103 protein-coding genes and 1 tRNA gene (2 of these 104 only partly in view) are annotated in these 111,694 nt (G+C 67.4%); 55 read left to right on the top strand and 49 right to left on the bottom strand.

Translation table 11 applies throughout. The features are described from left to right. The 3 genes in view from ACCD11_RS04455 to ACCD11_RS04445 are tightly spaced (at most 39 nt apart) and all read right to left on the bottom strand, a layout consistent with a single transcriptional unit that may run on beyond the window. Window positions 1-204, bottom strand: the start of a protein-coding gene (locus ACCD11_RS04455; protein WP_413312597.1) for a sulfatase. The gene continues 1,113 nt to the left of window position 1, outside the view; 204 of the gene's 1,317 nt are visible here — the first part of the coding sequence; the start codon lies at window positions 202-204; its stop codon lies off the left edge, out of view. Window positions 205-226: 22 nt separating this feature from the next. Further along, complete coding sequence (locus ACCD11_RS04450) at window positions 227-1,219, bottom strand: Bug family tripartite tricarboxylate transporter substrate binding protein (RefSeq protein WP_413312596.1); 993 nt, start codon at window positions 1,217-1,219, stop codon at window positions 227-229. Between the two features lie 39 nt (window positions 1,220-1,258). Further along, entirely contained in the window at window positions 1,259-2,257 is a 999-nt protein-coding gene (locus ACCD11_RS04445; RefSeq protein WP_413312595.1) for a Bug family tripartite tricarboxylate transporter substrate binding protein, read from the bottom strand. A 105-nt stretch (window positions 2,258-2,362) separates the two neighbouring features. Here ACCD11_RS04445 and ACCD11_RS04440 point away from each other — a divergent pair, with 105 nt between their 5' ends. Further along, window positions 2,363-2,887: a MarR family winged helix-turn-helix transcriptional regulator gene (locus ACCD11_RS04440; protein WP_413312594.1), complete on the top strand. Its 525-nt coding sequence runs from the start codon at window positions 2,363-2,365 to the stop codon at window positions 2,885-2,887. 82 nt (window positions 2,888-2,969) lie between these two features. On the opposite strand, the gene ACCD11_RS04435 is transcribed toward ACCD11_RS04440, so the two are convergent. Genes ACCD11_RS04435 through ACCD11_RS04425 form a run of 3 tightly spaced genes read right to left on the bottom strand, consistent with a single transcriptional unit; the run spans window position 2,970 to window position 7,359 of the window. Then, complete coding sequence (locus ACCD11_RS04435; protein ID WP_007833730.1) at window positions 2,970-4,049, bottom strand: mechanosensitive ion channel family protein; 1,080 nt, start codon at window positions 4,047-4,049, stop codon at window positions 2,970-2,972. Then, window positions 4,049-6,301, bottom strand: a complete 2,253-nt coding sequence (locus ACCD11_RS04430; RefSeq protein WP_413312593.1) for an FUSC family membrane protein — start codon at window positions 6,299-6,301, stop codon at window positions 4,049-4,051. The genes ACCD11_RS04435 and ACCD11_RS04430 overlap by 1 nt, the downstream gene beginning before the upstream one ends. 2 nt (window positions 6,302-6,303) lie before the next feature. Continuing rightward, the gene (locus tag ACCD11_RS04425; protein ID WP_056596436.1) at window positions 6,304-7,359 is read right to left on the bottom strand and encodes an inositol monophosphatase family protein; all 1,056 of its coding nucleotides are present in this window, start codon (window positions 7,357-7,359) and stop codon (window positions 6,304-6,306) included. A gap of 109 nt (window positions 7,360-7,468) precedes the next feature. On the opposite strand from ACCD11_RS04425, the gene ACCD11_RS04420 reads away from it, so the two are divergent. Together ACCD11_RS04420 and cysE are read left to right on the top strand one after the other, a co-directional pair. Further along, window positions 7,469-8,209, top strand: a complete 741-nt coding sequence (locus ACCD11_RS04420) for an RNA methyltransferase (protein ID WP_007833727.1) — start codon at window positions 7,469-7,471, stop codon at window positions 8,207-8,209. 89 nt (window positions 8,210-8,298) lie between these two features. Continuing rightward, complete coding sequence (gene cysE, locus ACCD11_RS04415) at window positions 8,299-9,069, top strand: serine O-acetyltransferase (RefSeq protein ID WP_007833726.1); 771 nt, start codon at window positions 8,299-8,301, stop codon at window positions 9,067-9,069. Between the two features lie 12 nt (window positions 9,070-9,081). Here cysE and cadR read toward each other — a convergent pair whose 3' ends face one another. After that, window positions 9,082-9,552 carry a Cd(II)/Pb(II)-responsive transcriptional regulator gene (gene cadR, locus ACCD11_RS04410; RefSeq protein ID WP_007833725.1) on the bottom strand — a complete coding sequence of 157 codons (471 nt, stop codon included), beginning with the start codon at window positions 9,550-9,552 and terminating at the stop codon, window positions 9,082-9,084. A gap of 70 nt (window positions 9,553-9,622) precedes the next feature. Here cadR and ACCD11_RS04405 point away from each other — a divergent pair, with 70 nt between their 5' ends. Further along, complete coding sequence (locus tag ACCD11_RS04405) at window positions 9,623-11,908, top strand: heavy metal translocating P-type ATPase (protein ID WP_413312592.1); 2,286 nt, start codon at window positions 9,623-9,625, stop codon at window positions 11,906-11,908. Between the two features lie 21 nt (window positions 11,909-11,929). On the opposite strand, the gene ACCD11_RS04400 is transcribed toward ACCD11_RS04405, so the two are convergent. Continuing rightward, window positions 11,930-12,502: a carboxymuconolactone decarboxylase family protein gene (locus ACCD11_RS04400; protein ID WP_413312591.1), complete on the bottom strand. Its 573-nt coding sequence runs from the start codon at window positions 12,500-12,502 to the stop codon at window positions 11,930-11,932. Between the two features lie 130 nt (window positions 12,503-12,632). On the opposite strand from ACCD11_RS04400, the gene ACCD11_RS04395 reads away from it, so the two are divergent. Both ACCD11_RS04395 and ACCD11_RS04390 read left to right on the top strand, forming a co-directional pair. After that, window positions 12,633-12,950 (top strand): winged helix-turn-helix transcriptional regulator, encoded by a 318-nt coding sequence (locus ACCD11_RS04395; RefSeq protein WP_413312590.1) that lies wholly within the window; start codon window positions 12,633-12,635, stop codon window positions 12,948-12,950. A gap of 36 nt (window positions 12,951-12,986) precedes the next feature. After that, window positions 12,987-14,240: a cation:proton antiporter gene (locus ACCD11_RS04390; RefSeq protein ID WP_413312589.1), complete on the top strand. Its 1,254-nt coding sequence runs from the start codon at window positions 12,987-12,989 to the stop codon at window positions 14,238-14,240. 7 nt (window positions 14,241-14,247) lie between these two features. On the opposite strand, the gene ACCD11_RS04385 is transcribed toward ACCD11_RS04390, so the two are convergent. Further along, entirely contained in the window at window positions 14,248-15,576 is a 1,329-nt protein-coding gene (locus ACCD11_RS04385; protein ID WP_413312588.1) for a heavy metal sensor histidine kinase, read from the bottom strand. Next, window positions 15,573-16,250, bottom strand: coding sequence for a heavy metal response regulator transcription factor (locus ACCD11_RS04380; RefSeq protein WP_413312587.1), 678 nt, complete (start codon window positions 16,248-16,250; stop codon window positions 15,573-15,575). The genes ACCD11_RS04385 and ACCD11_RS04380 overlap by 4 nt, the downstream gene beginning before the upstream one ends. Before the next feature lie 159 nt (window positions 16,251-16,409). Here ACCD11_RS04380 and czcI point away from each other — a divergent pair, with 159 nt between their 5' ends. The 4 genes from czcI (at window position 16,410) to ACCD11_RS04360 (ending at window position 22,777) form a co-directional block, all read left to right on the top strand. Then, window positions 16,410-16,784, top strand: a complete 375-nt coding sequence (gene czcI, locus ACCD11_RS04375; protein ID WP_413312586.1) for a cation efflux protein, CzcI family — start codon at window positions 16,410-16,412, stop codon at window positions 16,782-16,784. A 93-nt stretch (window positions 16,785-16,877) separates the two neighbouring features. After that, entirely contained in the window at window positions 16,878-18,215 is a 1,338-nt protein-coding gene (locus tag ACCD11_RS04370; protein ID WP_413312585.1) for a TolC family protein, read from the top strand. Between the two features lie 22 nt (window positions 18,216-18,237). Then, window positions 18,238-19,602 (top strand): efflux RND transporter periplasmic adaptor subunit, encoded by a 1,365-nt coding sequence (locus ACCD11_RS04365; protein ID WP_413312584.1) that lies wholly within the window; start codon window positions 18,238-18,240, stop codon window positions 19,600-19,602. Between the two features lie 10 nt (window positions 19,603-19,612). After that, a complete protein-coding gene (locus tag ACCD11_RS04360; protein ID WP_413312583.1) occupies window positions 19,613-22,777 on the top strand; it encodes a CusA/CzcA family heavy metal efflux RND transporter in 3,165 nt (1,054 codons plus the stop codon). Here ACCD11_RS04360 and mog read toward each other — a convergent pair. Continuing rightward, a complete protein-coding gene (mog, locus tag ACCD11_RS04355; RefSeq protein WP_413312582.1) occupies window positions 22,767-23,351 on the bottom strand; it encodes a molybdopterin adenylyltransferase in 585 nt (194 codons plus the stop codon). The two genes, ACCD11_RS04360 and mog, sit on opposite strands and share 11 nt — an antisense overlap. Window positions 23,352-23,394: 43 nt before the next feature. Continuing rightward, entirely contained in the window at window positions 23,395-24,051 is a 657-nt protein-coding gene (gene yjgA, locus ACCD11_RS04350) for a ribosome biogenesis factor YjgA (protein WP_413312581.1), read from the bottom strand. A 105-nt stretch (window positions 24,052-24,156) separates the two neighbouring features. On the opposite strand from yjgA, the gene pmbA reads away from it, so the two are divergent. Further along, complete coding sequence (pmbA, locus tag ACCD11_RS04345; protein WP_007833703.1) at window positions 24,157-25,527, top strand: metalloprotease PmbA; 1,371 nt, start codon at window positions 24,157-24,159, stop codon at window positions 25,525-25,527. A gap of 27 nt (window positions 25,528-25,554) precedes the next feature. On the opposite strand, the gene ACCD11_RS04340 is transcribed toward pmbA, so the two are convergent. Further along, window positions 25,555-26,460 carry a LysR family transcriptional regulator gene (locus tag ACCD11_RS04340; RefSeq protein ID WP_413312580.1) on the bottom strand — a complete coding sequence of 302 codons (906 nt, stop codon included), beginning with the start codon at window positions 26,458-26,460 and terminating at the stop codon, window positions 25,555-25,557. A 101-nt stretch (window positions 26,461-26,561) separates the two neighbouring features. Between ACCD11_RS04340 and ACCD11_RS04335 the strand changes: the two genes are divergently transcribed. Continuing rightward, window positions 26,562-27,317: a sulfite exporter TauE/SafE family protein gene (locus ACCD11_RS04335; RefSeq protein WP_413312579.1), complete on the top strand. Its 756-nt coding sequence runs from the start codon at window positions 26,562-26,564 to the stop codon at window positions 27,315-27,317. Between the two features lie 6 nt (window positions 27,318-27,323). On the opposite strand, the gene ACCD11_RS04330 is transcribed toward ACCD11_RS04335, so the two are convergent. The 16 genes from ACCD11_RS04330 to nirB form a co-directional block, all read right to left on the bottom strand. Continuing rightward, entirely contained in the window at window positions 27,324-27,794 is a 471-nt protein-coding gene (locus ACCD11_RS04330) for an NUDIX domain-containing protein (protein WP_007833693.1), read from the bottom strand. Further along, complete coding sequence (locus ACCD11_RS04325) at window positions 27,794-28,243, bottom strand: GatB/YqeY domain-containing protein (RefSeq protein WP_007833692.1); 450 nt, start codon at window positions 28,241-28,243, stop codon at window positions 27,794-27,796. The genes ACCD11_RS04330 and ACCD11_RS04325 overlap by 1 nt, the downstream gene beginning before the upstream one ends. 109 nt (window positions 28,244-28,352) lie before the next feature. Beyond that, on the bottom strand, window positions 28,353-28,565 hold the full coding sequence (gene rpsU / locus ACCD11_RS04320; protein WP_007833691.1) for a 30S ribosomal protein S21: 213 nt from the start codon (window positions 28,563-28,565) through the stop codon (window positions 28,353-28,355). Window positions 28,566-28,675: 110 nt separating this feature from the next. After that, on the bottom strand, window positions 28,676-29,893 hold the full coding sequence (locus ACCD11_RS04315; RefSeq protein WP_413312578.1) for an NAD(P)/FAD-dependent oxidoreductase: 1,218 nt from the start codon (window positions 29,891-29,893) through the stop codon (window positions 28,676-28,678). Continuing rightward, the gene (locus ACCD11_RS04310; RefSeq protein ID WP_413312577.1) at window positions 29,890-30,678 is read right to left on the bottom strand and encodes a YaeF family permuted papain-like enzyme; all 789 of its coding nucleotides are present in this window, start codon (window positions 30,676-30,678) and stop codon (window positions 29,890-29,892) included. Before ACCD11_RS04310 ends, ACCD11_RS04315 begins: the two co-directional genes overlap by 4 nt. Beyond that, a complete protein-coding gene (locus tag ACCD11_RS04305) occupies window positions 30,678-31,802 on the bottom strand; it encodes a sterol desaturase family protein (RefSeq protein WP_413312576.1) in 1,125 nt (374 codons plus the stop codon). The genes ACCD11_RS04310 and ACCD11_RS04305 overlap by 1 nt, the downstream gene beginning before the upstream one ends. 63 nt (window positions 31,803-31,865) lie before the next feature. Next, entirely contained in the window at window positions 31,866-32,756 is an 891-nt protein-coding gene (locus tag ACCD11_RS04300) for an ABC transporter permease (protein ID WP_007833679.1), read from the bottom strand. Between the two features lies 1 nt (window position 32,757). Continuing rightward, on the bottom strand, window positions 32,758-33,630 hold the full coding sequence (locus ACCD11_RS04295) for an ABC transporter permease (RefSeq protein ID WP_413312575.1): 873 nt from the start codon (window positions 33,628-33,630) through the stop codon (window positions 32,758-32,760). 115 nt (window positions 33,631-33,745) lie between these two features. Further along, a complete protein-coding gene (locus ACCD11_RS04290) occupies window positions 33,746-35,014 on the bottom strand; it encodes an ABC transporter substrate-binding protein (RefSeq protein WP_413312574.1) in 1,269 nt (422 codons plus the stop codon). Between the two features lie 70 nt (window positions 35,015-35,084). Beyond that, a complete protein-coding gene (locus ACCD11_RS04285; protein WP_007833674.1) occupies window positions 35,085-36,200 on the bottom strand; it encodes an ABC transporter ATP-binding protein in 1,116 nt (371 codons plus the stop codon). 86 nt (window positions 36,201-36,286) lie between these two features. Further along, on the bottom strand, window positions 36,287-37,090 hold the full coding sequence (gene cobA, locus ACCD11_RS04280) for a uroporphyrinogen-III C-methyltransferase (RefSeq protein WP_007833673.1): 804 nt from the start codon (window positions 37,088-37,090) through the stop codon (window positions 36,287-36,289). Beyond that, window positions 37,087-37,992, bottom strand: a complete 906-nt coding sequence (gene ybiB, locus ACCD11_RS04275) for a DNA-binding protein YbiB (RefSeq protein ID WP_413312573.1) — start codon at window positions 37,990-37,992, stop codon at window positions 37,087-37,089. Before ybiB ends, cobA begins: the two co-directional genes overlap by 4 nt. Window positions 37,993-38,092: 100 nt before the next feature. Beyond that, entirely contained in the window at window positions 38,093-40,888 is a 2,796-nt protein-coding gene (locus ACCD11_RS04270; protein ID WP_413312572.1) for a molybdopterin-dependent oxidoreductase, read from the bottom strand. Between the two features lie 75 nt (window positions 40,889-40,963). Continuing rightward, window positions 40,964-41,359: a nitrite reductase small subunit NirD gene (gene nirD, locus ACCD11_RS04265; protein ID WP_007833669.1), complete on the bottom strand. Its 396-nt coding sequence runs from the start codon at window positions 41,357-41,359 to the stop codon at window positions 40,964-40,966. Window positions 41,360-41,377: 18 nt separating this feature from the next. Beyond that, entirely contained in the window at window positions 41,378-42,169 is a 792-nt protein-coding gene (locus tag ACCD11_RS04260) for a type IV pili methyl-accepting chemotaxis transducer N-terminal domain-containing protein (protein ID WP_413312571.1), read from the bottom strand. After that, window positions 42,166-44,598 carry a nitrite reductase large subunit NirB gene (gene nirB, locus ACCD11_RS04255; RefSeq protein ID WP_413312570.1) on the bottom strand — a complete coding sequence of 811 codons (2,433 nt, stop codon included), beginning with the start codon at window positions 44,596-44,598 and terminating at the stop codon, window positions 42,166-42,168. Before nirB ends, ACCD11_RS04260 begins: the two co-directional genes overlap by 4 nt. A 63-nt stretch (window positions 44,599-44,661) precedes the next feature. Here nirB and ACCD11_RS04250 point away from each other — a divergent pair, with 63 nt between their 5' ends. Then, window positions 44,662-46,374, top strand: a complete 1,713-nt coding sequence (locus ACCD11_RS04250; protein ID WP_413312569.1) for a bifunctional protein-serine/threonine kinase/phosphatase — start codon at window positions 44,662-44,664, stop codon at window positions 46,372-46,374. Window positions 46,375-46,394: 20 nt separating this feature from the next. Here ACCD11_RS04250 and ACCD11_RS04245 read toward each other — a convergent pair whose 3' ends face one another. Continuing rightward, window positions 46,395-47,663: an MFS transporter gene (locus ACCD11_RS04245; RefSeq protein WP_413312568.1), complete on the bottom strand. Its 1,269-nt coding sequence runs from the start codon at window positions 47,661-47,663 to the stop codon at window positions 46,395-46,397. A gap of 263 nt (window positions 47,664-47,926) precedes the next feature. Here ACCD11_RS04245 and ACCD11_RS04240 point away from each other — a divergent pair, with 263 nt between their 5' ends. Then, the gene (locus ACCD11_RS04240; RefSeq protein WP_413312567.1) at window positions 47,927-49,204 is read left to right on the top strand and encodes an ANTAR domain-containing protein; all 1,278 of its coding nucleotides are present in this window, start codon (window positions 47,927-47,929) and stop codon (window positions 49,202-49,204) included. 149 nt (window positions 49,205-49,353) lie between these two features. Here ACCD11_RS04240 and ACCD11_RS04235 read toward each other — a convergent pair whose 3' ends face one another. The 4 genes from ACCD11_RS04235 to ACCD11_RS04220 all read right to left on the bottom strand — a co-directional run bounded on the left by ACCD11_RS04235 (window position 49,354) and on the right by ACCD11_RS04220 (window position 53,955). Beyond that, entirely contained in the window at window positions 49,354-50,163 is an 810-nt protein-coding gene (locus tag ACCD11_RS04235; protein ID WP_413312566.1) for an ABC transporter ATP-binding protein, read from the bottom strand. Beyond that, window positions 50,160-51,098 (bottom strand): nitrate ABC transporter permease, encoded by a 939-nt coding sequence (gene ntrB, locus ACCD11_RS04230; RefSeq protein WP_413312565.1) that lies wholly within the window; start codon window positions 51,096-51,098, stop codon window positions 50,160-50,162. Before ntrB ends, ACCD11_RS04235 begins: the two co-directional genes overlap by 4 nt. A gap of 10 nt (window positions 51,099-51,108) precedes the next feature. Continuing rightward, a complete protein-coding gene (locus ACCD11_RS04225; protein ID WP_413312564.1) occupies window positions 51,109-52,353 on the bottom strand; it encodes a CmpA/NrtA family ABC transporter substrate-binding protein in 1,245 nt (414 codons plus the stop codon). 339 nt (window positions 52,354-52,692) lie between these two features. Continuing rightward, a complete protein-coding gene (locus tag ACCD11_RS04220) occupies window positions 52,693-53,955 on the bottom strand; it encodes a nitrate- and nitrite sensing domain-containing protein (protein WP_413312563.1) in 1,263 nt (420 codons plus the stop codon). A gap of 103 nt (window positions 53,956-54,058) precedes the next feature. On the opposite strand from ACCD11_RS04220, the gene tsaD reads away from it, so the two are divergent. Further along, window positions 54,059-55,120, top strand: coding sequence for a tRNA (adenosine(37)-N6)-threonylcarbamoyltransferase complex transferase subunit TsaD (gene tsaD / locus ACCD11_RS04215; RefSeq protein ID WP_413312562.1), 1,062 nt, complete (start codon window positions 54,059-54,061; stop codon window positions 55,118-55,120). On the opposite strand, the gene ACCD11_RS04210 is transcribed toward tsaD, so the two are convergent. Together ACCD11_RS04210 and ACCD11_RS04205 are read right to left on the bottom strand one after the other, a co-directional pair. Further along, window positions 55,056-55,811 (bottom strand): alpha/beta hydrolase-fold protein, encoded by a 756-nt coding sequence (locus tag ACCD11_RS04210; protein WP_413312561.1) that lies wholly within the window; start codon window positions 55,809-55,811, stop codon window positions 55,056-55,058. The genes tsaD and ACCD11_RS04210 overlap by 65 nt on opposite strands. 189 nt (window positions 55,812-56,000) lie before the next feature. Next, complete coding sequence (locus tag ACCD11_RS04205) at window positions 56,001-56,372, bottom strand: Hsp20/alpha crystallin family protein (RefSeq protein WP_413312560.1); 372 nt, start codon at window positions 56,370-56,372, stop codon at window positions 56,001-56,003. A 124-nt stretch (window positions 56,373-56,496) separates the two neighbouring features. On the opposite strand from ACCD11_RS04205, the gene ACCD11_RS04200 reads away from it, so the two are divergent. The 26 genes from ACCD11_RS04200 (at window position 56,497) to ACCD11_RS04075 (ending at window position 81,509) form a co-directional block, all read left to right on the top strand. Further along, a complete protein-coding gene (locus ACCD11_RS04200) occupies window positions 56,497-57,780 on the top strand; it encodes a branched-chain amino acid ABC transporter substrate-binding protein (protein ID WP_413312559.1) in 1,284 nt (427 codons plus the stop codon). Window positions 57,781-57,903: 123 nt separating this feature from the next. Further along, window positions 57,904-59,076 carry a pyridoxal phosphate-dependent aminotransferase gene (locus tag ACCD11_RS04195; RefSeq protein WP_007838628.1) on the top strand — a complete coding sequence of 391 codons (1,173 nt, stop codon included), beginning with the start codon at window positions 57,904-57,906 and terminating at the stop codon, window positions 59,074-59,076. 82 nt (window positions 59,077-59,158) lie between these two features. Continuing rightward, entirely contained in the window at window positions 59,159-60,082 is a 924-nt protein-coding gene (locus ACCD11_RS04190; protein WP_413312558.1) for a DMT family transporter, read from the top strand. Between the two features lie 187 nt (window positions 60,083-60,269). Next, complete coding sequence (rpsO, locus tag ACCD11_RS04185) at window positions 60,270-60,536, top strand: 30S ribosomal protein S15 (RefSeq protein ID WP_007837783.1); 267 nt, start codon at window positions 60,270-60,272, stop codon at window positions 60,534-60,536. A gap of 205 nt (window positions 60,537-60,741) precedes the next feature. Beyond that, window positions 60,742-63,042: a polyribonucleotide nucleotidyltransferase gene (gene pnp, locus ACCD11_RS04180; RefSeq protein ID WP_413312557.1), complete on the top strand. Its 2,301-nt coding sequence runs from the start codon at window positions 60,742-60,744 to the stop codon at window positions 63,040-63,042. A gap of 89 nt (window positions 63,043-63,131) precedes the next feature. Next, the gene (locus tag ACCD11_RS04175) at window positions 63,132-64,130 is read left to right on the top strand and encodes an NAD(P)H-quinone oxidoreductase (protein WP_413312556.1); all 999 of its coding nucleotides are present in this window, start codon (window positions 63,132-63,134) and stop codon (window positions 64,128-64,130) included. Between the two features lie 13 nt (window positions 64,131-64,143). Continuing rightward, window positions 64,144-64,908: a triose-phosphate isomerase gene (gene tpiA / locus ACCD11_RS04170; RefSeq protein WP_007837775.1), complete on the top strand. Its 765-nt coding sequence runs from the start codon at window positions 64,144-64,146 to the stop codon at window positions 64,906-64,908. A 36-nt stretch (window positions 64,909-64,944) separates the two neighbouring features. After that, window positions 64,945-65,346 carry a preprotein translocase subunit SecG gene (gene secG, locus ACCD11_RS04165; protein ID WP_413312555.1) on the top strand — a complete coding sequence of 134 codons (402 nt, stop codon included), beginning with the start codon at window positions 64,945-64,947 and terminating at the stop codon, window positions 65,344-65,346. A gap of 120 nt (window positions 65,347-65,466) precedes the next feature. Then, a tRNA-Leu gene (locus ACCD11_RS04160) sits at window positions 65,467-65,551 on the top strand. Between the two features lie 67 nt (window positions 65,552-65,618). Next, window positions 65,619-65,978 (top strand): NADH-quinone oxidoreductase subunit A, encoded by a 360-nt coding sequence (locus ACCD11_RS04155; protein ID WP_042674206.1) that lies wholly within the window; start codon window positions 65,619-65,621, stop codon window positions 65,976-65,978. A 15-nt stretch (window positions 65,979-65,993) separates the two neighbouring features. After that, window positions 65,994-66,473, top strand: coding sequence for a NuoB/complex I 20 kDa subunit family protein (locus ACCD11_RS04150; protein ID WP_007837763.1), 480 nt, complete (start codon window positions 65,994-65,996; stop codon window positions 66,471-66,473). Between the two features lie 13 nt (window positions 66,474-66,486). After that, on the top strand, window positions 66,487-67,098 hold the full coding sequence (locus ACCD11_RS04145; protein WP_007837755.1) for an NADH-quinone oxidoreductase subunit C: 612 nt from the start codon (window positions 66,487-66,489) through the stop codon (window positions 67,096-67,098). Window position 67,099: 1 nt separating this feature from the next. Beyond that, window positions 67,100-68,353 (top strand): NADH-quinone oxidoreductase subunit D, encoded by a 1,254-nt coding sequence (locus ACCD11_RS04140; protein WP_413312554.1) that lies wholly within the window; start codon window positions 67,100-67,102, stop codon window positions 68,351-68,353. A 10-nt stretch (window positions 68,354-68,363) separates the two neighbouring features. Beyond that, entirely contained in the window at window positions 68,364-68,906 is a 543-nt protein-coding gene (nuoE, locus tag ACCD11_RS04135; RefSeq protein WP_413312553.1) for an NADH-quinone oxidoreductase subunit NuoE, read from the top strand. Beyond that, window positions 68,906-70,246 (top strand): NADH-quinone oxidoreductase subunit NuoF, encoded by a 1,341-nt coding sequence (gene nuoF, locus ACCD11_RS04130; RefSeq protein WP_007837749.1) that lies wholly within the window; start codon window positions 68,906-68,908, stop codon window positions 70,244-70,246. The genes nuoE and nuoF overlap by 1 nt, the downstream gene beginning before the upstream one ends. A gap of 20 nt (window positions 70,247-70,266) precedes the next feature. Further along, window positions 70,267-72,432 carry an NADH-quinone oxidoreductase subunit NuoG gene (gene nuoG / locus ACCD11_RS04125; protein ID WP_007837747.1) on the top strand — a complete coding sequence of 722 codons (2,166 nt, stop codon included), beginning with the start codon at window positions 70,267-70,269 and terminating at the stop codon, window positions 72,430-72,432. Then, entirely contained in the window at window positions 72,429-73,508 is a 1,080-nt protein-coding gene (gene nuoH / locus ACCD11_RS04120) for an NADH-quinone oxidoreductase subunit NuoH (RefSeq protein ID WP_007837745.1), read from the top strand. Before nuoG ends, nuoH begins: the two co-directional genes overlap by 4 nt. A gap of 17 nt (window positions 73,509-73,525) precedes the next feature. After that, entirely contained in the window at window positions 73,526-74,071 is a 546-nt protein-coding gene (gene nuoI, locus ACCD11_RS04115) for an NADH-quinone oxidoreductase subunit NuoI (protein ID WP_007837743.1), read from the top strand. Between the two features lie 29 nt (window positions 74,072-74,100). Beyond that, window positions 74,101-74,754 (top strand): NADH-quinone oxidoreductase subunit J, encoded by a 654-nt coding sequence (locus ACCD11_RS04110; RefSeq protein WP_007837742.1) that lies wholly within the window; start codon window positions 74,101-74,103, stop codon window positions 74,752-74,754. Next, window positions 74,751-75,059, top strand: a complete 309-nt coding sequence (gene nuoK / locus ACCD11_RS04105) for an NADH-quinone oxidoreductase subunit NuoK (RefSeq protein ID WP_007837741.1) — start codon at window positions 74,751-74,753, stop codon at window positions 75,057-75,059. Before ACCD11_RS04110 ends, nuoK begins: the two co-directional genes overlap by 4 nt. A 7-nt stretch (window positions 75,060-75,066) precedes the next feature. Then, window positions 75,067-77,097: an NADH-quinone oxidoreductase subunit L gene (nuoL, locus tag ACCD11_RS04100; RefSeq protein ID WP_413312552.1), complete on the top strand. Its 2,031-nt coding sequence runs from the start codon at window positions 75,067-75,069 to the stop codon at window positions 77,095-77,097. Window positions 77,098-77,121: 24 nt separating this feature from the next. Then, window positions 77,122-78,600 (top strand): NADH-quinone oxidoreductase subunit M, encoded by a 1,479-nt coding sequence (locus ACCD11_RS04095; RefSeq protein ID WP_413312551.1) that lies wholly within the window; start codon window positions 77,122-77,124, stop codon window positions 78,598-78,600. Window positions 78,601-78,624: 24 nt separating this feature from the next. Further along, on the top strand, window positions 78,625-80,112 hold the full coding sequence (nuoN, locus tag ACCD11_RS04090; protein WP_413312550.1) for an NADH-quinone oxidoreductase subunit NuoN: 1,488 nt from the start codon (window positions 78,625-78,627) through the stop codon (window positions 80,110-80,112). A 15-nt stretch (window positions 80,113-80,127) separates the two neighbouring features. Next, window positions 80,128-80,433, top strand: a complete 306-nt coding sequence (locus tag ACCD11_RS04085; protein ID WP_056511131.1) for a DUF2818 family protein — start codon at window positions 80,128-80,130, stop codon at window positions 80,431-80,433. 4 nt (window positions 80,434-80,437) lie between these two features. Beyond that, window positions 80,438-81,049, top strand: coding sequence for an NUDIX domain-containing protein (locus ACCD11_RS04080; protein WP_413312549.1), 612 nt, complete (start codon window positions 80,438-80,440; stop codon window positions 81,047-81,049). A 7-nt stretch (window positions 81,050-81,056) separates the two neighbouring features. After that, window positions 81,057-81,509: a DUF1178 family protein gene (locus ACCD11_RS04075; RefSeq protein ID WP_413312548.1), complete on the top strand. Its 453-nt coding sequence runs from the start codon at window positions 81,057-81,059 to the stop codon at window positions 81,507-81,509. A gap of 22 nt (window positions 81,510-81,531) precedes the next feature. On the opposite strand, the gene ACCD11_RS04070 is transcribed toward ACCD11_RS04075, so the two are convergent. Beyond that, window positions 81,532-83,316: an ABC transporter transmembrane domain-containing protein gene (locus tag ACCD11_RS04070; RefSeq protein ID WP_413312547.1), complete on the bottom strand. Its 1,785-nt coding sequence runs from the start codon at window positions 83,314-83,316 to the stop codon at window positions 81,532-81,534. Window positions 83,317-83,392: 76 nt separating this feature from the next. On the opposite strand from ACCD11_RS04070, the gene ACCD11_RS04065 reads away from it, so the two are divergent. The 10 genes from ACCD11_RS04065 (at window position 83,393) to ACCD11_RS04020 (ending at window position 94,487) form a co-directional block, all read left to right on the top strand. Continuing rightward, window positions 83,393-83,932: a MarR family winged helix-turn-helix transcriptional regulator gene (locus ACCD11_RS04065; protein ID WP_042674198.1), complete on the top strand. Its 540-nt coding sequence runs from the start codon at window positions 83,393-83,395 to the stop codon at window positions 83,930-83,932. After that, window positions 83,925-85,400, top strand: a complete 1,476-nt coding sequence (locus ACCD11_RS04060; protein ID WP_413312546.1) for an efflux transporter outer membrane subunit — start codon at window positions 83,925-83,927, stop codon at window positions 85,398-85,400. Before ACCD11_RS04065 ends, ACCD11_RS04060 begins: the two co-directional genes overlap by 8 nt. A gap of 48 nt (window positions 85,401-85,448) precedes the next feature. Beyond that, window positions 85,449-86,771: an efflux RND transporter periplasmic adaptor subunit gene (locus ACCD11_RS04055; protein WP_413312545.1), complete on the top strand. Its 1,323-nt coding sequence runs from the start codon at window positions 85,449-85,451 to the stop codon at window positions 86,769-86,771. A gap of 37 nt (window positions 86,772-86,808) precedes the next feature. Further along, complete coding sequence (locus ACCD11_RS04050; protein WP_413312544.1) at window positions 86,809-88,371, top strand: DHA2 family efflux MFS transporter permease subunit; 1,563 nt, start codon at window positions 86,809-86,811, stop codon at window positions 88,369-88,371. Window positions 88,372-88,617: 246 nt separating this feature from the next. After that, window positions 88,618-89,388, top strand: coding sequence for an ABC transporter ATP-binding protein (locus tag ACCD11_RS04045; protein ID WP_007837720.1), 771 nt, complete (start codon window positions 88,618-88,620; stop codon window positions 89,386-89,388). Continuing rightward, window positions 89,388-90,095 (top strand): ABC transporter ATP-binding protein, encoded by a 708-nt coding sequence (locus ACCD11_RS04040; protein ID WP_413312543.1) that lies wholly within the window; start codon window positions 89,388-89,390, stop codon window positions 90,093-90,095. Before ACCD11_RS04045 ends, ACCD11_RS04040 begins: the two co-directional genes overlap by 1 nt. A gap of 40 nt (window positions 90,096-90,135) precedes the next feature. Then, window positions 90,136-91,332, top strand: a complete 1,197-nt coding sequence (locus ACCD11_RS04035; RefSeq protein ID WP_007834406.1) for an ABC transporter substrate-binding protein — start codon at window positions 90,136-90,138, stop codon at window positions 91,330-91,332. A gap of 46 nt (window positions 91,333-91,378) precedes the next feature. Next, on the top strand, window positions 91,379-92,572 hold the full coding sequence (locus tag ACCD11_RS04030; RefSeq protein WP_413312542.1) for an ABC transporter substrate-binding protein: 1,194 nt from the start codon (window positions 91,379-91,381) through the stop codon (window positions 92,570-92,572). 42 nt (window positions 92,573-92,614) lie between these two features. Continuing rightward, window positions 92,615-93,490 (top strand): branched-chain amino acid ABC transporter permease, encoded by an 876-nt coding sequence (locus ACCD11_RS04025; protein WP_056596243.1) that lies wholly within the window; start codon window positions 92,615-92,617, stop codon window positions 93,488-93,490. A gap of 10 nt (window positions 93,491-93,500) precedes the next feature. After that, window positions 93,501-94,487, top strand: a complete 987-nt coding sequence (locus tag ACCD11_RS04020; RefSeq protein ID WP_413312541.1) for a branched-chain amino acid ABC transporter permease — start codon at window positions 93,501-93,503, stop codon at window positions 94,485-94,487. Window positions 94,488-94,549: 62 nt separating this feature from the next. On the opposite strand, the gene ACCD11_RS04015 is transcribed toward ACCD11_RS04020, so the two are convergent. From ACCD11_RS04015 to ACCD11_RS04005, 3 genes are all read right to left on the bottom strand, one after another. Then, complete coding sequence (locus tag ACCD11_RS04015) at window positions 94,550-95,008, bottom strand: YXWGXW repeat-containing protein (protein ID WP_007836611.1); 459 nt, start codon at window positions 95,006-95,008, stop codon at window positions 94,550-94,552. 90 nt (window positions 95,009-95,098) lie between these two features. Next, window positions 95,099-96,178, bottom strand: a complete 1,080-nt coding sequence (locus ACCD11_RS04010; RefSeq protein WP_413312540.1) for a lipocalin-like domain-containing protein — start codon at window positions 96,176-96,178, stop codon at window positions 95,099-95,101. Continuing rightward, window positions 96,175-97,251, bottom strand: coding sequence for a PLP-dependent cysteine synthase family protein (locus ACCD11_RS04005; RefSeq protein WP_413312538.1), 1,077 nt, complete (start codon window positions 97,249-97,251; stop codon window positions 96,175-96,177). Before ACCD11_RS04005 ends, ACCD11_RS04010 begins: the two co-directional genes overlap by 4 nt. A 97-nt stretch (window positions 97,252-97,348) precedes the next feature. On the opposite strand from ACCD11_RS04005, the gene ACCD11_RS04000 reads away from it, so the two are divergent. Continuing rightward, on the top strand, window positions 97,349-99,847 hold the full coding sequence (locus ACCD11_RS04000) for a penicillin acylase family protein (RefSeq protein ID WP_413312536.1): 2,499 nt from the start codon (window positions 97,349-97,351) through the stop codon (window positions 99,845-99,847). Window positions 99,848-99,874: 27 nt separating this feature from the next. Here the strand turns inward: ACCD11_RS04000 and ACCD11_RS03995 are convergent, their stop codons facing one another. The 6 genes from ACCD11_RS03995 to ACCD11_RS03970 all read right to left on the bottom strand — a co-directional run bounded on the left by ACCD11_RS03995 (window position 99,875) and on the right by ACCD11_RS03970 (window position 107,300). Further along, entirely contained in the window at window positions 99,875-102,481 is a 2,607-nt protein-coding gene (locus tag ACCD11_RS03995; protein ID WP_413312534.1) for an FtsX-like permease family protein, read from the bottom strand. A gap of 104 nt (window positions 102,482-102,585) precedes the next feature. Continuing rightward, window positions 102,586-103,818: an RNA polymerase sigma factor gene (locus tag ACCD11_RS03990; protein WP_413312532.1), complete on the bottom strand. Its 1,233-nt coding sequence runs from the start codon at window positions 103,816-103,818 to the stop codon at window positions 102,586-102,588. Window positions 103,819-103,873: 55 nt separating this feature from the next. Beyond that, complete coding sequence (locus tag ACCD11_RS03985) at window positions 103,874-104,239, bottom strand: YciI family protein (protein ID WP_007836593.1); 366 nt, start codon at window positions 104,237-104,239, stop codon at window positions 103,874-103,876. 105 nt (window positions 104,240-104,344) lie between these two features. After that, window positions 104,345-105,718, bottom strand: a complete 1,374-nt coding sequence (locus tag ACCD11_RS03980; RefSeq protein WP_413312530.1) for an NAD(P)H-dependent oxidoreductase — start codon at window positions 105,716-105,718, stop codon at window positions 104,345-104,347. Between the two features lie 5 nt (window positions 105,719-105,723). Continuing rightward, window positions 105,724-106,599: a phytanoyl-CoA dioxygenase family protein gene (locus tag ACCD11_RS03975; protein ID WP_413312528.1), complete on the bottom strand. Its 876-nt coding sequence runs from the start codon at window positions 106,597-106,599 to the stop codon at window positions 105,724-105,726. Then, window positions 106,596-107,300, bottom strand: a complete 705-nt coding sequence (locus ACCD11_RS03970) for a GntR family transcriptional regulator (protein ID WP_413312526.1) — start codon at window positions 107,298-107,300, stop codon at window positions 106,596-106,598. The genes ACCD11_RS03975 and ACCD11_RS03970 overlap by 4 nt, the downstream gene beginning before the upstream one ends. A gap of 112 nt (window positions 107,301-107,412) precedes the next feature. On the opposite strand from ACCD11_RS03970, the gene ACCD11_RS03965 reads away from it, so the two are divergent. Further along, window positions 107,413-108,375 carry a threo-3-hydroxy-L-aspartate ammonia-lyase gene (locus ACCD11_RS03965; protein WP_413312524.1) on the top strand — a complete coding sequence of 321 codons (963 nt, stop codon included), beginning with the start codon at window positions 107,413-107,415 and terminating at the stop codon, window positions 108,373-108,375. 1 nt (window position 108,376) lies between these two features. On the opposite strand, the gene ACCD11_RS03960 is transcribed toward ACCD11_RS03965, so the two are convergent. The 3 genes from ACCD11_RS03960 to ACCD11_RS03950 all read right to left on the bottom strand — a co-directional run bounded on the left by ACCD11_RS03960 (window position 108,377) and on the right by ACCD11_RS03950 (window position 111,045). Continuing rightward, window positions 108,377-109,030 (bottom strand): ABC transporter ATP-binding protein, encoded by a 654-nt coding sequence (locus ACCD11_RS03960; RefSeq protein ID WP_413312522.1) that lies wholly within the window; start codon window positions 109,028-109,030, stop codon window positions 108,377-108,379. Continuing rightward, entirely contained in the window at window positions 109,027-110,052 is a 1,026-nt protein-coding gene (gene miaA / locus ACCD11_RS03955; RefSeq protein ID WP_413312520.1) for a tRNA (adenosine(37)-N6)-dimethylallyltransferase MiaA, read from the bottom strand. Before miaA ends, ACCD11_RS03960 begins: the two co-directional genes overlap by 4 nt. Window positions 110,053-110,118: 66 nt before the next feature. Further along, on the bottom strand, window positions 110,119-111,045 hold the full coding sequence (locus tag ACCD11_RS03950; protein WP_413312518.1) for an AraC family transcriptional regulator: 927 nt from the start codon (window positions 111,043-111,045) through the stop codon (window positions 110,119-110,121). A 238-nt stretch (window positions 111,046-111,283) separates the two neighbouring features. On the opposite strand from ACCD11_RS03950, the gene ACCD11_RS03945 reads away from it, so the two are divergent. After that, a complete protein-coding gene (locus ACCD11_RS03945) occupies window positions 111,284-111,652 on the top strand; it encodes a c-type cytochrome (protein WP_413312517.1) in 369 nt (122 codons plus the stop codon). Window positions 111,653-111,686: 34 nt separating this feature from the next. Then, window positions 111,687-111,694, top strand: partial view of a (2Fe-2S)-binding protein gene (locus ACCD11_RS03940; RefSeq protein ID WP_413312516.1) — the start only. 466 nt of this gene lie beyond the right edge of the window; 8 of the gene's 474 nt are visible here — the first part of the coding sequence; its start codon is at window positions 111,687-111,689; the stop codon falls past the right edge of the window.

The raw sequence follows: 111,694 nt of genomic DNA, 5'->3' as shown, positions 1-111,694 counted from the left end.
GTAGCGCCCGGTGATCATGCCGAAGCGGGTAGGCGAGCACACGGGCGAGTTGGCGTAGCCCTGCGTGAGCTTCAGGCCGTTGGCGGCCAGCCCGTCGAGCACGGGCGACACGGGGCCGAACACGGCGTCGCGGCCGCCGTAGCAGCCGAGGTCTGCGTAGCCGAGGTCGTCGGCAACGATGAAGATGATGTTGGGTCTGTTCATGTCTCTTTGGCGTCGTCGGAGCTCAGGGCTGGTAGCCCGACTTCTGCACCACCGGGGCCCACTGCGCGCGGTAGGACTTCAGCATCGCGGCGGTCTGCGCCTGCGTGCTCACTACCGGGGTCATGCCGGAGTCCTTGAACTTGCGCTGCGTGTCCGGGTCCTGCATCACTTCGCGAATGATGTTGGACAGGCGCTCGACCTTGTCCTTGGGCATGCTGGCCGGCGCGAAGAAGGTGTTCCAGCCGGTGGCGGACAGGTCGAGGCCTGCTTCCTTGAAGGTAGGCACGTTCGGCGCAAAGGGCGAGCGCTTGGCGCCCGACAGCGCGAGGATGCGCAGCTTGCCGGCCGCGTGCTGCGGGATCACCACGTCTTCGGTGTCGACGGCAATGGGCACCTGCCCGCCGATCAGGTCGTTCAGCAGCGGCGCGGAGCCGCGGTAGCCGATCACCTGGGTCTGCACCTTGGCCTTCTCGCCCACCATGAGGCCGAAGAAGTGCGGCAGGCTGCCGGTGGCCGGCACGCCGACGTTGGCCTGGTTGGGGTTGGCGCGCATCCAGGCGAGCAGATGGTTGAGCTCGCGCACGGGCAGGGTGGGGGACACCGCCAGCGCGAAGTTGTAGTCGTTGACGTAAGACACGGGCACGAAGTCGCGCTCGGGGTCGTAGTTGTTGTCCTTGAAGACCAGCGGCGCCACCACCATCACGGCGGGGTTGGCGAGCATCAGCACGTTCTGGCTGGCCGGGGTGGTCTTCACCTGCTGCGCCGCGAGGCGGCCGCCCGCACCGGGCTTGTTGTCGACCACCACGGGCACGCCCAGGCGCGAGGAAAGCTTGTCGCCCACGATGCGCGCCACGCGGTCGGTGGCGCCGCCGGGGGCGTAGCCGACGACGATGCGCAGCGGGGTGTCGAACGTCTGCGCGCTCGCCGCGGGTGCCGTGGCGGCGATGGATGCCATGAAGCCGGCTGCGGCAAGCAGCGTGGCCAGGCGGCGGGTGATGGGGGGCGTATTCGGCATATCGGGGTTCCTCCTCGTTTCGGTCGTTCGTTTGGTTGTTCAGTCGTTGGCCTGGAAATTCACGGCTTTCATGATGCCCGCCCAGCGCGCGGTGTCCTCGCGCATGGTCTTCAGCAAGGCGTCGCTGCCGTCGCCGACCGGGTACATGCCGTTCTGCAGCAACTGTTGGCGCACCTCGCGCGAGTTGACGGCGCGGACGAATTCCGCGCGCAGCTTGTCGACGGTGGCTTGTGGTGTCTTGAGCGGTGCGTAGTAGGCGAACCAGGCGGTGGCCACCACGTCCTTGTAGCCGGCTTCGACGAAGCATGGCAGGTTGGGCATGAGCGGCGAGCGCTTCTCGCCGCTGGTGGCCAGCACCTTCACGCGGCCCGTGGGCATCATCTGCTGCGCGCCGCCGACGGTGTCGAAGTACACGGGTATGGTGCCGCCCATCACGTCCTGCCGCGCGGGGGTGGAGCCGCGGTAGGGCACGTGCACCATCTTCAGCCCGGCCGTGCGGTTGAGCATCTCGCCTAGAAAGTGCGAAGGCGTGCCCGAGCCGTAGGAGCCGAAGCTCAGCTTGTCGCCCTGCGCCTTGGCCCAGGCGATGAACTCGGCCAGCGTGTTGGCAGGCACGTCCTTGTGCACGGTCAGCGCCAGCTCGAAGCGCGCCGCGTTGATGATCGGCACGAAATCCTTGAACGGGTCGTACGAGAGGCTGCGGTAGGCGCTCGGGTACATGGTCATCATGCTGGCCGTTCCCAGCAGCAGCGTGTGGCCGTCGGGGGTGGCCGTCTTGACGGTTTCCGCCGCAATGCGGCCCGCCGCGCCCGCGCGGTTGTCGACGATGAGCGGGCCCAGCGCCTCGCGCACCTGCTGCGCGATGGCGCGGGTCAGCACGTCCTGCGTGCCGCCGGCGGGCACGCCGATCAGCACCTTGATGGGCTGGCCGGGCCTGAAGGCCTGGGCCCGCGCATCGAGGGCGAGCGGCGCAAGGGCAAACCCGCCCAGGGCGGCGAGTGCGTGGCGGCGGTCGAACGAAGAAAGGGGCGTGGGCATGGGGCGGCGTCTCCGGGGTTTTCTCGGGGTTGGAGTTCGATCCCGAAGACTGTAGAGACGCTACAGTCGATTGATCTAATCAACCAACCCCCGGACTAACCCCCAATGACCACGCAGCACCGTTCGCTCGACGACCTGCTGCTGTACCGGCTGTCGCGGGTGGTCGGCGTGGCGGGTGGCATGGTGATCCGGCTGTGCGAGGGCCGCTTCGGCATCACGCGGCGCGAATGGCGGATGATCGTGGTGCTCGCGCGCCGCGGCGAACTGGGCTCCTCCCAGCTGGCCGAGCATGCCCAGCTCGATCGCGCCCGCACCTCCAAGGCCGTTGGTTCGCTGGTCGAAAAACAGCTGGTCTCGCGCGTGGCCCGCGTGGGCGACCGGCGGCAGGTGCTGCTGGACCTGACCGAGGCGGGGCACGCGCTGTACGCGGAGCTTTTTCCGCTGGTCACCAGGATCAATGCCGAGCTGATAAGCGCCCTGAGCGGCGAAGACGCGGCGCGCCTGGACCAAATCCTGCACCTCCTGCAGGCGCAGGCCGAGCGCATGGTGGCAGTGGCCGTGCTGCCCAAGGCGGACCGAGGCCGCCGCGGGGCGGGCGGCATCAGGCCACCTTCATCACGGTCGCCTTGACGATGCCGCGGTAGCGCACCTGGTTGCTTGCCAGGCGGTGCGCTGCGGCGCCGCCTTCATCGGCGAGCGCCTCAACGCCGTATCAGGCCACGGCTCGTTGCTGCTGTTGTCCGTATTCCTGGTCGCCGTCGCTCGCGATGCGCATCTTCGGCAGGAACTGCGGGTGCTCGCGCTGCATGAAGTCGATCAGCCCTTCGCGCACGCTGCAGCGCAGGTCGAACGCAAGGCCCGACGTTGCCGCGGTGCACAGCACGCGGATCTGCATGGTGCGCTCGGTCGCATCGGTCACTCGCAGGTTGAAGAAGCGGCCGTCCCATTCGGGTGCGGCCTTCACGATGCGCTCGACCTCCGCGCGCAGCGGCGCGAGCGGCATGCCGTAGTCGACGTAGATGAACACGGCGCCCAGCAGCTGCGCCGAGTGCCGCGTCCAGTTCTGGAACGGCTTCTCGATGAAGTAGGTGAGTGGCAGGATCAGCCGGCGCTCGTCCCAGATCTTGAGGACGACGAAGGTGCCCGTGATCTCCTCGACGCGGCCCCATTCGCCCTCGACCACGAGCACGTCGTCGATGCGGATCGGCTGCGCCAGCGCGATCTGCAGGCCCGCAATGAGGTTGCTGAACACCGGCTTGGCCGCAAGGCCGGCCACGATGCCGATCACGCCGGCCGAAGCCAGCAGGCTCGCGCCCACCTGGCGCGCACCCGGAAAGGTCATGAGCATCATCGCGCCGCCGGCCACCAGCACCACCGTCATGGCGGTGCGCGCCAGCACGCGCGTCTGCGTGAGCACACGGCGCGCCTGCAGGTTGTCGTCGATGTCGGAAGGGTTCTGGGCGAGCACGCCTTCGGCGAAGCCGCTGATGGCCTTCACCGTGAGCCAGGTGGCGGCGGCGATGAGCAGCAGTCCGTTGAGGTGGCGAACGTTGCCGATGAAGCGAAGGTCGTCAGGCGCCGCCTGGAAGATGAGCAGCAGCGCCACCAGCGGCAGCACGAGCCGTGCTGGCGCGTTGCAGTTGATCACCATCGCGTGCACCGTGGGTACGGGGCGGGTGATGCGCTTCAGGACAAGGCCGCCGATGCGGTGAACCAGAAGAGCGAGCGGGATGGCGACGAGGATGGCAATCCATGTGCCGAACCAGGGGTGGGCAAGTATCTCTTTGGTCATCAGGCGGTGGTCGTCGTGGCTGCTGTTGTCTCGTTCAGGGGTTGAAGAATGCGCGCCGCGTCGTCGCGCAGCTGCGTGGCGAGTGCCGTGGCGAGGTCGAGCCGGCGCAGCAGCCAGGGGCTGATGTCGTTGTCGAACGGGTCGGGCAGGGGGATCGGGCCACCCACGGTGGTCGAGCCGGCGCTCTCGGGTTGAGAGGGGCCGGTGGTAGGGATGGTTCCGATGGCCGCTTCGATGCGCTGCGCGGTGCGGCTGATCGGGCCTTCGACCTCTGCGGGCGTGAGGCGGTCACGCCGCAGCACCAGCATCGACTTCACGGCGCTCAACTGCGCAAGCAGCTGGTAGCTGTGTGCCTGCAGGTGCTCGAGCGGCTCCAGCGGCGGCTGCACCGCGCGCGGCTCCGAGAGCGAGCGCTGCGTGGCCTGCACCAGCGCCGAGAGGCTGTCGTAGGCCTCGCGGCGCGCGAGCCGCCATTCGAGCTCGGGGCTGCTGTCGATGGCCTTGAGCTGACCCAGGCCGAGCGCGAGCCGTGCATGCCGCGCCTGCGCGCTGAGCACGCGCGACACCAGCGCCGGAATCTGCGTGCGCTCCCACGAGGGCAGCACGTAGCAGAAGCCCCAGGCCAGCGCGGCGCCGATGAGCGTGTCGGCGATGCGCTCGAAGAGCGCGAAGATGGGCGCGATGCCCACGTTCAGCATGTGGGCCTGCACCAGGCCGAGCACGGTGGCGGCCACGGCGGTAATGAGGTAGCGCCGCACTGCGAAGCTGTGCGCGATGGCCTGCGCCACCGTGACGATGACCAGCAGCATCAGCGCCGACGGGTGCGCCGACAGCAGCCCCACCGCGAGCACGCAGCCCAGCAGCGTGCCAGCCACGCGCGCGTTGCGGCGCTCCAGCGTCTGCGACAGGCTGCCGCGCAGCACGACCACGATGGTCAGCAGGATCCAGTAGTCGTGCGAGCCCCAGGGCATCGACACCGCGATGGCGTAGCCGGCTGCGATGGCCAGCGCGGCGCGGATGGCGTGGCGCAGCGGCGGCTGGTCCCAGCTCCACAGTGTGAAGAAGGGGCGCAGCGACCAGTCGGTAGGGCTCACGAAGAGCTGCCAGTTGGCGCGCACCACGGCGAGGTTGGGCTCGGCGTCGCCGCGCGCCATGGCCGACAGGCGCAGCACCTCGTCGTTGATGTGGCCGATGCGGCTGGCCAGCCCGCGCGCGAGCATGGCGGCCGTGGGGCCGATGTGGCCGCCGCTGCCGCCGTGCATGTCGGCGCTGTCGTCGGCCGAGACGTGGATGGCCGCCAGGCGTGGGCGGCGGTCGGCTATGGCCTCGGGGTGGCGGCCCATCATGAGGGCGTCGGCCAGCGCGATGGTCTCGTCGGCGAGCTCTTCGAGCACGCGGCGCATCTCGATCAGCGCCTCGGCGTGCGCGGGGTGGGCGCGCAGGGTGTCGAGGTCGAGCTCGCTGGCCAGCAGCTGGTCGCGCATCTCGAGCACGATCACCAGCATGGCGGCCAGGCGCTGGCGGCGCGGAGTGCGCGGCGATTCGAGCACGATGTCGCGCGTGGCCTGCAACTGGTCGGCCAGCGCGGCCTGCTCGCGCAGCAGTTGGCCCAGCAAGGGCGCGGGAGTGTCGCGCACGTCGCGGGTCTCGTCCTGCGGCAGGAACTGGCTGGCCTCGGTTCGCATCAGCGCGGCCAGCGAATACAGCACGTCGGCCACCGACTGGGTGCGAAAGCGCCCGTTGAGCGCGAGGTTGGCCAGCGTGGCCCAGATCACGTAAAGGCCCGCGCCCAGTCCGAAGTGCCAGGTGCGCTCGATGGCGTCGGCCATGCCGGCGGGCGGCGGCGTGGCCATGGAGAACACCATCGAGAACATCACCGCGATGGCGATCGGAATGCCGCGCTTGCCCCAGGCCATGGCCAGGAAGGCGACGAAGGTGGCGGGCACCAGCACCAGCCCGAGCCGGATGGGGGCACTGTGCAGCATCTGCACCGCGAAGAAGAGCGGCAGCCCGATGAGCGGCGCCGGCAGCATCTGCAGGAACTTGCCGCGGCGTGGGCCGGGCAAGTCGGGCGGCGCGGTGACGATCACGCCGGTGGCGGCCGCAGAGGCCGCAATGGTGCCGAGCCAGAGGTGGATGCCGCCCGAGATGAACAGCAGGCCCAGCGCAACGGTGAGCCCGCTCGCGACGTAGTGGCTCAGCGCGATGCGCAGAGCGGCACGAACGCGGGGCGCGGCGTGGGGCCCCAGCATCGTCACTTGGCGGGCGTGTCGCCCTCGGAGGGGCCACCGGCGGCGGGTGCGTCGCGGCGGATGCGCGTGAGCTTTCGGGGGGCGGGTGCGGCGGCGGGTGCCGGGGCGGCGCCTTCGGCAGCTTCATCCGCGAAGTCGACCACGGTGCTGCGGGCGTACAGGTCGACCGAGGCGTCGGCGGCATTCGACTTGGTCGAGGCGGACACGGCGCGCACGCGGTCGCTGGCGCGCAGCTTGTCGTCCACGTTGGCAAACTTCGAATACTTGGCGAGCAGCGGCACCAGCTGGCCGTAGATGCGCGGGGCGCCGGCCAGGCATTCGCGCTGTTCGAGGAACTCGGGCTCGCCCGTGAAGTTGCCGATCAGGCCGCCGGCCTCGGTCACCAGCAGCGAACCCGCGGCCACGTCCCAGGGATTCAGGCCGGTCTCGAAGAAGGCGTCGGTGAAGCCGGCCGCCACGTAGGCGAGGTCGAGTGCGGCGGCGCCGGGGCGGCGCAGGCCGGCCGCGCGGGGCATCATGTCCGCCATGATGGCCAGGTACTGCTTGAAGTTGTCGCCGGTGCGGAACGGGAAGCCGGTGGAGATCAGGCACTCGTTGAGGCGGGTGCGCTTGGAGACGCGGATGCGGCGCTCGTTCATGTAGGCGCCGCGGCCCTTGGTGGCGGTGAACAGGTCGTTGCGGGTGGGGTCGTACACCACGGCCTGCTCGATCTTGCCGCGCACCGACAGCGCGATGGACACGCAGTACACCGGGAAGCCGTGGATGAAATTGGTGGTGCCGTCGAGCGGATCGATGATCCAGACGTAGTCGGAGTCCTTGGCGCCGTGTTCGGTGCCCGATTCTTCGGCCAGGATGCCGTGCCCCGGGTACGCGCCAAGCAGCGTCTCGATGATCGCTTTTTCGCTGGCGTGATCGACTTCGGTGACGAAGTCGTTGACCTGCTTCTGGGAGATGCGAACGGCCTCGACGTCGAGGGCGGCGCGGTTGATGATCGCGCCGGCGGCGCGTGCGGCCTTGACGGCCACGTTGAGCATGGGATGCAGGTTGGGGGACGACATTGGATTGTGGGAAGAACGGTGGGGAGGCCCCCGGAGGCGGCCCGGCGATGCGGGCAGCGAGAATCGGGGGATTTTACCGGCTCCGCCGTTTCGTGTCTCCAAATCCGCCATGCGCACCCGTTTCATCCTGATCCAGACCAGCCACGCCGGCAACGTGGGCGCCGCCGCCCGCGCCATGAAAACCATGGGTTTTTCCGACCTCGTACTGGTGGCGCCGCGCTGGGCCAACGTGCTGCGGCGCGAGGAAACCATCCAGCGCGCGAGCGGCGCGCTCGACGTGCTGACCAACGCCCGCATCGTAGAAACGCTGGACGAAGCCCTTGACGGCGTCACCCACCTGTGCGCCACGGCCATGATCCCGCGCGACTTCGGCCCGCCCACGCGCACGCCCCGGGAGCACCTGGAACCCCTGGCCAAACAGGGCGACCAGCACGTGGCCTTCCTGTTCGGCTCCGAGCGATTCGGCATGCGCAACGAGGACGTCTACCGCTGCAACGTGGCCCTGAGCATCCCGACCGATCCGAAGTTCGGCTCGCTCAACCTGGGCGCGGCGATCCAGGTGGTGGCCTACGAGTGGCGGCTCGCGCTCGGTGGCTACGAGGTGCGCGAAGCCATCAACCCCGTGCAGGCGGCCGATGCGCAGGCGGTGGCCGGCATGCTCGACCACTGGGAGCGCTCGCTCGTGGAGATCGGTTTCCTCGATCCCGAAGCGCCCAAGAAGCTGATGCCGCGGCTGCAGCAGCTTTTCAACCGCGCCCAGCCTACGCCGGAGGAAATCCACATCCTGCGTGGCATCGCCAAGGCCATGGCCGACGCCGCCAAGGCACCCAAGGCCGGCAAAAGCTCCTGAATAAAAAACCCCTTCGGCCCTACGCGAAGACCCCCGGCCTTAGACTGCTTCGCCCCTATCGATATAACGACAACAGACAGAAGGCAGCGATGTTTACTCGACTGCGCGCCGACATCCGGTGCATCCTCGAACGCGACCCGGCCGCCCGCAGCGCATGGGAAGTGATCACGGTCTACCCCGGCTTCCATGCCGTGGTGCTGCATCGCTGGGCGCACGCCTGTTGGACGCATGGCTTCAAGTGGCCCGCGCGCTTCATCGCGCACTGGGCGCGCTGGCTCACCGGCATCGAGATCCATCCGGCCGCCAAGCTCGGTGAGCGCGTGTTCTTCGACCACGCCATGGGCGTGGTGGTCGGCGAGACGGCCGAGATCGGCGACGGCTGCACCATCTACCAGGGCGTGACGCTGGGCGGCACCTCGCTCTACAAGGGCGCCAAGCGGCACCCGACGCTGGGGCGTGATGTGGTGGTGAGCGCGGGGGCCAAGGTGCTGGGCGGCTTCGTCGTGGGCGATGGCGCCAAGATCGGCAGCAACGCGGTGGTCATCAAGCCGGTGCCGGCGGGGGCGACCGCGGTGGGCATTCCCGCACGCATCATTCCGTCGAAGACCGGCGAAAGCGCCGATGTGGCCGCGCCGCAGAAGTTCTCCGCCTACGGCATCACGCAGGAAGACGACCCGCTGAGCCAGGCGCTGCGCGGGCTGATCGACAGCGCATCGAGCCAGGAGCACCAGATCGCGCTGCTGTGGCAGGCCATCGAGAAGCTGTCGGCGCAGCCGGGCACCAAGGATTGCGTGCCGGGCGATGCGGCGCGCGACGAGAACTTCGAGGCGGACAAGCTCACGCAGCTGGTGGGCAAGTAAGAAGAAGCCCGATCAGCCGCCCCGCTTGGCCGGCGCGTGCAGCGCCCCGTGCACATGGCCTGCGTGCTGGCCGAAGGTCTCGGGAGCGAGGGAGGCGGTGTCCAGTTCCTGCAGGATGCCGCAGGCGTTGGCCGATTCGGGGCCGCAGCATTGTTGGCGCAGCGCCTTCAGTTGCTTCTCCAGCATCTTGAGTTCGGCGATGCGCGTGGCCACGTGGCCGATGTGGTCGTCCAGCAACTGGTTGACCTCGCCGCAGTCGTCCTGTGGCGCGTCGCGGAATTTCAGCAGGCTGCGGATCTCGTCGAGCGTCATGTCGAGCGAGCGGCAGCGGCGGATGAAGCCCAGGCGCTGGGCATGGTCTTCGTCGTAGATGCGGTAGTTGCCATCGGTGCGCGCGGGCTCGGGCAGCAGTTGCTCGCGCTCGTAGTACCGGATGGTTTCGACCGGCGTGTTCGCGACCTTGGCCAGTTCCCCGATTTTCATGATGCGGCAAATGAACGAGTGGGAATGAGCGTTTGACTCTACACCTGCTTCAGGGTTTCCAATCGATGCCATGACGAATCAGAACGCCCTGAAGCCGGTGACGCCGGCCCTTCATCCGCACGACCACGATCATGGTCACGACCACGCGCCCGGGCATGCGCATTCCCCTGCCGCAACATCCTGCTGCGGCGATCCGGTCTGCGGCTCGTCGCCCGCCATCGACGCGGCCGATATTCCCAAGGGCGCCTTGCTCTTTCGCATTCCCACGATGGATTGCGCCGTCGAGGAATCCGAGATCCGCCGTGCGCTCGAGCCGGTCGCGGGGGTCAAGGGCCTGCGCTTCCGGCTTGGCGAACGCACCATGGCCATCACCACCGACGACGGCGTGCTGCCCCAGGCGCTCGCCGCGATCCGCAGGGCCGGCTTCAAGCCCGAGCCGCTGAACGCAGAGGGTGCCGCGGCAGCCGCGCCCGCGAAGATCGCCGGCATGAGCATCGGGCTTGCACGCCTGGTGGCTGCACTGCTGCTGGCCATCGCGGCCGAATCGATCTCCTTCATGGGGTTCGAGAGCAAGGGCTTCATGGCGGCCGAGATGGTGCTGGCGCTGGGCGCGATCGGCCTCGCCGGTCTCGACACCTACAAGAAGGGCTTTGCCGCATTGGTGCGCGGGCGCCTGAACATCAACGCGCTGATGGCCGTGGCCGTCACCGGTGCTTTCATCATCGGCCAGTGGCCCGAAGCCGCGATGGTGATGGCGCTCTATGCCATCGCGGAACTGATCGAAGCGCGCGCCGTGGACCGTGCGCGCAATGCCATCCAGAGCCTGCTGGCGCTCGCGCCCGAGCAGGCCGAGGTGAAGCAGTCCGACGGCAGCTGGCGCACCGTGATGGCCAGCGAGGTGGTGCTGGATGCCATTGCGCGCATCCGCCCCGGCGAGCGCGTGCCGCTGGACGGTGTCGTCACCGAAGGCACCAGCGCCATCGACCAGGCGCCGGTCACGGGCGAGAGCATTCCGGTCGACAAGACCGTCGGCGACCAGGTGTTCGCGGGCACCATCAACCAGACCGCCGGGCTGGAGTTCCGCGTGACGGCGGTGGCGGCCAACACCACCTTGGCGCGCATCATCCACGCGGTCGAGGAGGCGCAGGGTTCGCGCGCGCCGACGCAGCGCTTCGTCGACAGGTTCGCCGCCATCTATACGCCCACCGTCTTCGTGCTGGCGCTGGCCGTGGCGGTGCTCACGCCGCTGTTCATGGACTGGACGTGGCTGCAGGCCATCTACAAGGCGCTGGTGCTGCTGGTCATCGCCTGCCCGTGCGCGCTGGTGATCTCGACGCCCGTCACCGTGGTGAGCGCGCTGGCCGCGGCCGCGCGGCGCGGCATTCTCATCAAGGGCGGCACGTACCTCGAAGAGGCGCGCAGGCTCAAGGCGGTTGCGCTCGACAAGACCGGCACCGTCACCGAAGGCAAGCCGAAGCTGGTCGACTCGGTGCTGGTCGACACCTCGGGCAACGAGGCCGCGGTGTTCACCATTGCTGCCAGCATCGCGGGCCGTTCGGACCACCCGGTGTCGAAGGCCATCGCCGAAGGCCTGAAGGGGCCGCAAGGCGAAGTCGGCGACTTCGCCGCGCTGCCCGGCCGCGGCGTGCAGGCCACGCACGCGGGGCAGGCCTACGTGCTCGGCAACCACCGCCTGATCGAGGAGCGAGGCCTGTGCACGCCGTCGCTCGAAGCCGAACTGAAGCGCCATGAAGAGGCGGGCCGCACCGTCACGCTGCTGGCATCGGACAAGGCCGTGCTCGCGCTGTTCGCCGTGGCCGACACCATCAAGGAATCGTCGCAGGCCGCGGTGGCGGAACTGCGTGCGCTCGGCGTCGTGCCCGTGATGCTCACCGGCGACAACGCCGCCACCGCGAAGGCCATCGGCGCCCACGCCGGCATCGACGACGTGCGCGGCAACCTGCTGCCCGAGGAGAAGCTCGACGCCGTCAAGGCCATGCAGCAGCGCTACGGCGCCGCCGCGATGACCGGCGACGGCATCAACGACGCCCCCGCGCTCGCACAGGCCGACATCGGCTTCGCGATGGGCGGGGCCGGCACCGACACCGCGATGGAGGCGGCCGACGTGGTCATCATGAACGACGACCTGCGCCGCATCCCCGAGACCATCCGCCTGTCGCGCCGGGCGCATTCGGTACTGTGGCAGAACATCACGCTGGCGCTGGGCATCAAGGCCGTGTTCTTCGTGCTCGCGGTGTTCGGCAGCGCGACCATGTGGATGGCGGTGTTTGCCGACATGGGGGCGAGCCTGCTGGTGGTGGCGAACGGGCTGCGTCTGATGCGCGCGCAAAGGTAGAGTAGAAGCCACGGCTTCACTTCACCAGCGTGCAGCCCACGCCTCCAGCGGCACCCGCGCCGCATTGCACACATAGCTCACGGAGTGATACCAACCCGCGAGCATCATCAGCTCGATCAGCTGCGCATGGCTCCAGTGCGCGCCCAGGGCCTCCCACAGTGCATCGTCCACATTGCTCGTGTCGTGCAACTGATCGACCATCGACACCAGAAGCCGGTCGCGCGGCGCGAGCAATGAAAGATCGCCATCGGCCGATGCCATCACGCGCCGGTCGGTTTCGCTGAAGCCGGCCGCGTCGGCGAAACCGGCCCAGTGCACGCCCCATTCGTATTCGGCACCGCAGCGGACACAGACCCGCAGGATGACGATCTCGCGTTCGCGCAGGCCGATGGCCGCCTTGCGGCCCAGCAGGTAGCGGCCCAGGTCGAGCGTGCGTTCGGCCAGCGCAGGGTTCACGGCCATCACGCGGAACAGGGCGAGGATTTCGGGCGCCTGCGGCGGCGTCATGCGCCGGAGCAGTTCGCCGATGGATTCGGGATAGGGCGCTTCGAGCGGGGGAATCCTCGGCGTGGGGTTCGCGGCTGTGCCGGCCATGGACGGTTCCTTCAATGCAATGATGGAAATCGCTACGAAAAGCGTAGCGATTCGCCGCAGTCTATCGCTACGAAATGCGTAGCGCAAGCGCGTACACTCGCCGAACGACCGATCAACCGAAGGACCCGGCATGGAAGACGCACAACCCGCGGCATCGCGCCGGCCCATCATGCGGCTGCTGGAGCAGCTCGGCCGCAAGGGCACGTTGCGCATCCTGTGGGAGCTGCGCGACGGGCTGCCGCAGAGCTTCAGGGCGTTGCGCACCAGCACGGACGACATGTCGCCCTCGGTGCTGAACGACCGGCTCAAGGAGCTGCGCGCTGTCGGCGTGGTCGAGCTTGCCGATGCGGGCTATGCGCTCACCGAGTCGGGCGGCGAACTCGTCAAGCGCCTCGCGCCGCTGAACCAATGGGCCAACCGCTGGCTCGACGACACGGCTTCGAACTAACATCCGCCGCATTGCCTTCCGTACTCCCGTCCCCCGATGTCTGTCACTTCGCTCCTGCTGCAACTCATCGTCATCCTGATCACTGCGCGCCTGTGCGGATGGATTCTTCGCCACGTGGGCCAGCCGGGCGTTGTCGGCGAGATGGCGGCGGGGCTGATGCTCGGGCCGGTCGTGATGGGGGCGCTGTTTCCCTCGCTGCATGCGCAGCTGTTCTCCAAGGAGTCGCTGCAGGGGCTTTCGTCGCTGTCGACGCTGGGGCTGGTGCTGTTCATGTTCGTGGTCGGCCTGGAGCTGCGGGCGTCGCAGGGCGTGCGTGAGCAGCTTCGCTCGGCGGGCTACGTGGGCGTGCTGAGCGTGGCCGTGCCGATGGCGCTGGGCCTGGCGATCGCGCCGGCGCTGCATCCGACGCTCGCGCCGGCCGGGGTCGCGTTCTGGCCGTTCGCGCTGTTCATCGCGGCGGCGCTGTCGATCACCGCCTTTCCCGTGATGGCGCGCATCCTGAAAGACCGCGGCATGACGCGCACGCCCTTCGGCCAGCTGTCGCTGGGTGCCGCGGCCGTGGTCGACGTGTTCGCCTGGATCCTGTTGGCCGTCGTGGTCGCGCTGGTCGGCGCGGGCGAGGGCTACCGGGGCCTGCTCAAGACCACGCTGGGCATGGCGGTGTTGCTGCTGGCGCTGTTCTTCGGGCTCAAGCCGGCCTTCGCGCGGCTGCTGCGCGCCAAGGCGCCCGAGGGCGAGCCTTCGACCACGGTGATGGCGGCGCTGATGATCGGCCTGCTGGCGACGGCGCTGGTCACCGAGTGGCTGCACCTGCATGCGGTGTTCGGCGCCTTCCTGTTCGGCGCCTGCCTGCCGCGCGACGACCGGCTGCTGAAGTCGCTCACCGAGCGCATCGAGCCGATTTCCATCGTCGTGCTGATGCCGCTGTTCTTCGCGCTGGCGGGACTGGGCACCACGGCCAATGCCTTCTCGGGCGCGAGCCTTGGCGCAATGCTGCTGATCGTGGGCGTGGCCACCGTGGGCAAGATCGCAGGCGGCGCGGCCGGCGCACGCATGGCGGGCTATGGCTGGCGCGACAGCCTGGCCACGGGCTCGCTGATGAATGCGCGCGGTCTGATGGAACTCATCGTGATGAAGATCGGCCTCGATGCCGGGCTGATCGGCCCCGAGCTGTTCACGATGCTGCTGGTGATGGCGCTCGTGACCACGGCAATGACGGGGCCGCTGATCAACCTGTTCATCGGCCGCAAGGCAGCAGTCGCGTCGGACGGCGCTCACGCCAAGTCCTGACGGCGGTTCAGCCGTCGCGGCGCACTGTGAAGCCGATGCGCGTCTCGCCGCCCTGGCTCGCCGCGAACACGCGCCCGCCGTGCATGCGCGCGATGGCTTCCACGATGGACAGGCCCAGGCCGTGGTGCCGAGGCGAGCCGTCACGGGCCGGTGCCGCGCGATAGAAGCGATCGAACAGGCGAGGCAACGCGGCGGGGTCGATCGGCTCGCCCCGATTGACCACCGCCAAGGTGAACTCGCTGTGGTTCTTCTCGCTCCCGATCTCGAGGCGGATCGTCGAGGCAGGCGCCGCGAAACGGATCGCATTGCCCAGCAGGTTGAAGAGGGCGCGCCGGACCAGCGCGGCGTCCACGTCGGCCATGGCGTCGCCCTTCACCTCGGCGCGCAGGCCGGCTTCTTCCAGCATGGCGTCGTAGAAGTCGATCACGTCGCCCGCCTGCGCCGCCAGGCTGGCCGCCGCCCGTGTGCGCATCGGCGTGCCGCTTTCGGCCTGCGAGAGAAACAGCATGTCGGTGACGATGCCCGAGAGCCGCCCGATCTCTTCGAGGTTGGACGCGAGCACGGCCTGCAGCTCCTCGTTGCCGCGCGGACGCGTGAGCGCGAGTTCGGTGGCGCCGATCAGGTTGGCCAGCGGCGTGCGCAACTCGTGCGCCACATCGGCGTTGAATGATTCGAGCTGCACATAGGCGCGCTGCACCCGCAGCAGCAGCGCGTTGAACTGGGTGATCCAGGGGCGCAGTTCTTCGGCGAAGTCCATCGCATCGATGGGGCGGTTGGCCTTGTCGGGCGCCATTGCAGCGGTGCGTTCGGCCAGCGCCTTGAGCGGGCGCAGGCCGCGCCGCACCAGCCACATGCCCGTGAGCGAGACCAGCGCCGTGCCCAGCACGACGGCGCCCAGCAGTGTCCATCCGAGTCGCTCCAGCAGGCGGTCTTCCTGCACCGTGTTCACGCCGAGCTGAACCTGCAACTGCGTCGTCAGGCCACTCTGCTGCCAGGGCACCAAGAGGTCGCGCCGCATCCAGCGGCTGCCGGCTGTGGGACTGGACTGGAAAAGCTGCTTGCCCGCATGCGAGATCGACAGGCTCACGTCGTCCTGCATCGAGAAGAAGTCGTCGAGCTTGTGCCGCAGGAAGACGAGGTCGCCGCCTTTGTCGGCCTCCTTGAGCAGGTGCTCCACCAGCACTGCCTTCTGGTTGAGCTCCTCTTCCTGTTTCTGCCCGAAGCTCCAGGCCGTGACGAGGTAGATGGCGAAGCAGATCACGCTGAGCCCGAACAGGGTCTGCGCGGCGAACCAGAGCGACAACCGGCTCTGGAGTGAGTGCGGCCGGGCGGTCAAGACCAGGAGCGGTCTTCGAGGACGTAGCCCATGCCGCGCACGGTGTGCAGCAGCTTCACCTCGAACGGATCGTCGAGCTTGCTGCGCAGGCGCCGGATGGCCACTTCCACCACGTTGGTGTCGCTGTCGAAGTTCATGTCCCACACCTGCTCGGCGAGCGTGGTGCGCGACAGGATCTGACCGCGCCGGCGCAGCAGCACCAGCAGCAGCGTGAACTCCTTGGCCGTGAGGTCGAGCCGTATGCGGTTGCGCATGCACTTGCGGCTGACGAGATCGACCTCCAGATCGGCCAGCCGCAGCACGGTGGATTCCTGCTGCTTGCCGCGTCGCATCAGCGCCTGCACGCGCGCCAGCAGTTCGGAGAAGGAGAAGGGCTTGACGAGGTAGTCGTCCGCGCCCTGCTGCAGCCCCTGCACGCGGTCCTCGACCTTGTCGCGCGCCGTCAGCACCAGCACGGGCACGTTCTTCGTGCGGCGGATGGCCTGCAGCACGGCAAAGCCGTCGATGCCGGGCAGCATCACGTCGAGCAGGACGAGGGCGTAGTCGCCCTCGGTGGCGAGGTACCTCCCCTCGATGCCGTCGCGAGCGATATCCACGACGTAGCCGTTCTCCTCGAGCCCCTTTTTCAGGTAGTCGCCAAGTTTGGGTTCGTCTTCTATGACAAGGATCCGCATTCACGCATGATATCGAAGCGCTTTTGATACGAGGATTACGATTTGGTAATCCTATTGACGGACGAAGCCTTCACCCGGTGCCATACATTGCGCCGGGCCCGCAGGCCGCAAGGCCTTTGCCCGAGCCTGCCGCGCGCCGCCGATATACTTTTTGCTCCCATGCGCCGCTGGCTTCTCATCTTCCTGCTCGTCCTGTTGCCGTTCCAGTTCAGCTGGGCGTCGGCATCGGCGTACTGCCAGCATGAGCGCGACACGCAGCCCGAGCACTGGGGCCATCACGAAAGCGAAACCCGCGGCACCGACCGCAGCCACAGCGGGGAGGGCGCGCAGAAGAACTCCAGCACCCAGCCGAATGCCGTGGTCGGCGACTGCGCGGTCTGCCATTCCGGCAGCGTGCAGCATGCGGAAGCTTCGGCGGAGCCGGTGAAGGCCGCGGCGCGCGTGGCTCCGGCCCTGCGCGCGACGTCCGCCGAGCGCTTCGCCTCGCACATTTCCGATGTTCCAGTCCGTCCCGACTGGTCTCTCGCCCTTTGATTCGGCGAGAGAACACCTCTTTTCTGATTTCCACCATCAGCTGAGCTCTCGCCGAATTCGTCCGTCCGTTGTTTCGCAACCCAGGAGAATTCGATGCGCACGCTCATCGTGCCGCTGGCCGCATTGGCCATGGCGGCGCCCCCGGCTTTTTCACAGGTCACACCGACCGCTGCCGGCTCCCCGTATTTACAGCCATCCGGCGCGGCGGCCCGCACGCTGGAGCCCTCAGGCCCGCTGACGCTGGGCAATGCCGTCGCGATGGCGTTGCAGGCCAACCCCGGCCTGTCCGCGGCATCCCGCGAGCAGGACACCACCGAGGCCGCCATCGTCCAGGCCGGCGCCTGGCCCAACCCCACGCTCGATGCGCAGGTGGAAGACCTGCGCCGCGACAACCGCACCACCACGCTGCAGCTGAGCCAGCCGCTCGAACTGGGCGGCAAGCGCGCCGCCCGCGTGACGGCGGCCGAGCGCGCGAGAGACCAGGCCGTCTCTGCGCTGGCCGGCCGCCGCGCCGAGATCCGCGCGGCGACGGTCACCGCCTTCTTCGACGTGCTGACCTCGCAGGAGCGCCTGCGGCTCGCGCAGGATTCCGCGGGACTCGCGCAGACGGCCACCCGCGCGGCGGCCAACCGCGTGGCAGCCGGCAAGGTCTCGCCGCTGGAAGAAAGCAGGGCACGCGTGGCCGAGGCCGGCATCCGCGTCGAGCTGCAGCAGGCAGAGGGCGCGCTGCGCTCGGCGCGCCGGCAGCTGGCCGCGCTGTGGGGCAATCCGAGCCCGCGCTTCACGCAGGTGGAAGGCGTGGTCGACCAACTGCCGGCGATGGTGCCGGCGCAGGAAGTGGAAAGCCGCCTGGGTGCCGCGCCCGCGGTGCGGCAGGCGCGGCTCGAAGTCGAGCGGCGCAAGGCGCTGTCCGAACTGGAGCGGGCCAGGCGCATTCCCGACCTGACTGTGTCGCTCGGTGCCAAACGCGTGCCGTCCTCCGAGGGCGAGACCGGTGGCAGCCGCCGCAACCAGGTGGTCGTGGGCCTGTCGGTTCCGTTGCCGATCTTCGACACCAACCGCGGCAACGTCGCCGAGGCCCTGAGCCGCGAAGAGAAGGCCCGCGACGACCTCGCCGCCGCCGAGTTGCAGCTGGGCGCAGACGTTACGCAGGCTTCGGAGCGGCTGCGCTCCGCGCGCGCCACCGCGCAGACGCTGCAACGCGATGCGCTGCCTGGCGCCGAAGCCGCCTACAAGGCCGCGGCCAAGGGCTTCGAGCTCGGCAAGTTCAGCTTTCTTGAAGCGCTCGATGCGCAGCGCACGCTGTTCCAGGTGCGTGCGCAGTACCTGCTCGCACTGGCCGACGCGCACCGCGCGGCCGGCGACCTCGACCGGCTGCTCGGCAACGAAGCCAGCGATTTCTCTCCCGCGACGGCGCCCATTGCGCGCTGACAAGCAAGGAATTCCAAAGATCATGAACACCGAAGAACGCAAACCTTTCGCTGAAAAAAGAGGGGGCAGGAAGCAGTGGATCGCCATCGCGGTCGTCGTGGTGCTGGGCCTTGGCGCTGGCGCGATGATTCTGCGCACCGCACCCGCCAAGCCCGAAGCGGCAGGCCATTCGGAGGCCACGGGGCACGGCGACGGCGAGCATCACGAAGACGAAGGCCAAGAAGGCCACAAGGAAGCCGGGGCGCAGGGCAAGGACCACGATCACAGCCATGGCGAAGCCTCGGGCCATATCGACAAGGAGCACCACGAAGAGGGCAAGCGGGAAGCCAGCCACGAGCCCGCCGGCCACAAGGAAGACGAAGAGAAGATCGCCTTCACGGACGAGCAGATCAAGGCGGCCGACGTGAGCATCGAGAGCGCCGGCCCCGCGCGCATCAAGACGTCGCTGCAGCTGCCCGGCGAGATCAAGTTCAACGAGGACCGCACGGCCCACGTGGTGCCGCGCGTGGCGGGCGTGGTCGACAGCGTGTCGGCCAACCTTGGCCAGGAGGTCAAGCGTGGGCAGGTGCTCGCGGTGCTGTCGAGCCCGGGGCTTTCGGAGCAGCGCAGCGAACTGCAGTCGGCGCAGCGCCGGCTGCAGCTGGCCCGCACCACCTACGAGCGCGAGAAGAAGCTATGGGAAGAAAAGATCTCCGCGCAGCAGGACTACCTGCAAGCCCAGCAGGCGATGCAGGAGGCGCAGATCGCAGTGGCCAACGCCAACCAGAAGCTGCTGGCGCTCGGCGCCACGCCCGGCTCGTCGGCGCTGGGCCGATACGAGCTGCGCGCGCCCTTCGACGGCATGGTGGTCGAGAAGCACATCTCGCTCGGCGAGTCGGTGGGAGAAGCCGTCAACGTTTTCACCATCTCCGACCTGTCGACCGTGTGGGCCGAGATCAGCGTGGCCGCCAACAACCTCAACCTCGTACGCATCGGCGAGCGTGTGACCATCCGCTCGACCTCGTTCGACCAGACGGCCAGTGGCACGGTGTCGTACGTGGGCTCGCTGATCGGCGCGCAGACGCGCACCGCCACCGCGCGCGTCACGCTCACCAACCCGCAGCGCATCTGGCGCCCGGGCCTGTTCGTGAACGTCGAGCTCGTGGCCTCCGAGATGGATGCGCCCGTGACCGTCTCGGCCGAGGCGGTGCAGACGGTGGAGGACAAGCCGACCGTGTTCCTCAGGGTGCCCGGCGGCTTCGTGCCGCAGCACGTGCAGACCGGGCGCAGCGACGGCAAACGTATCGAGATCGTGAGCGGACTGGAGCCCGGCGCGGCCCATGCCGCCAGCGGCAGCTTCGTCGTGAAGTCGCAGCAGGGCAAGAACTCGGCCACGCACACCCACTGAGGACGCCTGCATGTTCGAACGCATCATTCGCTTTTCCATCGAACAGCGCTGGCTGATCCTGCTCGCCGTGCTCGGCATGGCCGCACTCGGCATCTTCAGTTACCAGAAGCTGCCCATCGACGCGGTGCCCGACATCACCAACGTGCAGGTGCAGATCAACACTGCCGCACCCGGCTATTCGCCGCTTGAGGCCGAGCAGCGCGTGACCTACCCGATCGAGACGGTCATGGCCGGACTGCCGGGCTTGCAGCAGACCCGTTCGCTGTCGCGCTACGGCCTGTCGCAGGTGACGGTGATCTTCAAGGACGGCATCGACATCTACTTCGCGCGGCAGCTCGTCAATGAGCGCATCCAGTCTGCGCGGGAAAGCATGCCGAGCGGCATTTCGCCGGTGGTCGGGCCGATCTCGACCGGCCTCGGCGAGATCTACCTCTGGACCGTCGAGGCGCTGGAGGGGGCGAAGAAGGCCGACGGCAAGCCGTACTCGCCCACCGACCTGCGCGAGATCCAGGACTGGATCATCAAGCCGCAGTTGCGCAACGTGGCGGGCGTGACCGAGATCAACTCCATCGGCGGTTACGCCAAGGAGTTCCAGATCGCGCCCGACCCCGCCAAGCTGCTGGCCCACGGCCTCACGATGACCAACCTGGTCACCGCGCTGGAGCGCAACAACGCCAACGTGGGCGCGGGCTACATCGAGAAGCGCGGCGAGCAGTACCTCATTCGCGCGCCGGGGCAGGTGAAGTCGGTGGAAGACATCGGCAACGTGATCCTCGGCAACGCGCGCGGCATTCCGCTGCGCGTGCAGGACGTGGCCGAGGTCGGCATCGGCAAGGAACTGCGCACCGGCGCGGCCACCGACAACGGCCGCGAAGTGGTGCTCGGAACCGTGTTCATGCTGATCGGCGAGAACAGCCGCACCGTGTCGCAGGCTGTCGACAAGAAGATGCGGGAGATCAACCGCACGCTGCCCGCCGGCGTGAAGGCGGTGACGGTGTACGACCGCACCGTGCTGGTCGACAAGGCCATCGCCACGGTGAAGAAGAACCTGTTCGAGGGCGCGGTGCTGGTCATCGCGATCCTGTTCCTGTTCCTCGGCAACATCCGTGCGGCGCTGATCACTGCGCTGGTGATTCCGCTGTCGATGCTCTTCACCTTCACCGGCATGGTGAACCAGAAGGTCAGCGCCAACCTCATGAGCCTGGGCGCGCTGGACTTCGGCATCATCATCGACGGCGCGGTGGTGATCGTGGAGAACTGCGTGCGAAGGCTGGCCCATGCGCAGTCACACAAGGGGCGGCCACTGACGCGCAGCGAGCGCTTCCACGAAGTGTTCGCGGCCTCGCAGGAGGCGAGGCGCCCGCTGCTGTTCGGCCAGCTGATCATCATGATCGTGTACCTGCCGATCTTTGCGCTCACGGGCGTCGAGGGCAAGCTGTTCCACCCGATGGCTTTCACCGTGGTGATTGCCCTGCTGGGCGCGATGATCCTGTCGATCACCTTCATCCCCGCGGCCGTGGCGCTGTTCATTGGCAGCAAGGTCAGCGAGAAGGAGAACCGCCTGATGGTGTGGGCCAAGCGCGGCTACGAGCCGCTGCTCGCGCGCGTCATGTCGGCCAAGCCGCTGGTCATTACCCTGGCCGCGGTGGCGGTGGTGCTGTCGGGCCTGCTGGCGACGCGCCTGGGCACGGAGTTCGTGCCGAGCCTGAGCGAGGGAGATTTCGCGATCCAGGCGCTTCGCATCCCGGGCACGAGCCTCACGCAGTCGGTCGAGATGCAGAAGCAGCTCGAACGCACGCTGAAGGCGAGGTTTCCGGAGATCGAGCGCGTGTTCGCGCGCACGGGCACGGCCGAGATTGCATCGGACCCGATGCCACCGAACATCTCCGACGGCTACATCATGCTCAAGCCCGAGAGCGAGTGGCCCAAGCCGAAGCGCACGCGGGAAGAGCTGCTGGCCGCCGTGCAGGAAGAGGTGGAAAAGCTGCCGGGCAACAACTACGAGTTTTCGCAGCCGATCCAGCTGCGCTTCAACGAGCTGATCTCGGGCGTGCGCAGCGACGTGGCCGTGAAGATCTTCGGCGACGACATGGACGTGCTGAACAAGACCGCGGCCGAGGTGTCGGGCGTGCTGGGCAAGATCGCTGGCGCGGCCGAGGTGAAGGTCGAGCAGACCACCGGCCTGCCGATGCTCACCGTGAACATCGACCGCAACAAGACTGCGCGCTACGGCCTCAATGTGGGCGACGTGCAGGACGCGATCTCGGCGGCGGTCGGCGGGCGCGAGGCGGGCACGCTGTTCGACGGCGACCGGCGCTTCGGCATCATCGTGCGCCTGCCCGAAAACCTGCGCACCGACCTCGAGGCCATCAAGCGCTTGCCCGTTGCCTTGCCCAATGGCGCGGGTGCCGAAGGCATGCGCACCAGCTTCATCCCGCTGGGCGAGGTGGCCACGCTCGACATTGCGCCCGGCCCCAACCAGGTGAGCCGAGAGGACGGCAAGCGCCGAATCGTGGTCAGCGCCAACGTGCGCGGCCGCGACCTCGGCTCCTTCGTGGCCGAGGCCGAGGAGGCGATGGGCAAGGTGAAGATCCCCGCCGGCTACTGGACCGTGTGGGGCGGCCAGTACGAGAACCTGGCCTCGGCCACGCAGCGGCTGCAGATCGTGGTGCCGGTGTCGCTGCTGCTGGTGTTCACGCTGCTGTTCGCGATGTTCGGGAACATCAAGGACGGCCTGCTGGTGTTCACCGGCATCCCGTTCGCGCTCACGGGCGGCATCGTGGCGCTGTGGATGCGCGGCATTCCGCTGTCGATCTCGGCGGCGGTGGGCTTCATCGCGCTGTCGGGCGTGGCGGTGCTCAACGGGCTGGTGATGATCTCCTTCATCCGCAACCTGCGCGAAGGCGGCCTGCCGCTGGACGCGGCCATCCGCGAAGGCGCGCTCACGCGGCTGCGGCCGGTGCTGATGACGGCGCTGGTCGCCTCGCTGGGTTTCGTGCCGATGGCCATCGCCACCGGTACCGGTGCCGAGGTGCAGCGGCCGCTGGCGACGGTGGTGATCGGCGGTATTCTTTCGTCGACCGCGCTGACGCTGCTGGTGCTTCCGCTGCTCTACCGCATCGCGCACCGGCGGGAGGAGGAAGGCGAGCGCGAGGCCTGGGGCCTCAGCGCCTGATGGCGGACTTCGGCCTGAACGCCTTGCAGACCGAATCGTCCGTCTCGAGGTACGGCCCGCCGATCAGGTCGATGCAGTAGGGCACCGCTGCAAAGATGCCGGGTACGACCTGCACGCCTTCGGTGTCCTTGAGCCCTTCGAGCGTTTCCGCAATCGACTTCGGCTGCCCCGGCAGGTTGATGATCAGGCTTTTGCCGCGGATCACTGCCACCTGCCGCGACAGGATCGCCGTCGGCACGAAGCGCAGGCTGATCTGGCGCATCTGTTCGCCGAAGCCTGGCATTTCCTTGTGAGCCACGGCCAGCGTGGCCTCTGGGGTCACGTCGCGCAGGGCGGGGCCGGTGCCGCCGGTGGTCAGCACCAGCGAGCAGCCGGCGTCGACCAGTTCGATCAGCGTTGCGCTGATGCGGTCGGCCTCGTCGGGGATCAGTCGGGGCTCGAATTCGATGGGGTTCTTCAGTGCCCGGCCGAGCCATTCCTTCAGCGCAGGCAGGCCCTTGTCTTCGTAGGTGCCGCTGGAGGCGCGGTCGCTGACCGAGACGATGCCGATGCGAACAGAGTCCGGTGCGCTCATGGTGTTGCTCCTTCCCGGGAGGGGAGGGAGAAAGACAAGGGGCTCATGCGTCGTCTTCCCGGTCTTGTGCGGCGGCGGCCGCCGCATGGTCCGCGCCTCCGTGCACTGCCAGTTGCGCGCGCACGAGCTGAAAGATTTCGCGATAGGCCTTGCCCTGGCGCGGCGCTTCGCCGGCCGGGCCGGACTTCATGTCCTTGCGGGCCTGGCGCACCAGCGCGCGCAGCTGTTGCGAGTCGGTGGCGGGATGGGTTTCGATCCAGCCGCCCAGGGCGTCGTCGTCGGCAATCAGCCGGTCGCGCCACCGTTCGGCCTCGTGCAGGGCGGCGGTTTCGGCGGCCGGCATGCTGTTCTGTTCGCTCAGGGCGAGCTTCACTGCCTCGAGCACTTCGGGCTCCAGCTTGCGCATGAGCTTGCCGATGAACTGCATCTGGCGGCGCTTGCCCTCGAAATTGGTGATGCGCTTGGCCTCGGCGATGGCGTCGACCAGTTTCTCGTCGAGCTGGAGTGCGTCGAACAGGCCGGCGCGCAGTGTGAGCAGCTCGGTGCCGAGCTTCTGCAGTTCGTCGCTTTCGCGCTTGAGATCGGTGCGGCTGGCTTCGTCGGAGCCCTTGAGCTCGCGCTTGAGCTCAAGGTCGAGTTCGCTGCCTTCGGCTACGAACTGGCCACGGACGAAATAGCCTTTTTTGGGTTTGCGGGACATGAGGTGGATTCTGGGCCGCACCGTGCGGCGTTGCAACGCGTGCAATGCGCAGTGGGAAGCTGGGGGAAAACGGGAAATGGGGGGCGCAAGTATCATAGCCACCACATGACGACATCCTCCTCGCGCGCCGATTCCGGCTTCGCCTACAGCCGCTCCTTCTTCGAAAACCTGGTCGACTCGGCCTTGGCCCATGCCAAGAAGCTCGGCGCCACCGACGCCGGGGCCGAGGCCTCCGAGGGCTGCGGCCTGAGCGTCTCGGTACGCAAGGGCGAGCTGGAAAACGTCGAGCGCAACCGCGACAAGTCGCTGGGCATCACGGTCTACGTGGGCCACCGCCGCGGCAACGCCAGCACCTCCGACTTCTCCGACGCCGCCATCAAGCAGACCGTGCAGGCGGCCTACGACATCGCCCGCTTCACGGCCGAAGACCCCGTCAGCGGCCTGCCGGACGAAGAGGACATCGCCAAGGTGCACCCCGAACTCGACCTGTTCCATCCCTGGGACGTGACGAGCGAGCAGGCCGCCAGGCTGGCGCTGGAATGCGAAGAGGCGGCCCTGACGACCGACAAGCGCATCACCAACAGCGAAGGCGCGGGCGTCTCGGCGCAGCAGAGCCACTTCTTCAGCGCCCACACGCACGGCTTTCGCGGCGGCTATGCCAGCTCGCGGCACTCGATCTCGGTGGCGCCCATCGCCGGCAAGGGCGACGACATGCAGCGCGATGCCTGGTACAGCTCCATGCGCTCGGCCGGTGAACTGGCCAGCCCGCAGGCCGTGGGCCGCTACGCCGCCGAACGGGCGCTGAGCCGCCTGAAGTCGCGCAAGATCAAGACCACCGAATGCCCGGTGCTGTTCGAGTCGCCGCTGGCCGTGGGCCTGCTGGGCGGGCTGGTGCAGGCCGTGAGCGGGGGGGCGCTGTACCGCAAGAGCAGCTTCCTGCTCGACTCGCTGGGAAAGCCAGTGCTGCCCAAGCACGTCGATGTGGCCGAAGACCCGCACCTCATTCGCGGCAAGGGCAGTTCGCCCTTTGACGACGAAGGCGTGACCACGCGGGCGCGCAAGGTGGTCGATGCCGGCCGCCTCGAAGGCTACTTTCTCTCGACCTACTCGGCCCGCAAGCTGGGTATGAAGACCACCGGCAACGCCGGCGGTTCGCACAACCTGACGCTGAGCTCGCGCCTCACCAAGCACGGCGACGACCTCGACGCCATGCTCGCCAAGCTCGGCACCGGCCTGTTCGTGATCGAGCTGATGGGCCAGGGCGTGAACTACGTGACCGGCGACTACTCGCGCGGCGCCAGTGGCTTCTGGGTTGAGAAGGGCCGCATCGCCTTCCCGGTGCAGGAGATCACCATCGCCGGCAACCTGAAGGACATGCTCATGGGCATCGAGGCCATCGGGGCCGATGCCTACACCTTCGGCGCCAAGACCACGGGGTCGGTCCTGGTGAACCGCATGAAGATCGCGGGCAGCTGAGCCCCTGGGCGGGCGCCCGCCCACCGGTCACTTCTTTGCAGCTTCTGCGGGCGGTGCGATCAGGTGCTCGAGCATGCGCCGCGCATTGAGCGGCAGGTCTTCCGACGAACGCACGCAGGCCATCAGCGTGCGTTCCGCCCAGGTGTCGGAGAGCGAGGCGCGCGCAATCTTCATCGAACGCGCGCAGCGTTCGGCCGCGGTCTGGGGCACGATGCCGACGCCGATGCCGTACTCCACCATGCGGCACACGGCCTCGAAGTTGCGCACGCGCACCCGGTAGGCCAGGTGCTTGCCGAGCGCGCGCACATGCTGGGTGATCAGCTGCTGCAACGCACTGTTCGCAGGCAGGCCCACGAATTCGCTGTCGACCACGTCGGCCAGCCGCAGGCGCCGGCGTCCGGCCAGCGCGTGGCCGCGGGGCATCACGAGCACGAGGTCGTCGCGGCGAAAGGGGTGGCATTCCAGTCCTTCGCTGTCGATGGCGTCCGAGACGATGCCGATGTCGCACAGGCCGCCGCGCAGCGCTTCCACTGTGTCCGGACTGGCGCGCTCCTCGAGGTCGACCGAAATGCGCGGATGCTCGGCGAGAAAGCGGCTCAGCACCTCGGGAAGGTGCTCGGTCAGCGCCGAGGTGCCGCACATGAAGCGCACGTGGCCCTTGAGGCCCTGGCCGTATTCGCCGAGCTCGCCGCGCAGGCGTTCCATCTGCTGCAGAACGACGCGCGCATGGTGCAGCAGCGTGCGGCCGGCTTCGGTGGCGCGCACGCCCTGCGCGTGGCGCGTGAGCAGCGGGCTGCCGAGGGCGTCTTCCATGCCGCGCACGCGCTGGCTCGCGGAGGCCAGCGTCATGTGCGAACGCCCGGCGCCGCCGGTGAGGCTGCCGGCTTCGACCACGTTGAGAAAAAGCCGAAGGTCGGTGAGATCGAATCGCATGGTTCGGCGGAGTGTGCATCAAGAGCCTCAGTCCCAGCCTGAGGCCGGCTCTGCGAACACCGCATTTCCCGGTGCGGCATTGCCCGGCAGACTCGGCCGCGATGATGCATTCGAACGACTTGACGGGCTTCTGGGTTGCCGCAGCGGCCGTGTTCCTGCTGGCCGGTGTGATCAAGGGCGTGATCGGGCTGGGGCTGCCCACGGTGTCGATGGCGCTGCTCGCGCTGTGGATGCCGCCAGTGCAGGCGGCGGCACTGCTGATCGTGCCCTCGCTGGTCACCAACGTCTGGCAGACCGGGCCGCGCGCGAGCTTCCTGCCGGTGCTCGAGCGTATCGGCGGCATGCAGGCGGGGATCGTCGTCGGCACGCTGGGCGGCGCGTTGTGGCTGGGCGTGCCGTCGGGGGCATGGGCGACGGTGGCGCTCGGCGTGGCGCTGGTGCTCTATGCGGGCTGGGGGCTGACGGGGCGGCAGCTGCACGTGGCCGAGGGGCAGGCGCGCTGGCTGGGGCCTGTGGCGGGCATCGCCACGGGGCTGGTGACGGCCGTGACCGGTGTGTTCGTGGTGCCGGCCGTGCCGTACCTGCAGGCGCTAGGGTTCCAGCGCGACTCGCTGATCCAGGCGATGGGAATTTCGTTCACCACCTCGACCGTGGTGCTGGCCATGGGGCTGGCCGGAAATGGGAGCTATCCGGCGTCTGCGGTGGGCGGGTCGATCGCGATGCTGGTGCCGGCCATCGGCGGCATGATGCTCGGGACTTGGTTGCGGCGGCGGCTTTCGGTGGCGGTGTTCCGGCGCTGCTTCCTGGTCGGGCTGGCGCTGCTGGGCGTGTACATGGCCACGCGCGCCGCGGGCTGAAAAGGCTCAGGCCGCGAGCAGCAGGGCCGTGCGCACGCGCTCGATGGTCTGGCGGTAGGGCAGGGCGAAGTCGTCGATGGCATCGCCGGGTTCGAGCCAGCTGAACAGGAAGATGAGGCCTTCTTCTTCGGGACTGCCGGTGGCGGTGTGCATGAAGGTCTCGGGCAGCCCGCCCTCGGCGCGCATCAGGAACAGGTGCCACAGCTGCGGATGGCGGTGCGTGTTGCCCTCGACGCCGGCTTCGCATTCGCGGTCGAGCGTGCCGAGCGACTGCAGCGGGCCGGCGTAGTCGATGCCCGATTCTTCGAGCAGCTCGCGGCACACCGCGATCTCGGGGGACTCGCCGGGCTCGATGGTGCCCTTGGGGAGCTGCATGTTGCCATCCTCGGGATGGCGGAACACCAGCAGCCGGCCCTGCGCGTCGACCAGGCAGGCACAGGCCTTGAGGATCGGGGCGCGGGGGCTGCCGGTGCTCATCAGGCGCCTGTCAGGGCCGCTTTGACGGCAGCGCTGACCTGGCCCATGTCGGCCTTGCCGGCGAGGCGGGTCTTGACCACGCCCATCACCTTGCCCATGTCGCCGGGGCCGCTGGCGCCCAGTTCGGCCACGATGGCCTTCACTGCGGCCACCGTTTCATCGGCGCTCATGCGCTGGGGCAGGTAGACCTCGAGCACCTTGATCTCGGCAGCTTCCTTGTCGGCCAGGTCGATGCGGCCGCCGGTGGTGAAGGCGGCGATCGAGTCCTTGCGCTGCTTGACCATCTTGTCGACGATGGCGACGACCATGGCGTCGTCGAGCTCCACGCGCTCGTCGACTTCCTTCTGCTTCAAGGCTGCGAGCAGCAGGCGGATGGTGGCGAGGCGCTCGGAGTCCTTGGCGCGCATCGCCGTCTTCATGTCTTCGGTGATCTGTTCTTTGAGAGTCATTCGGCAACCTTTGGCAAAAACAAAAGCCGCGGCAGGTTTCCCTGGCGCGGCTGAGGCAACTGGGCGACGGCGCCGACTTTCGTCGAGGCCTGCCGCCCGGGGGCGTTGCTTAGTACAGCTTCTTGGGCAGCTGCATGCTGCGCACGCGCTTGTAGTGGCGCTTGACCGCGGCGGCCTTCTTGCGCTTGCGCTCGGCGGTCGGCTTTTCGTAGAACTCGCGGGCGCGCAGGTCGGTCAGCAGGCCGAGCTTTTCGATGGTGCGCTTGAAACGGCGCAGTGCGACGTCGAAGGGCTCGTTTTCTTTAACGCGGATGGTGGTCATTGATGAATCGTTGAACTGAAGTTGGCTCGGGGAGATCGAGGCCCAAAGCCGGGGTTCCTCAACTGAAATCTTTGGTGGCCGTTGAGGGGAGGCCAGAAGTTAGCCCGAGATTATAGCGCGCTTGCGCAGGCATGCGCGCTCGCCCAGGCCCATTGGAAGTTGTATCCGCCCAACCAACCCGTCACATCGACCACTTCGCCGATGAAATACAGGCCCGGCTGCTTCGATTCCATGGTCTGGGACGACAGGTCGCGGGTGTCGACACCGCCGGCCGTCACCTCGGCCTTCTTGTAGCCTTCGGTGCCGCTGGGCGTGATCTGCCAGCGGGCGATGCGCTCCGACAGGGCGGCCAGCGCCTTGTCGGCGGCCTCGTTGACGGGGCGCTGCAGGGCCGGGTCCTGGCCGACCCAGGCGTCGGCCAGCCGGGAGGGCACCAGCGTGGCCAGTTCGTTGGCGATGCGCTTCTTCGAGCGCAGCTTGGCTTCGCCGAGCGCCTCGGCCACGTTCGTGCCCGGCGCGAAATCGAGCGTCAGCGGGGTGCCGGGCTTCCAGTAGCTCGAAATCTGCAGCACGGCCGGGCCCGACAGTCCTCGGTGGGTGAACAGCAGGTCTTCGAGGAATGCCGTCTTCTCTTTCCTGGCACCGGTCTCGATGCGCACCGGCAGCGCGAGCCCGGCCAGTTCGGCATACGGCGCCCAGGCCTCGCCGCCGAAGGTCAGCGGCACCAGCGCTGGCCGGGGCGCGACGAGGCGCAGGCCGAACTGCTCGGCGATGCGGTAGCCGAAGTCGCTGGCGCCGATCTGGGGAATCGACAGGCCGCCGGTGGCAACCACGATCTTCGGCGTCTCGATGGCACCGCGGCTGCTCTCGATTCGATAGCTGCCAGAGCCCGTCAGCGTGATGTTTCCGGCCTTGCACGGCTGCCAGCGCTCGACTCCGCCCGCCGCGCATTCCGCCAGCAGCATGTCGACGATCTGCTGTGAGGAGCCATCGCAGAACAGCTGCCCCTTGTGCTTCTCGTGGAAGGCGATGCCGTGCCTCTGTACCAGTTCGATGAACTGCTGCGGCGCGTAGCGCGACAGCGCCGAGCGGCAGAAATTGGGGTTGTCGCCGATGAAGTGGCGCTGCGGCGCGCGCACATCGAGATCACGGTTGGTGAAGTTGGCACGGCCGCCGCCCGAGATGCGGATCTTCTCGCCCACCTTCTCGCTGTGGTCCACCACCAGCACCTTGAGCCCGCGCTGGCCTGCGATGCCGGCGCAGAACAGCCCGGCGGCCCCGGCGCCGATCACGACGACGTCGAAGCGGGAAGACGCGGGCGCGCTCAAGGGCCGTCTGCCGCGAGCAGCGGCGGCGGGTTGTATTTCAGGTGGCCCACATAACGCAGCGGCTGCGTGGCGGCGATGGAGGGCACGTCGCCTTCGCGCATGTGCAGCAGGTCGGCCGGGCTCACCCAGCGCGGATCGGCGCTGGTGATCGGCAGGCCGGCCTGCCGGTAGGCCTCGAGCACGAACTGCGAGCAGAAGAACTGGTCGTCGCGGCTCGCGCCCAACTGAACCATCGCCATGCCGCTCATGCAGTAGTGGCTGACTGCGCCCGGCATCAGCGGCAGCTCGCACAGGCGTCGGTTCAGCACGAAAGGCGCGTTCAGCAGCACGCCCACGGTGTTGTAGCGCGCGCCGACCTGCGACAGCGCCCATTCGCGCATGCGCCCGGCACCGGCTTCGTCCACGCCCGGCACGCGGAAGGCCACCACCATCTGCTCTTCATCGACCACCTCGGCCAGCGGCCGTGCGCGCACGCCGGTGCCCACGGCTTCGGCGATCTGGCCGTCGCCGAGGTAGAGCACCGCATGGCTCACTGGCGAGAAGGTGCCCAGCCGGATGCCGAAGGAGTTCAACGTGGCGATGGAGGTCAGCAGGATGTCGCCCGGCGCCAGCGCGTCGGCGGCGATGAGCTCGCCGCCGTTGCCCGGTGCGATGACCGAGCTCTGCACCCGCACGCGCAGGCCGGCGTCCTTGGTCGGCAGGTCGACGCGGGTGGCGCAGGCCGTGAGCAGCAAGGCGGCGCCCGCGGCAGCGAGGGCCGCGAAAGTCCGGAAGCGGGAGTGCATCAGCCTTTCCAGACGAAGGGGAACTTCAGCTGCTTGAAGAAGCCGTTGGGCACGTAGTCGCCCAGCACGCCGTATTTCTCGGGCCAGAGCTTGGTGCTCTTCACCGCGGTGCCGAAGAGGTAGTCGAGGAAGGCGTAGTGCGCCGCGTAGTTCTTGTCGAGCGCCTCGATGTCCTGGCTGTGGTGCCAGTGGTGGAAGTTGGGCGTCACGATCAGGTAGCGCAGCGGGCCGAGCCGTACGCTCACGTTGCAGTGGTTGAACACCGCCTGGAAGCCCACCACCACGATGTAGGCGTCGATCACTTCCTTGCTGAAGCCCAGCACGTAGATGGGCGCGAGCACCAGCGTGCGCGTGATCAGCAGTTCGAGGATGTGCTGGCGCGAGCCCGCCATCCAGTCCATGCTCTTCACGCTGTGGTGCACCGCGTGCAGGCGCCACAGCACCGGCACTTCGTGGTACGCGCGGTGCGTCCAGTACTGCACGAGGTCGGCCACCAGGATGATCAGCAGGATGCCGGCCCAGAACGGCAGGTTGCCCACCCAGCCGCGGATGCCGTCGTTGGCGGCCCAGCCGAAGAACTTGTGCACCATCAGGTTGGTGGCCAGCAACACGAAGCCCACGATCATGTGGTTCACCACGAAGTGGTGGAAGTCGGTCTGCCACTCCTCGCGGAACACGGGTTGGTCTTTGCGCAGCGCAAAGAGCTTCTCGATGAAGATGAAGATCAGCGACGAGCCCAGCAGGTCGAGGATGAACCAGTCCAGCCCGATGTACGGCGTGTTGTCCGCGAAGTCGTGCACCGGCACCTTGTGCCCGCCCAGCAGCGCCGAGGCCGCCACCAGCAGGAACGCGGCCGACGACAGCCAGCGCGAGCGGTTGAAGATGATGTTGACCAGCGACAGCCCGCCCGAGATCACCATGGCCGCCAGCAGGATGAAGCGCATCACGTCGACGTTGTAGCTCTTGCGCAGCTCGGGCGTGGTGAGGTACTGCGGAAAGTGGAAGGCCAGCACACCGAGGAAGCACAGAATGCCGAGGCTCAGTGCGATGGTTCCAGTGACCAGGCCTCGGCCGCGGCGCAATTCGCCGTGGCTTTCCGTGAATTCATTGAGTTTCTCGAGCATTTCCGCCTCTTTCTTGCTTGCGCTTTTGTTGGGGCGCGATTTTAGGCGGCTGTAGGAAAACGCTCACGCCTTCCGCACGGAGCGCCGGCGCAGCAGGGCAGCCGCGCCCAGCGCCACCGCCATCACCAGCAGCGACACCACGGTGGTCACCGTGCCGAGCGCATAGATCGAAGGCGTGGTCACCGTCGAGGTCAGCCCCTGCAGTTCGAGCGGCAGCGTGTTGACGTCGCCGATGGCCTGCGAGGTGCGGGCAATCTCGTCCCACGACAGCGTGAAGCCGAACATGCCGATGCCAACGATCGATGGGCCGATCAGCGGCAGCACCACGAAGCGGAAGGTCTGCCACGGCGTTGCGCCGAGGTCGCGCGCAGCTTCCTCGTAGGCCGGGTTGAAGCGGTTGAACACCGCGAACATGATGAGCAGCCCGAATGGCAGCGTCCACGTCAGGTGCGCGCCGAGGGCGGAGCTGAACAGGCCGAGCGCGGTGCCGTAGCCCTCGAGCAGCGTGGTTGCGTCCACGGCCGTGAGCAGGCTCTTGATGCCCGTGTCGAGCAGCCGGAACTGCAGGCCGATGCCCAGCGAAATGATGATCGACGGCATGATGAGGCTGGCGACCGTGACGAAGAACAGGGCGTTGCTGCCCGCGAGCTTCTTGCGGAATGCGAGCCCGGCGAGCACCGACAGCACGACGGTGAAAGCCATCACCACCGCACCCAGCGCCAGCGAGCGCCGGAAGGCCGCGCCGATGTCGACGGTGCCCAGGCCTTCGGCCAGCTTGTAGAACCAGTGCAGCGACAGCCCGCGCAGCGGAAAGGTCAGGCCGCCTTCGGGGCCCTGGAAGCTCAGCACGAAGATAGTGATCATCGGGCCGTAAAGGAACAGCACGAAGAGCCCGAACACGGTGGCCAGCGGCCAGAAACCGGGCGCGCGCTGGGCGCCGATGGGTGTCTGCATCTCAGAGCTCCTTGCGGATGTCGACCATCCGGGTCAGGCCCCAGATGATCATCAGCACCACCGCCAGAAGGATCATGGCGTTGGCCGCAGCCAGCGGGAACTGCAGGTACGAGGTCTGTACCTGGATGATCTTGCCGATGGAGGCGATCTGCTGCCCGCCCATCACGCCGATGGTGACGAAGTCGCCCATGACGATGGTGATGACGAAGATCGAGCCGATCAGGATGCCGGTGCGCGACAGCGGCACCACCACGTTCCACAGCGTCTGCCAGCCCGAGGCGCCGGCGTCGCTGGCCGCTTCGAGCAGCGAACGGTCGATGCGCATCATGCTGTTGAAGATCGGCACGATCATGAACATCGTGTACAGGTGCACGAAGGCCAGCACCACCGAGAAGTCGGAGAACAGCAGCCACTCGACCGGCTGGTTCACGAGGCCCACGCCCATCAGCGCCTGGTTGACCAGTCCGTTGCGTCCCAGCAGCGGCACCCACGAGATCATGCGGATCACGTTGGAGGTCCAGAAGGGCACGGTGCACAGCACGAACAGCACCGTCTGCATCGTCGACGAGCGCACGTGGAACGCCAGGAAGTAGGCCACCGAAAAGCCGACGAGCAGCGTGATGCCCCACACCAGCACGCAGAACTTGAAGGTGCTCAAGTAGGTGTTCAGCGTGACGCAGAGGTCGCCGTTGTCGGTGAGGCTCGCGCAACCCTCGAACAGGCTCAGGTAGTTGCGCAGCGTGACGGCCGGGATCAGCTCGTACTCGTTGAAGTTCCACAGGCTGACCATGGCGACCAGCGCCAGCGGGATCAGGAAGAACAGCAGGAACACCAGCGCGAACGGCGCCGCCTGCCACCACGCCTTCACCGTCAAAGCTCGCCCCCAGTCTTCGCGCACTTCGTGTCGCTACGCCAACCCCCTACCGGGGGCAACACCAGCGGCCCGGCAAAGCCGGTTCCGCGGTGTTTCTGGAATGGGATCCGCACGGTCAGGCCGCAACGAACTCGTTCCATTTCCTCACCATGTACTCGTTCTCGTCCATGACGGCGTTCCAGCACGCGATGCCGCCCATGCGCTGCTCGTAGCTGCCGCCGTCGCGCACCGCACCGGCCTTGGCGATCACGTCGCCCTGCGGGCTCTTGATGTCCTGGGTGGCGGGCTTGCCTTCCATCCAGTAGGCCCACTCGTAGGCTTCCATCTTGGTCTTGGCGGTGTCGAGCACGGCGCTGTAGTAGCCCTGGCGGTTGAGGTAGGCGCCTGCCCAGCCATCGAGGAACCAGTTGATGAATTCATAGGCACCGTCGAGCTTCTTGCCCGAAAGCGTGGCCGGCAGGCCGAAGCCCGAGGCCCAGGCGCGATAGCCTTCCTTGAGCGGCTGGAAGGTGCAGTCGATGCCCTTGCTGCGCACGGCCGTGACGGCGGGCGACCACATCGACTGGATCACCACTTCGCCGGAGGCCATCAGGTTCACCGACTCGTTGAAGTCCTTCCACAGCGCGCGGAACTGGCCGGCCTTCTTGGCTTCGATCAGGGTCTTGATCGTCAGGTCGATCTCGGCCTTGGTCATGTTGCCCTTGTCGGCGTATTTGTGGATGCCCTTGGCCTCCACCACCATCGCGGCGTCCATGATGCCGATCGACGGAATGTTCAGGATCGCGGCCTTGCCCTTGAACTCGGGGTTCAGCAACTCGGCCCACGAGCCGATGGGGCGCTTGATCAGGTCCGGGCGGATGCCCAGCGTGTCGGCGTTGTAGGTGGTCGGGATCAGCGACATGAACTGCGTGGCCGACTTGGCGAAGGCCTTGCTCTTCTCGCCTTCGAGGTAGATCACCTTGACCGGCGCCGTGCCCTGGCTGCCGACCTTCTTGCCCGCCACTTCGCCCTTGGTGAAGAGCGAGGTGATCTTGTCGGCGTTCTTCACGCGCTTGGTGTCGATGCCCTTGAGGTTGCCGGTCGGCACGATCTTCTTGAGCGAGAAGAACTCGGTGTCGATCAGGTCGAAGCTGTTCGGCGCGGTGACTGCGCGCTTGGTCACGTCGTCGGTGGTCACGGCCACGTACTGGATCTCGATGCCGGTGTCGGCCTTGAACTTCTCGGCGATGGCCTTGTCCTGGTTCACGGCGGTGCCGAGGTAGCGCAGCACGACCTTCTCCTGCGCATGCACGAAGGGCGCGACGCCCGCAGCCAGGATGCCGGCCGTGCCTTGCAGAAGGGTGCGGCGCTTGACGCCGGTGGACGAGTCGATGGGGTCGGTCATGGCTAGGTCTCCAGAAAAAAAGTGGAAGGGGACGAACGCGGGAAAACGAGAAAGCGGGCTACTGGAGCGCTCACAGGGTCAGGGCGAGTGCGGCCGTGTCGTCGCGCAGGGCGTTTGCGTCGACGGGCGCCGGCACGCGCTCGCCCGGCGGCCTGGCGCCGGGGCCGAGCACGCGAGCGTCGGCCTCGGCCCACGAAAGGCGCACCGCCTCGCCCTGCGCATAGGGGCGCGAAAGAAAGGCGGCCTCGCCCAGAAGCACCGAAACGTTCTGGCGCCCCGGCGCGACGGCGTCGAGCGCCAGGCCGAGCAGCACGTAGGTGCCCTGGTACTCGACGTCGGTGACGGTGGCGGGCAAGCCGGCCGCCGTGGCGGCATCCGTTGCCGCGGCGATCCGCATGTGGTCGTTGCGCACCGCGATCGGGCCGGCCGGCGTATCGAACACGTTGTGGCCGCCCATGAAGCGTGCCACGAATTCGCTCGCCGGATGGTTGTAGACCGCGTGCGGCGAGCCGACCTGCTCGATCACGCCGTGGTTCATGACCACCATGGTGTCGGCCAGCGCCATCGCCTCCTCCTGCGAGTGCGTGACGTGCACGAAGGTCAGGCCCAGTTCCTTCTGCCAGCGCCGCAGCTCGGCGCGCATCTGGATGCGCAGGAAGGGGTCGAGCGCCGAGAGCGGCTCGTCGAGCAGCAGCACGCGCGGTTCGGTGATGAGCGCCCGCGCCAGCGCCACGCGCTGCTGCTGGCCGCCCGAAAGTTCACCGGGCTTGCGTGCGGCCAGGTGGCCCATGGCGACGCGCGCGAGCAGGTCGTTGGCGCGCCGATGGCGCTCGGCCTTGCCGACGCCCTTCATCTTGAGACTGAAGGCCACGTTGTCGGTGGCCGACAGGTGGGGGAACAGCGCGAAGCTCTGGAACATCATCGCCGTGCCGCGCGCGGCGGCGGGCAGGTTCGTGATGTTGCGGTTGTCCAGCAGGATGTCGCCGCTGGTGACGGACTCGTGGCCCGCGATCATGCGCAACGTGGTGCTCTTGCCGCAGCCCGACGGGCCGAGCAGGCAGCAGTAGCTGCCGCTGGCAATGCGCAGGTCTATCCGGTCGACGGCGGCCGGTGTGCCGGGGGCATAGCGCTTGGTGAGCGCGACGATCTCGACTGCGGCGGGTTCGGGCGTGGCGACGGCATTCATTGCCGATGGCTCAGCACGATCCATGCCACGTTGTGGTGCGCGGCGCCCGTGCCGCTCGTGCTGTCCTCGCCCTGGTCAGGTGCCGATCAGGTACCGAACTTGTCCGCGTCCACCGGTACCTCAGCGGCTGCCAGCCCGCGCAGCACGTCGCCTACCACGATCACCGCGGGGCTGGCCAGGCCGGCCTTGGCGATACCGTTCTGCAGGTTGCCCAGCGTGGTCGCGATGTGCCGCTGGTGCGGCAGGCTCGCGTGCTGGATGACCGCCACCGGCGTGTCGCCCGGCAGGCCTTGCAGCAGCTCGCGTTCGATGTGCGCGGCACCCGACACGCCCATGTAGATCACCAGCGTCAGGCGTGCGTTGTAGGCCGTCGCGGCCAGCGCGCGCCAGTCGGTCGGGTCTTCGCCCGCGCCAGCGCCGGTCTTGGCGTGGCCGGTGACGAACACCACGCCCTGCGCATGGTCGCGGTGCGTGAGCGGCACCCCCAGCGAGGTCACGGCCGCGAGGCCCGCGGTGATGCCGTTGACCACGGCGCATTCGATGCCGGCTTCGCGCAGGTGCTCCACCTCTTCGCCGCCGCGGCCGAAGATGAACGGGTCGCCGCCCTTGAGCCGGACCACCGTCTCGCCTTCGCGCACCGCGGTGATCATCAGCCGCTCGATGAATGCCTGCGGCGTGCTCTTGCAGCCGCCGCGCTTGCCAACGTGCACGATGCGCGCGCCGGGGCGGGCGTAGGCCTGCACGATCTGGTCGCTCACGAGGTCGTCGACCAGCAGCACCGTCGCGGCCTGGATCGCCTTCACGGCCTTGACGGTCAGCAGTTCCGGGTCGCCCGGGCCGGCGCCGACCAGGGTGCAGTGGCCGGTGATGAGAGTGGATGCGTTGTTCATGCGTGGGATGCCAGTTGCGTGATGTGCCTGACTTGCGTTGCGATGGCCTCGGGCACGGGAAGCTCGCCGGCCAGCACGCGGCGCGTGTAGTCGGCGGTGGTCGCGACGTCGATTTCCTTCGGCAGGCCCGGCACGTCGGCGGCGGTGCCGGCCTGCTGCGCCTGCAGCTCGGTGCGCACGCCGCGCACGAAGCCGTCGATCTGCGCGGTGCGGCGCGGGTCGGACACCACTTCGCCTTCGAGGCCGCGCGAGAGCAGGGCGGTCATGCCCGTGAGCTCGAAGGTCTCGCCCATGGTGCGCGCGTATTCGGGGTGCGTGTAGCTCGCGATCACCACGCAGGGGCCGGCGGTGGGCTGCATCAGCTTGACCACGCTGTGGCCGGGGTTGCGCAGGCCGACCACGCGGCGCACGTCGAGCAGGCGCTTGAGCGCGGGGTTCAGCAGCTCGGTGGGCGCAAAGGCCGCTTCGCCGTTGGCGATGGGGCGGATTTCGGCCATCGGCGGCAGCCCGAGTGCCGTGAGCACGTTCGATGCGAGCACGCGCGAGGTTTCGCTTGCGCTGCCATGCACCAGCACCGGCAGGCCTTCGCGGGCCAGCAGCAGCGCCAGCAGCGGCGTGAGCACCGGCAGCTTGCGCGCGCCGTTGTAGCTCGGCAGCACGACCAGCGGGCGGTCACCGGCCGGGATGCGGTTCAGCCGCGCATGGGTCGCATCGAGGAAGCCGGCCATCTCCTCGGGCGTTTCGCCCTTGATGCGCATGGCCAGGCAGAAGCCGCCGATCTCGAGGTCGGTGACGGTGCCGTCCAGCACCTGGCCGAACAGGTCGGTGGCCTGTTCGCGCGTGAGCGGCTTGGCGCCTCGCGCGCCGCGGCCGATTTCCTTGATGTATTGGCTGATTCCCATGGGTGGATGGATTGTCCTGCAAGGCTTATGCCGGAATGCGAGATGGCTTATGCCTTGGATTGGCTCCCTCCCCCAGCGGGGGAGGGAGCAAGACGGGGAATCATGGGGTGACCGCTTCGGCCTCGGCCGGCGTCGCCCGCACCATCCGCTTGAGTTCCGGAATGCACGATCCGCAGTTCGTGCCGCACTTCAGGGCCCCCTGCAGCTTGGCCAGCCGCTCGTCGGCCGTGCCGCTGCAGCGCCCCAGCTCGGTCTGGATCGCCACGTCCGCGACGTTGAAGCATGTGCACACCGTCTTGCCGCGCGACTGCACCGCCACCGGTGCCTTCGAGCCCGGCGACAGCAGCAGGCGGCCATAGCTCTGCGCCGGCAGCTCTTCCCGCAGCAGCGTGGCGATCCAGGCTTCCGCGCTGGTGTCGCCGCCCAGCAGGAAGGCCTCGAGGCCGGCGCTGCCGTCGACGCGGCGCACCAGCCGCGCGGAGCGTCGCTGGCCGCGCCGGCGGTCGGCGTAGCGCAGGGTGTCGGCGGTCTGCAGGCCGAGCAGGGCTTCGATCTTCTCGACCAGCGCCTCGTCGGGCGCGTCGTGCGCGGCGGCGCGGAACAGGATGCCGCTGCGCTCCTGGCCTTGGGTGTTGCCCGCGAACGGCACGCAGGTCGCAAAAGGAAACAACGCCATCAGCGGCTGCAGCGCGCGGTGCGTGGCCAGTGCCGCGTCGGCGGGCAGCCAGGCCATGGCCAGCAGCGACCACGGCAGTTCGGCCTTGAGGATCTTCACCGGCGTGTGCTTCAGCTCGGGCTGCTTCGAGGTCGGGCAATAGGCCGGCGTGGTGAGCGCGTTGATGCCCGCCAGTCGCACGCCGGTCGACGAGCAACCGCTCAGGTATTCCTCGCCCCAGTGCATGGCGACGAAGGCCTGGCTCAGGCCGATCTCGGCGCTGGCGCGCGCGGGCAGCATGATCGAGCCCCGCTTCGAGGTCAGGTGCACGAGGTCGCCTTCGCCGATCTGGCGGCGCGCCATGTCCTGCGCGTTCATCTGCACGACTGGCTCCGACACGTGCCCGAACAGCCGGCCGGCCGTGCCGGTGCGGCTCATGCCGTGCCACTGGTCGCGCAGGCGGCCGGTGTTCAGCGAGAAGGGGTAGCGCGCTTCGCGGGCCTCGGCCACCGGCTTGTAGACGGTGTCGACAAAACGGGCGCGGCCGTCGGGCGTGGGGAACACGCCGTCTTCGTAGAGGCGAATGCGGCCGGTGCTTTCGCCTTCCTTCAGCGGCCATTGCTGCGGGCCGGCGGTTTCCAGCATCGCGTAGCTCAGGCCGGTGATGTCGAGGTCGCGCCCACGCGTCGATTCGCGGTGTTCGTTCCAGACCGATTCGGCCGTCTCGTACGGGAACAGCGTGGGCGCGCGGCCGAGCTGCCGTTCGAGCCGGTGCGCGAAGGCCACCGCGATCGACCAGTCGTTGCGCGCCTCGCCAGGTGCGGCAACGGCCGGGCGCACGCGCGAGATGCGGCGCTCGCTGTTGGTCACGGTGCCTTCCTTCTCGCCCCAGGTGGTGGCGGGCAGCAGCAGGTCGGCGAAGGCGCAGGTGGCGGTGGTGGCGAAGGCTTCCTGCACCACCACGAACTCGGCGCGCTCCAGCGCGCGGCGCACCGTCGCCTGGTCGGGCATCGATTGCGCGGGGTTGGTGCAGGCGATCCACAGCGCGCGGATCTCGCCGTCGGCCGCGGCCTGGAACATCTCGACCGCCGTCTTGCCCGGCTTCTCGGGCACCGAGGGCACGCCCCACAACGCGGCCACTTCGGCGCGGTGATCGGGGTTCGCCAGGTCGCGGTGCGCGCTCAGCAGGTTGGCCAGGCCGCCGACCTCGCGTCCGCCCATCGCATTGGGCTGGCCGGTCAGCGAGAACGGGCCCGCGCCGGGCCGGCCGATCTGCGCGGTCGCCAGGTGCAGGTTGATGAGCGCGGCATTCTTCGCCGTGCCGCTCGACGACTGGTTCAGGCCTTGGCAGTACAGGCTCAGCGTGGCAGGCGATGTGGCAAACAGCCGTGCGGCCGCGAGCAGGTCGTCCTTCGAGATGCCGCAGGCCTGCGCCACCTTGTCGGGCGTGCATTCGCGCACCGTGGCCTTCAGCGCGTCGAAGCCACTGGTGTGGGCGGCGATGTACTTCGCATCGATCCAGCCTTCCCACAGCATCAGGTGCAGCATGCCGTTGAACAGCATCACATCGGTGCCGGGCTGGATCGGCAGGAACAGGTCGGCGATCTCGACCGTGTCGGTACGGCGCGGGTCGGCCACGATGATCTTGAGCGCGGGGTTCGCGGCCTTCGCGTCCTCGATGCGGCGGAAAAGAATGGGGTGTGCCCACGCCGTGTTGCTGCCCACGATGAACAGGCAGTCGGCATGCTTCAGGTCGTCGTAGCAGGCCGGCGGCGCATCGGCGCCCAGCGTCTGCTTGTAGCCGGCGACCGCGCTGCTCATGCACAGGCGCGAATTGGTGTCGACGTTGTTGGTGCCGACCAGGCCCTTGGCGAGCTTGTTGAAGACGTAGTAGTCCTCGGTGAGCAGCTGGCCCGACACATAGAAGCCGACCGCGTCGGGGCCATGGTCGCGGATCACCTGCGCGAACTTGCCTGCGGCGTTGTCGAGCGCGGTGTCCCACGCAACCGCCATGGGCGCTTCCGCGCGCACCAGGCGCTGCATGGGCTGCAGCAGCCGCGTCTGGCGCGTGACCGTTGCGCTGGCCGTGAGGTGCAGCGTCGAGCCCTTGGTGCACAGGCGGCCAAAATTCGCCGGATGGTCGGGGTCGCCGCGCACGCCGGTGATCTCGTCGCCACTCGATTCGATGATGACGCCACAGCCTACGCCGCAGTAGGGGCAGGTGGAGCGGGTTTCCCGCATTGCACCCGCTCCCTCCGGGAGCGAGCGGGGGTGAGGGTCGACGGCGCTCACGAAGGTCACGCTGCTGCCCTCACCCTAGCCCTCTCCCAGGGGGAGAGGGGACAACACCTTGGGACCGGCAATGGGGCGTGGCAGGTCGATGGCGTGCGTGGCCAGTTCGCCCGCGTCGAGATGCACCACGCCGTCTTCCACCTTCACGGCGAACTTCGGCGTGCAGCCTTCGTCGGGCGACTTGGCGCAGCCGTCGTCCAGCCCGATCGCCCAGTTGTGCAGCGGGCAGGCCACGCTGGTGCCGAACACGATGCCCTGGCTGAGCGGGCCGCCCTTGTGCGGGCAGCGGTCGAGCAGCGCGAACACCTGGTCCTCGGCATTGCGGAACACGGCGACGTCCACGCCGGCAGGCCGCGCCACGCGGCGGGCGCCGAGCACGGGGATGTCGTCGATGCGGCAGATGACTTTCCAATCGCTCATGGTGGGCTCTCTTTTCGTCTACGTCTTGATTTCTGAGTACAGGCCGGTGACGCGGTCCATGATCGCCAGCAGGTTCTCGCTGGCGACGAACACGTCGGACATCAGGGCGGGCGACGCGCCGGCGCCTTCGAGGCGCTGCAGGCCCCGGTTGAAGAACATCCACTGCGCATCGGCCAGCACCAGCTCCTGCCTGATCTGCGCGGTGGCCTCGGGCGCGTTGCGCAGCACTTCGAGCGCGGCCAGGAATTCGGCGCGCGACTTGCCGATCTCGGCCGTGCTGCCCGCCGGGTCGATCTGCATTGCCGAGGCCAGGTAGAACTTGGCCATGCGCTGCGACAGCATGCGCTGGCGGCCCGCGATGTTCACGAGCTTGCCCACCGGCCTGCCCGAGGCGGCTTCGTACTGCGCGGTGCCCTGGTTGGCCAGCGCGAGCACGGCGGCGTCGAGCTTCACGACTCGGGTGGCTTCCTCCTTGCCGGGCGTCATGCCCGTGAGTTCGCGCTTGAACTCGCCCCAGGCGTTGTCGAGCGACTCGTAGGTGCCGCGAATGGTCGGGTTGGGCGCGAAGGCTTTCAGCTCGCCGAGCTGGCGCTCGAACAGCGCGATCGACTTGTCGAGCACCTGCTGCGCGTTGCGCGATTCGACGTTCTGCACCAGTGCCAGATATGCCTTGCTCGCGCGCTGCGACAGCATGCGCTGGCGGCCCGCCTTGTTGATCGCATCGTTCAGGTCGGTGACCTGGGCATTTGCGCCCAGCCCGGCGCCCATGCCGGCGGCGGCCGCGGATGCGAGGAAAGCCCTGCGCTTCATGCGGTCAGCGGCGTGAACTGCCGCACGTCCACCGAGGCCTGCGCCGACTCGAACCACGGATCCGGCTCGCCGTCGAGCGCGAACTGCAGGCGCTCCCACAGCGTCTTGCGGGCCTCCGCGTCTTCGAGGATCCGCTTCTTCACGTAGTCCAGGCCCACACGGCCGATGTAGTGCACCGTGCGTTCCAGGTACCAGCCCTCTTCGCGGTACAGCTGCAGGAACGCGCCCGCGTACTCCATCACCTCTTCGCTGGTCTTCACCTTGACGAGGAATTCGGCCACCTCGGTCTTGATGCCGCCGTTGCCGCCGACGTAGATTTCCCAGCCCGAATCGACGCCGATCACGCCCACGTCCTTGATGCCGGCCTCCGCGCAGTTGCGCGGGCAGCCCGACACGGCCAGCTTGACCTTGTGCGGCGAGTACATGGCCCACAGCGCGCGCTCCAGGTCCTTGCCCATCTGCGTGGAGTCTTGCGTGCCGAAGCGGCACCACTCGCTGCCCACGCAGGTCTTCACCGTGCGCAGCGACTTGGCATAGGCAAAGCCGCTGGGCATGCCGATGTCCTTCCAGACGTTCTCCAGGTCTTCCTTCTTCACGCCCAGCAGGTCGATGCGCTGGCCGCCCGTGACCTTGACGGTGGGGATCTTGTACTTGTCGGCCGCGTCGGCGATGCGGCGCAGCTCGTCGGGCGTGGTGTGGCCGCCCCACATGCGCGGAATGACGGAGTAGGTGCCGTCCTTCTGGATGTTGGCGTGGCTGCGCTCGTTGATGAAGCGGCTCTGCGGATCGTCCTTCGCTTCTTTCGGCCAGGTGCTGATCAGGTAGTAGTTGATGGCCGGGCGGCAGGTGGCGCAGCCGTTGGGCGTGCGCCAGCCGAGGTTGCGGTAGACCTCGTCGTGCGTGAGGTAGTGCTGCTTGCGGATCGCGTCGCGCACGTCCTGGTGGCTCACGTCGGTGCAGCCGCACACGGCCTTCTTCTTCGGCGTGGCCGAGTAGTCGCCGCCGGCGGTGAACATCAGGATCTGCTCGACCAGCCCGGTGCACGAGCCGCAGCTCGCGCTGGCCTTGGTGTGCTTCTTCACCTCGTCGAGCGTGAACAGGCCCTTGTCCTTGATGGCCTTGCAGATCGTGCCCTTGCTCACGCCGTTGCAGCCGCATACCTCGGCGTCGTCGGGCATGCTCGCGGCCTTGCTGTGGCCCTCGTGGCCGGTGTCGCCGATGTTGGATTCGCCGAACATCAGCTTGTCGCGAATGTCGTGCACGCTGCGGCCATCGCGCAGCAGCTTGAAGTACCAGCTGCCGTCCACCGTGTCGCCGTACAGGCAGGCGCCGACCAGCTTGTCGTCCTTGAGCACCAGCTTCTTGTAGACGCCGCCGAAGGGGTCGCTCATGACGATCTCTTCGGTGCCTTCGCCGCCCATGAACTCGCCGGCGCTGAACAGGTCGATGCCAGTCACCTTGAGCTTGGTGGAGGTGAGCGACCCGAGGTAGCGGCCGATGCCGAACTGGGCGAGATGGTTGGCCGCCACCTTGGCCTGCTCGAACAGCGGCGCGACCAGGCCGTAGGCGATGCCGCGGTGCGCCGCGCATTCGCCCACCGAATAGATGCGCGCGTCGGTCACGGTCTGCATCGTGTCGGTGACGACGATGCCGCGGTTGCAGTGCAGGCGCATCTTCTCGGCCAGCTCCACGTTGGGGCGGATGCCGACCGCCATCACCACCAGGTCGGCCGCGACCTCTGTGCCGTCCTTGAAGCGGATGGCTTTGACGCGGCCCTCTTCATTGCCGACCATGTCCTGCGTCTGCGCACCCATCAGGAACTTGAGTCCTCGGTCTTCCAGCGACTTCTGCAGCAGCTTGCCCGCCACGTCGTCGAGCTGGCGTTCCATCAGCCAGGGCATCACGTGCACCACCGTCACGTTCATGCCGCGCAGCATCAGGCCGTTGGCGGCTTCCAGGCCCAGCAGGCCGCCGCCGATGACCACCGCGTTCTTGTGCGTGCGCGCGGTCTCGATCATGTAGTCGGTGTCGGCGATGTCGCGGTAGGCGATCACGCCCTTCAGGTCCTTGCCTGGCACCGGCAGCATGAAGGGGTTGGAGCCGGTGCACATCAGCAGGCGGTCGTAGGCGGCTTCGGTGCCATCTTCCGCGCGCACGATGCGCTTCACGCGGTCGACCTCGACCACCTTCTTGCCGGCATGCAGCGTGATGTGGTTGTCGCTGTACCACTCCCAGCTGTTGAGCACGATCTCGTCGACCGTCTGCTCGCCGGCCAGCACGGGCGACAGCAGGATGCGGTTGTAGTTGGGATGCGGCTCCGCGCCGAAGACGGTGATGTCGTACAGGTCGGGCGCGATCTTCAGCAGCTCTTCGAGCGTGCGCACGCCGGCCATGCCGTTGCCGACCATCACGAGTTTCATTTTCTTCATGGGGCCCTACCTTTCGTCGAATCAAGCAAGCGAGTGCCCGCGGCGCGCGAGGAGAATCGCGCCATGAGCTTTGAAGTGGACATCGGCTACAGCAGCCAGCGCGGACCGCGCGAGCTGAATGAAGACTTCGCCGGCGCGGTGCATGCGCCGCGGGGCGACGAGGCGCGCGGCCTCATCGCGGCCATTGCCGATGGCGTGTCCAGCGGCGGGCACGGCCGCGAGGCGGCGCAGACCACGGTGATGGGCCTGCTGGCCGACTACTTCGCCACGCCCGATACCTGGGAGCCGACCGCCGCGCTCGACCGCCTGATCGGCGCGCAGAACGGCTGGCTGGCCGACCACAACCGCCGGCGCCAGGGCAAGGACGGCGGCGGCACGGCGCTCACCACGCTCACCGCACTGGTGCTGCACGGCCAGGGCTACACGCTGGCGCATGTGGGCGACACGCGCGCCTGGCGTGTGCGCGCGGGCGGCGAGCCGGCCGTGCCGCTCACGCAGGACCATGCCTTCGACCATCCCGACATGCGCAGCCGCCTGACGCGCGCCATCGGCCTGGACGACCAGGTGCGCGTCGACTACGTGCAGGGCGACGTGCGCGTGGGCGACTGCTTCGTGCTGAGCTCCGACGGCGTGCATGGCGTGCTCAGGCCGCAGCAGGTGGCCGCGCTCGCCTTGCAGGGCGACGCCGAGGCGGCCAGCGAGGCGCTGGTGCGCGCGGCGCTGGAGGCCGGCACGCGCGACAACGCGACGGCGCTGGTCATCCGCGTGGTGGGGCTCGACGCGCGGCAGCTCGACGACGAACTCGGCGACGGCCGCCGGCTCGCACCACCGCCCGCGCTGAAGGTGGGCGACGTGCTCGACGGCTACGCCATCACCGCGCTGGTGGCCGACACCGGCGTGCACCTGCTGTACCAGGCCAGGCATCCGGCCACGCGCGAGCTGGTCGCGCTGAAGACGCTGCACCCCTCGCGCGCCGGCGACCCGCAGGAGCGCGCGATGCTGGCGCACGAGGCGTGGCTCGGTTTGCGCGTCGGCGGCAACGGCTTCGTGCGCGTGCACGAGCGCGCCGCGGATGCGAGCGCGCTGTACATCGTGTTCGACTGGCACGGCGGCCGTACGCTGGAGCAGCTGCGCAAGGCGAACGCGCGGGGCGCGGTGGGCGAGGTCGTTGCCGCCGCCATCGCACTGAGCCGTGCGCTCGGCCGGCTGCATCGCCAGGGCGTGGTGCACCGCGACATCAAGCCGGGCAACCTGCACCTGGGCGAGGACGGCCGCTGGCGCATCATCGACCTGGGGGTGGCGCTGTCCGGCCGCGAAAGCGCGGCGCAGCGCGAACTGCATGCCGGCACGCCGAGCTACATCAACCCCGAGCAATGGGAGGAGGGTGGCGTCGCCGATGCGGGCAGCGACCTGTTCGCGCTCGGCGTCACGCTGTACCAGTGGCTCACCGGCCACCTGCCTTACGGCGAGATCGAGCCCTACCAGGTGGCGCGCTACCGGCGAGACCCGGTCGCGCTCTCGCGCCTGCGGCCCGACGTGCCGATCTGGCTCGACCACCTGGTGCGCAAGGCCGTCGCCCGCGATCCGCGCGAGCGCTTCGAGACCGCCGAGGAGCTGCTGCTCGCATTGGAGCGTGGTGCCTCCCGCCCGGTGAATGCGCCCGCCGCCACGCCACTGATCCGCCGCGACCCACTTGCGCTCTACCAGCTGGCGCTGGGCGTGTCGATACTGTTCAACCTCTTGCTGATCGTGTGGCTCCTGTTCCTGCCACGTTGAACGGAGGTCGGCGGGGCGGTTCATGACCGGGCAGCTTTCCGCGAGTTGTTGTTGACTGCGGGCGAAGCATGTACCGGTGCAACGCGCGCTCGGCCACCCTTCTCGGCCCAGGTGCGGGTCCAGCGGATCTGCATCACGCGCATCACGCCCAGCATCGCTAGCGACAGCATCGCGAAGAACACGAAGCCCCACAGGTAGCTGCCCAGATACTGCTTCGACAGGCCCATGGCGTTGGGCACGAGGCCACCGCCCAGCGCGCCGATCTCGCCGATCATCGAGCCGGCCACTGCCGTACTTGCGGGCCAGCGCAGCGGCACCAGCTGGAACAGTGCGCCGTTGCCCGCGCCCAGCGCGGCGAAGCACACGATCAGCACCAGCGTGGTGACGGCCAGCGAGCCCGGCGAGACGCCCACCAGCACGAGGCTCACGGCCACCACCAGCAGCACAACGGTCAGCGTGTTCACGCCGCCCCAGCGGTCGGAAAGCCAGCCGCCCACGATGCGCACCGCCGCGCCCATGAAGGCCGCGAGCATGGTCAGCTGGCCGGCCTGCACCTTGCTCACGCCGAACTGGTCGTAGTAGTAGGAGGGCAGGAAGGTCGTCAGGCCGATGAAGCCGCCGAAGGTCACGCCGTAGATCAGGCTGAACACCCAGCCGTCCTTCTCGAACAGGCAGGCGATGTGCTCGCGAAAGCTCGAATGGGCGTTCACGTCCGGCGGTTCCTTGGCGAACACCACCATCACCACCATGGGAACCAGGATGGCGACCGCGGCCACGCCGTACACCGCCTGCCAGCCCAGCCACAGTGCGAGCGGCGGCGCCACCAGCACCGACACCGCGGTGCCCACGTTGCCAGCGCCCACCAGACCCATGGCCAGGCCCTTGTGCTGCGGCGGGAACCAGCCCGAGCCCAGCGACAGCGCCACGCCGAAGCTCGCGCCCGCGATGCCCAGCAGCACGCCCATGGCGAGCAGGTTGTTGAAGCTCTTCACGAAGAAGAAGCCGAACAGCATCGCCACCGCGATCAGGCCCATCTCGACCAGCGTGGCCTTCTTGCGGCCGATGTACTGCGAGAGGATGCCGAGTGGAAAACGCATCAGCGCGCCCGCGATGATCGGCACCGACAGCATCAGGCCCTTCTGCGCCGGCGAGAGGTTGAAGGTTTCGCCGATGAAGGGCGCCATGGCGCCGTTGAGCACCCAGATGCAGCAGGAGAACGAGAAGTACAGGAAGGCCGCGAACAGCGTCGGACTGTGGCCTGACTGCAAGAAGTTCTTGAAACTGGACATGGCGTTCAAAGGTGCAAAAAGCCGCGGCCTGACCCTGGATGGGCCGTGTCGACGGACGGGGTTGGAGACGGAGTGCCGGCAGCGGACGCTGTCGGCGTGGGGGTGCGCTCGGCATGTGCGTTGCCGAGCCGGATGCAGGAGCCTGCAGCCTCACCAAAGCGGTGCTTCGTTACACCGCGGTCCGTTCCATGCAAGAGGCATGCCTGCGAATTCGCGCGGGCGTGGCCTATGCTCGCGGTGCGCTCCCACACCGCTTTTCCAAGATGCCCCTTCTCGTTGTCCTGCCCGATGAAACTGCTGGCCCCGTGCTGCCGGAGGCGCTTGCACAGGCGCTGTCCGACGCCAGTCTCGAGGTGGTCGGCTGCGCGGATGCGGGCACCTTCGCGCGGCAGGTCGAGGCGCTGGCCCCGGCCCAGGCCTTGATCTGCCTGCCTTTGCCCACGCCCGCATTGCTCGACGCGCTGCGCGCGTGGTCCGGCGTGCCGCCATGTGCGCTGAGCTTCGTCGGCGAGCCGTTGAGCGGTGCGCAGCACGAAGAGCTGGTGCAGCTCGGCGTGCAGGCGTGGATGCTGAACGATGCCGTCGATGCCGCGTCGCTCGCCGCGCTGGCCGCTCGTGCCCAGGCCCGCTGGCAGCGCGAGAGCGTCTTGCGCACCGAACTGGAGAGCCTGCGCACCCGCATGGACGAGCGCAAGTGGGTCGACCGCGCCAAGGGCCTGCTGATGTCCGCGCGCGGCATCGGCGAGGACGAAGCCTTCGGCCTGCTGCGCGGCGCGGCGATGCACGCCAACCTGCGGCTCGGCGAGGTGTCGCGCTCGGTCATCGAGGCGGCGCAGTGGGCCGACGCGATCAACCGCGCCGGGCAGTTGCGCATGCTCTCGCAGCGGCTGGTGCGCGTGGCGGCGCAGCTGCTGGGCAGCATCGATGCGCAGCGGGCGCGGGTGCTGCGCACACAGTCCGCCGAGCGGGTGCAGCAGAACCTCGATCACCTGGCGGCCCTCGGGCTCGATGCGGCTGGCGCGCAGGCGCTCGTACAGGCGCAAGCCGCCTGGAGCGGGCTGGCTCCGGCCTTGACGGCGCGGCCCACGGCGGCGGGACTGGCCGACGTCGACCAGCGCGCCGAAGTGCTGCTCTCGGCCGCGGAGGCGCTGACCGAGGCGCTCGAAGCCTCGGGCGCGCGGCGTGCGCTGCGCATCGTCAACATCTGCGGACGGCAGCGCATGCGTGCGCAGCGGTTGGCGAAAGACGCGCTGCTCGCTGCCACGCTGAAAGAGAAAGCCGCGAATGCGCGGCTGGTGCCCACCATGGCCGAGTTCGAGGCCGCCTTGCTCGAACTCGAGCGCGCCCCGCTCAGCACCACGGAGATCCGCACCGCGCTGGCCAGCGCCCGCGACGAATGGCTGCGGCTGGTCGGCGGCGTGCACGCGCTCGACAGCGCCGATGGCCGCGCCACGCTCGTTCGCTCCAGCGACGCGCTGGTCGACACCTTCGAGCGCCTCACGGCGTCGTACGAGCACAGCCTCCAGGTGATCATGTCGTGAACCTGGCACACCCCCAGGCTTCGCGCACTGCGTGTCGCTACGCCAAGCCCCTTGCAGGGGGGCAACACCTGCGGCCCGGCAAAGCCGGTTCCGCGGTGTTTGCTGGAAGGAAGGCATGGCTCGACGCGCCTGGGCGCTGTGTCGATCTGTCAGGCCGCGGCCTTCTCCACGTGCGCCTGGCGCGTGTAGAGGAAGTCGATCACCGCCTTGCGCGCGTGCACGTAGGCCGGGTCTTCGGCCAGCTCGACGCGGTTGCGCGGGCGCGGAATGTCCACGGCCAGCACGTCGCCGATGGTGGCGGCCGGACCGTTGGTCAGCATCACGATGCGGTCGCTCAGCAGCACCGCCTCGTCCACGTCGTGCGTCACCATGACCACGGTGCTGTGCGTCTTCTGCACGATGGCCAGAAGCTCGTCCTGCAGCTTGGCGCGGGTGAGGGCGTCGAGCGCGCCGAAGGGCTCGTCCATCAGCAGCACCTTGGGTTCCATCGACAGCGCGCGTGCTATGCCCACGCGCTGCTTCATGCCGCCGGAGATTTCGCCGGGGCGCTTCTGTGCGGCGGGCGTGAGACCCACCAGCGCCAGCGCGGCATCGGTGCGTGCGCGCAACTGCGCCTTGCTCTCGGTGGCCGCGAAGACGCGCTCGACCGCGAGGTAGACGTTCTCGAAGCAGGTGAGCCAGGGCAGCAGCGAATGGTTCTGGAACACCACCGCGCGCTCGGGGCCGGGGCCCTTGATCTCCTTGTTGGCGCACAGCAGTGAACCTTCGCTGGGCGTGGTGAGCCCGGCGATGAGGTTCAGCAGCGTCGACTTGCCGCAGCCCGAGTGGCCGATGAGCGTGATGAACTCGCCCTTGGCCACGTTCAGGTTCACATCGCGCAGCGCGACGAAGCGGCCCTTGGGCGTCTTGAAGGCCTGTTCGACGCCGTGGATCTCGATGTACTTCGAATCATCGATCATGACTTCACCTCTTCGAACGTGAACGCAGTGGCGAGCTTGATGAGCGCAAACTCCAGCACGAGGCCGACGATGCCGATCACGAAGATCGCGATGATGATGTTGGCGACGTTGAGGTTGTTCCACTCGTCCCACACCCAGAAGCCGATGCCGACGCCGCCCGTGAGCATCTCGGCCGCCACGATCACCAGCCACGCGGTGCCCACGGCCAGCCGCACGCCGGTCAGCATGTAGGGCAGCACTGCGGGGAACAGGATCTTCGTGAGGATCTTCCATTCGCTGAGGTTCAGCACCTTGGCCACGTTCATGTAGTCGCTAGGCACGCGCTGCACGCCCACGGCGGTGTTGATGACCATCGGCCAGATCGAGCAGATGAAGATGGTCCAGATGGCGGCCGGGTTGGCGCCCTTGAACACCAGCAGGCCGATGGGCAGCCACGCCAGCGGCGACACCGGTCGCAGCAGGCTGATGAGCGGGTTGAACATGCGCGAGAGGAACTCGAAGCGCCCGATCGCGAAGCCGGCCGGAATGCCGACCAGCGCCGCGAGGCCGAAGCCCAGCGCCACGCGCTGCAGCGACGAGAGCACGTTCCAGCCCACGCCCTGGTCGTTCGGCCCCTTGCTGTAGAACGGATCGCTGAACACGGTCACGGCCTGCTGCCAGGTGGCCGCTGGCGTCGGGAAGCCAGTGGTGCTCTTCATGGCCACCACCTCCCAGATCAGCAGCAGCAGGCCGAAGCCTGCGAGCGGCGGCAGCACGCGCATCCAGAAGGCGCGCAGGTCGAGTGGCGTTCTCGGTTTCTGCTCCTTCTCCCTTCTGGGGAGAGGGGTGGGGTGAGAGGCGGCTTCGGCGCGGGGCTTGCCCTCGCCCCGGCCCTCTCCCGCGCGCGGGAGAGGGAGGGAGGCTTCGAGCGGTGAATGAAAAACGGCGCTGACCATGGTGTTCTCCCTATGCATGAAGCTTGAAGGACTCGGCGTACTTCTTCGGATCCTTGCCGTCCCAGACCGAGCCGTCGAACAGCTTGCTGGTGCGCATGGTTTCCTTGGGCACCGGCGTCTGCGTGGCGGCGGCGGCCTGCTTGTAGATGTCGATGCGGTTGATCTCGGTAGCGACCTTCAGGTAGTCGGGGTGCTCCTTCAGCAGGCCCCAGCGCTTGTGCTGCGTGAGGAACCACATGCCGTCCGACAGGTACGGGAAGTTCACGGCGCCGCCGTTGTAGAACTTCATGTGGTTGGGGTCGTCCCAGCTCTTGCCCAGGCCGTTGGTGTAGCGGCCCAGGATGCGCTGGTTGATGGCGTCCACGCTCGTGTTGACGTAGCTCTTGTCGGCGATGGTCTCGGCCATCTTGTTCTTGTTCTGCAGGCCGGTGTCGATCCACTTGCCGGCCTCGAGGATGGCGGCCGTCACGGCGCGTGCGGTGTTCGGGTACTTCTTCGCGAACTCGGCGGTGCAGCCAAGCACCTTCTCGGGGTGGTCCTTCCAGATGTCCTGCGTGGTGATGGCCGTGATGCCGATGCCGTCCATGATGGCGCGCTGGCCCCAGGGCTCGCCCACGCAGTAGCCGTCCATGTTGCCCACGCGCATGTTGGCCACCATCTGCGGCGGCGGCACGGTGATGTTCTTGACGTCCTTGAACGGATCGATGCCGGCCGAGGCGAGCCAGTAGTACAGCCACATGGCATGCGTGCCGGTGGGGAAGGTCTGTGCGAAGGTGTATTCGCGCTTCTCCGTTGCGATCAGCTTGGCGAGCGAGGCCGCATCGACCGCACCCTTGTCCGAGAGCTTCTTCGACAGCGTGATGGCCTGGCCGTTGTTGTTCAAGGTCATGAGCACGGCCATGTCCTTCTTCGGGCCGCTCAGGCCCAGGTGCATGCCGTAGACCAGGCCGTAGAGCACGTGCGCCATGTCGATGTCGCCGTTGGAGAGCTTGTCGCGCACGCCGGCCCAGCTGGCTTCCTTGCTGGGGACGATCTTCACGCCGTACTTCTTGTCGATGCCCAGCACCGAGGCCATCACCACGCTGGCGCAATCGGTCAGCGGGATGAAGCCGATCTTCACTTCCTCCTTCTCGGGCTTGTCCGAGCCCTGGGCCCAGACGGCGGCGCGCAGCGCGGGGTCGATGCCCACGGCGCCGATGGCGGCGGCTTGCAGGACGCGGCGTCGGCTGAGGCGGGTTGTGAGCAGGTCGGTCATGGGCGGGGCTCCGGTTGAAGGCGAACAAACAAAAGACAAAAACAAAAAAGGCGTCCGCACCGCGCAGGGGCTGCTCGAAAACGAGCCCTTGCGGGATGGGGACGCCTTTGTCCGGTTCGGTAGCAAGCACCCGCCGTTGGGTGCCGCCTGCCTGAAGACCCGTTGGGGGCCTGTGAACGAAATGCTTGCAAGCGGTGTGCCAGCCTTCAGGACCTGGGTGCTGCTATCAAGAAAGTAGCTCGATGCAGTGGCGCAGCACGGGCGAGGGCCCGATCGGGCCGCGCAGCGCCGATCGCACAGTTGTTGTGCGCTGCACCAAGTTGAACGGCCGGGGGTGCTTCAGCGAGAGGGCACGCGGTCGAGCATGGGCAGGTAGTCGGCCATTGCCAGCATCGACTCGGCCACGTCGACCAGCCGCCGCTTCTGGTTCATGGCGGTCTGGCGCAGCATCTTGTGCGCCTCTTCCTCGCTGAGCCGGCGGTGCGCCATCAGCAGGCCCTTGGCGCGCTCGACGATCTTGCGTTCATTGAGCGAGGCGCGCACGGTTTCGAGCTCGTCGCTCATGGCCTGCAGGCGGTGCGACTGCTCCTGGACCATGTCGAGCACCGAGCGTTCGAGGTGGCGGCCGAACTGGGCGGGCGTGGCGGCCTGCGCGTCGGCGTCGTCGAAAAACAGGGCGCCGGCCTGCGGCGCCAGCGTGTCCAGCAGCTGCCGGTAGTCCTGCAACTCGCTGCGCGCCTGCGCGGTCTTGCGCTCGCACAGTGCGCGCAAGACTGCGGCCAGGCGCTCTTCCACGGTCTTCATGGCGTCGATGCGGCGGGTGCAGCAGTCGAACCAGGCCTGGCTCAGCGGCACGTCGGCCGGGGCGGAGGTGGCGCCGCGCCGGCGGATGCGTTCGAGCTCCGCCACTTCGGCGTCAGGCTGGCTGCTGCGCCAGAGCGCGAGCACGGCCGGGCCGGAGAAATCGGTGAACACCTGGAAGCAGCGCTCCTGCGACTCGATCAGGTGCTGCCACTGCAGTCGCTGCGCCTCGTCGCTGCGGCCCAGCGCCAGTGCGGCGGCACCGAAGGCGCGCTCCTGGCCGGCAAATTCCTTGCCCTGCATGAAGTTGAACATCGCGACCAGCAGGCGCGAGATCTCGGGGTCGGTGGCGCCGTCGGCGGCTTCGAACACCACCGACAGCAGGCCGGCAACGAGCTTGGCGAAGGCGGCGGTGGACTGCGCAGGCTGCAGCTCGAGCGCATCGATGCGGCGGCGAAGCGCAGGCAGGGCGTCCAGGCCCGGGAGCACCCAGGCGATGCGGCTGAACAGGCGCGCGCTGTGGCCGGCGCCAGCGCCGCGGTGGTCGTCGGCTTCGAGCTGGTCGAAGCCGGCGCGCACCTCCTGCTCGAGCGCCATGCATTCGGCGATCTGCGGGCCGCGCTGGTCTGCGAAGCGGCCGCCGTGCGACGCGAGGAACATGTTCGACATGCCCCGCTCGCGCTGCAGCGCGTGGACGAGGCGGCCGATCACACCCACCAGCTCGCTGGTGCGGGCGAGCCGGTCCAGCTCGTCGATCTCGCAACGGCGGGCGGCGATCAGAAAACTCAGTCCGGATTTCATGGTGGGAGGGGCGCTGACCCTCTCACTGCAACATCCGTGCCTTGCAGGACGCCGTTTGCCCCTTCGCGGGCGGCCGCACGGGGCGCCGCCTACACTCGGCGCCATGCTCTTGTTGGGAATCGAATCATCCTGCGATGAAACCGGCGTGGCGCTGGTCGAGTCGCACGGCAGCGCGCTGCCGATGCTGCGTTCGCACGCGCTGCACAGCCAGATCGCCATGCACCAGGCCTACGGCGGCGTGGTCCCCGAGCTGGCCAGCCGCGACCACATCCGCCGCGTGCTGCCGTTGACCGAGACGGTCATGGCCGAAGCCGGACGCTCGCTGGCCGAGATCGACGTGGTGGCCTACACGCGCGGGCCGGGCCTGGCGGGCGCACTGCTGGTGGGGGCCGGCGTGGCCTGCGCGCTCGGCGTGGCGCTTGGCAAGCCGGTGCTGGGGGTGCATCACCTAGAGGGACATCTGCTGTCGCCCTTCCTGAGCGCCGATCCGCCGGAGTTTCCGTTCGTCGCGCTGCTGGTGTCGGGCGGCCATACGCAGCTGATGCGGGTGGACGGCGTGGGCCGCTACGAGCTGCTCGGCGAAACCATCGACGACGCGGCCGGCGAGGCCTTCGACAAGAGCGCCAAGCTCATGGGTTTGCCGTACCCCGGCGGACCGTGGCTCGCGAAGCTGGCCGAAGGCGGCAACGCAACGGCCTTCAAGCTGCCGCGGCCGCTGCTGCACAGCGGCGATCTCGATTTTTCCTTTGCCGGCCTGAAGACGGCCGTGCTCACGCAGGCCAAGAAGCTCGGCGACCAGCTCGACGCGAACAAGGCCGACCTGGCGGCGTCCACGCAGGCGGCCATCGTCGAGGTGCTGCTGAAGAAGTCGCTCGCGGCACTCGACCAGACCGGACTCAAGCGGCTGGTGGTGGCGGGCGGGGTGGGGGCCAACAGGAATCTGCGCGAACAGCTGAATGCCGCGTGCGCAAAGCGCAAGGTGCGTGTGCACTACCCCGAGTTGCACCTGTGCACCGACAACGGCGCCATGATCGCCATGGCTGCGGCGATGCGCCTGCAGTCCGGGCTGTCGCAGGCGAGCGAGCGCTATGCCTTCGACGTCAAGCCGCGATGGCCCATGGCGTCGCTCTCGTCGGCTGAGGCGCCGCTGCCGCAGGCTGCGTAGCCGGCTGCCGCGAGCGGCCGATTGCCGGCAGCGGCAGCACGTCCAGCACATTGCGCCACAGCTGGCGCCATTGCGGCCAGTCGTGGCCGCCCTCGATCGTGAAGACGCGTCCCGGCGGCAGGGCGTCGGCCAGCAGCTTGTGGTTGCTGGCAAAGCGGTCGTCCAGCCCGAAGCCCAGGTACAGCGGCGGCAGGTTCTTCGACGGCTTGGCGTCCAGGTACTGCTGGAAGAAGGGCCAGAGCTTGCGGTCGGGCTCCTCGTCGGCCTGCGGTCCGGTGGGCGCCTGCCAGGCGCGCAGGCCGCCGGCCTTCCTGATCTCCGCGCCGAGCACCCGGCGCCCCAGGTAGGGCGCGAGTGCCACGATGCCGTCCACCGAGCCCGGCCGCGCCAGTTCGTGGATCAGCGCGCCGAAGCCGCCGATGGAAATACCCACGAGCCAGATCGACTTGTAGCCCCTGGCACGCTGGGGCTCGATGACCTCGGTGTGCAGGCGCTCGCTCAGCGTTTGCTCGTAGTAGTAGGAAACGTCCGCGTCCACCAGCAGCGCGTCCGCCGCCAGATGGCGCTCGCGCACCGCGGCGATGAACCCTTCGCGCTCGAACTCGTCGGGCTTCAGGTAGGCCCCGGGGAGGAACACCAGGAGCGTGTCGGACTGTTCGTTGGGATCGGCAGGTTGAAGGTGCGTTTTCATGGTGCCTTTTGGGGGCACCCGAACCGCACCGGCAGGGAATTCGGTGCGTTACGAGACGCCCACGAAGAAAAAAGTTCTAAGAAAACGTCACATCATGTGACGTTATTCAGCGCTATTGTGAATAAGGTGCTCGTTTAAAGTCAAAACGAGGCCGTTACCAACATTTTCTTCTTGTGGGCATAGGCCAGACTAGTTGATTTGCAACTGTGCGGCCTGGCTCGCGGGCACCAGTTTGCCGAGCTTCAGCGTGAGCACGCCGTTCTCGAGCTTGGCCTCGCTGGTGGCCACGTCGATGTCCTGCGGCAGTTCGTAGGCGGCCTTGAACTGGCGCTTGGCTTCGGCCTTGCTGTCGATGCGCAGTACGGCGCCTTCGATGCTGATCGCGAGGTCTTCGCGCGCAAGGCCCGGCACGTCCAGCGAGAGGGTCCAGCTCTTGTCGTCCTGTTCCACCAGCGGGGAGCGGCGGGGGGCGGCGAAGGCATCGTTCACGAAGCGTTCGAAGGCGCGGTCATAGGCGCGGGGAGCGAAGCGGGCGGTGCGAAGGGTGGGGGCGAAAAGCATGGTGAAGAACTCCTGAGTGAACACAATGGGGACAAGGAATGTGTGTCCCTTACACTGCGCGGCCGTTCCATCGTGAGTGCCGCTTGAGACCTCATCTAGGCGCATCGGCACGCGTTTCAAGACAATGAATCTCCCCTTTATTTGGCGTCGCGAGGCCTTGAAATTCGCGGCGCTGGCGCTATGCGCGAGGCCGTTCGCCGCGCTGGCGCAGGCGGCCCCGCCCGCACCCATTCGCCTGGCGCTGATCGAAAGCATGAGCGGCCCGTTCGCCAACACCGGCGAGGCCGTGTTCCGCAACCTGCTGTGGGCGGTGGAGCGCGTGAATGCGCGCGGCGGCGTGAAGCTGCCCGGCGGCGCGCGTCCGTTGCAGCTCGACCGCTACGACAGCAAGGGGCAGAACGAGGAGGCGCTTTCCGCGCTGCGCGCCGCGTTGGACGACGGCGCGCGCATCGTGCTGCAGGGCAATTCGTCGGCCACGGCCTCGGCGCTGGTCGATGCCATCGACAAGAACAACGAGCGCGACCCCGCGCGCCGCGTGGTCTTCCTCAACTACGCGGCCGTCGACCCGGCGCTCACGAACGAGCGTTGCAGCTTCTGGCACTTCCGCTTCGACGCGCATGCCGACATGCGCGTGGCTGCGCTGATGGATGTGGTGAGGGACGATGCCGCGCTCAAGCGCGTCTACCTGATCGGCCAGGACTACAGCTTCGGCCAGGCCGTGCTGCGCGAGGCGCGCCGGCAGCTCGGTGCGCAGCGCCCCGACGTGGAGATCGTGGGCGACGAACTGCATCCGATGGGCAAGGTGAAGGACTTCGCGCCCTACGCCACCAAGATCATCGCGAGCGGCGCGCAGGCGGTGGTCACGGGCAACTGGGGCAACGACCTCACGCTGCTCGTGAAGGCGGCACGCGAGGCGGGCTTCAACGGTACTTTCTATACCTTCTACGGCAATGCGCTGGGGGCACCGGCCGCCATCGGCGATGCGGGCATCGGCCGCGTGATCGCCGTGGCCGACTGGCTGCCCAACGTGCAGACGGCGCAGTCCGAAACCTTCTACCGAGCCTTCCGCACGCGCTTTCCGAAGCCGGCCGACGACTATGTGCACATGCGGCTGCAGCTGATGATCGAAGCGCTCGTGCAGGCCATCGAGCGTGCGGGCAGTGCCGACGCGGTGCCGATGGCGCGCGCGCTGGAGCAGGCCGACGTGAGCCTGTACGGCCAGCGCGGGCGCATGCGCGCGACGGACCATCAGTTCCAGCAGCAGCTCGTCGTCGGCGTGATGGACCGGCAGGGCAGGCCGGGCGTGCAGTTCGACGTCGAGGGCTCGGGCTACGGCTTCCGTGTGGTCAAGACGATTCCCGCCGAGCGCGCCGAACTGCCGACCTCGTGCAAGATGAAGAAACCTTGAATTTGGCTCTCCCCGCAGGCTTCGCGCACTTCGTGTCGCTTCTCCCTCCCCCTCACCGCGGGCAACACCTGCGGCCCGGCAAAGCCGGTTCCGCGGCGTTCCTGAAAAAAGAAAGGTATTTCCATGCGTTCTGCGATCCATCAGCTTGAAGCGTCGAAGATCCGCGAAGTCGCCAACGCCGGCATGGGCCGCGACGACGTGCTGGCCTTCTGGTTCGGCGAAAGCGACGAAGTCACGCCCGAGGTGATCCGCCAGGCGGCCATCGATTCGCTGCAGCGAGGCGAGACCTTCTACGCCCACAACCTTGGCCTGCCCGAGCTGCGCGAAGCCATCGCGCGCTACACGAGCGGGCTGCATCCGGCGGTCGATGCCTCTCGCATCGCCGTCACCTCGGGCGGCGTGAGCGCGCTGATGCTCGCGGTGCAGGCGCTGGTCGATGCGGGCGACGAAGTGGTCGCCGTGACGCCGGTGTGGCCCAACCTGACGGCTCAGCCCGCCATCATGGGCGCGCGCGTTCGTACCTTGCCGCTGGTGCCGGTGAACGGGCAGTGGACGCTCGACCTGCCCGCGCTGCGCGCGGCGGTCACTTCGAAGACGAAGCTGCTGATCGTCAACGCGCCCAACAATCCCACGGGCTGGACCATGACGCGCGATGAGCAGCAGGCCGTGCTCGACCACTGCCGCCAGACCGGCACGTGGATCCTCGCCGACGAGGTGTACGAGCGCCTGTACTACGAGCCGACGCCCAATGCCTGCGCGCCGAGCTTCCTCGACATCTCGAAGCCCGACGACCGGCTCGTCGTCACGCACAGCTTCTCGAAGAGCTTCCTGATGACGGGCTGGCGCCTGGGCTGGCTGGTGCTGCCGCCGTCGATGGTGGACGACATCGGCAAGCTGATCGAGTTCAACACCTCGTGCGCCAGCGTGTTCACGCAGCGCGCCGCCATCACAGCCATCGAACACACGAGCGAGATCACGCCGCGCGTGGTGGCGCACCTGAAGCACTGCCGCGACACGCTGGTGCCGCTGCTGGCGGCGCTGCCGGGCGTGCAGGTGGCTTCGGCCAAGGGTGGCATGTATGCCTTCTTCCGGCTCGAAGGCTTCGGCGATTCGCTCGAAGTGGCCAAGCGGCTGGTCGCCGAGGCGGGCCTGGGGCTCGCGCCGGGCAATGCCTTCGCGCCCGAGGCGCAGGGATGGCTGCGCTGGTGCTTTGCCTCGAAAGACCCGCAGCGGCTGGTGAAGGGCGTGGAGCGCCTGCGCAACTGGCTGGCGGAGCAGCCGCAGCGCAAGGGCTGATCCGGCCGTCTGCAATTTCGTTCAATACGCGGCGTGACCGGACCGCGAAGCTCGGACTTTTCTCGAAAGCGAAAGGTCTGGCATGTCGGAACGGTTGAAGGGAATGGCGCTGTGCGCGCTGGCGATGGTCACGGTGGGCAGCACGGTGGTGGCCAGCAAGGTCATCGCAGGCGGACTCCCTCCGTTCACCGCGACCGCGCTGCGGTTCGCGATGGCGCTGCCGGTGTTTCTCCTGCTGCTGCGGCTGACGCGCACGCCTTGGCCTCGCCCCGACCGGCGCGACCTGGTGCTGCTCTTGTTCCAGGCGGGTTTGGGCAGCGTGGGCTATACGGTGCTGCTGATCCTTGGTGTGAGGTGGGCGCCGGCCGCCAGCGCGGGCGTGGTGGCCGGGACGCTGCCTGCCGTTGCGGCGCTGGCGGCGGTGCTGGCTTTGCGCGAGCGGCCGGGGCGATATCTGGTGGGCAGCATCGTGCTGGCGACGGCAGGGGTGCTGGCAATCAGCTGGCCGGGCGAAGGCTCAGCAGGGGACTCCAAATCGGCCGCGGCGTTCGCCGGCAACCTGCTGATACTGGGTGCGGTCGTGTGTGAGGCAATGTTCATCCTGCTCAACAAGCGGCTGCGCGTGCCGGTGCGTCCCCTGGCGCTGTCGACGCTGATGGCAGCCTTCGGGCTCCTGCTGTCGCTGGTTCCGGCGCTGTTCGAGCGGGCCTGGGAGCGCCCGTTGCCGAACGATGCGCTGATCGGCGTCGCCTACTACGCGCTGGTGCCGACGGTGCTGGGCTTCGTCCTCTGGTTTGCCGGGGCGGCCAGGCTGAAAGGGGCCGAAGCGGCGCTTTCCACTGCGCTCCTGCCGATTTCCGCACTGATACTGGCTGCCCTCTGGCTGGGGGAAAGTATCAGCCTGGCGCAGATCGGCGGGGCCGCCTGCGTGCTCGGCGCGGTAGGCCTGGCTTCGCTCGATGGCAGGAGTGGCAAGGGGCTCGACCCGGCAGCGGCCCCTTCGTGAAACACCGAGGAACCGGCTTTGCCGGGCCTCAGGTGTTGCCCCCGGTAGGGGGTAGGCGAAGCGACACGAAGTGCGCGCAGCCTGGGGGCGAGCTATAATTCCAAGGCTTTGCATGCCGCAAGGCGCACGGTGAGGGCAGTTCCAGCGCTCACCGCAAGTCAAACACCTAGGAACCAAGGAAATCATCATGATCGCAGCCTCCATCAAGGCCGAAGTCGTCAAGGACAACGCCCGCGCCGCCAACGACACCGGCAGCCCCGAAGTGCAAGTCGCACTGCTGACCGCCCGCATCAACGAGCTCACCCCCCACTTCAAGACGCACGCCAAGGACCACCACGGCCGTCGCGGCCTGCTGCGCATGGTGAGCCGCCGCCGCAAGCTCCTCGACTACCTCAAGTCCAAGGACGCCGACCGCTACACCGCGCTGATCGCCAAGCTGGGTCTGCGCAAGTAAATCGAATCGCATGAAAAAACGCCTGGGTTAGTCCGCTAGCTCAGGCGTTTTTTACTTCGCGATCCACTTTCGGAGTGCCAAACAGAGCGAAGCTGTGTCATTCCAATGAAGTTCCCTCCGAGCTTCGCTGGAATGGCATCGTGTTCTGAGACAGCCTCCGCCCCTTGCGAACCCTGAGTGGTTCGCTACTAAAACAGGAGCAAACATGAGCCTCTTCAACAAAGTCACCAAGTCCTTCCAATGGGGCGACAAGACCGTCGTCATGGAAACGGGCGAAGTCGCCCGCCAGGCCAATGGCGCCGTGCTGGTCGACATCGACGGCACCGTGATCCTGGCGACCGTGGTCGCCTCCAAGTCGGCCAAGCCCGGCCAGGATTTCTTCCCGCTGACCGTCGACTACATCGAGAAGACCTACGCCGCGGGCAAGATCCCCGGCAGCTTCTTCAAGCGCGAAGCCAAGCCCAGCGAACATGAAACGCTGACCAGCCGCCTGATCGACCGTCCGATCCGCCCGCTGTTCCCCGAAGGCTTCCTGAACGAAGTGCACGTGGTCATCCACACCGTGTCGCTGAACCCTGAAGTCGACGCCGACATCGCCGCCATGATCGGCGTGAGCGCAGCGCTCGCCATCTCCGGCATTCCGTTCAGCGGCCCGATCGGCGCCGCCCGCGTGGGCTACATCAACGGCCAGTACGTGCTGAATCCGGGCCAGACCGCCCGCAAGGATTCGCAGATGGACCTGGTCGTCGCCGGCACGCAAGCCGCCGTGCTCATGGTCGAGTCCGAAGCGCAGCAGCTCAGCGAAGAAGTCATGCTGGGTGGCGTGGTGTTCGGCCATGAACAAGCCAACATCGCCATCAACGCGATCCATGACCTCGTGCGCGACGCCGGCAAGCCGGTGTGGGACTGGCAGGCGCCCGCCGAAGACGAAGCCTTCGTCGCCAAGGTCAAGGGCCTGGCCGAAGAAAAGCTGCGCGCGGTCTACCAGATCCGCAGCAAGCAAGCCCGCACGCAGGCCCTGCGCGAAGCCAATGCCAGCGTGATGAACACGCTGAAGGAAGGCGGCGAGCCCTTCGACGCCGGCAAGGTCAACGACCTGCTGTTCGCCATCGAATCGAAGATCGTGCGCAGCCAGATCCTGTCGGGCGAACCCCGCATCGACGGCCGCGACACGCGCACCGTGCGCCCCATCGAGATCCGCAACTCCGTGCTGCCGCGCACCCACGGTTCGGCCCTGTTCACGCGCGGTGAAACCCAGGCGCTGGTCATCACCACGCTCGGCACCGAACGCGATGCACAGCGCATCGACGCGCTGGCCGGCGAGTACGAAGACCGCTTCCTGTTCCACTACAACATGCCTCCCTTCGCCACCGGCGAAGTGGGCCGCATGGGCTCGACCAAGCGCCGCGAAATCGGCCACGGCCGCCTCGCCAAGCGCGCGCTCGTCGCCGTGCTGCCGACCAAGGAAGAATTCCCGTACACGGTTCGCGTGGTGTCGGAAATCACCGAGTCGAACGGCTCCTCGTCGATGGCTTCGGTCTGCGGCGGCTGCCTGTCGATGATGGACGCCGGCGTGCCCATGAAGGCGCACGTGGCCGGTATCGCCATGGGCCTGATCAAGGAAGACAACCGCTTCGCGGTGCTGACCGACATCCTGGGCGACGAAGATCACCTGGGCGACATGGACTTCAAGGTTGCGGGCACCACCAACGGCATCACCGCGCTGCAGATGGACATCAAGATCCAGGGCATCACCAAGGAAATCATGCAGGTCGCCTTGGCGCAAGCCAAGGAAGCGCGCATGCACATCCTGGGCAAGATGCAGGAAGCGATGGGCGAGGCCAAGGCCGAAGTCTCCAGCTTCGCCCCGCGCCTGACCACGCTGAAGATCAACCCCGAGAAGATCCGCGACGTGATCGGCAAGGGCGGTTCGGTCATCCGCGGCCTGCAGGAAGAAACCGGCACGACGATCAACATCGACGAAGACGGCACCATCACCATCGCCTCGACCGACCCGGAAAAGGCCGAACTGGCCAAGAAGCGCATCGAGCAGATCACGGCCGAAGTCGAAATCGGCAAGGTCTACGAAGGCCCGGTCACCAAGATCCTGGACTTCGGTGCGCTCATCAACCTGCTGCCCGGCAAGGACGGCCTGCTGCACATCAGCCAGATCGCGCACGAACGCGTCGAGAAGGTGACTGACTACCTGAGCGAAGGCCAGATCGTGAAGGTCAAGGTTCTGGAAACCGACGAAAAGGGCCGCGTCAAGCTGTCCATGAAGGCCCTGACCGAGCGTCCGGCCGGTATGGAATACAGCGAGCGCCCGCCGCGTGAAGACCGTGGTGATCGCGGCGACCGTGGCGGCGACCGCCGCGAGCGCTCGGACCGTGGCGACCGTGGTGGTGACCGCGGCGGCGATCGTGGCGAGCGCGCACCGCGCTTCAACGACCAGCAGCAGGCTCCGGCCGGCGAGCAGTCGCAGGCCCCGCGCGAGCCTCAGGAGTAAGAAGGGCGCAACGGCGGTTCACTGCCGCCGTTGCAATCTTTTGAACGTCAAGCTTCGCCCCATCTGCGGGCGTTGGAGGCCGAAAGACCATGAAAGCCATTGAAATCACTTCGTACGGCGCCCCTGAGGTGCTGCGCGTGGCCGATCGTCCCGATCCGGTGGCGGGTGTGGGCGAGCTGCTGATTCGCGTTGCGGCCAGTGGTGTCAACCGGCCCGACGTGCTGCAGCGGATGGGCCACTATCCGGTGCCGCCGGGTGCATCCGATCTGCCGGGCCTCGAGGTGGCCGGCGAGATCGTCTCTGGCGATGCCGCGGCGCTGGCCGAGGCGGGGTTCAAGGTTGGTGATCGTGTCTGTGCGTTGATCGCTGGCGGTGGCTATGCGCAGCTGTGCGTGGCGCCCGTGGCGCAATGCCTGCCGGTGCCGAAGGGTTGGAGCGATGTCGATGCGGCCTCGCTGCCCGAAACCTTCTTCACCGTGTGGAGCAATGTGTTCGAACGCGGCCGTCTGCAAAAAGGCGAGACGCTGCTGATCCAGGGCGGCTCGAGCGGCATCGGCGTCACGGCGATCCAGATCGCCAAGGCGCTGGGTGCGACGGTGATCGTCACGGCCGGCAGCGACGACAAGTGCGAAGCCTGCAAGAAGCTGGGGGCCGACCACGCCATCAACTACCGCACGAGCGATTTCGTCGAAGAGGCGAAGAAGCTCACCGGCGGCAAGGGTGTGGACGTGATCCTCGACATGGTCGCAGGCGACTACGTGGCGCGCGAGATCGAGTGCCTGGCCGAAGACGGCCGGCTCGTGATCATCGCGGTGCAGGGCGGCGTGAAGAGCCAGATCAATGCGGGCCTCGTGCTGCGCAGGCGCCTCACGATCACCGGCTCGACGCTGCGGCCTCGGCCGGTGGCCTTCAAGGGCGCCATTGCCAAGGCCCTGCGCGAAAAGGTGTGGCCGCTGCTGGAAAGCGGTGCCATCAAGCCCGTGATCCACAGCACCTTTGCAGCAGCGGGCGAGCCTAGCGGCGCAGCCCAGGCTCATGCGCTGATGGAATCGAACCAGCACATCGGCAAGATCGTGCTGACATGGTGACGGGAAGAACGCGATGACAACCAAGAAGAAGCTGATCGCCGGCAACTGGAAGATGAACGGCAGCCTCGCTGCCAACGAGGCGCTGGTGAAAGCCTTGCAGCAAGGCCTGGCCGCAAGCCCGGCCGCGTGCGACGTGGCGCTGTGCGCGCCCGCGCCGTACTTCGCCCAGCTGCAATCGCTGCTGGCGGGCTCGCCGGCACTGGCGCTCGGTGCGCAGGACATCTCGGCGCATCCGCAAGGTGCATTCACCGGCGAGCAATCGGCGGCGATGCTGAAGGATTTCGGCGTGCGCTATGCGATCGTCGGTCACTCGGAGCGCCGGCAATACCATGGCGAGACCGATGAGGCCGTGGCGGCGAAAACCGCTGCGGCATTGGCCAATGGCATCACGCCGATCGTCTGTGTCGGCGAAACGCTGGCGCAGCGCGAAGCAGGGCAGACCGAAGAGGTCGTCAAGCGCCAGCTGGCTGCAGTGATTCACGTGAACGGCCATTGCATCAGCGAGATCGTCGTGGCGTATGAGCCCGTCTGGGCCATCGGCACCGGCAAGACGGCCACGCCGGAGCAGGCGCAAGCGGTGCATGCCGTGCTGCGCGCGCAACTGCATCACGCGGCGAGCGAGCATGCAGCGGGCATCCAGATTCTTTATGGCGGCAGCATGAATGCGGCCAATGCCGCCGAACTGCTGGCGCAGGCCGACATCGACGGCGGCCTTATCGGTGGCGCGTCGCTCAAGGCGCCCGATTTTCTGCAGATCATTTCTGCCGCTGCGCGCTGAATGCGCAACGGCTGTATCAATTAGGAGTAAGAACGAATGAACGTGGTCCTCAACCTTCTGGTCGGCGTGCAGATGCTGGCAGCCCTCGCAATGATCGGCCTGATCCTGGTCCAGCATGGCAAGGGCGCCGACATGGGCGCAGCCTTCGGCAGCGGCAGCGCCGGCAGCCTGTTCGGCGCCAGCGGCAGTGCCAACTTTCTCTCGCGCACAACGGCCGTGCTTGCTGCCGTGTTCTTCGCCTGCACGCTGCTGCTGGCCTATTTCAGCCATGCACGTCCCGCAGGCGGCGGCAGTCTTCTGGAGCGCGCCGCGGTGGGTGCACCTGCTGCGCCGGCTTCCGGCGCGGCTGGTGAAATTCCTGGCGCGGCAGCTCCCAGCGCCCCCGCTTCGGCTCCTGTAGCCCCGGTTTCGGGTGCGGGCCAGATCCCCGGCAAGTAATCAACTCGTTTTCATGAGTTGCCCGTGAGAAATGGCTTCATTTCAGGGTAAACTCTAAATCTGTTCGGAAAGCCAAATGCCTCTTGCAGGTACCTCATGCCATCCGAACAGCAAAAAACCGCGGTCGTGGTGAAATTGGTAGACACGCTATCTTGAGGGGGTAGTGGCGAAAGCTGTGCGAGTTCGAGTCTCGCCGACCGCACCAAATCTCATCGGCAGAAAACCTCATCCAGGGGTTCTTCTTGCCGGTGGCAAGCGGTGAAAAACTCTCGATGAATCTCGACTCCTACCTCCCCGTCCTTTTGTTCATTCTGGTCGGAGTCGGCGTAGGCGTCGCCCCTCAGGTCATCGGATACATCCTCGGCCCCAATCGGCCGGACGCCGCGAAGAATGCTCCCTACGAGTGTGGCTTCGAGGCCTTCGAGGACGCGCGCATGAAGTTCGATGTGCGCTACTACCTCGTCGCGATTCTCTTCATCCTGTTCGATCTCGAAATTGCCTTTCTCTTCCCCTGGGCCATCGCGCTCAAGGAGATTGGCGCTATTGGCTTCTGGGCCATGATGATCTTTCTCGCCATCCTCGTCGTGGGCTTCGCCTACGAGTGGAAAAAAGGCGCGCTCGACTGGGAATGACAAGGAAAGCACACGATGGCCATTGAAGGCGTTCTCAAAGAAGGTTTCGTCACCACCACCTACGACTCTGTGGTGAACTGGGCGAAGACCGGATCTCTCTGGCCGATGACATTCGGCCTCGCATGCTGTGCGGTCGAAATGATGCACGCGGGCGCTGCCCGCTACGACATCGACCGTTTCGGCATGCTGTTTCGTCCGAGCCCGCGCCAGTCCGATCTGATGATCGTGGCGGGCACGCTGTGCAACAAGATGGCGCCGGCCCTGCGCAAGGTCTATGACCAGATGCCCGAGCCGCGCTGGGTGCTGTCGATGGGTTCGTGCGCGAATGGCGGTGGCTACTACCACTACAGCTATTCGGTCGTGCGCGGCTGCGACCGCATCGTGCCCGTCGATGTGTACGTTCCGGGTTGCCCGCCCACCGCCGAAGCATTGCTCTACGGCGTGATCCAGTTGCAGCAGAAGATTCGCCGCACCAACACCATTGCCCGCGCCTGAGAGATTGCCGACGATGACTGACTTTGCAATTTCGCCGGAGGTGCTGCGCGCCACCATTGCCGAGACGCTTGGCGCCAAGGCCAGGAGCGTGACGCTTGCCTTGGAAGAGGTGACCGTGGTGGTTGGTGCCGCCGACTACATCGAAGCCGCCTTGCTGCTGCGCGACGCGCCCGGCTGCCGCTTCGAGCAATTGATCGACCTTTGCGGCATGGACTATTCCGACTACCGCGAGGGCGAGTGGCAGGGCGAGCGTTACGGCGTCGTCACGCACCTGCTGTCGGTGAGCCTCAATCAGCGCGTGCGCCTCAAGGTGTTTGCGCCGAGCGAAGACCTGCCCGTGGTCGATTCGCTCCAGCCCGTCTGGAGCGCCGCCACCTGGTTCGAGCGCGAAGCCTTCGACCTGTACGGCATCGTGTTCGATGGCCACGACGACCTGCGCCGCATCCTGACCGACTACGGCTTCATCGGCCACCCGTTCCGCAAGGACTTCCCGGTGTCGGGTCACGTCGAGATGCGTTACGACGAAGAACAGAAGCGCGTGGTCTACCAGCCGGTATCGATCGAGCCGCGGGAAATCACGCCGCGCGTGATCCGCGAAGACAACTACGGCGGCGGTTTGCACTGATATGGCCGAAATCAAGAACTACACCCTCAACTTCGGCCCCCAGCATCCGGCCGCGCACGGCGTGCTGCGCCTGGTGCTCGAGCTCGACGGCGAAGTGATCCAGCGCGCCGACCCCCACATCGGCCTGCTTCACCGCGCCACCGAGAAGCTCGCCGAGTCGCGCACCTTCATCCAGTCGCTGCCTTACATGGACCGCCTCGACTACGTGTCGATGATGTCCAACGAGCACGCCTACTGCCTGGCCATCGAACGGATGATGGGCCTCGAGGTGCCGATCCGTGCGCAGTACATCCGCGTGATGTTCGCCGAGATCACCCGCCTGCTGAACCACCTGCTGTGGCTCGGCGCGCACGGTCTCGACTGTGGTGCGATGAACATGCTCATCTACTGCTTCCGCGAGCGTGAAGACCTGTTCGACATGTACGAGGCCGTGTCCGGCGCGCGCATGCATGCGGCGTACTTCCGTCCGGGTGGCGTCTATCGCGACCTGCCGGACGCGATGCCGCAGTACAAGGTCAGCAAGATCAAGAACGCGAAGGCCATCGAGCGCCTGAATGAAGATCGCCAAGGGTCGCTGCTCGACTTCATCGACGCCTTCTGCGCGCGCTTCCCGAAGATGGTCGACGAGTACGAGACGCTGCTCACCGACAACCGCATCTGGAAGCAGCGCACCGTGGGCATCGGCGTGGTCACGCCGGAGCGCGCGCTGAACCTCGGCTTCACCGGCCCGATGCTGCGTGGCTCGGGCGTCGAATGGGATCTGCGCAAGAAGCAGCCCTACGACGTCTACGGCCAGATGCAGTTCGACGTGCCCGTGGGCAAGACTGGCGACTGCTACGACCGCTACCTCGTGCGCGTGGAAGAAATGCGCCAGGCCAACAAGATCATCCAGCAGTGCTCGGCATGGCTGCGCGCCAACCCCGGCCCGGTTATCACCGACAACCACAAGGTCGCCGCGCCCGCGCGTGAATCGATGAAGGCGAACATGGAGGAGCTGATCCACCATTTCAAGCTCTTCACCGAAGGCTTCCATGTGCCCGAAGGCGAAGCGTATGCCGCCGTCGAGCATCCGAAGGGCGAGTTCGGCATCTATCTCGTGAGCGACGGCGCCAACAAGCCGTACCGCCTGAAGATCCGCGCCCCTGGTTTCCCGCACCTCGCCGCCCTCGACGAAATGTCGCGCGGTCACATGATCGCCGACGCTGTCGCGGTGATCGGCACGATGGACATCGTGTTCGGTGAAATCGACAGGTGAGAAAGAGCGAATGACGACTTCCTCAACCCATCACCATGACGCGGCCCCTTCGGCCCCGTTGAAGGCCGAGATCCTCGAGCGCTTTGCGCGCGAGGTCGCCAAGTACCCCGAAGCGGGCAAGCAATCCGCCGTGATGGCCTGCCTCGCCATCGTCCAGCAGGACGAGGGCTACGTCAGCCTGCAGCGCGAGCGCGAGATTGCCGAATACCTCGGCATGGCGCCCATCGCCGTGCATGAAGTGACGACCTTCTACAACATGTACAACCAGCATCCGGTGGGCAAGTTCAAGCTCAACGTGTGCACCAACCTGCCTTGCCAGCTGCGTGACGGCGTCACGGCCCTCGTGCACCTCGAGAAGAAGCTCGGCATCAAGATGGGCGAGACCACGGCCGACGGCCTGTTCACCCTGCAGCAGAGCGAATGCCTGGGCGCTTGTGCCGATTCGCCCGTGATGCTGGTCAACGACCGCACCATGTGCAGCTTCATGAGCAATGAGAAGCTCGACCAGCTCATCGAGGGCCTGCGTGGCTCCGTCAAAGGGGAGGCCGCCTGATGTCGCCCGAGCAAGTACTCCAGCAGTTCCAGGCCACGGGCGTCCAGACCTGTTTCCATGACCGCCACATCGAGCCGCAGATCTATGCCGGCCTGAATGGCACCAACTGGCGGCTGGCCGACTACGAGGCGCGCGGCGGCTACAAGGCGCTGCGCAAGATCCTCACCGAGGGCCTCACGCCCGACCAGGTGATCGCCGAGGTGAAGGCCTCGGGCCTGCGCGGCCGTGGCGGCGCGGGTTTCCCGACCGGCCTGAAGTGGAGCTTCATGCCCCGCCAGTTTCCCGGCCAGAAGTATCTCGTCTGCAATTCGGACGAAGGCGAGCCCGGTACCTGCAAGGACCGCGACATCCTGCAGTTCAACCCGCACATCGTGATCGAAGGCATGGCCATCGCCGCGTATGCAATGGGCATCAGCGTCGGCTACAACTACATCCACGGCGAGATCTTCCAGAGCTACGACCGCTTCGAGGAAGCCCTCGAAGAAGCGCGCGCCGCCGGCTACCTCGGCGACAAGATCATGGGCAGCACGTACAACTTCCAGTTGCACGCCGCCCACGGTTTCGGCGCCTACATCTGCGGCGAGGAAACCGCGCTGCTCGAATCGCTCGAAGGCAAGAAGGGCCAGCCGCGCTTCAAGCCGCCGTTCCCGGCGAGCTTCGGCCTCTACGGCAAGCCGACCACCATCAACAACACCGAGACCTTCGCGGCGGTGCCCTGGATCATCAACAACGGCGGTCCGGCCTACCTCGAATGCGGCAAGCCGAACAACGGCGGCACCAAAATCTACTCGGTGAGCGGCGACGTCGAGCTGCCCGGCAACTACGAAGTGCCCATGGGCACGCCGTTCTCCAAGCTGCTCGAACTGGCCGGCGGCGTGCGCAAGGGCCGCACGCTCAAGGCGGTGATCCCCGGTGGCTCGTCGTCGCCGGTGCTGCCGGCCGACATCATGATGGCCTGTACCATGGACTACGACTCCATCGCCAAGGCCGGCTCCATGCTGGGCTCGGGCGCGGTGATCGTCATGGACGACAGCCGCTCGATGGTCGAGTCGCTCAAGCGCCTCTCGTACTTCTACATGCACGAGTCCTGTGGCCAGTGCACGCCGTGCCGTGAAGGCACCGGCTGGCTCTACCGTGTGGTGGACCGCATCCACAACGGGAAGGGCAAGCCCAGCGACATGCAACTGCTGGACTCCGTTGCCGGGGACATCATGGGCCGCACCATCTGTGCGCTCGGCGATGCGGCGGCAATGCCCGTGCGCGCCATGATCAAGCACTTCCGTCACGAGTTCGAAGCCCTGATTCCGGGCCACGTCCCGACGGCGCCCGTCAAGGCCTGAGCGCGAGAAGAAACATACTCATGATCGAAATCGAACTCGACGGCAAGAAGGTCGAAGTGACCGAAGGCAGCATGGTGATGCATGCGGCCGACAAGGCGGGCACGTACATCCCGCACTTCTGCTATCACAAGAAACTCAGCATCGCGGCCAACTGCCGCATGTGTCTGGTCGACGTGGAAAAAGCGCCCAAGCCGATGCCGGCCTGCGCCACGCCCGTGACGCAGGGCATGATCGTTCGAACCAAGAGCGAAAAGGCCATCAAGGCGCAGCAGTCGGTCATGGAGTTCCTCCTGATCAACCACCCGCTGGACTGCCCGATCTGCGACCAGGGCGGCGAATGCCAGCTGCAGGACCTGGCCGTGGGCTACGGCGGTTCTTCCTCGCGCTACGAGGAAGAAAAGCGCGTCGTGTTCCACAAGGACGTCGGCCCGCTGATCAGCATGGAGGAGATGAGCCGCTGCATCCACTGCACGCGCTGCGTCCGTTTCGGCCAGGAAGTGGCCGGCGTGATGGAGCTCGGCATGTCGCACCGCGGCGAGCACTCCGAAATCGAAACTTTCCTCGGCGACTCGGTCGACTCCGAACTGTCGGGCAACATGATCGACATCTGCCCGGTCGGCGCGCTCACGAGCAAGCCGTTCCGCTACAGCGCCCGCACCTGGGAGCTGTCGCGCCGCAAGTCGGTGAGCCCCCACGATTCCACCGGTGCCAACCTGATCGTCCAGGTCAAGAACAACCGCGTGATGCGCGTGGTGCCGCTCGAGAATGAAGACGTCAACGAATGCTGGATCGCCGACCGCGACCGCTTCTCGTACGAAGCGCTCAACGGCCCCGAGCGCCTGACGCAGCCCATGCTGAAGCAGGGCGGCCAATGGCAGCAGGTCGACTGGCAGACGGCGCTCGAGTACGTCGCCAACGGCCTCAAGCAGATCAAGGCCGACCACGGCGCGCAAAGCATCGGCACGCTGGTCAGCCCGCACAGCACGCTCGAAGAGCTGCAGCTCGCCGCCATGCTCACGCGTGAACTGGGCAGCGACAACATCGACTACCGCCTGCGCAACGCCGAATTCACGGCATTCGAGGGCGTGCGCTGGCTCGGCACCTCGATCGCATCGCTCACGCAAGTGCAGCGCGCGCTCGTCGTCGGCTCGAACCTGCGCAAGGAACACCCGCTGTTCGCGCAGCGCATCCGCCAGGCCGTGCGCAAGGGCGCCGCGCTGTCGGTGATCACCTCGGCGAGCCTGATGGCCGCCCGCGACGCCTGGGCCATCGACGTGGCGCAATCGTCCATCGTCGAAGCCGACCAGTGGGTCGAAGCGCTGGCCGCCGTGGCCGCTGCAGTCGGTGAAACCAACGGCGCAGCCGCGCCACTGGCACCGAAGAACGCACCGGATGCCGCCGCCAAGGCCATCGCAGCCTCGCTGCTGAGTGGCGAACGCAAGGCCATCCTGCTCGGCAACGCCGCCGCCCATCACGCCCAAGCCAGCAGCCTGCTGGCCCTGGCGAACTGGATCGGCGCGCAAACCGGCGCCACCGTCGGTTACCTGACCGAAGCCGCCAACACCGTGGGCGCGCAGATCGTCGGCGCGTTCCCGAAGAACGGCGGCCTCGATGCCGGCCGCATGCTCGCCGCAGGCTCCGGCCTGAAGGCCATGCTGCTGCTGAACACCGAGCCGGTGTTCGATTCGGCCGCTGGCGCCGCCGCCGCCGATGTCATCGGCAATGCGCAGATGGTCGTCACGCTGAGCCCCTTCAAGGCCAACCTCGAGTTCAGCGACGTGCTGTTGCCCATCGCGCCGTTCACCGAGACTCCGGGCACCTTCGTCAATGCCGAAGGCCGCCTGCAAGGATTCCATGCCGTCGTGAAGCCGCAAGGCGAAACGCGACCGGCATGGAAGGTGCTGCGCGTGCTGGCCAACCTGCTGGGCCTGCCGGGCTTCGCGTTCGAATCAACCGCCGAGGTGTTGGCCACCATCGGTGACAAGGGCTCGGTGCCGGCGAATGCGCTGAGCAACGCCACGTCCGCGAAGGCCGTCGCCTCCGGCGGGGCAGCTGCCGCACCCGTGGTCGCGAGCATCTACCAGCTCGACTCGATCGTGCGCCGCGCACCGTCGCTGCAACTGACCGCCGACGCACGCAACGCGTCGTCGACCGCACCGGCGCGTGCCGAGGAGGCACTGGCATGATCGTCGACACCATTCATGGCTTCGGCCAGGGCCTGGTGGCCGCGGGCTGGTGGACCGGCGTGGTCTGGCCCGTGGTCTGGACGCTGCTGAAGATCATCATCGTGGTGATCCCCCTGATGCTGGCCGTGGCGTACCTCACGCTGTGGGAGCGCAAGGCCATCGGCTTCACGCAGATCCGCATCGGCCCGAACCGCATCGGACCGCTGGGCCTGCTCCAGCCGATCGCCGACGCGCTCAAGCTGATGACCAAGGAAATCATTCTTCCGACGGTCGCCAACAAGGGCCTGTTCCTGCTGGGCCCGATCATGACCATCATGCCGGCGTTGGCCGCATGGGCCGTGATTCCCTTCGGTCCCGACGTGGCGCTGGCCAACATCAACGCCGGACTGCTGTTCGTGATGGCCATCACCTCGCTCGAGGTGTACGGCGTGATCATCGCCGGCTGGGCTTCGAACTCGAAGTACGCCTTCCTGGGCGCGCTGCGCGCCTCGGCACAGATGGTGAGCTACGAAATCGCGATGGGCTTCTGCTTCGTCGTGGTGCTGATGGTCACGGGCAGCCTGAACATGAGCGAGATCGTGAACGTCCAGGGCAAGGGCATGTTCGCCAACATGGGCGTGGGCTTGCTGTCATGGAACTGGCTGCCGCTGCTGCCGATCTTCGTCGTCTATTTCATCTCGGGCCTCGCCGAAACCAACCGCCACCCGTTCGACGTGGTGGAAGGCGAGTCTGAAATCGTGGCCGGCCACATGATCGAGTACTCGGGCATGAGCTTCGCGATGTTCTTCCTGGCCGAGTACGCCAACATGTGGCTCGTCTCGATCCTGACCGTCGTGCTGTTCCTGGGCGGATGGCTGCCGCCGTTCGAGTTCCTGAGCTTCATCCCCGGCTGGATCTGGCTGGGCGCCAAGACCTTCTGCGTGGTCACCATGTTCCTGTGGGTGCGCTCGACGTTCCCGCGCTTCCGCTATGACCAGATCATGCGTCTGGGCTGGAAGATCTTCATTCCCGTCACTCTCGTGTGGCTGGTCGTGGTCGGTGGCTGGATGCAGACGCCGTTCAACATCTGGAAATAACAGGAAGCGCCAACATCATGACTGCTTCGCACACCGCCGGCGCGCTGGCGCGCCCTTCCAAGCTCGCGTCTGCGCCTTTTTCGCTCAAGGACTTCCTGAGCAGCTTCATGCTGTTCGAACTGTTCAAGGGCCTGGCCATCACCGGCAAGTACGCCTTCGCCCGCAAGATCACGGTGCAGTTCCCCGAAGAGAAGACGCCGCTGTCGCCGCGTTTCCGCGGCCTGCACGCGCTGCGCCGCTATGAGAACGGCGAAGAGCGCTGCATTGCCTGCAAGCTCTGCGAAGCCGTCTGCCCGGCGCTGGCCATCACCATCGAATCGGATGTGCGCGACGACGGCTCGCGCCGCACCACGCGCTACGACATCGACCTGACCAAGTGCATCTTCTGCGGCTTCTGCGAAGAAAGCTGCCCGGTCGACTCGATCGTCGAGACGCACATCTTCGAATACCACGGCGAAAAGCGCGGCGACCTGTACTTCACGAAGGACATGCTGCTGGCCGTGGGCGACCGCTACGAAAAAGAAATTGCAGCGAACAAGGCGGCCGACGCCAAGTACCGCTGATCCGACCAGCCCGAACCCATTCGAATTCCATGGACGTCAAGACCGGTCTGTTCTATCTGTTTGCCGTGGTGCTGCTGTTCGCAGCGTTCCGCGTCATCACCGCCCGCAATCCCGTGTATGCCGCGCTGTATCTGGTGCTGGCCTTCTTCCAGGCATCGGCCATCTGGCTGCTGCTGCGCGCCGAGTTCCTCGCGATCTCTCTGGTGCTGGTGTATGTCGGCGCCGTGATGGTGCTGTTCCTGTTCGTCGTGATGATGCTGGACATCAACGTCGACAGCTTGCGGGAGGGCTTCTGGAAGCACTTCCCGCTGGCCGCCGGTGTCGGCGCGCTCATCGCGCTCGAAATGGCGGCCGTGCTCATGGGCGGCTTCCGCCTGGGCGAGGCACCGCGCGCTGCTGCCGGTGCGATGGGCGCCAACACTTCCAATACGCTCGAGCTCGGCAAGCTGCTTTACTCCGAATACCTCTACCCGCTGGAAATCGCCGCGGTCATCCTGCTGGTGGCCATCGTGGCGGCCATCGCACTGACGCTGCGTACCCGCAAGGACAGCAAGTACGTCAATCCGGCCGACCAGGTCCGCGTGAAGGCGCGTGACCGCGTGCGCATCGTGCAGATGCCGGCAACGCGTGCTGCGGAGCCTGTGGTCGAAGTTGCGGACGCTGCAAAGGAAAACAAGGCATGACGCTCACGCTCGGACACTTCCTCTCGCTCGGCGCGATGCTCTTCGCGCTGTCCGTGATCGGCATCTTCCTGAACCGCAAGAACCTCATCGTGCTGCTGATGGCCATTGAGCTGATGCTGCTCGCGGTCAACATGAACTTTGTGGCGTTCTCGCACTATCTGGGCGACATGCACGGCCAGATCTTCGTGTTTTTCATCCTGACGGTGGCCGCGGCCGAGTCGGCCATCGGCCTGGCGCTGCTGGTCCTGCTGTTCCGCAACAAGTCGAACATCAACGTCGACGAACTCAACTCACTCAAGGGTTGAACGCAACATGAGCGCAACCCTTTCCGCATCCACCCTGCTGGCCGTGCCGCTGGCACCCCTGGTCGGCGCCGTCGTCGCCGGCCTGTTCGGCACCAAGTTCGGCGGCGATCACATCGGCCGCAAGGTCACGCATTCGCTGACCATCCTGGGCGTGCTGGTCGCCTTCATCATCTCGGCCATGACGCTCAAGAGCGTGGTGGCCGACGGCGCCCGCTTCAACGAAACCATCTATGAATGGATGACCGTTGGCGGCCTGAAGATGGAAGTCGGCTTCCTGATCGACGGCCTCACCGCCATGATGATGTGCGTGGTGACCTTCGTGTCGCTGATGGTGCACATCTACACCATCGGCTACATGGAGGAAGACGACGGCTACAACCGCTTCTTCGCGTACATCTCGCTGTTCACCTTCTCGATGCTGATGCTCGTCATGAGCAACAACATGCTCCAGCTGTTCTTCGGCTGGGAGGCGGTGGGCCTGGTGTCGTACCTGCTGATCGGTTTCTGGTTCAACCGGCCGACCGCGATCTTCGCGAACATGAAGGCCTTCCTGGTCAACCGCGTGGGCGACTTCGGCTTCATCCTCGGCATCGGCCTGATCGCGGCCTATGCCGGTACGCTGAACTACGGCGAAGCCTTCGCCAAGGCCAACACGCTGGCCGGCATCACCTTCCCGGGCACCGAATGGATGCTGATCACCGTGATCTGCATCTGCCTGTTCATCGGCGCCATGGGCAAGAGCGCGCAATTCCCGCTGCACGTGTGGCTGCCCGACTCGATGGAAGGCCCGACGCCCATCTCCGCGCTGATCCACGCGGCAACGATGGTGACGGCCGGCATCTTCATGGTGGCGCGCATGTCGCCGCTGTTCGAACTGAGCGACACGGCACTGAGCTTCATCCTCGTGATCGGCGCCATCACCGCGCTGTTCATGGGCTTCCTGGGCATCATCCAGAACGACATCAAGCGCGTGGTCGCGTACTCGACGCTCTCGCAGCTCGGCTACATGACGGTGGCGCTCGGTGCCTCGGCCTACTCGGTCGCGGTGTTCCACCTGATGACGCACGCCTTTTTCAAGGCGCTGCTGTTCCTCGGTGCGGGCTCGGTGATCATCGGCATGCACCACAACCAGGACATCCGCTGGATGGGCGGCGTGCGCAAGTACATGCCGATCACCTGGATCACCTCGCTGCTGGGTTCGCTCGCGCTGATCGGCACGCCGTTCTTCGCCGGCTTCTACTCGAAGGACAGCATCATCGAAGCGGTGCACGAAAGCCACCTGTGGGGCGCGAACTTCGCGTACTACGCGGTGCTGGCCGGCGTGTTCATCACGGCGTTCTATTCGTTCCGCATGTACTTCCTGGTCTTCCACGGCGAGGAACGCTACGACCAAAACCCCGACGCGCACCACCACGATGAGCATGCGGAGCACGACGACGATCATGGCCACGGCCACAAGCCGCACGAATCGCCCTGGGTGGTGTGGCTGCCGCTGGTGCTGCTGGCCATTCCCTCGGTGGTGATCGGCTTCATGACGATCGAGCCGATGCTGTTCGGCGAGTTCTTCAAGAACGCGATCATCGTGGACGGCACCAGGCACCACGCCATGAAGGAACTGGAAGAAGCCTTCCACGGCCCGGTGGCCATGGCCATCCACGGCCTGACGGCGCCGCCGTTCTGGCTGGCGCTGGCCGGCGTGGTCCTGTCCTGGTACATGTACATGATCAACCCGGCGCTGCCGGCCGCGATCAAGCGCGCCTTCGGTCCGATCTACCGCCTGCTCGAGAACAAGTACTACATGGACTGGTTCAACGAGAACGTCATCGCCCGCGCCACGCGCGCGCTCGGTACCGGCCTGTGGAAGGGTGGCGACCAGGCCCTGATCGACGGTGCCGTCGTGAACGGCTCGTGGAAGGTGGTCGGCCGGGTTTCAGGCGTGGTTCGCTGGATGCAGTCCGGCTACATCTACCACTATGCCTTCGCGATGCTGCTCGGCATCTTCATCCTGATGACGTACTTCGTCTGGTTCAAACGCTGAGCCTAGCGCTGGAGAAAAAGAAAAATGGGTTTGTTGAGCCTTGCCATCTGGGTGCCGATCGCATTCGGCGCCGTGCTGCTGGCGTTTGGCCGTGACGAGCAGGCCAGAGGCGTACGCTGGGTCGCGCTCGTCGGTTCCATCGTGAGCTTCCTGGTCACGGTGCCGCTGGTCACGCGTTTCCAGAACAGTACCGCCGCGATGCAGTTCGTCGAGAAGACGGGCTGGATCTCGCGCTTCAACGTCAACTACCACCTCGGGATCGACGGCATGTCGCTCTGGCTGGTGCTGCTGACGTCGTTCATCACGGTCGTCGTCGTGATCTCGGCCTGGGAAGTGATCACCGAGCGCGTGAACCAATACATGGGCGCGTTCCTGATCCTGTCGGGCTTCATGATCGGCGTGTTCGCTGCACTCGACGGCGTGCTGTTCTACGTGTTCTTCGAAGCCACGCTGATCCCGATGTACCTGATCATCGGCATCTGGGGCGGCCCGAACAAGATCTACGCGGCTTTCAAGTTCTTCATCTACACCTTGCTCGGCTCGCTGCTGATGCTGGTGGCGCTGATCTACCTGTACAACAAGTCGGGCGGCAGCTTCGACATCCTGAGCTGGCACAAGCTGCCGCTGGGTGCGAGTGCGCAGACCTTCCTGTTCTTCGCCTTCTTCGCGGCCTTCGCGGTGAAGGTGCCGATGTGGCCGGTGCACACCTGGCTGCCCGACGTGCACGTCGAGGCGCCCACCGGCGGTTCCGCCGTGCTGGCCGCGATCATGCTGAAGCTGGGCGCCTACGGTTTCCTGCGCTTCTCGATGCCCATCGCGCCCGATGCCTCGCACGAATGGGCCTGGCTCATGATCGCGCTGTCGCTGATCGCGGTGATCTACGTGGGCCTGGTCGCGCTGGTGCAGCAGGACATGAAGAAGCTGGTGGCTTACTCGTCGGTGGCCCACATGGGCTTCGTGACGCTCGGCTTCTTCATCTTCAACGAGCTCGGCGTGTCCGGCGGCATCGTGCAGATGATTGCGCACGGCTTCGTGTCGGGCGCCATGTTCCTGGGCATCGGCGTGCTGTACGACCGCGTGCACTCGCGCCAGATCGCCGACTACGGCGGCGTGGTCAACACCATGCCCAAGTTCGCCGCGTTCGCGCTGCTGTTCGCCATGGCCAATTGCGGCCTGCCGGGCACCGCCGGTTTCGTGGGCGAGTGGATGGTAATTCTGGGTGCCGTGAAGGCCAACTTCTGGATCGGAATGGCGGCAGCGACCGCGCTGATCTTCGGTGCCGCCTACACCCTGTGGATGTACAAGCGCGTGTACCTCGGCCCGGTCGGCAACGACCACGTCAAGGAAGTCAGCGACATCAATGCCCGCGAGTTCCTGATGCTGGCGCTGCTGGCGATCGCCGTGCTGTGGATGGGCCTCTATCCGAAGCCTTTCACCGACTCGATGAACGCTTCGGTGACCGAGCTCCTGCGCCACGTGGCGATTTCCAAGTTGCCCTCCTGATGCCACGCTGAACAAGAGAACGAGATGATTGACAAACTCAGCTGGGTCACGATCTACCCCGAAATCGTGTTGCTGGTCATGGCCTGCATCATTGCGCTGGTCGACCTGTCGGACGCGAGCCCGCGCCGTACGCGCACCTATGTACTGACGCTGGCCACGCTCGCCGTGGTCGCGGTGTTGTCGGGCCTCGCCGCCCTCGGTGGCAAGACTGCCTACGGCTTCGGCGGCATGGTCGTCAGCGATCCGATGGGCAATTGGCTCAAATGCTTTGCCACCGTTGCCCTGATGGTCACGCTGGTCTATGGCCGTCCTTATGCGGCCGACCGCGAGATGCTGCGCGGCGGCGAACTGTTCACCATCAGCATGTTCGCGCTGCTGGGCATGTTCGTGATGATCTCGGGCAGCAACTTCCTGCTGATCTACCTGGGCCTGGAACTGCTCACGCTGTCGAGCTATGCGCTGGTGGCGCTGCGCCGCGACAACGCGGTGGCCAGCGAAGCCGCCATGAAGTACTTCGTGCTCGGCGCCATGGCCAGCGGTTTCCTGCTGTACGGCCTGTCGATGATGTACGGTGCGACCGGTTCGCTCGACGTCAACGAAGTGTTCAAGTCCATCGCGAGCGGCAAGGTGAACCACCAGGTGCTGGTGTTCGGCCTGGTGTTCATCGTGGCCGGCCTGGCCTTCAAGGTGGGCGCCGCGCCGTTCCACATGTGGGTGCCCGACGTCTACCAGGGCGCACCGACGGCGGTCACGCTGCTGATCGGCGCCGCGCCCGAACTGGCGGCCTTCGCCATCATCATCCGCCTGCTGGTCGACGCGCTGCAGCCGCTGGCCATCGACTGGCAGCAGATGCTCGCCGTGCTCGCCATCGCCTCGCTGCTGGTCGGCAACCTGGCCGCCATCGCGCAGAGCAACCTGAAGCGGATGCTGGCGTACTCGACGATCTCGCAGATGGGCTTCATGCTCCTCGGCCTGGTGGCGGGTTCGGACCAGCAGGGCACGTACAACGCCCAGTTCGCCTACAGCGCCTCGATGTTCTACATCGTGACCTATGTGCTGACCACGCTGGCGAGCTTCGGCATCATCCTGCTGCTGGCGCGCGAAGGTTTCGAAAGCGAAGAGATTACCGACCTCGCAGGCCTGAACCAGCGCAGCCCGCTGTATGCCGGTGTGATGGCCATCGCGATGTTCTCGCTGGCCGGCCTGCCGCCGCTGGTCGGCTTCTATGCCAAGCTGGCCGTGCTGCAGGCGCTGATCGCCTCGGGCCAGGCGATCTACATCGGGTTGGCCGTGTTCGCGGTGATGATGTCGCTGATCGGTGCGTTCTACTACCTGCGCGTGGTCAAGGTCATGTACTTCGATGCGCCCGTCACGGCCACCACGGTGTCGGCACCGCGCGACGTGCGCACCGTGCTCACGATCAACGGCGCGCTGATCCTGATCCTGGGCATCGTGCCCGGCGGCCTGATGACGCTTTGCTACGACGCGATCGTGGCCACGCTGGCCCACTGACGCGGCCGACCTCGGGTGTCGCAAACCGCGTCGGTCTGGGTCGTTCTGCTGGTGGCCCTGGTGGCCGCCAACCTGCCGTTCTTCAACGACCGCCTGTTCGGCGTCGTGCCTCTGGCGACAACACCCAAGTCGCTCGCGGTGCGGCTCGCCGAGCTGGTGGTCTTGTACTTTCTGGCGGGCGGCGTCGGGCTGCTGTTCGAGCGCAGGGCAGGGCAGATCGCCTCGCAGGGCTGGGAGTTCTATGCGGTGACCGGCGCGCTGTTCATCGTGCTGGCCTTTCCCGGGTTCACCTGGCGCTACCTGATGAAACACAGGCACTGACGACATGACCTCGACCACCACGACCACCGATTCGCACCTGAAGGAAGAACTCACGCAGAGCGTGGAGCTCTTCAAGGGCAACTTCCTGCACGCCAAGCGCGACACCGTGCGACTGCCCGACGGCCACACCGCCACGCGCGAATACGTGGTGCATCCGGGTGCCGTGGTGGTCATTCCGTTGCTGGACGATGGCCGCGTGGTGCTGGAGCGCCAGTTCCGCTACCCCGTAGGCCACGTGATGATCGAATTCCCCGCGGGCAAGCTCGACGCGGCTGAAGACCCGTTCGTCTGCGGCCGGCGCGAGCTGCTCGAGGAAACCGGCTATACCGCGCGCGAATGGGCGCATGCGGGTGCGATGCACCTGGCGGTGGCGTACTCGACCGAGATCATCCACATCTACTTCGCGCGCGGTCTTTCGCTGGGCGAGCGGCAGCTCGACCATGGCGAGTTCCTCGACGTGTTCACGGCCATGCCCGGAGAGCTGGCCGGCTGGTGCCGCGACGGCATCGTGACCGATGCCAAGACGCTGACCTGCACGCTCTGGCTGCAGAACGTCCTTTCGGGCGCATGGGCTCTGGACTGGCAGGCCGTGCCGGCAGAAGGCAGCGCGGGATAATCCGCGCATGAAGGTTCTCAATCTCCGCTGCGCACACGGCCACGGCTTCGAGGGCTGGTTTGCGTCCAACGAGGCCTTCGACAGCCAGTTGGCGAGCGGACTGGTCGAGTGCCCGGTCTGCGGCGACACCGCGATCGTCAAGTTGCTGAGCGCGCCGCGCCTCAACCTCGGCAATGCCAAGGCGCCGCAGGAAGCCGTTGCAACTGCCGCTTCAAGTGTTGTTCCCGCCGAACTCTCGCCCGAGGCCCGCTGGATGCGAGCCGTGCGCGAGGTGCTGGCGAAGACCGAAGACGTCGGCGAGCGCTTTGCCGACGAAGCCCGGAAGATGCACTACGGCGAGGCCCAGGAACGGGGCATCCGCGGACAGGCCACGCTCGAGCAGACCGAGGCGCTGCTCGACGAGGGCATTGCGGTGATGGCGCTGCCGATACCGGCTGCGCTCAAGGAAACCCTGCAGTAGCCAACCGGGCCGCCGCTGTTGCTCATGCCGTGAATTGGAGCGCAGCGAGGCGCGCATAAACGCCGCCCTGCGCCACCAGCGTCGCGTGCGTTCCCTGCTCGACGATCCCGCCGTGGTCCAGCACCACGATGCGGTCGGCCTTCTGCACCGTCGCCAGGCGGTGTGCGATCACGACCGTCGTGCGGTTTTCCATCGCCGATTCCAGTGCCGCCTGCACCATGCGTTCGCTCTCCGCGTCCAGTGCGCTCGTGGCCTCGTCGAGCAGCAGCAGCGGCGGGTTCTTGAGGATCGCACGCGCGATCGCGATGCGCTGGCGCTGTCCGCCCGACAGGCGCACGCCGCGCTCGCCGAGGAAGGTGTCGTAGCCCTCGGGCAGCGCCTGCAGGAAGTCGTGGGCGAAGGCGGCGCGGGCGGCGGCATGCACCTCTTCGGCCGTTGCCTCGGGCCGGCCGTAGCGGATGTTCTCGAACGCGCTGGCCGAGAAGATCACCGCATCCTGTGGCACCAGGCCGATGCGGGTGCGCAGGTCGGGCAGGGCGAGCGAAGCCAGCGGAGTGCCATCGAGCAGCAGGCGGCCCGATTGCGGGTCGTAGTAGCGCAGCAGCAACTGGAACACTGTGCTCTTGCCCGCGCCGCTCGACCCCACCAGCGCCACGGTCTCGCCGGGCGCGACGTCGAGGCTGAAGCCGCGCAATGCCGGCGTGTCCGGCCGGGACGGGTAATGGAAGGTCACCGCGTCGAACCTGATCGCGCTGCCCGCCACGGGAACGGGCGCGACCGTCGGATTCGACGGTGAAAAGATGGCCGCGGGCGCATGCAGCAGTTCCATCAGCCGCTCGGTTGCGCCGGCTGCGCGGAGCAAGTCGCCGTACACCTCGCCGAGCACGGCGGTCGCGCTGGCCAGGATGGCGACGTAGACGACGGTCTGGCCCAGGTGGCCGGCCGTGATGTCGCCGCGCAGCACTGCCTGCGTGCCCTGGTACAGGCCCCAGAGCAGCGCCGCGGAGGTCGCGATGATGATGAACGCCACCAGCACCGAGCGGGCCTTGGTTCGGCGCACGGCGGTGCGGAAAGCGTTCTCCGTCGAACCGCTGAAGCGCGCGGCCTCGCGGCCTTCGGCCGTGTAGCTCTGCACCACCGGAATCGCGTTCAGCACCTCGGCAGCGATGGCGCTCGAATCGGCCACGCGGTCCTGGCTGGCGCGCGACAGCTTGCGCACGCGGCGGCCGAACCACATGCTCGGCAGCACCACCAGCACGAGGATGCCCAGCACCTGCACCATCACATAGGGATTGGTCCACACCAGCACGGCCAGCGCGCCGATGCCCATCACCGCGTTGCGCAGGCCCATGCTCAGCGAGGAGCCGACGACCGTCTGCACCAGCGTGGTGTCGGCTGTCAGGCGCGAGAGCACCTCGCCGGTCTGCGTGGTTTCGAAGAAGGCCGGGCTCTGCTTCAGCACGTGGCCATAGACCGCGTTGCGGATGTCGGCCGTCACGCGCTCGCCCAGCCAGCTCACCGTATAGAAGCGCGCCGCCGAGAAAAGACCGAGCGCCACTGCCACCGCGAAGAGGGCGCCGAAGTGCTCGCGCAGCGCCATCGTCTGGGCGCCCTTGTCGGCGCTGATCAAGCCACCGTCAATCAGGCTGCGCAATGCGATAGGGAAAACCAGTGTGGTGAGCGCCGCCATCACCAGAAAGATGCCTGCCAGGACGATCTGCACCCGGTAGGGACGGAGAAAAGGGCTCAGGCCCGAGAGCGATCGGGGCGAGCCCTTGGCCATGGAAGACGGTGGGGGAGAAGCCATGGAAGGATTCTACAGAAACATTGCTACTACAAAGGCAGCCTTGACAATAACTGCCTCGGCAACTAATATTCGGCCCATGAGCGATGCAACTACCCCCCAAGCCCCGTCGGCGCCTGCCGACGCCGAGCGTCGCGCGCCTGCAGCCTTCTACAGCCCGGAAACCTACCGTACCGAAGAAAGCATCGGCTACCTGATGCGCCGCATCGTCACGGCGGTCGGCCAGTCGGTCGAAAACCGCATGTGCGAGCCGGGCAGCCCGACCTATCCGCAGTGGGTGCCTCTCTATAAATTGCATGTAGGCGCCGCTACCACCGTGGCCGAACTGGCCCGTGCCTGCGAACTCGACACCGGCGCCATGACGCGCCTGCTCGACCGCCTCGAGGCCAAGGGCCTGTGCCGCCGCGTGCGATCGCTCGAAGACCGCCGCGTGGTCAATATCGAGCTCACCGACGAAGGCCGTGCCGCCGCCAAGGAAGTGCCCTACGTGCTGAGCCGTGTGCAGAACGAACACCTTGCCGGCTTCAGCACCGAAGAATGGGAGCAGCTCAAGGGGTACTTGCGCCGCATCCTCGACAACGCCCAGGCCCTCGCGGCCCGTGGAGATAAAAATGACTGAATCCCTCGCCGTGCGCGCCGTGCGTCGCACACCCATCATGGCCGCCGCACTGCTGGTGGTGGCATTGGCCGGCTGTGCCGACATGTCAGGCATCGGCTCGCAGGCCAAACTGCGCGACGCCTCGTCGCTGGGCATCGCGCCCGACAGCGCCGCGGCGCCTGCGTCCCGGCTCGACAGCCAATGGTGGCTGGCCTTTGGCGATACGCAGCTCGATTCGCTGATCGATCAGGCCGTGGCCGGCAACCCGAACCTGCAGGTCGCTCAAGCCCGCCTTGCGCGTGCGCAGGCCTCGGCGGACATTGCCGGCGCGGCGCTCAAGCCGCAGGTCAAGGGCGACCTCGACCTGAAGCGCCAGAAGTTCAACACCAACTACATCTACCCCGCACCGCTGGGCGGCTCGACGCAGAACATCGGCCTGCTGCAGCTCAGCGCCAGCTGGGAACTCGACTTCTTCGGCAAGAACCGCAGCGCGCTCGACACCGCCATCGGCGCGGCCAACGCCGCGGCCGCCGATGCGGATGCCGCACGCGTGCTGCTCGCGAGCAACGTGGCGCGCAGCTACTTCCAGTGGGCGCGCCTGAACGACCAGCTCACCGTTGCCGGGCGCACGCTGGCGCAGCGCGACGAAACGCTCAAGCTCGTGCGCGACCGCGTGTCCGCCGGCCTCGACACCCGTCTCGAACTGCGCCAGAGCGAAGGCGGCCTGCCCGAAGCACGCCAGCAGATCGAATCGCTCAACGAGCAGATCGCGCTGCAGCAGCACGCACTCGATGCGCTGGTCGGCCAGCCGAACGTGTCCGCATCGCTCAAGCCGCCGGTGCTGGCGAACGTCAGGCCGATGGCGCTGCAGGCGAACATTCCGGCCGACCTGCTGGGCCGCCGCGCCGACATCGCCGCCGCGCGCTGGCGCGTCGAGGCCGCCACGAGCGACGTGGCCAATGCCAAGACCCTGTTCTATCCCAACGTGAACCTCACGGCCTTCGCCGGCTTCCAGAGCCTGGGTTTCGGCAAGCTGCTGAAGTCGGGCAGCGAGCAATGGGGCGTGGGCCCCGCCATCACGCTGCCGATCTTCGAAGGCGGCAAGCTGCGGGCCAACCTGCGCGGCAAGTCGGCCGACCTCGACGTGGCCATCGAAAGCTATAACGCTACCGTGCTCGACGCGGTGCGCGACGCGGCCGACCAGGCCACCAGCGCGCAGTCGATCGCGCGCCAGCAAGCTGAACAACGCGCCGCGCAGGCCGCTGCCGAGGGCGCCTACGACATCGCCGTGCAGCGTTACCGCGCGGGCCTCGGCAACTACCTCAACGTGCTGACGGCGGAAACCTCCGTGCTGGCGCAGCGCCGGCTGGCGGTCGATCTGGCCGCCCGCGCGCTCGACACACAGGTAGGTCTGGCGCGCGCGCTGGGCGGCGGCTGGCAGCCCCCGGCCACCGCCACGGCAGCGGCGCCATCAGCCGCAATGAACTGACATCACCCGAACCAGTCCGATTTTTTCGTCTTCGGAAAGAACTTCATCATGAGCGACAACAACACTCCGACGTCCGCTGCAGCCGCAGCTTCCGCAGCCCCCGAGGCGCCCGCCGGCAATGGCAAGCGCCGCCGCGCGCTCACCGCGCTCGCCGCGGTGGTGATCGTCGCCGGCGGCGGCTGGGGTGTCTACGAATGGCTGGTCGCCAGCCACTACGAGGACACCGACAACGCCTACGTGCAGGGCAACGTGATCCAGATCACGCCGCAGATCGGCGGCACCGTGATGGCCATCAACGCCGATGACACCGACTTCGTGAAGGCCGGCCAGCCGCTGGTGCAACTCGACCCGGCCGATGCCAAGGTGTCGCTCGAACAGGCCGAAGCCGCGCTCGCGCAGGCCGTGCGCCAAGTGCGCACGCTGTACGCCAACAACGGCTCGCTGGCCGCGCAGGTCACGCTGCGCCAGGCCGACATCGTCAAGGCGCAGAGCGACATCGCCAAGGCGCAGGACGACCTGCAGCGCCGCCGCGCGCTGTCGGGCAACGGCGCCGTGTCGAAGGAAGAGCTCAACCATGCCGAAACGCAGCTCGACACCGCCAAGAGCCAGCTCGCAGCGGCGCAGGCCGGCGTGGTCGCCGCGAAGGAAGCCCTGGTCAGCAACCAGTCGCTGACCGAAGGCACCAGCGTGGCCCAGCACCCCAGCGTGCTGGCCGCTGCCGCCAAGGTGCGCGAGGCCTACCTCGCCACGCAGCGCGTGGCCATGCCCGCGCCGGTCGACGGCTACGTCGCCAAGCGCACCGTGCAGCTCGGCCAGCGCGTGGCCGCCGGCACGCCAATGATGTCGATCGTGCCGCTCAACCAGCTGTGGGTCGACGCCAACTTCAAGGAAGTGCAGTTGCGCAACATCCGCATTGACCAGCCCGTGAAGCTCACGGCCGACGTCTACGGCAAGAAGATCGAATACAGCGGCAAGGTCGCGGGCCTCGGCGTGGGCACGGGCAGCGCGTTTGCGCTGCTGCCCGCGCAGAACGCCACCGGCAACTGGATCAAGGTGGTGCAGCGCGTGCCCGTGCGCATCGCGCTCGACCCTGAGCAGCTCAAGTCCAACCCGCTGCGCATCGGCCTGTCGATGGATGCCGAGATCGATATCTCCTCGAAGAGCGGCAAGATGCTCGCCGACGCGCCGCGCGCCGCTGCGCTCACGCAGACGCAGGTCTACAGCCAGCTCGACCGCGGCGCCGACGCCGAAGTGGAGCGCATCGTCGCGGCCAACCTCGGCCGCAGCGCGTCGGCCACGGCAGCTGCCGCACCGGCGAAGAACCCGACAGCGCCTGCCACGTCGGTGGCCGCGCAGGGGCAACCGGGCTGATCGCCCGGACTTTCTTCCTCAGGTAAACAGTTCGCCCATGGCCACCGCTGCTCCTGCTTACGTCGCGCATCCGCCGCTCGAGGGCGCAGCCCGCCTCTGGGGCACGGTCGCGCTGTCTGCGGCAACCTTCATGAACGTGCTCGACTCGTCGATCGCGAACGTGTCGCTGCCTGCCATCTCCGGTGACCTGGGCGTGAGCACCACGCAGGGTACCTGGGTCATCACCAGCTTCGCGGTGGCCAACGCCATCGCGGTGCCGCTCACAGGCTTCATGACGCAGCGCTTCGGACAGGTGCGCCTGTTCATGGTCAGCGTGATCCTGTTCATGATCACCTCGCTGATGTGCGGCCTGGCGCCGAACATGACGACGCTGATCGCCTTTCGCGCGCTGCAGGGCTTCGTTGCGGGCCCGATGATCCCGCTGTCGCAGACGCTGCTGCTGTCGAGCTATCCGCGCGCCAAGGCGGGCCTCGCGATGGCGATGTGGTCGATGACCACGCTGGTCGCGCCGGTGATGGGGCCGCTGCTTGGCGGCTGGATCACCGACAACATCTCGTGGCCGTGGATCTTCTACATCAACATCCCCGTGGGCATCGTCGCCGCGGCCATCACCTGGGCGCTGTACCGTCACCGCGAGAGCGCCACGCACAAAGTGCCGATCGACGCCATCGGCCTCGCGCTGCTGGTGCTGTGGGTGGGCTCGCTGCAGCTGATGCTCGACAAGGGCAAGGAACTCGACTGGTTCCACTCGGCGCAGATCATCACGCTGGCGGTGGTGGCCGTGGTCGGCTTCGCGTTCTTCCTGGTGTGGGAGCTGACCGACAAGCATCCGGTGGTCGACCTGTCGCTGTTCAAGCGCCGCAATTTCTGGTCGGGCGCCGTGGCAACGGCCGTGGCCTATGGCCTGTTCTTCGGCAACGTGGTGCTGCTGCCGCTGTGGCTGCAGCAGTGGATGGGCTACACCGCGACGCAGGCGGGCATGATCATGGCGCCCGTCGGGCTGCTGGCGATCTTCTTCTCTCCGGTGGTGGGGCTCACGGTGGCCAAGATCGACCCGCGCCGCTATGCGACCTTCTCGTTCCTGGTGTTCGCGCTGGTGCTGTGGATGCGCTCGCACTTCAATACGCAGGCCGATTTCGTGACGATCATCATCCCGACGATCATCCAGGGCATCGCGATGGCGTTCTTCTTCATTCCGCTCGTGACCATCACGTTGTCGGGCCTCACGCCCGACCGCATTCCGGCCGCGTCGGGACTGTCGAACTTCCTGCGGATCACCGCGGGCGCGATGGGCACGTCGATCACCACCACGTTGTGGGAGAACCGCGCGGCGCTGCATCACTCGCAATTGGCGGAGACCGTGAACCAGGGTAACAACGCGGCGACCAGCGCGATGTCGGGCCTCGCGGGCAGCGGCTTCAGCAGCGAGCAGGTGCTGGGGCAGCTGAACCGCATCGTCGACCAGCAGTCGTTCATGCTGGCGACCAACGACATCTTCTATGCGTCGGCGATCCTGTTCCTGCTGCTGATCCCGCTGGTGTGGTTGGCGCGGCCGCAGCGCGGCGGTGCCGGCAGCGACGCCGCAGCCGGCGCGCACTGAGCGCGCACACCATCGCCTCATCGACCCCCAGCCTCCGCAAGGAGCCTGGGGGTTTTCTTTGTCGCTGCGACGACAGTCCCGATTCGGATGCCGCACAGATCCGTGCAGGTTGCACTGCAGCATAGGCATTTGCCCCAGTATCCAAGCGAGTGGCACGCACGAACAATCGGTCCGCGCTCAATGGTGGCGCATTGGGATGGACCGCATGACCGACTTTCTTTTTCCGAATCCGGGCGACCTCGCGAGATGAGCGACGTCATCCTCGAAACACGCGAGCTCACCAAGGAATTCAAGGGGTTCACTGCCGTCAGCAAGGTCAATCTCTCGGTGGTGCGCGGCTCGATCCATGCGCTGATCGGCCCGAACGGCGCCGGCAAGACGACCTGCTTCAACCTGCTCACCAAGTTCCTCGAGCCGACCACCGGCACGATCCTCTTCAACGGACAGGACATCACCGGCGAGCGGCCCGCGCAGATCGCGCGGCGCGGCATCATCCGCTCGTTCCAGATCTCTGCCGTGTTCCCGCACCTCACGCTGCTCGAGAACGTGCGCCTGGGCCTGCAGCGCCGGCTGGGCACTTCGTACCACTTCTGGAAGAGCGAGAAGTCGCTCAAGCCGCTCGACGCGCGCGCCCGCGAACTGCTCGCCGAAGTGGGCCTCGAGGCACTCGCCGACGAACAGACCGTGAACCTGCCGTACGGCCGCAAGCGCGCGCTCGAGATCGCGACCACGCTGGCCATGGAGCCCGAGCTGATGCTGCTCGACGAGCCCACGCAGGGCATGGGCCATGAAGACGTGCACCGCGTGGCCGAACTCATCAAGCGCGTGTCGGCCGGACGCACCATCCTGATGGTCGAACACAACATGAGCGTGGTCTCCACCATCGCCGACACCATCACCGTGCTTCAGCGCGGTGCCGTGCTGGCCGAAGGACCTTACGCCGAAGTCTCCGCGAATCCCCAGGTCATGGAGGCCTACATGGGCACCACCGACGGCCAGCTGCAAGGGGCCCACTGATGACCGCGGCACTTCAGATCAAGGGCCTGCAAGCCTGGTACGGCGAATCGCACGTGCTGCATGGCGTCGACATGGTCGTGCAGCCGGGCGAAGTCGTCACGCTGCTGGGCCGCAACGGCGCGGGCCGCACCACCACGCTGCGCGCCATCATGGGGCTCACCGGCGCGCGCAAGGGCAGCATCGAGGTCAACGGCAAGGAGACCATCGGCATGCCGACGCACCGCATCGCGCACCTCGGCATCGGCTATTGCCCGGAGGAGCGCGGCATCTTCGCGAGCCTTTCGTGTGAAGAAAACCTCTTGCTGCCGCCCGAGCTGAAAGGCGCGGGGCAGGGCATGTCGGTCGAAGAGATCTACGCCATGTTCCCCAACCTCGCCGAGCGCCGCCACAGCCAGGGCACGCGCCTGTCGGGCGGCGAGCAGCAGATGCTGGCCGTGGCGCGCATCCTGCGCACCGGCGCCAAGCTGCTGCTGCTCGACGAAATCTCCGAGGGCCTCGCGCCAGTCATCGTGCAGGCGCTGGCCCGAATGATCACCATGCTGCGCGCCAAGGGCTACACCATCGTCATGGTGGAGCAGAACTTCCGCTTCGCGGCGCCGTTGGCGGACCGCTTCTATGTGATGGAGCATGGCCGCATCGTCGAAAAATTCGGCGCGGCCGAACTTGAAGCCAAGATGCCGGTGCTCACCGAACTGCTCGGCGTCTGAACTCGAACACCCAACAAGATTTTTCAGGAGACCCAACACCATGAACAAGAAACTCGGACTCATCGCCACCGCCGTCGCCATCCTCGCCTTGAGCGCAGGCGCTGTGCAGGCGCAGGAAAAAGTGAAGATCGGTTTCGTCACCGATATGTCGAGTCTCTACGCCGACCTGGAAGGCAAGGGCGGCGCCACCGCCATCCAGATGGCCATCGACGACTTCGGCGGCAAGGTGCTGGGCCAACCCATCGAACTGCTGACGGCCGACCACCAGAACAAGGCCGACATCGCCGCTTCCAAGGCGCGCGAATGGATCGACACCGCTGGCGTGACCATGGTTTTCGGCGGCACCAACTCCGGCACCGCGCTGGCCACCGCCAAGGTGGCGGAAGAGAAAAAGCGCGTGTACTTCAACAACGGCGCCGGCAGCTCGGTGCTCACCAACGAGCAGTGCAGCCCCTACACCGTCCACTATGCCTACGACACCGTGGCGCTGGCCAAGGGCACCGGCGCGGCCGTGGTCGATCGCGGCGGCAAGAGCTGGTTCTTCCTGACGGCCGACTACGCCTTCGGCCACGCACTCGAAGCCGACACCACCAAGGTGGTGAAAGAGAAGGGCGGCACGGTGGTGGGCGCGGTGCGCCATCCGCTGAACGCATCCGACTTCTCGTCGTTCCTGCTGCAGGCGCAGAACTCCAAGGCGCAGATCCTCGGCCTGGCCAACGCCGGCGGCGACACCATCAATTCGATCAAGGCCGCCAAGGAATTCGGCATCAACAAGACCATGAAGACCGCCGGCCTGCTGGTCTTCCTGAGCGACATCCACAGCCTGGGCCTGAGGAACACCGAAGGCCTGCTGCACACCACCAGCTGGTATTGGGACCTGAACGACGACACGCGCAAGTTCGCCAACCGCTTCTTCGAGAAGACCAAGCGCATGCCCACCGACGTGCAGGCTGCCGACTACTCGGCTACCACCACCTACCTGAAGGCCGTGGCCGCCGCCAAGACGACCGACTCCGACAAGGTGATGGCGCAACTCAAGAGCATGAAGGTTGACGACTTCTACGCCAAGGGTCAGATCCGCGCCGACGGCAGCTTCATCCACGACATGTACCTGGTCGAAGTGAAGTCGCCCGCCGAATCGAAGAAGCCTTGGGACTACCTGAAGGTGCTCAAGACCCTGCCGGGCGACCAGGTCTTCACGGCCAAGGCAGAAACCAAGTGCGCCAGCTGGAAGTGATGCTCGCCCTCACGACTTTCCATTCCTTCTCCAGGAGTTCCCGACCATGAAAAAGACGTTCGTGCTTTCCGGCCTGTCCCTTGCCATGGCGCTTGCCGCGGGCGCCGTCCAGGCCCAGGACAAGGTCAAGATCGGCTTCATCACCGACATGTCGAGCCTCTACGCGGACGTGGAGGGCAAGAACGGCGCCCTCGCGATCCAGATGGCCATCGACGACTTCGGCGGCAAGGTCAACGGCATGCCCATCGAGCTGCTGCAGGCCGACCACCAGAACAAGGCCGACATCGCGGCTTCCAAGGCGCGCGAATGGATCGACACGCAGGGCCTGACGATGCTGTTCGGCGGCACCAGCTCGGGCACTGCGCTGGCCATGGCCAAGGTGGCGCAGGAGAAGAAGCGCGTGTTCGTCGTGAACGGTGCCGGCAGTTCGGCGCTCACCAATGAGCAGTGCAGCCCCTACACCGTGCACTACGCCTACGACACCGTGGCGCTGGCCAAGGGCACGGGCAGCGCCGTGATCGCACGCGGCGACAAGAGCTGGTACTTCCTGACGGCCGACTATGCCTTTGGCCAGGCACTGGAAGCCGACGCGTCCAAGGTCGTGAAGGAGAAGGGCGGCACCGTGGTGGGCAGCGTGAAGCATCCGCTCAACACCTCCGACTTCTCCTCGTTCCTGCTGCAGGCGCAGAACTCCAAGGCCCAGGTGCTGGCGCTGGCCAATGCGGGCGGCGACACCATCAACTCGATCAAGGCCGCCAAGGAATTCGGCATCACCAAGACCATGAAGATGGTCGGCTTGCTGGTGTTCGTGACCGACGTGCACAGCCTGGGCCTGAAGAACACCGAAGGCCTGCTGCTCACCACCAGCTGGGACTGGAACCTCGACGACAAGACGCGCGCCTTTGGCAAGCGCTTCTTCGAGAAGACCAAGCGCATGCCCACCGACATCCAGGCCGCCGACTATTCGGCCACCATGACCTACCTGAAGGCCGTGCAGGCCGCCAAGACGGTCGATGCCGACAAGGTGATGGAGGCGCTCAAGAAGACCCCCGTCGACGACTTCTATGCCAAGGGCAGCATCCGCGCCGACGGCCGTTTCGTGCACGACATGTACCTTGTGCAGGTCAAGTCGCCGGCCGAATCCAAGCAGCCGTGGGACTACTACAAGGTGGTCCAGAAGCTGAAGGGCGAAGAGGTCTTCACGACGAAGGCCGAGAGCAAGTGCGCCCTCTGGAAGTGATCTCCCGCGGGCGCGCAGCCGCCCGGGTTCGTTGAAACACTTATGACCATTTCCCTTCCTGCGTTGTTGAGCCAGCTCCTCCTGGGGCTGGTCAACGGCTCGTTCTACGCCATCCTGAGCCTCGGGCTGGCGGTGATCTTCGGCCTGCTCAACGTCATCAACTTCGCGCATGGCGCGTTGTTCATGCTGGGCGCCGTCCTGACATGGATGGCGATGGAGTATCTCGGCGTCAACTACTGGGTGATGCTGATCGCGGCGCCCATCGTCATCGGCATCTTCGGCGTGCTCATCGAGCGCCTGCTGCTGCGCTGGATCTACAAGCTCGACCACCTCTACGGCCTCTTGCTCACGCTGGGCCTCACGCTGCTGATCGAGGGCGTGTTCCGCTCGGTCTACGGCGTGTCGGGGCTGCCCTACGACGCGCCCGATGCGCTGTCGAGTTCCACCGACCTGGGCTTCATGGTGCTGCCGAACTATCGCGCCTGGGTGGTCGTTGCATCGCTGGTGATCTGCTTTGCGACCTGGTTCGTGATCGAGAAGACCCGCCTGGGCGCCTACCTGCGCGCCGGCACCGAGAACCCGCGGCTGGTGGAGGCCTTCGGCGTCAACGTGCCGCTGATGATCACGCTGACCTATGCCTTCGGCTGCGCGCTCGCGGCCTTCGCCGGCGTGCTCGCTGCACCGGTGATGCAGGTGTCGCCGCTGATGGGGCAGAACCTCATCATCGTGGTGTTCGCGGTGGTCGTGATCGGCGGCATGGGTTCGATCATGGGCGCCATCCTCACGGGTCTCGGGCTCGGCGTGATCGAAGGGTTCACCAAGGTTTTCTATCCCGAGGCATCGTCTACGGTTGTGTTCGTGATCATGGTCATCGTGCTGTTGATTCGCCCCGCCGGCCTGTTCGGCAAAGAAAAATAAGGCGAGTGGCATGAACACGAAAAAAATCTCCCTCATCGTCTACGCACTTCTGCTGGTCGCGCTCGTCGCGGCGCCGTTCTTCGGCGCCTACCCGGTGTTCGTGATGAAGCTCATGTGCTTCGCACTGTTCGCCGCGGCCTTCAACCTGCTGCTGGGCTTCACGGGCCTGCTGTCGTTCGGCCACGCGGCCTTCCTCGGCGGCTCCGCGTACGTGGCGGGCCATGCCATCAAGGTCTGGGGGCTCACGCCTGAACTGGGCCTGATCGCGGGCACGCTCAGCGGCGCTTTCCTCGGCTGGATCTTCGGCGTGCTGGCCATTCGCCGCCAGGGCATCTACTTCGCGATGATCACGCTGGCGCTCGCGCAGATGATGTTCTTCGTCGCGCTGCAGGCCAAGTTCACCGGCGGCGAAGACGGCCTGCAGGGCGTGCCGCGCGGCAAGCTGTTCGGCCTGGTCGACCTGTCCAACGACCTCACGATGTACTACGTGGCACTGGTCATCGTGGTCGCGGCCTTCCTGCTGATCGTGCGCACCATCCACTCGCCCTTCGGGCAGGTGCTCAAGGGCATCAAGGAGAACGAGCCGCGCGCGCTGTCGCTGGGCTACGACGTGAGCCGCTTCAAGCTGCTGGCTTTCGTGCTCTCGGCGGCGCTGTCGGGACTGGCCGGTTCGCTCAAGACGCTGGTGCTGGGCTTCGCCACGCTGTCGGACGTGCACTGGACCGCTTCGGGCCAGGTCATCCTGATGACGCTGGTGGGCGGCCTGGGCACGCTCTCGGGTCCGCTGGTGGGCTCGGCCGTGGTGGTGCTGCTCGAGAACAAGATCGGCGAACTCGGCAACCTGCTTGCGCGCATCACGACGGTGGACTGGTTCAACACGCTGGGCGAGTCGGTGACCATGGTCACGGGCCTGATCTTCGTGATCTGCGTGCTGGCCTTCCGCAAGGGGATCATGGGCGAGATCATCGCGTTCATCGACAGGCGGCGGGCGAAGTAATGCGCGGCCAACAAAAAAGGGAGCCTGGGCTCCCTTTGTGTTTGCGGATCAGCAATCGGTAATCAGCAGTTGCCTTTTTTCGCCTGGCCGGGCGGGCAGAAATCGCGATCGCGGTCATGGCCGTGCCGATGGCCGCCGTCGTGGTGGCGGTGGTCGTCTTCCCATTCGCGCTCGCGGCGTGCTTCACGGCGGGCTTCTTGCCGGCGCCAGTCGCCTTCGGTCCAGCGCCAGCCGCCGCGGTCTTCGACCCAGCGGCCTGGGGCATAGGCGTATCCCGCGCGCTCGGGCTGCCAGCCGCCCGGGCGCCATCCGTAGGCGCGGCCGTCCCAGGCCCAGCGGCCCGGTACCCAGACGAAGCCGCCGCGTGGTGGGGGCAGAGGCTCGTAGCGCGGCGGCGGCGGTGCCGTCATCACCAGTCCGGGCACGTTGATGTTGACCGAGACTTGCGCGTTGGCGGCAATGGGGCTTGCAAGGATGGAAAGGGCGCCGGCCGCGGCCAGCACTGCGATTCGAATCTTCATGGATGATCCTCCGTTTTAAATGAGTGGGGCACGATTCCCAACGCAGGCGGCAAGGAATCGGTTGTCAGGCCTTGTGCGCGGCTACAACAGTTACAGCTTCAGCGGTGCGGCGTAGCCCGTCATTTCCAGATAGCCGCGGCCCACGCGGTGGCCTTGGACATCGAGCAGTTCGCTCACGCCTTCCCAGTACACGCCGCCGGTCGAACCGCGGCTGTCGAGTTCCTGGTCGTCGAGCAAGGCGCGCACTTCGAAGTTGCCGGCGGGCGTTTGCACGCGCCATTGCGTCGGGTACTTCGCCTGCGTGCGCGGACTGTCCCAGGTCTTGAGGGCTTCGAAGCGCACTTCGTCGTTCCTGAAGGCTCGTGCCGCGCCATCGCGCTGGCGGAACGAGCCGCCGGTCCACAGCGCGCTGCCGTCGCTGCGCCGCAGGCGGAAGGCGGTGAGGGCGCTGCCGTCGTCGAGGTTCATGCCGATCCAGTCCCAGCCCACGGCCTCGGGGTGCATCAGCGCTTCGCTCCATTCGTGGTCGAGCCACGCGGCGCCGGCGACATCGAAGGCTTGTCCCTTGAGCGTGAGCCTGCCCTGGGCCTTGAGTTGCGGCTCGCTGTAGTAGTAGCTCGCCTGCGATTCCTCGGGGCCCTTGCGCGAGAGGCCGGCGTTGCCTTGCAGAAGCACCGGCTGCGTCGGCGTGAAGCGCAGCTCGAGCGTGAATTCGCCGGCCGGAATGCGCGCAACGTAGAGCCCGTTCTCCCGCACCAGCGACCAGTCGCGGATGCGCACGTCGGTGTCGTTGGTGCCGGCTTCGGCCACGCCAAAGCCCGCGCGTGCGATGCGCTGGTCGTGCAGCAGCACGCGGCCTTCGAGGTCGGTGACGGCCGCGTGCGCGAACACGAGATGCTTCGCGGCGAAGGCCGAGCGCATGCCCTGCGTGGCGTCGACGCGCGAGCGGAAGAAGGTCACCTGGAAGCCGAACTCTCGTCCGCCCGGAGTCTTCGCGTGGCCGGTGACGTACCACCATTCGGTGTGCAGGTCGGGGTGGCTGCCGAAGTCGCGCGGGAACTCCATCCGGCGCTCGGGCAGTGCCCACGCCGTCAGCGGCCCGGCCGCGAGCGCCGCCAGCAGCAGGCCGCGCCGCGAGAGGCCGAACAGCGGCGAAGGAGGAGGCCTCATGCCGCCACCAGCGCATCGATGCGCCGCTGCGCCGGCGCGATGTCGCCGAAGGCATTCCGCACCCAGCTCGCATCGTGGTAGCTCGGCAGATAGCGCTCGCCCGCATCGCACAGCAGCGAAAGAATGGAGCCCTGCTGTCCCGCCGCGCGCATTTCGTGCGCCACGGCCAGCATGCCGATGAAGTTGGTGCCCGTCGACGGCCCGACCTTGCGGCCCAGCAGTGCCGACAGTGCATGCATCGCCGCCACCGAGTCGAGGTTCGGCACTTCGATCATCCGGTCGACCAGCGTGCGGATGAAGCTGGGCTCCACGCGCGGCCGGCCGATGCCTTCGATGCGTGAGCCCGCGTCCGTCAGCGAGGTATCGCCCGTGCGGTGGTAGGCCGAGAACACGGAGCCCTCGGGGTCGGGCACGCACACCTGCGTGTCGTGGCAGCGATAGCGCAGGTAGCGCCCGATGGTCGCGCTGGTGCCGCCAGTACCCGCGCCCACCACGATCCACTTCGGCACCGGATGCCGCTCGCGCGCCATCTGCTGGAACATGCTCTCTGCGATGTTGTTGTTGCCGCGCCAGTCGGTCGCGCGCTCGGCATACGTGAACTGGTCCATGTAGTGGCCGCCGCTGCGCTCGGCCAGCGCGCGCGCCTCTTCGTACACCTGGGCGGCATGGTCCACGAAGTGGCAGCTCGCGCCGTAGAAGGCGATCTGCGCGACCTTCTCGGGCGAGGTGGTACGCGGCATCACGGCGATGAAGGGCAGGCCCAGCAGCCGCGCGAAGTAGGCCTCGCTCACGGCCGTGGAGCCACTCGAGGCCTCGACGATGGTGGTGCCCTCGCGCACCCAGCCGTTGCACAGCGCGTAGAGAAAGAGCGAACGCGCGAGCCGGTGCTTGAGGCTGCCGGTCGGGTGCGTCGATTCGTCCTTCAGGTAGAGGTCGATGCCGTGCGCCGCGAGCGAGGGCAGGGGCAGCGGGATCAGGTGCGTGTCGGCGCTGCGCTGGTAGTCGGCCTCGATGCGGCGAATGGCGCTGTCGAGCCAGGCGTTGCAGGACGAAGAAGAAAGTATTTGCTGCATATCGGCCTCAGTCTACAAGTCATGGTTTGTAACCCGGCGCGGCCGTAAATCGGGATACTGTGCGCTGCCGCTCACAAGGCAGAGGAGACGGAGACACATGAAAAAAACGAACCTGGGCGCCGTTGCGCTCGCGGCCCTCGCATTGTCCGGCTGCGCCAGCAGCCCTTCCGGCAACGGCCTGCCGACGCGGCCCTCCTCGTCGTTCGCAGTGCCGGGGCTCGAGAAGCCCGCCGAGGTGCTGATCGACCGCTGGGGCGTGCCGCATCTCTATGCGGGCACGCTCTACGACGCCTTCGTGGCGCAGGGCTACATCGCCGCGCGCGACAGGCTCTGGCAGATGGACCTGTGGCGCAAACGCGGCCTCGGCGAAATGGCCAGGGACTTCGGCCCGGCCTGGGTCGAGAGCGATCGCGCCGCGCGCGCCGTGCTCTACCGCGGCGACATGTACCGCGAATGGCTCGCCTACGGCTCCGACGCCAAGCGCGTGGCTGAAGCCTTCACCGCGGGTGTCAACGCCTACGTGGCACAGGTGCGCGCACAGCCCGCACTGCTGCCCGCAGAATTCGCGCTGCTCGGCTACCAGCCCGCGACATGGTCGCCCGAGGACGTGGTGCGCATCCGCCACCACGGCCTCACGCTCAACTTCACTTCCGAGATCGAACGCGCCCGCGCGTTCTGCGGGGGCGCTGCCGGCGTCAAGGCCGACTGGCTGCGCCGCGAGCTCGATCCGCCCGTCACGCCGCGCGTGCCGCCGGGGCTCGACCCGTGCGGCATTCCGGCCACCGAATTGCGCGCGGCCTACCTGCGCGCCACCGAGCCGCCGCAGTTCACCAAGGCCAATACGCGGTTGGGCGTGAACGCGGGCGCGACTGTCGTGCCCGTGTCCCTGCTGCCCGGCAGCGCGGAAGCCACGGCGCAGCTGGGAGAAGAGCAGCAGCAAGCGTCGCAGGGCGACCCGACTGGCGCCTACGGCAGCAACAACTGGGTGATCTCGCCGAAGCTCACCGCCACCGGCCGGCCCATCCTGGCCAACGACCCGCACCGCTCGCACGGCGCGCCGAGCCTGCGCTACATGACGCACCTGAGCGCGCCTGGCATGGACGCCATCGGCGCAGGCGAGCCTTTCCTGCCGGGCCTGTCGATCGGCCACAACGGCACCATCGCCTTCGGCCTCACGCGCTTCTACATGGACCAGGAAGACCTGTACGTGTACCAGCTCAACCCGAGCGACCCCGGCGAGTACCGCTACCAGGGCCGCTGGGAGCCGATGACGCGCGTCACGGAGCGCATCGAGGTGAAGGGCGAGAGCGCGCCGCGCGAGGTGGTCAACACCTTCACCCGCCACGGCCCCGTGCTGCTGGCCGAGCCCGGCAAGCAGCGCGCGTATGCGTTGCGCGCCGCGTGGCTGGAGCCTGGCATGGCGCCGTATTTCGGTTCGATGGACTACATGCGCGCGCGCAACTGGGACCAGTTTCGCGCGGCCATGAACCGCTGGGGCGCGCCAGGCGAAAACCAGGTCTACGCCGACACCAGCGGCAACGTCGGCTGGATTCCCGGCGGCCTCACGCCCATCCGGCCCAACTGGGACGGCCTGATGCCGGTGCCCGGCGACGGGCGCTACGAGTGGGCGGGCTTTCGCAACGGCGACGAGTTGCCTTCGGAGTTCAACCCCGCGCGCGGCTATGTCGTGACGGCCAACGAGAACAACATTCCGCCCGACCACCCCGCCGCGAAGAAGGGCGTCGGCTACGAGTGGAGCGACGCGGCCCGCGCACGCCGCCTCGAGGCGCTGTTCGCGGCCAGGGTGGCGGCGGGCTCGCGCTTTACCGTCGAGGACTCGCAGCGCATGCAGAACGACATCGTCGCCACGCCCGCGCAGCGGCTGCTCAAGCTGCTGGCCGGCTTGCGCAGCGACGATCCGCAGACCGCTTCGGCGCTGCGCATGCTCCAGGGCTGGGACGGCGCCATGGACCGCGACAGCGCCGCCGCCGCGCTGTACGAAGTCTGGAGCAGCAAGCCCTTGCGCGCGGCCGTGCTCAAAGCCGGCGCGGGCGATGCGGGCGCCGCGCTGGCCGGGCCCGGCGACAACACGCGCATGGTGCTGCTGCTCGAGAACCCGTCCGGCTGGGTCACGAACGAGCAACGCGACGCGCTGTTGCTCGAGGCCCTGCCGCTCGCCATGCAGGAACTCAGCGCCAGGCTCGGCCCCGATGCCGCTGCATGGAAGTGGGGCACGCTGCATCGCGCCGAGTTCCGCCATCCGCTGGGTGGCGTGGTCGATGCGGCCACGCGCAAGAAGCTCGACGTGGGTGACTGGCCCATGTCCGGCTCGGCCTTCACGCCGATGGCCGCCACCTATCGGCCAAGCGACTACAAGTTGACTGCGGGCGCCTCGTTCCGCATGGTGCTCGACGTGGGCAACTGGGACGCGTCGCGTGTCATCAACACGCCGGGCCAGTCGGGCAACCCCGACAGCCCCAACTACCGCGACCTGGCGCCACTGTGGTTGGAGGGCAAGTACGTGCCGCTGGTCTATACACGCGCCGCGGTCGAGAAGGAAACCGTGGAGCGCATCCAGCTGACGCCAGACCGCTGAGGCCGGGACGGCAGGCGAAGCACCTGCCTACCAGTCTTCCTTCACCGCCAACACCACATCCCTGCCGGCCGCCGCCCGCCCTGCCAGCCAGGCGGTGACGGTGCCCGCCACCACCACCGCGCCGCACAGCGCCAGCAGCCGCAGCCACGGCACCAGCAGGTCCATGCTCCAGTGGAAGCTCTGCGGGTTCACCACCTTCACCAACACCACCGACACGGCCAGCCCGAGCAGCAGCCCCGCGACCGCGCCGATGGCCGTCCACGCGGCGCCTTCGCCCGCCACTACCGCCAGCACCTGCCGCCGTGTGAAGCCCAGGTGTGCGAGCAGGCCGAACTCCTTGCGCCGTGCCAGCACCTGCGCGCTGAAGCTCGCGGCGATGCCGAACAGGCCGATGGCGATGGCCACCGCCTGCAGCCAGTAGGTCACGGCAAAGCTGCGGTCGAAGATGCGCAGCGAGGTCGTGCGGATCTGGCCGACCGAGGCGATCTCGACGGACTCCGCGGAGCCGCCTTCCTGGCGCGCCGCCAGTGCGCGCACCTGTGCCTGCACCGCGCCCTCCGGCGCACCGGGCGCGAGCCACAGCGCCACGTCGCTCACGTTGCGTTCGCCGGTGATGCGTTCGAAATCGCGCGCGTCCATCGTGACCGCGCCGAACTGCCGCGCATAGTCGCGCCACACGCCCGCCACGAAGAACACCTGCGGCTTCTTCGTGCCGGCTGCCACGCCCATTGCGGCCGACAGCGGCGCGAACGCGGTGCCCGGCTTCGCGCCGTACAGCTCGACCATCGGCTCGCTCACGTAGATGCCGACCTGCCCCTCGGGCACCGGCAGCGCGGCGCCCACCAGCGGCAGCGACTGCGTGGCGCCGCCTTCGAGGCTGCGCGCGATCAGCGTGACCGCGGGCCGGGTCGCGTCGAGCTGCAGTGTCTTCGTGCGCAGCGTGCCCGTGCGCGCCACGCCGGGCAACTGCGCCAGCGCCTGCACGAAGGCGGGCGGGAAGGTCGCGGTGTCGGTGCTGCTGCTGTTGCCGGCGTTGCTGCCGCGCCCACCCGCAGTGGCGCGCAGGTACAGGTCGGCCGGCAGGACCACGTCGAGCCAGTGCGTGACCGAATCGCGAAAGCTGGCGACCATCACCGTGAGCGCGACCGCGAGGCTCAGGCTCGCGACCACGCCGCTCACTGCCACGGCCGCCGTGCCCCGCATGCGGCGCGCGCGCTCGATGGCCAGCATCGGCAGCACGCGTTGCGCGAACGCGGGCGCGATGCGGTCGTACAGCAGCGCGATGAGCCAGGGCAGGGCGGTGATGCCGCCCACCAGCAGGCAGGCCACCGACAAATACGCGGCCACCGGAATGCCGCCGATGGCCGGCACGTTGGCCAGCACCGCGCCGAGCGCGATCAGCCCCAGCGCCAGCCAGTGGCTGTTGCCCTGGGTAGGCGCCGCGCCCAGCCCCTTGAGTGTTTGCGCTTCGGGCAGCGCCTGCGCCGCGCGCGCGGGCCACCAGCCGCCCACCAATGCGGCCACCACGCCGAGCCCGCCGTAGAGCGCTGCCGCGCCGCTGCTCCAATGCAGCTTGGGCGCGACGCCTTCGAAATACCCGCCGCCCAGGTCGCCGCCGAGCACCCGCAGCGCAAAGGCCGCGAGCGCGGTGCCGAGCACGAGCCCGGCCGTGCTGCCGATCAGACCCAGCACCAGCGATTCGGTCAGCACCAGCCGCAGCCGTTCGCGCGGCATCAGGCCCAGCACGCCGAGCAGCGCGAACTGCTGCGCGCGCTTGGCCACGCTGAGCGCCAGCACCGAGAACACCAGGAACGCGCCCGTGAAGAGCGCCACCAGCGCCAGTACCGTCAGGTTGACGCGGTAGGCGCGCGACAGGTTGCTCACGCGCTCGGCCGCATCGCCGGGCTCGGCGAACTGCACGCCTGCGGGCCAGCCCGGCGACTGCTGCAGCGAGGCCATGAAGGCGGCCCTGTCGGTACCGGGTGCCAGCCGAAGGTCGATGCGGCTGAGCCGGCCGACCTGGCCGAACAGCTCCTGCGCGGCCGCGATGTCCATCACCGCGAGCGCCGAGCCGCTGGCGGCGACGTGGCCGGACACGTCGAGCCGCTGCCAGGCATCGCCGCTGCGCAGCTGCATCGTCTCCACGACGCCACCGCCGGGCGCTTGCGCGGGCAGGCCCAGAGCAGTGCGCGCCGCGGTGTTGAGAAACACATGGCCCGGTGCGAACAGCGCAAAGCGATCGGCACCGGCTGCGGCCTGTGGCATCAGCGCCGGAGCGATGGCAGGCAGCACCAGCGCATCGACGCCGATCACGCGCATCGGCACCTGGCGTTCGCCCGCCAGCGCCAGGCCCTGGAACTCGACCACGGGGCTCGCCAGCGTCACCTGCGGATGACGGGCCAGCCGCGCGAACACGGCCTCGTCGAAGCCGCCCTGCACGGCGCGCACTTCCAGGTCGGGCTGGCCGTTGACCGAGCGCACCGCGCTCGCGAACTCGTCGAGCGCCGACGCATTGATCAGCTGCACCGAGAAGGCCAGCGCCACACCCAGCATCACCGCCAGCACGGCCGCCGCATTGCGCCAGGGGTGATGGCGGAGTTCCTGCCAGGAGAAGGTGGTGAGCAATGCGCGCATGGGCCGATTGTCGCGATGTGCACGGATCGAAGCTGCTGGTGCGCGAGACTGAGCCGGTGGCCGCGCCGCGGGAGTGACGGCGGCGTTGATGAAGAGCCGGCCGCTCAGAGCCGGTCCGACATCGCATGCAGATACGCACGCACCACCGCGCTGGCGCTGAGCCCGATGGCCCGGTCGTAGGCCTGCCGTGCCGCCGCCCGTGCACCGCCGGCCGCGAGCAGATGGGCGCGCGCCGCCCAGAAGGGCTGGTAGTTCGTCACCTCATTGGCCGCAATGGCATCGAGCGCCCGCAGGCCGGTTTCAGGTCCGCGCGCATTGGCGAGCGCGCAGGCGCGGCTGACCTGTGCTCCGACGCTCGGCCGCAGCGCCAGCAAGCCCTCGTACAGGGCCACCAGTGTTTCGGGCGGCACCGGTGCGCCGGCGCGGCGCTCGCAGTGTGCCGACTGGATCGCCGCCTCCAGCTGGTAGGCGCCGAGCGACTGCATAGCGCAGGCCCGCCGCAGATGGTGTTCAGCTTGCGCGAGCAGTTCATGGTCCCAGCGCGTGATGTCCTGCTGATCGAGCGGCACATAAGCGCCGGCATCGCTGCGGCGCGCGGCCGTGCGGGCCTCGCAGAACAGCATCAGCGCGAGCAGGCCGAGCGGCTCGGGTTCGTTCGGCATCAGGCCACAGAGGATGCGGCAGAGATCGATGGCCTCGGCCGTGAGGCCGCGGGGCAGGGCGTCGGCGCCGTCCACGTCGTCCCAGCCGGTGCCGTAGGCGGCGTAGATGCCGTCGAGCACGTCCTGCAGCCGCTGCGGCAGGTCGCGCGCTCGCGGATATTCGAAGGGAATGCCGGCCGCGCGGATGCGGGCCTTGGCGCGCACCAGCCGCTGGCCCAGCGTGGCCGGCGCGGTGAGGAAGGCGCCGGCCATGCGCGCGGCGTCGAGCCCGAGCACGGTCTGCAGCATGAGCGGTGCGCGCGCGGCCGCGTCGATGGCCGGATGCGCACACACGAAAAGCAGGCGCAGCCGCTCGTCGGGCACGGCCGCGCCGTCGGTGGTGCCTTCGTCGACCTCGCCGGCCAGCAACATCAGGCTTTGCGTGGCCGCGTCCTGTACGCGGGTGTGGCGCCAGGCGTCGAGCTTGCGGTGCCGCGCCACGCTCAGCAGCCATGCGTCGGGCTGTGCGGGAATGCCATCGGCCGGCCAGCGCTCGAGTGCTCGCGCGAAGGCGTCGGCCAATGCGTCTTCGGATGCGGCGATGTCGTGCGTGCGCGCCGACAGGATGGCCAGCAGCCGGCCATACGAATCGCGCGCCGCACGCTCGGCGGCCTGGCGAGCTGCCGGATTGCTCACCCGAGAACCTCCGCGCTCCGCGCTGCGGTATTCGCCTTGAGAGCGGCCCGGCGGCTCATGCCGTTGCTACGGCCGTGGCCGTGAAGACGGGCCGGACCTCCACTCCACCGCTGGTGGCGCAGGGGGCACGCGCCGCCCACTCGAGTGCCACGTCGAGGTTGGGCACGTCGACCACGAAGTAGCCGCCGAGCTGCTCCTTGGTGTCGGCGAAGGGGCCGTCCTGCACCTGGCGCTTGTCGCCGCGCACGCGCAGCGTGGTGCCGGTCATGGGCGGGAAAAGGCCGTGGCCGCCGAGCGAAATGCCGGCCTGGCGCACGGCGTCGGCGTACGCGACCCAGCTGGCCCGGTAGGCCTGCGAGGACGCATCTTCGCGTTGTTCGAATTCGGCCGCGGGCTGATAGAACATCAACATGTACTGCATGGTGTCTCTCCGTCATGGAAAAGGCTGTCGAGCAGGATCGCTCACCACAATGACGGCCCGCCGGCGGTCATTTCGACACGCAGGGCGTGCCGAGCAGAAGATTTTTTACGCGATTGCCGTCGGGTGCAATGCCCGCCCCGAAGGCGCGAACATCGCCTCCATCTCGCTGCGCAGCTTGTAGGCTGCGGTCGTCCTGTCGATCGCCACGTCGGCCCAGCTCAGGCTCTGGCCCTTCTTCACCGGGCGCACCAGCTTGACGTTGTGCGCCAGCCCGAGCGGCAGGCCGCCCAGGCGCAGAGAGCGCTCGGCCGGCAGCAGCTTGCCCCACACCGTGTAGCCGCCTTCGCCGTCGAGCATTTCGCCTGCCGGCAGGTCGCGCTTGGCGGTGGCGACCACGTCGGCGTTCCAGCAGGTGGCGACACCGGTGGGCTCGCCGCGCAGCGCTACGCTGGCCACCGACATGCCGACTTCGAGGCCGATCAGATGCCAGCGCTTGTAGAGCGTGAAGTAGCGCCCGCTGGGGTCGGTGTGGGCGTTGTATTCCTCGAAGCAGTTCCGGATGTAGTCGGTCTCGGCCTCGACCGTGACCCACACGCCCATGCGGATGTCGTACGGGATCTTCCGCCCGTCGGCCTCCAGCGAGGACACCACCTCGACCATGCCCTTGCGCTCCAGCACGCCGCCCTCGCTCTTCGGCCGCGTGACGAAGGGAATGTCCTCCACGCTCGCGGGCGGGTAGAGCAGGCCGTCCGACGGCACGGTGAGGCCGGTGGCGTTGGCGACCGCCGAGCTTTCGATGGAAGGCTTGGAGCCGTCGAGAAAGCTGTTGAACATCTTCGGGTTGAGACCGCCGCGCCTGGCCTGCTCGGGCGTGAGGCCGTAGTTGTCCCACACCGTCTCGGGAGTCGATTCGGTGAAGTGCGGCAGCCACTTGTGGCCGCGCCCGGCCGCCACCACCGGAAAGCCGCAGGTGCGCGCCCAGTCGACCAGGTCGCAGATCAGCGCGGGCTGGTCGCCGAAGGCGAGCGAATACACCACGCCGGCCTGCTGTGCCCGGCGGGCGAGCAGCGGGCCGCAGAAGGCATCGGCCTCGACCGTCACGTTCACCACGTGCTTGCCGTGCGCGAATGCATCCAGGCAGTGGTCGACCGCGGCGATCGGGTTGCCCGTGCACTCGACCACGATGTCGATCGATGGCTCGCGCGTCACGGCCTGCCAGTCGTCGGTGATCCAGGTGGTGCCTTGCTTCAGCGCTTCCTGCACCGAAGCCGCGGCGGCGCGCCCCGCCTTCCAGCCCACGCGTTCGAGGTTGACACGGGCCGCGTCGGGCGAGAGGTCGGCAATGGCGACCAGTTGCACGCCGGGCGTGCGCGGAATCTGCGCGAGGTACATCGCGCCGAACTTGCCGGCGCCGATCAGGCCGATGCGGACGGGGCGGCCTTCGGCGGCGCGCTGCTGCAGGCGGGCGTGCAGACTCATGTCGTTCAGGCCTCCACGGTGTCGAGCGCGTCGAGCGAGGTGCGCGATGCGCTCTCTGGCAGGCCGTTCTTCCACGGCACCTCGACGGGGTAGGGCTTCAGCAGGCAGTCGTCGGGCAGCATCTCGATGGGCGTGAAGTTTCGGTGCGCGATGTACTCGGGCCGCTTGTGGCGCCGGATGTGGTTGCTGACGGCGCACAGGCTCAGGTACACCGCCACGCGGTTGAAGGGCGAGAGGTTGCTGCCCGATGCATGTACGAGGCAGCTGTGAAAGAGGATCATTGAGCCGGCCGGGCCCTTGGGCGAGACGATGCCGCCGTGCTTGCCGCCCGCGCGATCCACCAGCTGGCGGATCAGGTCGTTGTCCACGGTCCACAGCGGGTAGCTGGTGGTCGTGAGGTCATGCTTCGCATCGACCACGCCCTTGCGGTGGCTGCCCGGAATGAACATCAGCGGGCCGTTGTGCTCGGTCACCTCGTCGAGAAAGATCGCGACGTTCATCGCGCGTTCGGTGGGCATCAGGTCATCGTTGAGCCAGGTGCCGTAGTCCTGGTGCCACTGCCACACGTCGCCCTCGAAGGCCATCTTGCCGTTGATCTTGAACTGGTGCATGTAGACCTCTTCGTCGAAGAGGTCGGTCACCGGGCCGACCATGCGCGGATGGCGCGCCAGGCGGGCGAAGGGCTCGCTGACGAGGTGCGCGGCAAAGTTCGTGCGCACGGCGTCGGAGCCTTTCTCGCGCACGTTGAAGGCCTCGCGCCTGCTGTAGAGATCGGGCACCGCGTCGGTCAGCACCCTGGTTTCTTCAGCCGAGAAATGGCCGGGGAAGAACAGATAGCCGTCGCGCTCGAACTGCGCGCGTTGCTCGGGGGGCAGCTTCATGCCTTGTCTCCTTTTTTCTGCGTGGTGGTGGATGCGGTGCGCGCCAGTTGCTGCGCGAGCCGTTCGCTCAATGCCTGGCTGGCCCGAGAGACGTGTTCTTCGCTCAGGCGTGCGGCGCGGTCCGCGTTGCCGGCGGCAATGGCCGCGGCGATCGCCTCGTGCTCGTCCCACAGCGATTCGCGCTGCGGCTCCGCCTGCAGCACCGCGCCCATCGCGCGGCGCAGGTGACGCCAATGCGGGTCGGCGCTCTGGCCGATCAGCGGGTTGCCCGAGGCCTCGTAGATGGCCTGGTGAAAGGCCACGTCCGCATCGATCATGGCTTCGACGTTGCGCCCGCGCGCGGCACGCCGGCCGCGTTCGATGAGCTTCGGGTCGATGCGAAAACGCTGGCGCGCCGCGAGCCGTGCGGCCAGCACGTCGAGCGCGCCACGCACCTGGTAGACCTGGCGCATCGCCTCGGCTTCCAGCGGCGCCACCAGCACGCCGCGGCCGGGCGCGTCGAGCACGAAGCCGTCTTTCTTGAGCAGCCGCAGCGCCTGGAGCACGGGCTGGCGAGACACCGAGAGGCGCTGAGCGATGTCTTCCTGCGTGATGCGTTCGCCCGGCGCGAGCGTGCCGCTGCTGATGGCGCCGAGCAGGGCGCGGTAGACCTGGTCGACGAGATCGGGGGCGACTTCGATGCTGAGGAGCTGGGCGGGCATGTCGGCTTTCTTTGAACTCTGTATACAGAGTACAGAAATTGCGCGAGCATGCATCCCGGGTTTTTACCCATCGGGGCTGCAAAAAAACGTGAGCCCCCGCTAAGCTCGGCCCATGCAACTACCTACCTATGACGACGTCATTGCCGCGGCCGCGCGGCTCGAAGGCCATGCCCACCGCACGCCGGTGCTGCGCTCGGCCACCGCCAACGAACGCTGGGGCGCCGAGTTCTTCTTCAAGTGCGAGAACTTCCAGCGCATGGGCGCATTCAAGTTCCGCGGCGCGTTCAACGCGCTGTCGAAGTTCGATGCCGCGCAGCGCAAGGGCGGCGTGATCGCGTTCTCGTCGGGCAACCATGCGCAGGCCATCGCGCTGTCGGCGCGCCTGCTGTCGATGCCGGCGGTGATCGTCATGCCCAAGGACGCGCCCGCCGCCAAGGTCGCTGCCACCAAGGGCTACGGCGCGGAAGTGGTGATGTACGACCGCTTCACCGAAGACCGCGAGGCGCTGACGAAGCGGCTCGCGCAGGAGCGCGGCATGACGATGATCCCGCCCTACGACCATCCCGACGTGCTTGCGGGGCAGGGCACGGCGGCGAAGGAACTGATCGAGGAAACCGGCCCGCTCGACCACCTGTTCGTGTGCCTGGGCGGCGGCGGGTTGCTGTCGGGTTCGGCGCTGTCGGCGCGCGCGCTGGCGCCGAACTGCAGGGTCTATGGCGTCGAGCCCGAGGCGGGCAACGACGGCCAGCAGTCGTTCCGTGCGGGGAAGATCGTGCACATCGAAACGCCGAAGACCATAGCCGACGGTGCACAGACGCAGCACCTGGGCGAGTACACCTTCGGCATCATCCGCCGTGACGTGGACGACATCTTCACCGTCACCGACGAGCAGCTCGTCGACGCGATGCGCTTCTTCGCCGAGCGCATGAAGATGGTGGTGGAGCCGACCGGCTGCCTTGCCTTTGCAGGCGCCATTGCGGCCGGCAAGGCCGTCGCCGGACAGCGCGTCGGCATCGTGATCAGCGGCGGCAACGTCGACCTGTCGCGCTACGCCGCGCTGATCGCGCCGCAGTAGTTCAGGCGCGTATTCCGCCGGCCGTCAGGTGCAGGAGGCGGTCGGCCCGGGCCGCCGCGCTCTCGGAGTGCGTCACCAGCACCAGCGACGCACCGTGCTCGCGGGTCTGGCTGATCAGCAGTTCCATCACCTTTGCAGCGGTGGACGGATCGAGGTTGCCCGTGGGCTCGTCGGCCAGCAGCAGGGCGGGGCGGTGCACCAGCGCGCGCGCAATCGCCACGCGCTGCAACTGGCCGCCCGACAGCGTCTGCGGCAGCCGAGCGCCCATGCCGGGCAGGCCCACCGATTCGAGCATGTGCGCGACGCGGGCGTCGTCCTTCTGCTGTGCGCCGAGCAGCATCAGCGGCAGCGACACGTTCTGCGCCACGTCGAGGTGCGGCAGCACGTGGAAGGCCTGGAACACGAAGCCGACGTGCCGCCGCCGCCAGAGCGCGCAGGCCTCGCCGTCGAGCGCGCCGATGTCGGTGCCTTCGTGCGTGACCGTGCCCTGGTCCCAGCTGTCGAGGCCGGCCATGCAGTTGAGCAGCGTCGACTTGCCGACGCCCGATTCGCCTACGACGGCGACGAACTCGCCGGGCCGGACCTCCAGCGTCACGTTCTCGAAGACAGGCGCATCGCCGTAGTGCTTGCCGAGGTTGGAAATGCGCAGCGTCATCCGGGGCTTGTGGTCTTGGCGATCAGTTGAACGGCGGCCTGCACCGCGTCGGGCGCGTCGCAGGCGATCACGGTGCGCTGCGGCATGCTGCGCAGCCAGGTGATCTGCCGCTTGGCAAGCTGGCGCGTGGCGGCGATGCCGCGTTCGCGCAACTCGGCCATGGCCTTGGCGGAGGGCGCCGCGTTGTCGCAGGCATCGAGCGTTTCCCACGCCTGCCGGTAGCCGACGCAGCGCATCGAGGGCAACTCGGTCGACAGGTCGCCGCGCGCGCGCAACGAGCGCACTTCGTCGAGGAAGCCGGCCGCAAGCATCGCGTCGAAGCGCTCGGCGATGCGCGTGTGCAGCCAGGCGCGGTCGGCCGGTTCGAGCGAGAACAGCACGCCGCCTTCGACAGCCTTGGCGGTCTTGTTGTCGCTCGCATGAAAGCTCGACAGCGGCTGGCCGCTGCTCTCCCACACTTCGAGCGCGCGCTGGATGCGCTGGCTGTCCTGCGGCGCGAGCCGCGCGGCCGTGACCGGGTCGACCTGCGCGAGCCGCGCGTGCATGGCCGGCCAGCCGAGCGTGGCGGCTTCCGCATCGATGCGCGCGCGCACTGCGGCATCGGCCGTGGGCATGGCGTCGATGCCGTCGAACAGCGCCTTGAAATAAAGCATCGTGCCGCCCACCAGCAGCGGCAGCGCGCCGCGCGCGCGGATCTCGCCGATGAGCCGAGTGGCGTCGGCCACGAACGCGGCGGCGCTGTAGCTCTCGCGCGGATCGAGGATGTCGATCAGGTGATGCGGCACGGCGGCCTGTTCGGCGGGCGTGGGCTTGGCGGTGCCGATGTTCATGCCGCGGTAGACGAGTGCCGAATCCACCGAGACGATTTCCACCGGCTGGATGCGCGCGAGCGCCAGCGCGGCGGCCGTCTTGCCCGAAGCGGTGGGGCCGGCGAGTGCGACGTAGCGCGGCGGACCCGGGGGTGCCGCGGTGGGCGTGGCCGGGGGAGCGGCCTCGGCGGCCGGTACGGAGCGGGGAAACATGATGCGCCGAGGGTAGCAAATGGCGCGCGCCGGTCAGCGCGTGCGCGGCGGATGCCCCCGGGCGGCTCAAGTCGCTTCGCGCATCCGCCGGATGTCGCGCAGCGGCGGCGCGCCGAACAGGCGCGCGTACTCGCGGCTGAACTGCGAGGCGCTCTCGTAGCCCACGCGCACGCCTGCGGTGCCGGCGTCGATGCCCTGGTTCAGCATCAGCTGTCGCGCTTCCTGCAGGCGCAGCTGCTTCAGGTACTGCATCGGGCTCATGCCCGCCATGGCCCGGAAGTGCTGGCGGAAGGTCGAGGGGCTCATGTTCGCGGATGCGGCCAGCGCGTCGGCCAGCACGGGCCGCGTGAAATTCATCTTGAGCCAGGCCATGCTCTGGGCCACCTGCTGACTCGGCGAGCCGATCGCCACCAGGCGCTGCAGCTGCGGGCCGTGGCGCCCCGCCAGCAACCGCACGAGGATCTCCTGCTGCAACAGCGGCGCGAGCTGCGGCATCAGCCGGGGCTCGGCGAGCAGCTGGACGAGCCGCGTGACCGCGCCGAGCAGCGTCGGGTCGAGTTCGCCGAGAGACATGGCGCGCTGGGTGCCGTCCCTGGCCGGCGGGGGCAAGGCCATCTCGGCGGCAGCCTGCACGACGGCGCGCGGGTCGAGCCGCAGCATCAGGCCCATGAAGGGCTGCGTGGCGCTGGCCCGGGTGATGTGCGTCACCACAGGCAGGTCGGCGGTGGTCAGCAGCGATTGGCCCGCCGAATAGTCGAACACCTCGTCGCCGAGCGCCACCCGCTTCTGCCCGCGGATGGTGATGCCCACGCCGAAGCCGTAGATGCAATGCAGCGGCTCGGTCGTGGTGCTGCGACGGTGCAGCGAAAGCTCGGGAATGGCCGTCACGTAGTCGCCGTCGCTGTGGGCGATGTGTGCGACCGCCCGGGCCAGATCGTCCAATGCACCCGGTTCGCCCGATTCGCCGTGCTGCGCCGGCTGTGCCGCTTCCATCTGAATCCTTTCGAGTGACGCGAACGAAAAAGTCTAGCCCGCGCGCCTGGCAGGGCCTGCGTTTTCGATGCAGTTTCGGTGTTTCAGGCAAGAACGAGAGCGAATCAGGCAAGTGGCTGGCCGGTCTTCGTCCGACACTCGCGGGCAGCGCTCCTCGGTGCACCGGCGTTGCATCCGATGCGGTCCGCGGGGGAGTGTCCGTCGAATCAGACAACCCGCTTTTTTCCACGGTGCCACGATGAAAACAGAAACGACTTCTCTCTACCGGAACCTGCCGCGCGGCACGGGCCGCATCGCCTCCCTTGCCTTGGCCGCGGCCTTCGGCGCGAGCGCGCTGTGGCCGCTGCACGCCGCTGCGAGCCAGGCGCTGGCGCAAAAGTATTCATGCGTCGCATGCCACCAGCCCGCGACCAAGGTGGTGGGCCCGTCCTGGAAAGACATCGGCGCCAAATACGGCGACGGCAAGGGCACGGCCGCACAGTTGGCCGCAAGCATCAAGGCCGGCAGCTCGGGCAAATGGGGCGCGATGCCGATGCCGCCGCAGGCCCAGGTGCCCGACGCCGACCTGCAGTCGCTGGCCCAGTGGCTGCTCGACGGCGCCAAGTGAATCCGACCCTCAACCACCCACGGAGAAAAAGAACATGAGTGC

The sequence above is a fragment of the Variovorax sp. Varisp36 genome, from assembly GCF_047304235.1.
GTDB lineage: Bacteria > Pseudomonadota > Gammaproteobacteria > Burkholderiales > Burkholderiaceae_C > Variovorax.
Note: the sequence above shows the minus strand (reverse complement) of the source record. Positions and strands in the feature narration are given on the sequence as shown.

Excerpts from the sequence above, each read along its gene's own strand:
- ACCD11_RS04450 (WP_413312596.1), bottom strand. The coding sequence starts at position 1,219 with ATGCCGAATACGCCCCCCATCACCCGCCGCCTGGCCACGCTGCTTGCC.
- ACCD11_RS04445 (WP_413312595.1), bottom strand. The coding sequence starts at position 2,257 with ATGCCCACGCCCCTTTCTTCGTTCGACCGCCGCCACGCACTCGCCGCC.
- ACCD11_RS04440 (WP_413312594.1), top strand. The coding sequence starts at position 2,363 with ATGACCACGCAGCACCGTTCGCTCGACGACCTGCTGCTGTACCGGCTG.
- ACCD11_RS04435 (WP_007833730.1), bottom strand. The coding sequence starts at position 4,049 with ATGACCAAAGAGATACTTGCCCACCCCTGGTTCGGCACATGGATTGCC.
- ACCD11_RS04430 (WP_413312593.1), bottom strand. The coding sequence starts at position 6,301 with ATGCTGGGGCCCCACGCCGCGCCCCGCGTTCGTGCCGCTCTGCGCATC.
- ACCD11_RS04425 (WP_056596436.1), bottom strand. The coding sequence starts at position 7,359 with ATGTCGTCCCCCAACCTGCATCCCATGCTCAACGTGGCCGTCAAGGCC.
- ACCD11_RS04420 (WP_007833727.1), top strand. The coding sequence starts at position 7,469 with ATGCGCACCCGTTTCATCCTGATCCAGACCAGCCACGCCGGCAACGTG.
- cysE (WP_007833726.1), top strand. The coding sequence starts at position 8,299 with ATGTTTACTCGACTGCGCGCCGACATCCGGTGCATCCTCGAACGCGAC.
- cadR (WP_007833725.1), bottom strand. The coding sequence starts at position 9,552 with ATGAAAATCGGGGAACTGGCCAAGGTCGCGAACACGCCGGTCGAAACC.
- ACCD11_RS04405 (WP_413312592.1), top strand. The coding sequence starts at position 9,623 with ATGACGAATCAGAACGCCCTGAAGCCGGTGACGCCGGCCCTTCATCCG.
- ACCD11_RS04400 (WP_413312591.1), bottom strand. The coding sequence starts at position 12,502 with ATGGCCGGCACAGCCGCGAACCCCACGCCGAGGATTCCCCCGCTCGAA.
- ACCD11_RS04395 (WP_413312590.1), top strand. The coding sequence starts at position 12,633 with ATGGAAGACGCACAACCCGCGGCATCGCGCCGGCCCATCATGCGGCTG.
- ACCD11_RS04390 (WP_413312589.1), top strand. The coding sequence starts at position 12,987 with ATGTCTGTCACTTCGCTCCTGCTGCAACTCATCGTCATCCTGATCACT.
- ACCD11_RS04380 (WP_413312587.1), bottom strand. The coding sequence starts at position 16,250 with ATGCGGATCCTTGTCATAGAAGACGAACCCAAACTTGGCGACTACCTG.
- czcI (WP_413312586.1), top strand. The coding sequence starts at position 16,410 with ATGCGCCGCTGGCTTCTCATCTTCCTGCTCGTCCTGTTGCCGTTCCAG.
- ACCD11_RS04370 (WP_413312585.1), top strand. The coding sequence starts at position 16,878 with ATGCGCACGCTCATCGTGCCGCTGGCCGCATTGGCCATGGCGGCGCCC.
- ACCD11_RS04365 (WP_413312584.1), top strand. The coding sequence starts at position 18,238 with ATGAACACCGAAGAACGCAAACCTTTCGCTGAAAAAAGAGGGGGCAGG.
- ACCD11_RS04360 (WP_413312583.1), top strand. The coding sequence starts at position 19,613 with ATGTTCGAACGCATCATTCGCTTTTCCATCGAACAGCGCTGGCTGATC.
- mog (WP_413312582.1), bottom strand. The coding sequence starts at position 23,351 with ATGAGCGCACCGGACTCTGTTCGCATCGGCATCGTCTCGGTCAGCGAC.
- yjgA (WP_413312581.1), bottom strand. The coding sequence starts at position 24,051 with ATGTCCCGCAAACCCAAAAAAGGCTATTTCGTCCGTGGCCAGTTCGTA.
- pmbA (WP_007833703.1), top strand. The coding sequence starts at position 24,157 with ATGACGACATCCTCCTCGCGCGCCGATTCCGGCTTCGCCTACAGCCGC.
- ACCD11_RS04340 (WP_413312580.1), bottom strand. The coding sequence starts at position 26,460 with ATGCGATTCGATCTCACCGACCTTCGGCTTTTTCTCAACGTGGTCGAA.
- ACCD11_RS04335 (WP_413312579.1), top strand. The coding sequence starts at position 26,562 with ATGATGCATTCGAACGACTTGACGGGCTTCTGGGTTGCCGCAGCGGCC.
- ACCD11_RS04330 (WP_007833693.1), bottom strand. The coding sequence starts at position 27,794 with ATGAGCACCGGCAGCCCCCGCGCCCCGATCCTCAAGGCCTGTGCCTGC.
- ACCD11_RS04325 (WP_007833692.1), bottom strand. The coding sequence starts at position 28,243 with ATGACTCTCAAAGAACAGATCACCGAAGACATGAAGACGGCGATGCGC.
- rpsU (WP_007833691.1), bottom strand. The coding sequence starts at position 28,565 with ATGACCACCATCCGCGTTAAAGAAAACGAGCCCTTCGACGTCGCACTG.
- ACCD11_RS04310 (WP_413312577.1), bottom strand. The coding sequence starts at position 30,678 with ATGCACTCCCGCTTCCGGACTTTCGCGGCCCTCGCTGCCGCGGGCGCC.
- ACCD11_RS04305 (WP_413312576.1), bottom strand. The coding sequence starts at position 31,802 with ATGCTCGAGAAACTCAATGAATTCACGGAAAGCCACGGCGAATTGCGC.
- ACCD11_RS04300 (WP_007833679.1), bottom strand. The coding sequence starts at position 32,756 with ATGCAGACACCCATCGGCGCCCAGCGCGCGCCCGGTTTCTGGCCGCTG.
- ACCD11_RS04290 (WP_413312574.1), bottom strand. The coding sequence starts at position 35,014 with ATGACCGACCCCATCGACTCGTCCACCGGCGTCAAGCGCCGCACCCTT.
- ACCD11_RS04285 (WP_007833674.1), bottom strand. The coding sequence starts at position 36,200 with ATGAATGCCGTCGCCACGCCCGAACCCGCCGCAGTCGAGATCGTCGCG.
- cobA (WP_007833673.1), bottom strand. The coding sequence starts at position 37,090 with ATGAACAACGCATCCACTCTCATCACCGGCCACTGCACCCTGGTCGGC.
- ybiB (WP_413312573.1), bottom strand. The coding sequence starts at position 37,992 with ATGGGAATCAGCCAATACATCAAGGAAATCGGCCGCGGCGCGCGAGGC.
- ACCD11_RS04270 (WP_413312572.1), bottom strand. The coding sequence starts at position 40,888 with ATGCGGGAAACCCGCTCCACCTGCCCCTACTGCGGCGTAGGCTGTGGC.
- nirD (WP_007833669.1), bottom strand. The coding sequence starts at position 41,359 with ATGAGCGATTGGAAAGTCATCTGCCGCATCGACGACATCCCCGTGCTC.
- ACCD11_RS04260 (WP_413312571.1), bottom strand. The coding sequence starts at position 42,169 with ATGAAGCGCAGGGCTTTCCTCGCATCCGCGGCCGCCGCCGGCATGGGC.
- nirB (WP_413312570.1), bottom strand. The coding sequence starts at position 44,598 with ATGAAGAAAATGAAACTCGTGATGGTCGGCAACGGCATGGCCGGCGTG.
- ACCD11_RS04250 (WP_413312569.1), top strand. The coding sequence starts at position 44,662 with ATGAGCTTTGAAGTGGACATCGGCTACAGCAGCCAGCGCGGACCGCGC.
- ACCD11_RS04245 (WP_413312568.1), bottom strand. The coding sequence starts at position 47,663 with ATGTCCAGTTTCAAGAACTTCTTGCAGTCAGGCCACAGTCCGACGCTG.
- ACCD11_RS04240 (WP_413312567.1), top strand. The coding sequence starts at position 47,927 with ATGCCCCTTCTCGTTGTCCTGCCCGATGAAACTGCTGGCCCCGTGCTG.
- ACCD11_RS04235 (WP_413312566.1), bottom strand. The coding sequence starts at position 50,163 with ATGATCGATGATTCGAAGTACATCGAGATCCACGGCGTCGAACAGGCC.
- ntrB (WP_413312565.1), bottom strand. The coding sequence starts at position 51,098 with ATGGTCAGCGCCGTTTTTCATTCACCGCTCGAAGCCTCCCTCCCTCTC.
- ACCD11_RS04225 (WP_413312564.1), bottom strand. The coding sequence starts at position 52,353 with ATGACCGACCTGCTCACAACCCGCCTCAGCCGACGCCGCGTCCTGCAA.
- ACCD11_RS04220 (WP_413312563.1), bottom strand. The coding sequence starts at position 53,955 with ATGAAATCCGGACTGAGTTTTCTGATCGCCGCCCGCCGTTGCGAGATC.
- tsaD (WP_413312562.1), top strand. The coding sequence starts at position 54,059 with ATGCTCTTGTTGGGAATCGAATCATCCTGCGATGAAACCGGCGTGGCG.
- ACCD11_RS04210 (WP_413312561.1), bottom strand. The coding sequence starts at position 55,811 with ATGAAAACGCACCTTCAACCTGCCGATCCCAACGAACAGTCCGACACG.
- ACCD11_RS04205 (WP_413312560.1), bottom strand. The coding sequence starts at position 56,372 with ATGCTTTTCGCCCCCACCCTTCGCACCGCCCGCTTCGCTCCCCGCGCC.
- ACCD11_RS04200 (WP_413312559.1), top strand. The coding sequence starts at position 56,497 with ATGAATCTCCCCTTTATTTGGCGTCGCGAGGCCTTGAAATTCGCGGCG.
- ACCD11_RS04195 (WP_007838628.1), top strand. The coding sequence starts at position 57,904 with ATGCGTTCTGCGATCCATCAGCTTGAAGCGTCGAAGATCCGCGAAGTC.
- ACCD11_RS04190 (WP_413312558.1), top strand. The coding sequence starts at position 59,159 with ATGTCGGAACGGTTGAAGGGAATGGCGCTGTGCGCGCTGGCGATGGTC.
- rpsO (WP_007837783.1), top strand. The coding sequence starts at position 60,270 with ATGATCGCAGCCTCCATCAAGGCCGAAGTCGTCAAGGACAACGCCCGC.
- pnp (WP_413312557.1), top strand. The coding sequence starts at position 60,742 with ATGAGCCTCTTCAACAAAGTCACCAAGTCCTTCCAATGGGGCGACAAG.
- ACCD11_RS04175 (WP_413312556.1), top strand. The coding sequence starts at position 63,132 with ATGAAAGCCATTGAAATCACTTCGTACGGCGCCCCTGAGGTGCTGCGC.
- tpiA (WP_007837775.1), top strand. The coding sequence starts at position 64,144 with ATGACAACCAAGAAGAAGCTGATCGCCGGCAACTGGAAGATGAACGGC.
- secG (WP_413312555.1), top strand. The coding sequence starts at position 64,945 with ATGAACGTGGTCCTCAACCTTCTGGTCGGCGTGCAGATGCTGGCAGCC.
- ACCD11_RS04155 (WP_042674206.1), top strand. The coding sequence starts at position 65,619 with ATGAATCTCGACTCCTACCTCCCCGTCCTTTTGTTCATTCTGGTCGGA.
- ACCD11_RS04150 (WP_007837763.1), top strand. The coding sequence starts at position 65,994 with ATGGCCATTGAAGGCGTTCTCAAAGAAGGTTTCGTCACCACCACCTAC.
- ACCD11_RS04145 (WP_007837755.1), top strand. The coding sequence starts at position 66,487 with ATGACTGACTTTGCAATTTCGCCGGAGGTGCTGCGCGCCACCATTGCC.
- ACCD11_RS04140 (WP_413312554.1), top strand. The coding sequence starts at position 67,100 with ATGGCCGAAATCAAGAACTACACCCTCAACTTCGGCCCCCAGCATCCG.
- nuoE (WP_413312553.1), top strand. The coding sequence starts at position 68,364 with ATGACGACTTCCTCAACCCATCACCATGACGCGGCCCCTTCGGCCCCG.
- nuoF (WP_007837749.1), top strand. The coding sequence starts at position 68,906 with ATGTCGCCCGAGCAAGTACTCCAGCAGTTCCAGGCCACGGGCGTCCAG.
- nuoG (WP_007837747.1), top strand. The coding sequence starts at position 70,267 with ATGATCGAAATCGAACTCGACGGCAAGAAGGTCGAAGTGACCGAAGGC.
- nuoH (WP_007837745.1), top strand. The coding sequence starts at position 72,429 with ATGATCGTCGACACCATTCATGGCTTCGGCCAGGGCCTGGTGGCCGCG.
- nuoI (WP_007837743.1), top strand. The coding sequence starts at position 73,526 with ATGACTGCTTCGCACACCGCCGGCGCGCTGGCGCGCCCTTCCAAGCTC.
- ACCD11_RS04110 (WP_007837742.1), top strand. The coding sequence starts at position 74,101 with ATGGACGTCAAGACCGGTCTGTTCTATCTGTTTGCCGTGGTGCTGCTG.
- nuoK (WP_007837741.1), top strand. The coding sequence starts at position 74,751 with ATGACGCTCACGCTCGGACACTTCCTCTCGCTCGGCGCGATGCTCTTC.
- nuoL (WP_413312552.1), top strand. The coding sequence starts at position 75,067 with ATGAGCGCAACCCTTTCCGCATCCACCCTGCTGGCCGTGCCGCTGGCA.
- ACCD11_RS04095 (WP_413312551.1), top strand. The coding sequence starts at position 77,122 with ATGGGTTTGTTGAGCCTTGCCATCTGGGTGCCGATCGCATTCGGCGCC.
- nuoN (WP_413312550.1), top strand. The coding sequence starts at position 78,625 with ATGATTGACAAACTCAGCTGGGTCACGATCTACCCCGAAATCGTGTTG.
- ACCD11_RS04080 (WP_413312549.1), top strand. The coding sequence starts at position 80,438 with ATGACCTCGACCACCACGACCACCGATTCGCACCTGAAGGAAGAACTC.
- ACCD11_RS04075 (WP_413312548.1), top strand. The coding sequence starts at position 81,057 with ATGAAGGTTCTCAATCTCCGCTGCGCACACGGCCACGGCTTCGAGGGC.
- ACCD11_RS04070 (WP_413312547.1), bottom strand. The coding sequence starts at position 83,316 with ATGGCTTCTCCCCCACCGTCTTCCATGGCCAAGGGCTCGCCCCGATCG.
- ACCD11_RS04065 (WP_042674198.1), top strand. The coding sequence starts at position 83,393 with ATGAGCGATGCAACTACCCCCCAAGCCCCGTCGGCGCCTGCCGACGCC.
- ACCD11_RS04060 (WP_413312546.1), top strand. The coding sequence starts at position 83,925 with ATGACTGAATCCCTCGCCGTGCGCGCCGTGCGTCGCACACCCATCATG.
- ACCD11_RS04055 (WP_413312545.1), top strand. The coding sequence starts at position 85,449 with ATGAGCGACAACAACACTCCGACGTCCGCTGCAGCCGCAGCTTCCGCA.
- ACCD11_RS04050 (WP_413312544.1), top strand. The coding sequence starts at position 86,809 with ATGGCCACCGCTGCTCCTGCTTACGTCGCGCATCCGCCGCTCGAGGGC.
- ACCD11_RS04045 (WP_007837720.1), top strand. The coding sequence starts at position 88,618 with ATGAGCGACGTCATCCTCGAAACACGCGAGCTCACCAAGGAATTCAAG.
- ACCD11_RS04040 (WP_413312543.1), top strand. The coding sequence starts at position 89,388 with ATGACCGCGGCACTTCAGATCAAGGGCCTGCAAGCCTGGTACGGCGAA.
- ACCD11_RS04035 (WP_007834406.1), top strand. The coding sequence starts at position 90,136 with ATGAACAAGAAACTCGGACTCATCGCCACCGCCGTCGCCATCCTCGCC.
- ACCD11_RS04030 (WP_413312542.1), top strand. The coding sequence starts at position 91,379 with ATGAAAAAGACGTTCGTGCTTTCCGGCCTGTCCCTTGCCATGGCGCTT.
- ACCD11_RS04025 (WP_056596243.1), top strand. The coding sequence starts at position 92,615 with ATGACCATTTCCCTTCCTGCGTTGTTGAGCCAGCTCCTCCTGGGGCTG.
- ACCD11_RS04020 (WP_413312541.1), top strand. The coding sequence starts at position 93,501 with ATGAACACGAAAAAAATCTCCCTCATCGTCTACGCACTTCTGCTGGTC.
- ACCD11_RS04015 (WP_007836611.1), bottom strand. The coding sequence starts at position 95,008 with ATGAAGATTCGAATCGCAGTGCTGGCCGCGGCCGGCGCCCTTTCCATC.
- ACCD11_RS04010 (WP_413312540.1), bottom strand. The coding sequence starts at position 96,178 with ATGAGGCCTCCTCCTTCGCCGCTGTTCGGCCTCTCGCGGCGCGGCCTG.
- ACCD11_RS04005 (WP_413312538.1), bottom strand. The coding sequence starts at position 97,251 with ATGCAGCAAATACTTTCTTCTTCGTCCTGCAACGCCTGGCTCGACAGC.
- ACCD11_RS04000 (WP_413312536.1), top strand. The coding sequence starts at position 97,349 with ATGAAAAAAACGAACCTGGGCGCCGTTGCGCTCGCGGCCCTCGCATTG.
- ACCD11_RS03995 (WP_413312534.1), bottom strand. The coding sequence starts at position 102,481 with ATGCGCGCATTGCTCACCACCTTCTCCTGGCAGGAACTCCGCCATCAC.
- ACCD11_RS03985 (WP_007836593.1), bottom strand. The coding sequence starts at position 104,239 with ATGCAGTACATGTTGATGTTCTATCAGCCCGCGGCCGAATTCGAACAA.
- ACCD11_RS03980 (WP_413312530.1), bottom strand. The coding sequence starts at position 105,718 with ATGAGTCTGCACGCCCGCCTGCAGCAGCGCGCCGCCGAAGGCCGCCCC.
- ACCD11_RS03975 (WP_413312528.1), bottom strand. The coding sequence starts at position 106,599 with ATGAAGCTGCCCCCCGAGCAACGCGCGCAGTTCGAGCGCGACGGCTAT.
- ACCD11_RS03970 (WP_413312526.1), bottom strand. The coding sequence starts at position 107,300 with ATGCCCGCCCAGCTCCTCAGCATCGAAGTCGCCCCCGATCTCGTCGAC.
- ACCD11_RS03965 (WP_413312524.1), top strand. The coding sequence starts at position 107,413 with ATGCAACTACCTACCTATGACGACGTCATTGCCGCGGCCGCGCGGCTC.
- ACCD11_RS03960 (WP_413312522.1), bottom strand. The coding sequence starts at position 109,030 with ATGACGCTGCGCATTTCCAACCTCGGCAAGCACTACGGCGATGCGCCT.
- miaA (WP_413312520.1), bottom strand. The coding sequence starts at position 110,052 with ATGTTTCCCCGCTCCGTACCGGCCGCCGAGGCCGCTCCCCCGGCCACG.
- ACCD11_RS03950 (WP_413312518.1), bottom strand. The coding sequence starts at position 111,045 with ATGGAAGCGGCACAGCCGGCGCAGCACGGCGAATCGGGCGAACCGGGT.
- ACCD11_RS03945 (WP_413312517.1), top strand. The coding sequence starts at position 111,284 with ATGAAAACAGAAACGACTTCTCTCTACCGGAACCTGCCGCGCGGCACG.